This is a genomic window from Paraburkholderia sp. SIMBA_030 (genome assembly GCF_046535245.1).
GTDB lineage: Bacteria > Pseudomonadota > Gammaproteobacteria > Burkholderiales > Burkholderiaceae > Paraburkholderia.
On sequence record NZ_JAWRXB010000022.1, the window covers coordinates 1 to 115,343 of the forward strand.

General features: G+C 58.7%; 99 protein-coding genes and 1 pseudogene (1 of these 100 running past the window's edge). 59 read left to right on the forward strand and 41 right to left on the reverse strand.

Translation table 11 applies throughout. From position 1 onward, the window contains the following. Positions 1 to 67 precede the first annotated feature (67 nt). The 3 genes from SB772_RS31005 to zorA are packed head-to-tail and all read right to left on the reverse strand — an operon-like array spanning position 68 to position 3,901. Positions 68 to 964, reverse strand: a complete 897-nt coding sequence (locus tag SB772_RS31005; RefSeq protein ID WP_410836973.1) for an EH signature domain-containing protein — start codon at positions 962 to 964, stop codon at positions 68 to 70. Then, positions 955 to 1,665 (reverse strand): OmpA family protein, encoded by a 711-nt coding sequence (locus SB772_RS31010; RefSeq protein ID WP_410836974.1) that lies wholly within the window; start codon positions 1,663 to 1,665, stop codon positions 955 to 957. Before SB772_RS31010 ends, SB772_RS31005 begins: the two co-directional genes overlap by 10 nt. A 4-nt stretch (positions 1,666 to 1,669) precedes the next feature. Continuing rightward, on the reverse strand, positions 1,670 to 3,901 hold the full coding sequence (gene zorA / locus SB772_RS31015; protein ID WP_410836975.1) for an anti-phage ZorAB system protein ZorA: 2,232 nt from the start codon (positions 3,899 to 3,901) through the stop codon (positions 1,670 to 1,672). 665 nt (positions 3,902 to 4,566) lie between these two features. On the opposite strand from zorA, the gene SB772_RS31020 reads away from it, so the two are divergent. Further along, on the forward strand, positions 4,567 to 5,694 hold the full coding sequence (locus SB772_RS31020) for a VIT1/CCC1 transporter family protein (protein ID WP_410836976.1): 1,128 nt from the start codon (positions 4,567 to 4,569) through the stop codon (positions 5,692 to 5,694). A gap of 20 nt (positions 5,695 to 5,714) precedes the next feature. Here the strand turns inward: SB772_RS31020 and SB772_RS31025 are convergent, their stop codons facing one another. The 9 genes from SB772_RS31025 to SB772_RS31065 all read right to left on the reverse strand — a co-directional run bounded on the left by SB772_RS31025 (position 5,715) and on the right by SB772_RS31065 (position 12,289). Next, the gene (locus SB772_RS31025; RefSeq protein WP_410836977.1) at positions 5,715 to 5,933 is read right to left on the reverse strand and encodes a hypothetical protein; all 219 of its coding nucleotides are present in this window, start codon (positions 5,931 to 5,933) and stop codon (positions 5,715 to 5,717) included. 309 nt (positions 5,934 to 6,242) lie between these two features. After that, on the reverse strand, positions 6,243 to 7,151 hold the full coding sequence (locus SB772_RS31030; RefSeq protein ID WP_410837099.1) for a LysR family transcriptional regulator: 909 nt from the start codon (positions 7,149 to 7,151) through the stop codon (positions 6,243 to 6,245). A 90-nt stretch (positions 7,152 to 7,241) separates the two neighbouring features. Continuing rightward, positions 7,242 to 8,234, reverse strand: coding sequence for an inositol 2-dehydrogenase (iolG, locus tag SB772_RS31035; RefSeq protein ID WP_410836978.1), 993 nt, complete (start codon positions 8,232 to 8,234; stop codon positions 7,242 to 7,244). Between the two features lie 43 nt (positions 8,235 to 8,277). After that, a complete protein-coding gene (locus SB772_RS31040) occupies positions 8,278 to 8,595 on the reverse strand; it encodes a hypothetical protein (protein WP_410836979.1) in 318 nt (105 codons plus the stop codon). 106 nt (positions 8,596 to 8,701) lie between these two features. Next, the gene (locus SB772_RS31045; protein ID WP_115108063.1) at positions 8,702 to 9,505 is read right to left on the reverse strand and encodes an SDR family NAD(P)-dependent oxidoreductase; all 804 of its coding nucleotides are present in this window, start codon (positions 9,503 to 9,505) and stop codon (positions 8,702 to 8,704) included. Positions 9,506 to 9,655: 150 nt separating this feature from the next. Next, positions 9,656 to 9,940, reverse strand: a complete 285-nt coding sequence (locus SB772_RS31050) for a YciI family protein (protein ID WP_083084423.1) — start codon at positions 9,938 to 9,940, stop codon at positions 9,656 to 9,658. A gap of 57 nt (positions 9,941 to 9,997) precedes the next feature. Next, complete coding sequence (locus SB772_RS31055) at positions 9,998 to 11,074, reverse strand: maleylacetate reductase (RefSeq protein ID WP_410836980.1); 1,077 nt, start codon at positions 11,072 to 11,074, stop codon at positions 9,998 to 10,000. Then, the gene (locus SB772_RS31060) at positions 11,061 to 11,411 is read right to left on the reverse strand and encodes a Dabb family protein (protein WP_410836981.1); all 351 of its coding nucleotides are present in this window, start codon (positions 11,409 to 11,411) and stop codon (positions 11,061 to 11,063) included. The genes SB772_RS31055 and SB772_RS31060 overlap by 14 nt, the downstream gene beginning before the upstream one ends. Beyond that, on the reverse strand, positions 11,408 to 12,289 hold the full coding sequence (locus tag SB772_RS31065; protein ID WP_410836982.1) for an intradiol ring-cleavage dioxygenase: 882 nt from the start codon (positions 12,287 to 12,289) through the stop codon (positions 11,408 to 11,410). Before SB772_RS31065 ends, SB772_RS31060 begins: the two co-directional genes overlap by 4 nt. A gap of 303 nt (positions 12,290 to 12,592) precedes the next feature. On the opposite strand from SB772_RS31065, the gene SB772_RS31070 reads away from it, so the two are divergent. The 8 genes from SB772_RS31070 (at position 12,593) to SB772_RS31105 (ending at position 22,944) form a co-directional block, all read left to right on the forward strand. After that, positions 12,593 to 13,516, forward strand: coding sequence for a LysR family transcriptional regulator (locus tag SB772_RS31070; RefSeq protein WP_410836983.1), 924 nt, complete (start codon positions 12,593 to 12,595; stop codon positions 13,514 to 13,516). A gap of 342 nt (positions 13,517 to 13,858) precedes the next feature. After that, positions 13,859 to 14,701: an alcohol dehydrogenase catalytic domain-containing protein gene (locus tag SB772_RS31075; RefSeq protein ID WP_410836984.1), complete on the forward strand. Its 843-nt coding sequence runs from the start codon at positions 13,859 to 13,861 to the stop codon at positions 14,699 to 14,701. After that, positions 14,685 to 14,930 (forward strand): hypothetical protein, encoded by a 246-nt coding sequence (locus tag SB772_RS31080; protein ID WP_410836985.1) that lies wholly within the window; start codon positions 14,685 to 14,687, stop codon positions 14,928 to 14,930. Before SB772_RS31075 ends, SB772_RS31080 begins: the two co-directional genes overlap by 17 nt. Positions 14,931 to 14,984: 54 nt before the next feature. Continuing rightward, positions 14,985 to 15,953, forward strand: a complete 969-nt coding sequence (locus SB772_RS31085; RefSeq protein WP_410836986.1) for an ABC transporter substrate-binding protein — start codon at positions 14,985 to 14,987, stop codon at positions 15,951 to 15,953. A 30-nt stretch (positions 15,954 to 15,983) separates the two neighbouring features. Further along, positions 15,984 to 17,477: a sugar ABC transporter ATP-binding protein gene (locus tag SB772_RS31090; RefSeq protein ID WP_410836987.1), complete on the forward strand. Its 1,494-nt coding sequence runs from the start codon at positions 15,984 to 15,986 to the stop codon at positions 17,475 to 17,477. Between the two features lie 41 nt (positions 17,478 to 17,518). Beyond that, positions 17,519 to 18,487: an ABC transporter permease gene (locus tag SB772_RS31095; RefSeq protein WP_087648188.1), complete on the forward strand. Its 969-nt coding sequence runs from the start codon at positions 17,519 to 17,521 to the stop codon at positions 18,485 to 18,487. Positions 18,488 to 18,560: 73 nt separating this feature from the next. Further along, a complete protein-coding gene (locus SB772_RS31100; RefSeq protein WP_410836988.1) occupies positions 18,561 to 19,280 on the forward strand; it encodes an SDR family NAD(P)-dependent oxidoreductase in 720 nt (239 codons plus the stop codon). A gap of 145 nt (positions 19,281 to 19,425) precedes the next feature. Next, positions 19,426 to 22,944, forward strand: coding sequence for a serine protease (locus SB772_RS31105; RefSeq protein WP_410836989.1), 3,519 nt, complete (start codon positions 19,426 to 19,428; stop codon positions 22,942 to 22,944). A 160-nt stretch (positions 22,945 to 23,104) separates the two neighbouring features. Here SB772_RS31105 and SB772_RS31110 read toward each other — a convergent pair whose 3' ends face one another. From SB772_RS31110 to SB772_RS31130, 5 genes are all read right to left on the reverse strand, one after another. Beyond that, positions 23,105 to 24,085, reverse strand: a complete 981-nt coding sequence (locus SB772_RS31110; protein WP_410836990.1) for an ABC transporter permease — start codon at positions 24,083 to 24,085, stop codon at positions 23,105 to 23,107. A gap of 14 nt (positions 24,086 to 24,099) precedes the next feature. Beyond that, positions 24,100 to 25,110, reverse strand: coding sequence for an ABC transporter permease (locus tag SB772_RS31115; RefSeq protein ID WP_410836991.1), 1,011 nt, complete (start codon positions 25,108 to 25,110; stop codon positions 24,100 to 24,102). Further along, entirely contained in the window at positions 25,103 to 26,686 is a 1,584-nt protein-coding gene (locus SB772_RS31120) for a sugar ABC transporter ATP-binding protein (RefSeq protein WP_410836992.1), read from the reverse strand. The genes SB772_RS31115 and SB772_RS31120 overlap by 8 nt, the downstream gene beginning before the upstream one ends. A 467-nt stretch (positions 26,687 to 27,153) precedes the next feature. Then, entirely contained in the window at positions 27,154 to 28,275 is a 1,122-nt protein-coding gene (locus SB772_RS31125) for a Gfo/Idh/MocA family protein (protein WP_410836993.1), read from the reverse strand. 89 nt (positions 28,276 to 28,364) lie between these two features. Next, the gene (locus SB772_RS31130) at positions 28,365 to 29,330 is read right to left on the reverse strand and encodes a sugar ABC transporter substrate-binding protein (protein WP_410836994.1); all 966 of its coding nucleotides are present in this window, start codon (positions 29,328 to 29,330) and stop codon (positions 28,365 to 28,367) included. A 361-nt stretch (positions 29,331 to 29,691) separates the two neighbouring features. Here SB772_RS31130 and SB772_RS31135 point away from each other — a divergent pair, with 361 nt between their 5' ends. Both SB772_RS31135 and SB772_RS31140 read left to right on the forward strand, forming a co-directional pair. Beyond that, positions 29,692 to 30,549 (forward strand): sugar phosphate isomerase/epimerase family protein, encoded by an 858-nt coding sequence (locus SB772_RS31135; protein WP_410836995.1) that lies wholly within the window; start codon positions 29,692 to 29,694, stop codon positions 30,547 to 30,549. Between the two features lie 157 nt (positions 30,550 to 30,706). Continuing rightward, positions 30,707 to 31,006, forward strand: a complete 300-nt coding sequence (locus SB772_RS31140) for a putative quinol monooxygenase (RefSeq protein ID WP_410836996.1) — start codon at positions 30,707 to 30,709, stop codon at positions 31,004 to 31,006. Positions 31,007 to 31,155: 149 nt separating this feature from the next. Here the strand turns inward: SB772_RS31140 and maiA are convergent, their stop codons facing one another. From maiA to SB772_RS31165, 5 genes are all read right to left on the reverse strand, one after another. Next, positions 31,156 to 31,803 (reverse strand): maleylacetoacetate isomerase, encoded by a 648-nt coding sequence (gene maiA, locus SB772_RS31145; RefSeq protein WP_410836997.1) that lies wholly within the window; start codon positions 31,801 to 31,803, stop codon positions 31,156 to 31,158. Continuing rightward, positions 31,800 to 33,182, reverse strand: a complete 1,383-nt coding sequence (gene fahA, locus SB772_RS31150; protein WP_410836998.1) for a fumarylacetoacetase — start codon at positions 33,180 to 33,182, stop codon at positions 31,800 to 31,802. Before fahA ends, maiA begins: the two co-directional genes overlap by 4 nt. Further along, positions 33,182 to 34,516: a homogentisate 1,2-dioxygenase gene (hmgA, locus tag SB772_RS31155; RefSeq protein ID WP_410837100.1), complete on the reverse strand. Its 1,335-nt coding sequence runs from the start codon at positions 34,514 to 34,516 to the stop codon at positions 33,182 to 33,184. Before hmgA ends, fahA begins: the two co-directional genes overlap by 1 nt. Positions 34,517 to 34,663: 147 nt before the next feature. Then, complete coding sequence (locus SB772_RS31160) at positions 34,664 to 35,620, reverse strand: MBL fold metallo-hydrolase (protein WP_410836999.1); 957 nt, start codon at positions 35,618 to 35,620, stop codon at positions 34,664 to 34,666. A 531-nt stretch (positions 35,621 to 36,151) separates the two neighbouring features. Next, on the reverse strand, positions 36,152 to 36,958 hold the full coding sequence (locus tag SB772_RS31165; protein WP_410837000.1) for an IclR family transcriptional regulator: 807 nt from the start codon (positions 36,956 to 36,958) through the stop codon (positions 36,152 to 36,154). Positions 36,959 to 37,057: 99 nt separating this feature from the next. Here SB772_RS31165 and SB772_RS31170 point away from each other — a divergent pair, with 99 nt between their 5' ends. After that, entirely contained in the window at positions 37,058 to 37,891 is an 834-nt protein-coding gene (locus SB772_RS31170; RefSeq protein ID WP_410837001.1) for an IclR family transcriptional regulator, read from the forward strand. Positions 37,892 to 37,977: 86 nt separating this feature from the next. On the opposite strand, the gene SB772_RS31175 is transcribed toward SB772_RS31170, so the two are convergent. Continuing rightward, positions 37,978 to 39,147 (reverse strand): MFS transporter, encoded by a 1,170-nt coding sequence (locus SB772_RS31175; RefSeq protein WP_410837002.1) that lies wholly within the window; start codon positions 39,145 to 39,147, stop codon positions 37,978 to 37,980. 387 nt (positions 39,148 to 39,534) lie between these two features. Between SB772_RS31175 and SB772_RS31180 the strand changes: the two genes are divergently transcribed. The 9 genes from SB772_RS31180 to SB772_RS31220 all read left to right on the forward strand — a co-directional run bounded on the left by SB772_RS31180 (position 39,535) and on the right by SB772_RS31220 (position 57,772). After that, a complete protein-coding gene (locus tag SB772_RS31180) occupies positions 39,535 to 40,878 on the forward strand; it encodes an MFS transporter (protein ID WP_410837003.1) in 1,344 nt (447 codons plus the stop codon). Between the two features lie 531 nt (positions 40,879 to 41,409). Beyond that, a complete protein-coding gene (locus tag SB772_RS31185) occupies positions 41,410 to 43,173 on the forward strand; it encodes an FAD-dependent oxidoreductase (protein WP_410837004.1) in 1,764 nt (587 codons plus the stop codon). 268 nt (positions 43,174 to 43,441) lie between these two features. Continuing rightward, positions 43,442 to 45,310, forward strand: a complete 1,869-nt coding sequence (locus SB772_RS31190; RefSeq protein ID WP_410837005.1) for a CocE/NonD family hydrolase — start codon at positions 43,442 to 43,444, stop codon at positions 45,308 to 45,310. Positions 45,311 to 46,404: 1,094 nt separating this feature from the next. Next, positions 46,405 to 48,687, forward strand: coding sequence for a hypothetical protein (locus tag SB772_RS31195; RefSeq protein WP_410837006.1), 2,283 nt, complete (start codon positions 46,405 to 46,407; stop codon positions 48,685 to 48,687). A 289-nt stretch (positions 48,688 to 48,976) separates the two neighbouring features. Next, positions 48,977 to 50,140 carry an AVAST type 1 anti-phage system MBL fold metallo-hydrolase Avs1a gene (gene avs1a, locus SB772_RS31200; protein WP_410837007.1) on the forward strand — a complete coding sequence of 388 codons (1,164 nt, stop codon included), beginning with the start codon at positions 48,977 to 48,979 and terminating at the stop codon, positions 50,138 to 50,140. Beyond that, a complete protein-coding gene (gene avs1b, locus SB772_RS31205) occupies positions 50,133 to 55,964 on the forward strand; it encodes an AVAST type 1 anti-phage system protease Avs1b (protein ID WP_410837008.1) in 5,832 nt (1,943 codons plus the stop codon). The genes avs1a and avs1b overlap by 8 nt, the downstream gene beginning before the upstream one ends. Before the next feature lie 26 nt (positions 55,965 to 55,990). Further along, positions 55,991 to 56,242: an AVAST type 1 anti-phage system protein Avs1c gene (gene avs1c, locus SB772_RS31210; protein WP_207909690.1), complete on the forward strand. Its 252-nt coding sequence runs from the start codon at positions 55,991 to 55,993 to the stop codon at positions 56,240 to 56,242. Positions 56,243 to 56,644: 402 nt separating this feature from the next. After that, positions 56,645 to 57,490 (forward strand): restriction endonuclease, encoded by an 846-nt coding sequence (locus tag SB772_RS31215; protein WP_410837009.1) that lies wholly within the window; start codon positions 56,645 to 56,647, stop codon positions 57,488 to 57,490. 63 nt (positions 57,491 to 57,553) lie between these two features. After that, positions 57,554 to 57,772 (forward strand): hypothetical protein, encoded by a 219-nt coding sequence (locus tag SB772_RS31220; protein ID WP_410837010.1) that lies wholly within the window; start codon positions 57,554 to 57,556, stop codon positions 57,770 to 57,772. 378 nt (positions 57,773 to 58,150) lie between these two features. On the opposite strand, the gene SB772_RS31225 is transcribed toward SB772_RS31220, so the two are convergent. From SB772_RS31225 to SB772_RS31240, 4 genes are all read right to left on the reverse strand, one after another. Beyond that, positions 58,151 to 60,067 (reverse strand): AAA family ATPase, encoded by a 1,917-nt coding sequence (locus tag SB772_RS31225; RefSeq protein ID WP_410837011.1) that lies wholly within the window; start codon positions 60,065 to 60,067, stop codon positions 58,151 to 58,153. A 1-nt stretch (position 60,068) separates the two neighbouring features. Beyond that, positions 60,069 to 60,509 (reverse strand): hypothetical protein, encoded by a 441-nt coding sequence (locus SB772_RS31230; RefSeq protein ID WP_410837012.1) that lies wholly within the window; start codon positions 60,507 to 60,509, stop codon positions 60,069 to 60,071. Continuing rightward, positions 60,509 to 61,441, reverse strand: coding sequence for a hypothetical protein (locus SB772_RS31235; protein ID WP_410837013.1), 933 nt, complete (start codon positions 61,439 to 61,441; stop codon positions 60,509 to 60,511). Before SB772_RS31235 ends, SB772_RS31230 begins: the two co-directional genes overlap by 1 nt. Positions 61,442 to 61,990: 549 nt before the next feature. Next, a complete protein-coding gene (locus tag SB772_RS31240; protein ID WP_410837014.1) occupies positions 61,991 to 62,389 on the reverse strand; it encodes a hypothetical protein in 399 nt (132 codons plus the stop codon). Positions 62,390 to 62,832: 443 nt separating this feature from the next. Here SB772_RS31240 and SB772_RS31245 point away from each other — a divergent pair, with 443 nt between their 5' ends. The 6 genes from SB772_RS31245 (at position 62,833) to SB772_RS31270 (ending at position 70,718) form a co-directional block, all read left to right on the forward strand. Beyond that, positions 62,833 to 63,516, forward strand: coding sequence for a hypothetical protein (locus tag SB772_RS31245; protein WP_410837015.1), 684 nt, complete (start codon positions 62,833 to 62,835; stop codon positions 63,514 to 63,516). Between the two features lie 217 nt (positions 63,517 to 63,733). Then, positions 63,734 to 63,904: an HNH endonuclease gene (locus SB772_RS31250; RefSeq protein ID WP_410837016.1), complete on the forward strand. Its 171-nt coding sequence runs from the start codon at positions 63,734 to 63,736 to the stop codon at positions 63,902 to 63,904. A gap of 352 nt (positions 63,905 to 64,256) precedes the next feature. Further along, positions 64,257 to 66,638, forward strand: a complete 2,382-nt coding sequence (locus SB772_RS31255; protein WP_410837017.1) for a hypothetical protein — start codon at positions 64,257 to 64,259, stop codon at positions 66,636 to 66,638. After that, entirely contained in the window at positions 66,631 to 68,742 is a 2,112-nt protein-coding gene (locus tag SB772_RS31260) for a site-specific integrase (protein ID WP_410837018.1), read from the forward strand. The genes SB772_RS31255 and SB772_RS31260 overlap by 8 nt, the downstream gene beginning before the upstream one ends. Next, complete coding sequence (locus SB772_RS31265; protein ID WP_410837019.1) at positions 68,726 to 69,301, forward strand: hypothetical protein; 576 nt, start codon at positions 68,726 to 68,728, stop codon at positions 69,299 to 69,301. Before SB772_RS31260 ends, SB772_RS31265 begins: the two co-directional genes overlap by 17 nt. 64 nt (positions 69,302 to 69,365) lie before the next feature. Next, a complete protein-coding gene (locus tag SB772_RS31270) occupies positions 69,366 to 70,718 on the forward strand; it encodes a hypothetical protein (protein ID WP_410837020.1) in 1,353 nt (450 codons plus the stop codon). 183 nt (positions 70,719 to 70,901) lie between these two features. Here the strand turns inward: SB772_RS31270 and SB772_RS31275 are convergent. Beyond that, positions 70,902 to 71,897, reverse strand: a pseudogene (locus SB772_RS31275) (YifB family Mg chelatase-like AAA ATPase); the annotation flags it as partial. Positions 71,898 to 72,020: 123 nt separating this feature from the next. Next, the gene (locus SB772_RS31280; RefSeq protein WP_410837021.1) at positions 72,021 to 72,278 is read right to left on the reverse strand and encodes an accessory factor UbiK family protein; all 258 of its coding nucleotides are present in this window, start codon (positions 72,276 to 72,278) and stop codon (positions 72,021 to 72,023) included. Between the two features lie 396 nt (positions 72,279 to 72,674). On the opposite strand from SB772_RS31280, the gene SB772_RS31285 reads away from it, so the two are divergent. The 7 genes from SB772_RS31285 to ptsP (SB772_RS31315) all read left to right on the forward strand — a co-directional run bounded on the left by SB772_RS31285 (position 72,675) and on the right by ptsP (SB772_RS31315) (position 80,321). Then, the gene (locus SB772_RS31285; RefSeq protein WP_006048089.1) at positions 72,675 to 73,013 is read left to right on the forward strand and encodes a P-II family nitrogen regulator; all 339 of its coding nucleotides are present in this window, start codon (positions 72,675 to 72,677) and stop codon (positions 73,011 to 73,013) included. 45 nt (positions 73,014 to 73,058) lie between these two features. Next, a complete protein-coding gene (locus SB772_RS31290; RefSeq protein ID WP_410837022.1) occupies positions 73,059 to 74,576 on the forward strand; it encodes an ammonium transporter in 1,518 nt (505 codons plus the stop codon). 241 nt (positions 74,577 to 74,817) lie between these two features. Then, positions 74,818 to 76,107 carry a glutamate--cysteine ligase gene (gene gshA, locus SB772_RS31295; RefSeq protein ID WP_410837023.1) on the forward strand — a complete coding sequence of 430 codons (1,290 nt, stop codon included), beginning with the start codon at positions 74,818 to 74,820 and terminating at the stop codon, positions 76,105 to 76,107. A 90-nt stretch (positions 76,108 to 76,197) separates the two neighbouring features. Beyond that, the gene (gshB, locus tag SB772_RS31300) at positions 76,198 to 77,154 is read left to right on the forward strand and encodes a glutathione synthase (RefSeq protein ID WP_410837024.1); all 957 of its coding nucleotides are present in this window, start codon (positions 76,198 to 76,200) and stop codon (positions 77,152 to 77,154) included. Positions 77,155 to 77,489: 335 nt separating this feature from the next. Continuing rightward, positions 77,490 to 77,984, forward strand: coding sequence for a PTS sugar transporter subunit IIA (locus SB772_RS31305; RefSeq protein ID WP_410837025.1), 495 nt, complete (start codon positions 77,490 to 77,492; stop codon positions 77,982 to 77,984). Positions 77,985 to 78,068: 84 nt separating this feature from the next. Further along, positions 78,069 to 78,338, forward strand: coding sequence for an HPr family phosphocarrier protein (locus SB772_RS31310; RefSeq protein ID WP_115099518.1), 270 nt, complete (start codon positions 78,069 to 78,071; stop codon positions 78,336 to 78,338). A gap of 234 nt (positions 78,339 to 78,572) precedes the next feature. After that, a complete protein-coding gene (gene ptsP / locus SB772_RS31315; RefSeq protein WP_410837026.1) occupies positions 78,573 to 80,321 on the forward strand; it encodes a phosphoenolpyruvate--protein phosphotransferase in 1,749 nt (582 codons plus the stop codon). A gap of 52 nt (positions 80,322 to 80,373) precedes the next feature. Here the strand turns inward: ptsP (SB772_RS31315) and SB772_RS31320 are convergent, their stop codons facing one another. From SB772_RS31320 to gpmA, 3 genes are all read right to left on the reverse strand, one after another. Beyond that, positions 80,374 to 81,132, reverse strand: coding sequence for a HesA/MoeB/ThiF family protein (locus SB772_RS31320; RefSeq protein ID WP_410837027.1), 759 nt, complete (start codon positions 81,130 to 81,132; stop codon positions 80,374 to 80,376). Positions 81,133 to 81,272: 140 nt separating this feature from the next. Further along, positions 81,273 to 82,850: a S41 family peptidase gene (locus tag SB772_RS31325; RefSeq protein WP_410837028.1), complete on the reverse strand. Its 1,578-nt coding sequence runs from the start codon at positions 82,848 to 82,850 to the stop codon at positions 81,273 to 81,275. Positions 82,851 to 83,153: 303 nt separating this feature from the next. Beyond that, positions 83,154 to 83,900, reverse strand: coding sequence for a 2,3-diphosphoglycerate-dependent phosphoglycerate mutase (gene gpmA, locus SB772_RS31330; protein WP_410837029.1), 747 nt, complete (start codon positions 83,898 to 83,900; stop codon positions 83,154 to 83,156). 137 nt (positions 83,901 to 84,037) lie between these two features. Between gpmA and SB772_RS31335 the strand changes: the two genes are divergently transcribed. The 4 genes from SB772_RS31335 (at position 84,038) to SB772_RS31350 (ending at position 86,377) form a co-directional block, all read left to right on the forward strand. After that, on the forward strand, positions 84,038 to 84,463 hold the full coding sequence (locus SB772_RS31335; RefSeq protein ID WP_341313351.1) for a rhodanese-like domain-containing protein: 426 nt from the start codon (positions 84,038 to 84,040) through the stop codon (positions 84,461 to 84,463). Continuing rightward, positions 84,460 to 84,723 carry a glutaredoxin 3 gene (grxC, locus tag SB772_RS31340; RefSeq protein WP_410837030.1) on the forward strand — a complete coding sequence of 88 codons (264 nt, stop codon included), beginning with the start codon at positions 84,460 to 84,462 and terminating at the stop codon, positions 84,721 to 84,723. Before SB772_RS31335 ends, grxC begins: the two co-directional genes overlap by 4 nt. 162 nt (positions 84,724 to 84,885) lie before the next feature. Further along, positions 84,886 to 85,356 (forward strand): protein-export chaperone SecB, encoded by a 471-nt coding sequence (gene secB / locus SB772_RS31345; protein ID WP_410837031.1) that lies wholly within the window; start codon positions 84,886 to 84,888, stop codon positions 85,354 to 85,356. A 22-nt stretch (positions 85,357 to 85,378) separates the two neighbouring features. Next, the gene (locus SB772_RS31350) at positions 85,379 to 86,377 is read left to right on the forward strand and encodes an NAD(P)H-dependent glycerol-3-phosphate dehydrogenase (RefSeq protein WP_410837032.1); all 999 of its coding nucleotides are present in this window, start codon (positions 85,379 to 85,381) and stop codon (positions 86,375 to 86,377) included. A gap of 42 nt (positions 86,378 to 86,419) precedes the next feature. On the opposite strand, the gene trmL is transcribed toward SB772_RS31350, so the two are convergent. Beyond that, positions 86,420 to 86,890 (reverse strand): tRNA (uridine(34)/cytosine(34)/5-carboxymethylaminomethyluridine(34)-2'-O)-methyltransferase TrmL, encoded by a 471-nt coding sequence (gene trmL, locus SB772_RS31355; RefSeq protein WP_410837033.1) that lies wholly within the window; start codon positions 86,888 to 86,890, stop codon positions 86,420 to 86,422. 18 nt (positions 86,891 to 86,908) lie between these two features. Beyond that, entirely contained in the window at positions 86,909 to 87,703 is a 795-nt protein-coding gene (locus SB772_RS31360) for a phosphoribosyltransferase family protein (RefSeq protein WP_410837034.1), read from the reverse strand. An 83-nt stretch (positions 87,704 to 87,786) separates the two neighbouring features. On the opposite strand from SB772_RS31360, the gene SB772_RS31365 reads away from it, so the two are divergent. The 8 genes from SB772_RS31365 to SB772_RS31400 all read left to right on the forward strand — a co-directional run bounded on the left by SB772_RS31365 (position 87,787) and on the right by SB772_RS31400 (position 95,005). Then, on the forward strand, positions 87,787 to 88,752 hold the full coding sequence (locus tag SB772_RS31365) for a methyltransferase domain-containing protein (RefSeq protein WP_410837035.1): 966 nt from the start codon (positions 87,787 to 87,789) through the stop codon (positions 88,750 to 88,752). 293 nt (positions 88,753 to 89,045) lie between these two features. Then, the gene (locus tag SB772_RS31370) at positions 89,046 to 89,519 is read left to right on the forward strand and encodes a DUF2244 domain-containing protein (RefSeq protein ID WP_410837036.1); all 474 of its coding nucleotides are present in this window, start codon (positions 89,046 to 89,048) and stop codon (positions 89,517 to 89,519) included. A gap of 66 nt (positions 89,520 to 89,585) precedes the next feature. Next, entirely contained in the window at positions 89,586 to 91,220 is a 1,635-nt protein-coding gene (gene coxB / locus SB772_RS31375; protein WP_410837037.1) for a cytochrome c oxidase subunit II, read from the forward strand. Between the two features lie 44 nt (positions 91,221 to 91,264). Then, positions 91,265 to 92,878, forward strand: coding sequence for a cytochrome c oxidase subunit I (gene ctaD / locus SB772_RS31380; protein ID WP_410837038.1), 1,614 nt, complete (start codon positions 91,265 to 91,267; stop codon positions 92,876 to 92,878). 109 nt (positions 92,879 to 92,987) lie between these two features. Continuing rightward, positions 92,988 to 93,122, forward strand: coding sequence for a cytochrome oxidase small assembly protein (locus SB772_RS31385; protein WP_410837039.1), 135 nt, complete (start codon positions 92,988 to 92,990; stop codon positions 93,120 to 93,122). Positions 93,123 to 93,165: 43 nt separating this feature from the next. Then, the gene (locus tag SB772_RS31390) at positions 93,166 to 93,774 is read left to right on the forward strand and encodes a cytochrome c oxidase assembly protein (RefSeq protein ID WP_410837040.1); all 609 of its coding nucleotides are present in this window, start codon (positions 93,166 to 93,168) and stop codon (positions 93,772 to 93,774) included. 32 nt (positions 93,775 to 93,806) lie between these two features. Next, entirely contained in the window at positions 93,807 to 94,016 is a 210-nt protein-coding gene (locus SB772_RS31395; protein ID WP_341313338.1) for a DUF2970 domain-containing protein, read from the forward strand. A 131-nt stretch (positions 94,017 to 94,147) separates the two neighbouring features. Further along, entirely contained in the window at positions 94,148 to 95,005 is an 858-nt protein-coding gene (locus SB772_RS31400) for a cytochrome c oxidase subunit 3 (protein WP_410837041.1), read from the forward strand. 178 nt (positions 95,006 to 95,183) lie between these two features. Here the strand turns inward: SB772_RS31400 and SB772_RS31405 are convergent, their stop codons facing one another. Next, positions 95,184 to 95,393, reverse strand: coding sequence for a twin transmembrane helix small protein (locus SB772_RS31405; protein ID WP_007179452.1), 210 nt, complete (start codon positions 95,391 to 95,393; stop codon positions 95,184 to 95,186). Between the two features lie 111 nt (positions 95,394 to 95,504). On the opposite strand from SB772_RS31405, the gene SB772_RS31410 reads away from it, so the two are divergent. The 6 genes from SB772_RS31410 (at position 95,505) to SB772_RS31435 (ending at position 100,715) form a co-directional block, all read left to right on the forward strand. After that, entirely contained in the window at positions 95,505 to 96,221 is a 717-nt protein-coding gene (locus tag SB772_RS31410) for an SURF1 family protein (protein ID WP_410837042.1), read from the forward strand. 67 nt (positions 96,222 to 96,288) lie between these two features. After that, complete coding sequence (locus SB772_RS31415; RefSeq protein ID WP_410837043.1) at positions 96,289 to 96,951, forward strand: SCO family protein; 663 nt, start codon at positions 96,289 to 96,291, stop codon at positions 96,949 to 96,951. Between the two features lie 21 nt (positions 96,952 to 96,972). After that, positions 96,973 to 98,082 (forward strand): COX15/CtaA family protein, encoded by a 1,110-nt coding sequence (locus tag SB772_RS31420; protein WP_410837044.1) that lies wholly within the window; start codon positions 96,973 to 96,975, stop codon positions 98,080 to 98,082. Positions 98,083 to 98,087: 5 nt separating this feature from the next. Next, on the forward strand, positions 98,088 to 98,993 hold the full coding sequence (cyoE, locus tag SB772_RS31425) for a heme o synthase (protein WP_410837045.1): 906 nt from the start codon (positions 98,088 to 98,090) through the stop codon (positions 98,991 to 98,993). 4 nt (positions 98,994 to 98,997) lie between these two features. Further along, positions 98,998 to 99,615 (forward strand): SCO family protein, encoded by a 618-nt coding sequence (locus SB772_RS31430; protein ID WP_410837046.1) that lies wholly within the window; start codon positions 98,998 to 99,000, stop codon positions 99,613 to 99,615. A 287-nt stretch (positions 99,616 to 99,902) separates the two neighbouring features. Next, a complete protein-coding gene (locus SB772_RS31435; protein WP_410837047.1) occupies positions 99,903 to 100,715 on the forward strand; it encodes a MetQ/NlpA family ABC transporter substrate-binding protein in 813 nt (270 codons plus the stop codon). A gap of 109 nt (positions 100,716 to 100,824) precedes the next feature. On the opposite strand, the gene SB772_RS31440 is transcribed toward SB772_RS31435, so the two are convergent. Then, positions 100,825 to 101,751, reverse strand: coding sequence for a GNAT family N-acetyltransferase (locus tag SB772_RS31440; RefSeq protein WP_410837048.1), 927 nt, complete (start codon positions 101,749 to 101,751; stop codon positions 100,825 to 100,827). A gap of 375 nt (positions 101,752 to 102,126) precedes the next feature. On the opposite strand from SB772_RS31440, the gene SB772_RS31445 reads away from it, so the two are divergent. The 5 genes from SB772_RS31445 to nagE all read left to right on the forward strand — a co-directional run bounded on the left by SB772_RS31445 (position 102,127) and on the right by nagE (position 109,538). Next, positions 102,127 to 102,861: a GntR family transcriptional regulator gene (locus SB772_RS31445; protein ID WP_410837049.1), complete on the forward strand. Its 735-nt coding sequence runs from the start codon at positions 102,127 to 102,129 to the stop codon at positions 102,859 to 102,861. A gap of 94 nt (positions 102,862 to 102,955) precedes the next feature. After that, positions 102,956 to 104,059, forward strand: a complete 1,104-nt coding sequence (gene nagA, locus SB772_RS31450) for an N-acetylglucosamine-6-phosphate deacetylase (RefSeq protein WP_410837050.1) — start codon at positions 102,956 to 102,958, stop codon at positions 104,057 to 104,059. Then, the gene (locus SB772_RS31455) at positions 104,052 to 105,059 is read left to right on the forward strand and encodes an SIS domain-containing protein (protein WP_410837101.1); all 1,008 of its coding nucleotides are present in this window, start codon (positions 104,052 to 104,054) and stop codon (positions 105,057 to 105,059) included. The genes nagA and SB772_RS31455 overlap by 8 nt, the downstream gene beginning before the upstream one ends. A 39-nt stretch (positions 105,060 to 105,098) precedes the next feature. After that, positions 105,099 to 107,663, forward strand: coding sequence for a phosphoenolpyruvate--protein phosphotransferase (gene ptsP, locus SB772_RS31460; protein ID WP_410837051.1), 2,565 nt, complete (start codon positions 105,099 to 105,101; stop codon positions 107,661 to 107,663). Positions 107,664 to 107,756: 93 nt separating this feature from the next. Beyond that, positions 107,757 to 109,538 (forward strand): N-acetylglucosamine-specific PTS transporter subunit IIBC, encoded by a 1,782-nt coding sequence (nagE, locus tag SB772_RS31465; RefSeq protein WP_410837052.1) that lies wholly within the window; start codon positions 107,757 to 107,759, stop codon positions 109,536 to 109,538. Between the two features lie 117 nt (positions 109,539 to 109,655). Here nagE and cydX read toward each other — a convergent pair whose 3' ends face one another. The 5 genes from cydX to rpoH form a co-directional block, all read right to left on the reverse strand. After that, a complete protein-coding gene (gene cydX / locus SB772_RS31470; RefSeq protein ID WP_410837053.1) occupies positions 109,656 to 109,772 on the reverse strand; it encodes a cytochrome bd-I oxidase subunit CydX in 117 nt (38 codons plus the stop codon). 28 nt (positions 109,773 to 109,800) lie between these two features. Further along, positions 109,801 to 110,937 carry a cytochrome d ubiquinol oxidase subunit II gene (gene cydB, locus SB772_RS31475; RefSeq protein WP_410837054.1) on the reverse strand — a complete coding sequence of 379 codons (1,137 nt, stop codon included), beginning with the start codon at positions 110,935 to 110,937 and terminating at the stop codon, positions 109,801 to 109,803. Positions 110,938 to 110,974: 37 nt separating this feature from the next. Beyond that, positions 110,975 to 112,567, reverse strand: a complete 1,593-nt coding sequence (locus SB772_RS31480) for a cytochrome ubiquinol oxidase subunit I (RefSeq protein ID WP_410837055.1) — start codon at positions 112,565 to 112,567, stop codon at positions 110,975 to 110,977. Then, positions 112,557 to 112,817, reverse strand: coding sequence for a cytochrome oxidase putative small subunit CydP (cydP, locus tag SB772_RS31485; RefSeq protein WP_410837056.1), 261 nt, complete (start codon positions 112,815 to 112,817; stop codon positions 112,557 to 112,559). Before cydP ends, SB772_RS31480 begins: the two co-directional genes overlap by 11 nt. A gap of 359 nt (positions 112,818 to 113,176) precedes the next feature. Next, the gene (rpoH, locus tag SB772_RS31490; RefSeq protein WP_410837057.1) at positions 113,177 to 114,112 is read right to left on the reverse strand and encodes an RNA polymerase sigma factor RpoH; all 936 of its coding nucleotides are present in this window, start codon (positions 114,110 to 114,112) and stop codon (positions 113,177 to 113,179) included. A 363-nt stretch (positions 114,113 to 114,475) separates the two neighbouring features. Here rpoH and SB772_RS31495 point away from each other — a divergent pair, with 363 nt between their 5' ends. Both SB772_RS31495 and SB772_RS31500 read left to right on the forward strand, forming a co-directional pair. After that, on the forward strand, positions 114,476 to 115,039 hold the full coding sequence (locus tag SB772_RS31495) for an acyloxyacyl hydrolase (protein WP_410837058.1): 564 nt from the start codon (positions 114,476 to 114,478) through the stop codon (positions 115,037 to 115,039). A gap of 43 nt (positions 115,040 to 115,082) precedes the next feature. Beyond that, on the forward strand, positions 115,083 to 115,343 hold the 5' portion of the coding sequence (locus tag SB772_RS31500) for a nuclear transport factor 2 family protein (protein ID WP_410837059.1). It continues 123 nt past the right edge of the window; only the first 261 of its 384 coding nucleotides appear in the window; it begins with the start codon at positions 115,083 to 115,085; its stop codon lies beyond the right edge, outside the window.

A 115,343-nucleotide genomic window follows, 5' to 3' on the forward strand; every position in this document is an offset into this window, starting at 1 on the left:
ACGTCACATCAAAGGGAGGACCCTCACCCGGGCACAATTCAACTACGTAACCGTCCACTGAAGCGGGTCACCCCCAAGCCTTCAATTTCGGATTGCGCCACACATCCTTGCCGACAACGTAATCTCGCAATTCGTGGTGAACGGGATGCCCAGGAATGCGGTGGTATCGCGCGAGAAGGATTTCGAGGGCTTCATCACGAAACACAGGACGAGATTTGATAAGCGCAATCAGGCGCGGTATCTGGGCCACGAATCGTTCGTCCCCATAGCCGGCACTCGTCTTCACCGCACTGAGGACCAGCGAGTGCCAGAACCAGCTGCTCTCCGGAATGCCGACGCTCTCAACAATCAAATCAAGGGTAGTCCGGTCACCGGCAAGATAATGGTCCGCAAATTCGTCCGCGGCCCTTTCACTGATAAGTGCAGGGTGTCGCCGTAAAGCGGCAAGCCAGTCGGGTACCGTCGCGTTGCCACTGGCGCTGTCGACATGAGGCCAGGTCGTAGCAAGAAGCTTCCTCAGCAACAGCCAGCCATCATGTTCAATCTCCCGCGCGGAGAGCGGGTCGTACGAAAAATACGACACCAGCAGGCCGAACCAGGTCAGACGCCACAATGTACCGGCCACGGCTTCGTCCTCGTAATATTTGAAAAGTGCCGCCAGCTTGTCGCTGCCTATCGGCCTCGCTCCCTGGCGTTCTGAAACCGCCTGGTTTAGCCCGCTGGCAACTGTATCTTTCTGTGATTCGTCGAGTTCTTGTCCGCGTAGGAAGGCGAGCGCAGATGCGTAGGCATCGCGCGCCGAGGGGCGCGCACTCGCGTATTCCTGAAAAGCCCGTTTCGCCTGCTCACTCGCTTTTTCCACCAGTGCCGGCTGTCCCAGCTCCTTCCAGTCTGAACTGAAAGCGGCGAGCTTTCGGTCGAGCGCCGACTTCAGACGGGAGAGTGCGTCGGCACCTAGCTGCATTGCCCAAACTCCTTCGAGACCGGCGCGGGCGGTGCGGAGGGTTGCTCGTCAAGCGCCCAGAACTCGACCTTCAGTTCGACCCGGCGACTCGCTTCCTTGGACTCCCTCGTGGAGTTGAATGAGTATCCGCCGACAAGGAACAAGTCGCGAATTTGCGTTTTTTGTCCAACGCTCAAAGGTGTCTCGTCTCGGCTTGGGAGCGCGAAAAGTGCGCAAACCACGCGCCGGCTTCGGTCGAGACTCAGCCCCAAGTTGTATAGATAGCTGCCGTCCTGGTCGGTAAACCCTTCAACGACGATGCGGCGAATCCATTTCCGGCCAATATCTGTCTGTTGCGCCTTGAGAAGAACCGGTACGTAATTGCGAAGGAATGTCGCCCCGCTGGTCGAGATGTCTGACCGTCCGCTATCGAACCGGACAATGTCGCCAAGGTCGATGCGATAAGTGGTTTCGTTGACCTTTACCTCTGGAAACTGCCGCGACACTTCCCTGATTTGTGCCATCAGTTCCCGGATGTCCGTTTCGCGTTGTATCTTCCTTTGCTCAACGGTCGACACGCTCTTGGTGACAGTGATAAGCGTCGCGGCCATCACGACCAGGAACAGGGTCATCAATGCGGACATCAGGTCCGAAAAGGAAATCCAGAAGGGACTTTCACCGTCGGATTTGCCAGGACGTTTGATTACGATTCGCGAAAACATGACGTTACGCCGCGCGCTTCATGCGCTGAAGGGCGATACCGAGCTCTTGTACGACGCCGGTCAGTTGCTGGACGCCATGACCGAGATGGCGGTCCGTCTCTCCGATGGTCTGACGCAGTTGGTTGGTCATGGCGTTGCCAAACTGCTCGAAAGACTCGGCGAGCGTCTGATTGACACCGTTCAGATACTCGGCAGCCTGTCGTTCTGCCTCGCGTAGCGTTTGCACAATCCGTTCAAGGTCCGTGAGCATGGATTGGGTCAGTCCGGCTTCTTTTCCTGCGGACTCGACGAGACCCTTCAGGATGCCAACATATTCCTGGACCGTCTCACGGGTGCGGTCATACTGCTGGAATGCCTGTGTGACCGTCGTCGACGCCGACTGGAGCGCCGAAGTGGTGCGCTGCAAGTCGGCCACGACGGCCGCTGATTTCTCGAACACCGTAGTGACGGAAGCGCCGGCGCTTTCAAACCGGTTCGCCGCCGTATTCATGGTTGCCGCGCCATTGTTCATCCCGTCGATTGCCCGAATGCTGACGGTTTGAAGCGCATCGATATTGGCCTGCGTCCGCGTAATCTGGCCAGTGACCGCTTCGACTATGGCTTTCAGTTGTGCGGAAAGGTTGCTGACGACCTCTTCGGTGCGGCGTGTGAGCACCTCGTTCCGCGCCTGGTCCTGAGTTGCGGCCGCGTCCCGTGTTGCCTGCAATTGGGCTACAGACGCGGATACTTCTTGCAGAACCCGGCCGACCACATCGCTCATCGCCTGGCTATTTGCGTCCTGCTGTTTTGCTGCACCGGTGCCCAGTTCCACGGCAAACTGGCGCATCTGAGCAGCCATCATTTCCTGGTGGCCCGAGAGGCCGCTGATGATTTCTTCGGTTCGGCGCCCCAGCGATTCATTGCGCTGCTGTTCCTGCTGCGCCGACTGGGTCCGACTGTCCGCTAGACTCTGAAGCGTGTCGTTGACACGCGCCATCACCTGACCAACGGTGTCGTCCATCATCTGCCGAGATTTGCTATGCTCGTCGGCGACCAGTTGTCGAAACTCATTCACGAAGTCCCGCATCTGCGTGGTCATCAGCTCCTGGTTTGCAGACGCGTGCGCGAGGGCCTCCTCAAGCTTTCCGGTGACCTGGGTCGACGCGTGCTCATTAGTTCTGGAGATGTCACCCAGCAGCTGTTGCATGGAATCCTGAACCGCCTGCATGGCGCCCAGTGAGCTCTCAATCTGTTCGCTCGCTCCGCGCATTTGACCGCCAAAGGTGTCTTCGAGCTTGGCCATAAAGCCCGTCAGCATCGATTCAAGCATGCCACTGACAGCCTCACCGTTTCCGCGGCTGGTTTGCTCCATCGCATCGGTCATCCGTTGGAGCGGCGCAGCGAGCGTATTGTTGATGGTCTGTCCGATGTGTTCGCCGAGCATTACGGAGGCTTTTGCCTGCGCTTCAATCTGGCGTTCAACCAGATTCGTCATCATGCGGCTTAGGTCTTCGACCATCGCGTCCTTGAGCTGGGCCGCGTGCGCCTCGCTCTTCTCGGAAGCATGAACGAGTCGCGCGAGATATTCCTCGCCCGCTCCCGCGTTGTAGAGCGCGTCAATCGCGTGATTCAGTTTTTCGACCAGACCATATAGGTAAGCGAGCGTCAGGCGACTTAGAAAAGTGACGCTCATTGCGCAGCAAATCGCAACTGCCGAGGCAATGAACGCGTGGGAGACACCGGCGAGAAGCGGCGTGAGACCGGAGACCGCTTTTGTCGGGTTGGACGGGTCAAAGCCACTCAAGCCTTGCAGGAGACCTGCAAATGTTCCGATGATGCCGAGGCCCGTCAGGATGCCGGGAAGGTGTCGCGTGAAATCATCAAACAGTCGCGCATCAACCAGCACATCTCGGGTGAAATAGGTCTCAGCGGGAAGCGTCGCCCGGGTTTCAGGAGTTCCGTTGGCGGTGCGACGCAGCGGATGAAGGGTGTCCCGATATTCCAGCCAAAGGTGTTTCAGCGGCGCACGGTTGAAGTGTTTGCCGACTTCGTCCGGGTCTGGGCGCACGCCGGCCTGCCTGACGCCGCGGATTACCGCGCGGAGTTGCCACCATACTTGCGAGCCTTTCCATAAGTACCCGGCAACGAATAAAAAGGTAAGCAGCAGGACGAGGCAGAAGACGGCTAGCGGGAAGCCGGACAGCTCACGCAGAGCCGGATTGAAGGTGGCCAGGAAATTTACAAGCCGGTCGGTCATTTGATACCCGTAGGTTTGACCCGGACGCCTCGCGGCGGCATCGGCGGGTGCAGAGCGTTTGCTTACGCTTTATGCACGGGCGTCCGGTGTCTGGTCTCTCGTTTTCCCACGCGTCACGGGTGGGTTTCCTTATTCTTGCATCAGCGAACGGTATTCAAATCGGCGAAGTATGCGGTCTTTGAAAGGCAATTCGCGGAATGGATTATAGGGCCGAATGGCTTGTAAAGTGACCCGGTAGCGTATGCAATGCCGGCTCGGCAACTGCGTCGTCATAGCACGCAATTCAAGCTGCGTTTGGCCGGCGAGCCTCGAGGCGGCTCGTACTTTGACGGCTGCGGAGCGTCAGCGTCCGAAAATAACTCTTCGGATACCCACTGCTTTTGGCTATCCGCGTTGGTCATTGTGATTAGCCGGCGCAAAGCTCAGTTACTCAGGCGGTCGCCGACAATAATTTGAACAAGCAGTAAGGTACCAACATCGTGTCCTGACCAGTTCAACAGGGGCCTGCGCCGGTGTCTGCGAGACGGTGTGTCGGCGCGCGGACCCAAATCGGTATGAGAACCGTTAACGTTCTCGGTTAGGCCGCGTTTTAGGGGCTTTGTGATTCAGGTTTCCTGAATCAAATACGCTACGTGGTGGCAACAAAAATAGGCAAGTACTCCACGATGGCATCGAAACACGAAATCAAGCGTTTCAGGGCAAACCTCTCTGATGAACTTCATAGTGCTGCGCTATACGAAACGCTTGCCAAGGTCGAGGAGGATGAAACCCGCAAGCAGGTCTACGGCGACCTGGCCAAATCAGAGCGTGACCATGCGCAGGTGTGGGCGGAAAAGCTGAGAGCCAACGGGGTCCGCCCGAAGGGAACCGGGCAGGCCGTCAAGACACGCCTGATGAAGACACTGGTCCGCTTGTTCGGCGCGGGTTTCGTATTGCCCACGCTTGCTGCGGCGGAGTACGCAGACCGGAACAAATATCACGGGCAACCGGATGCGGGGCGCATGTCGGCCGACGAGCATCACCACGCCGCAGTGGTCCAGACGCTGGCTCATGGCGGCGACCCGGACATGTCGCAGGGCGCGCGTATTGCCGCAGCCGAGTCATGGCACAAGGGGGTGTCGTCGGGGAACGACCTGCGCGCAGCAGTACTCGGCGCGAACGATGGTCTCGTCTCCAATTTCTGTCTGATTATGGGCGTGGCGGGTGCGGGAACGGGCAACAAGGCAATCCTGCTGACAGGGCTTGCCGGGTTGATAGCCGGAGCGTGCTCAATGGCGCTGGGTGAATGGCTTTCGGTGACCAACGCCCGGGAGTTGGCTAGCACCCAGATTGCGAAAGAAGCCGACGAGTTGGAGACTTCGCCCGAGGCCGAAGAGCACGAGTTGGCGCTGATTTATCGCGCGAAAGGGCTCGAAGCCGATGAGGCGAAGCGCGTGGCATCGCAGATGATGCGCGACAAGGACAAGGCCCTTGATACGTTGACACGGGAGGAGCTTGGACTGGACCCGGCGGAGCTGGGCGGGAATCCGTGGTCGGCTGCTGGCGTCTCCTTCTGCCTGTTCTCGGTCGGTGCCATTTTCCCGGCGATGCCGTTCCTATGGACGCATGGACTCAGCGCCATCGCGCAATGTATCGTGCTGAGCGCTCTTGCTCTCGCGTCCATCGGAGTCTTCACATCACTCTTTAACGGACGAAGCGCGGCCTTCTCCGCATTGCGGCAGGTTGCCATCGGCCTTATCGCTGCAGCTTTCACGTTCGGCGTTGGGCGACTCCTGGGCGTGTCTGTTTCGTAGTGCGTGGCTACGCGCGTCTGCTATTCGTGGCTCTCTATCCAGGCGCGACACCACGCGATGCCAGCGTTCTCAGCATCCTGCTCCGTTCCGAAGTGTCCAAGGACTCCAGACACGTTGACGACTTTCGTATGGCGCGTGATTGTGCCGCTCCCAGCGAACCGTTCGGTCCGCGGGTTGTCTTCCTGTTGCAGGATGGCGTGACCCCATAGCGTGTATCCACGATATTTCTCAGTTTGCATCCGTCGACCTCTCAAGGTCCTCCATGCAGCGCACTGTGAATGATTCACTAACGCAAGCGGCTCGACAAGTATCTCTTGCCTGAGGCGCCGGGTGTCGACTCCGGCCGTCTTCAACGCAGCGTCAATCGCCATTAGCTCTTGAGCGAAATCGAGCGGCCACTCTTCCCCGTCACACCTTACGGTCATGCCGTTGTGCATCGAAATCAGATGACGCGCCTTGTACAGGGCATCGACAAGTTTCGACTCTGCAGCCCTTGCTTCGGATACACGACTTCAAGGCTCCGCCTCGGTCGATAGGGCTGCGGCGTTTCAATCCAGTTTGCCTTGCGCGGCCAACTCCACTAACGTGTCGACGACATGCCGCACCTTCGGTCGAAGATGAGCCACCTTCGGCCAGACCGCGTGCACGTCAATGAAGTCACTCGAAATTTCATCAAGAACTGAAACTAGCGCGCCTGACTCCAGATGGGGTCGCAGGAGTGACATTGGCATTTGGCAGAGGCCCATGCCGGCGATAGCAGCCTCTACAATCGAGTCACCGTCGCTGATTTGATGGGTCGCAGGCGGCGAAATCCGACTGTGTTCGCCATTGGCGTTGACTCGCCACGAAAGCGGCTGGCCACGGCGATAGCCGAGGATGCATGAGTGCCCTTGCAGGTCCTCAAGCGTGCGGGGCGTTCCGCGCTGCGCAAGATAGCTGGGTGATGCGGCAATCACCATGCGCTGGCTCGTGAGGCGACGGGCGACGAGACCACTCGAGCTTTCGAGTTCGCCGAAGCGCACGACAAGGTCAACGCCTTCTTCAATCGGGTCAATCAGATGGTCCGAGAAAGTCATCGTGAACTGCAGGTCAGGATGTTTTTTGGCGATGTCCAGCAGGATTGGAACAAGTATCCGTCGTCCGAAGGCCGCGGGCATGTCAATCCGCAAGCGACCTACAGGCCGCTGAAGGCTTGGGCCAAGAGCGGTTTCCGCCACGGAGATTTCGTCAAGCGCAGAAGCGCACGCAGCGAAATATGCTTCGCCGTCGGCCGTGAGGGAGATGCTTCTGGTGGTGCGGTGGAACAATTGCGCGCCAAGGCGCTCTTCCAGTTTTGCGATTGCCTTCCCAACTGCCGACTTGGTCAGCCCAAGCTGTTCGGCGGCATCGGTGAAACTGCGCGACTTCGCGGCGGTGACAAAAATAAGTATTCCGCTGAACGACTCGACCTGCGCCACTTTCTGCCCCATTGAAGAATTTTACTCTTCATATAGGACAGAAATTTCCTTACTGTCAACTCAGAGTTGCACTAGGCGATAGCCGATAGATTAGATTTTGACGGCGCCACCTTGATTGGCGGCTTCGAGTGCGCAATTCGCGATTCGCAAAGCGCGAATTCCATCTCGGGGCGTCGCAGGCATCGGAGCATTGGTTTCGAGTGCGTTCAGGAAGCGGTCCAGTTCGACCTTGTACGAGTCCGCATGGCGCTCAAGAAAGAAATTGAGCAACGGTTCACGTGCCTCGGTCCTTTCGCTCGTCCAGCGACGCAGGCTGGAGGGGCGATGGTTTTCGTTCAGCACCATCCCCTTCGAGCCGAACACTTCGACACGCTGGTCGAATCCATACACCGCCTGTCGGGAACCGTTGATATGACATTGTTTCCCGGACGCAGTGCGCAGCAATACCATCACGCTGTCAAAGTCCGGAAGCTCCTCCAGGCCCGGGTCGACGAGCCGACTTCCCATAGCCATCACTTCTACGGGTTCTTCGCCGAGTAGCCAGCGAGCAGTGTCGAAATCATGGATGGTCATGTCACGGAAGATTCCGCCCGAGTGCCGAAGATACTCACGTGGCGCAAGGCCAGGGTCGCGACTCGTGATGACGACCTGGCGAACGTCGCCGACCTCACCCTCTTCGATGGCCTGCCTGAGCCTCATGGCGTCCGGGTCGAAGCGTCGATTGAAGGCAAGCATCACGCGCCCGTTGAGACGCTCGATTTCTTCGACCGCGGCGAGCGCACGGTCCATGTCCAGGTCGATGGGCTTCTCGCAGAGTACCGGCTTGCCCAGCCGGACCGCCTGCAGCGTCAGGTCGATATGTGTGTCTGTCGGCGTGCCGACGATGATGGCGTCAACATCTTCTCGGTCAACTACAGACTTGCAATCAAGAGATGAGTCGCAACCGAGCTCTGCTGCGAGCGCCTCGACCGCTTCCTTGTTCGGGTCTGCGACCGCGACGAGCTTCACTCTCCGGTCGGCGGCAACATTGGCCGCGTGAATTTTTCCGATGCGTCCAGCACCGAGAACAGCGATACGCAACATCTTAGTCTCCTATATCCCGTCGGCACATCAAAACGCCAACGATTCACTCTTGATTCAGAAAGCGTCGATACGGCCTTCGCCCGTCGACACTCGTTATTTGCATCTCCGGTGGAGAAGCGGTCCATTTGCTCTTACCTGGTTCGGCAGAAGGAGCCTCGCAAATCAGTCGGCTGAGCCGCAAGATGTCGTCCAGACCAAACTCCTGGACTTCCGGCACACGGTCACCGCGCGCTTTCGCTACGGCCGTTGCGATGCGAAGCGCGTTTGAGCGCTCGCGCATCAACAGCTCGAGCGCTTCGACTAGAAAAGCGCGCTCTCTCTGCGATACCTTCGCTCCAATCACCCGGTCGTAAGCAGACATACGCTGGTCCTCAGAACAATGCGGCAATCAAAGACATCCCTACGCGGTCTGTCAGCCCGATTTGTCGCCCTCGTGGAAATGAAGTGCCAGCCAGGGCTGGCAGCCTTCAAATCAGGCTGCGGATACTGCCACCATCGACGCCCCAGACCGCAGAGGTCACGAACGACGCGAGGTCGGAAGCCATGAAAACAATCACGTTGGCCACTTCGTCCGGTTGGCCGAGGCGCTTCAGCGGCAACTGGCGCAGAGAAAGTTCGTGCTCGACCGCGTCTTTCGGAGCCATGCCGTGAAACTTGCCCATCGTGTCAGCAAATCCCCCATCTTTCGTCCAGAACGGTGTCCAGACTGGCCCCGGCGCAACAGCATTCACACGAATCCTGGGAGCTTCGGCTCGGGCGAGACCCTTTGTCAGCGCGAGCACCGCCGCCTTGGATGCGGAGTAGTCAATCGGAACAGGCTCCGGCTGGCGGGCCAGGTCCGATGCGTTGTTGATAATCACCGACTTCTCACGAGCTCGCAGCACCGGCAGGAGGTATCGACACGTCCGGACGTAGCTCATGAAATTGAGATTCATCGTGAAATCCCATTCCTCGTCCGAGAGTTCTTCGAACGTGCGAACCTTGCCTGCGCCAACGTTGTTGACGAGGATGTCCACCTGGCCGTTGTGTGACTGCAGGGCCGAATCGATGCCACTTTTGACGCCATCGGCCGTGGACAAATCCGCCTGAGCAATCGTGACGTTAGTGCCGAGCGAGCGCAATTCCGATTCGGTTTCTTTGAGAGCGTTCGCGTCGATGTCGATGAGGCAAAGACGCGCGCCTTCACGTGCGAAACCCAATGCTGTCGCACGTCCGATGCCTTGCGCCCCGCCCGTGATGAGCACAATCTTTCCTTCGAGGCCTGTCTCCATGATGTCTCCGTTTGATGTTGTGTACTTTGCGAGCGCTCAAAAAATCGACAACGTTTTCCTTTATTGATGTCGTCTGCTTTTTGAGGCCGAGCGCGAGCCGCGCCACGCGGTTGCAAGGCAGCAATTAAAAGATGCCGTGATACGACGGATTTAGCGGTTGTCGACCCGTTTGATGAACGGCCGGATGTCGACCGTGTCCCAAATTCCTGCCTTGTTAAACGGGTCCGCCTCTACGAAAGTCTTGATTTCTTCGATGCCGTCAGCTTCGTAGAGAAAGAAGCTGCCAATCATCGTCTGGCCGTCAGCTTTCGTCAGCGGGCCAGAGATGAGAGTTTTTACAGGTGCTGTTTGTAGATAGGCCTTGTGTGCGTCATAGTTCTCAAGGCGGCGTTCGACCATATTCGGGTGGTCAAGACAGTAGACAGTGAAGTTCATTTTCGTCTCCTTGTTTCAATTCAGGGGTTCGAACCACTTCTCCCTTCTTTCGGGGCATCAGGTCGTCACCGCGCGCGGCGCGACGCCATCAAAGGCATCCTGCAGAAGCTCAAGTAAGGCTTTACGCTCAATTTGACGGGGATTCCAGTACGGATTCGAGCTGGCAATATCAGCAGCCTTCGAAACGTCTTCAGCGGACATGCCGATGTCTTTCAGCGCGAGGGGAGCCCCGCAGCGCTTAGCGAGCTCGTACACACCCAGTGCAGCATCTTCAGAACCAAGAGCGCGTGCAATCCGCTGCATCGCCTTCGGAGTGGCCTGCCGGTTGTATGCGAGCGCATGGGGCAGAACGATGGTATGTGTCTGGGCATGCGGCAGGTTGAAACTTCCGCCGAGCGTATGACACAACTTATGGTGAAGCGCCATGCCCACGCTACCCAGCACCGTTCCGCAGAGCCAGGCACCGTACTGCGCTTCAGCGCGAGCTTCCACGTTTTGGGCGTCGGCAACGATAGCTGGTAAAGCACGCGCCAGAGCAGCGATACCTTCTTCCGCCATCAAGCTTGTTACGGGATTCTCATCCCGCGAGTAGAGCGCCTCAGCGGCATGGGCAATTGCGTTGATGCCGCTCGTGACCGATAGCGCGACCGGAAGTGACATCGTGAGGTCCGCATCGTAAATCACTGTCTTTGGCAACACGCGCAGGTCAGTCCCTGTCTTCTTCAGGCCCGCATCAGTGATGCCATAGATAGGCGTCATTTCGCTGCCGGCATAAGTTGTCGGTACGGCGAGAATCGGCAGGTCTGATTCGAGCGCGATTGCCTTGCCCAAACCAATTGTCGAGCCGCCTCCAACTGCTATGGCGCAATCGGCCTTCAGTTCCCTCGCCAGTGCGCGAGCTTCTTTGGCCAATTCGAGAGGCACGTGCATGACCGCGCGGTCGAAAACAGCAGCGGCTCGCGACCCCAAGCGCGCAGCGAGGGCTTCGCCCGTCTCTTTTTGCTCTGGGCTACACAGAATGAGTGCTCGTTCCGAATTCAACTGAAGCACTTCGCGCTCAAGGTGCTGCAAACTGCCCGGGCCAAAGACAACTCGACCGGCACGTGCCTGATAAACAAACTCACGCTTTTGCATTGAGTAACTCCGCTGTACGCTCGAAACTCAGCCCGGATTCCAACTGGTAGTCGACCTGGAACCGCGCGGTGCGAAGGTCACCGAGTTCGTTTCGCACGCGCAGATGTTCGGGATGAGATGCATATGCTTCCAACGCTTCCTGCGAGTCGAACTCCGTGATGAGAACGGCGTCGCACGCGTAATCGACCTGGCTGTAGTCAAGTCCGACTTCAAGGTGGCGCATCCCGGGGATACAGCCACGCAAGCCCTCGAAACTGGTCTTAACAAGGTTGGAAGCAGCTAGCCGCTCCGCAGGCGAGTCACCTCTGACTCGCCACATGACGATATGCCGAATCATGCGTGGACCTCCGACGGGTTAAGCACGAAGTCGTATTCAAGCGAGTACCAGGGGACCGTCATTTCCCGGCCGTCCGGCGCCACGCCCGGCTCGTGACGCTTCCACTCGGAAATCAGCGATGAGCGGACTCCGAACACGACATCCGAGTCGAGATACTGGTCTCCATCACGAAACACGTGCGTGATGAGCGTTTCGTAACCGGGCGCTTCAATCATGAAGTGCAGGTGTGCTGGTCGCCACGGATGACGACCGACAGCGGCCAGCATGCGACCAACCGGCCCGTCGTGCGGGATGGGATATGCCTCGGCAAGAATCGAGCGGAAGTTGAAAAACCCTTCTGCATCCGCCTTCAATCGGCCTCTACCGCGATGGATGGCGTTGCCTGCCTCGTCGAGGTTCTGGACATCGTAGAACCCATCTTCGTCCGATTGCCAAACGTCAATTTGTGCGTTCGCGATGCTTTCGCCGCCGGCGCCGCGAACCTGTCCATTCACATAGCAGGGCGCGCCTTTCGCACCATTCGAAATGTCGTCGCCGTTGTTATAGAGGGGCGCTCCCTCGACATAGAACGGCCCGAACACGGTTGCTTCCGTGCAATTTGAGGGCTTCCGATTGTTCTGCGACATGACCAACATCGAAAGGCCAAGCGTGTCAGACAGCAGAATGAACTCCTGCCGTTTGTCATCGGTGATATGTCCTACTTCCGTCAGAAACTTGATTGCTTTGAACCACTCGTCCTCTGTGAGATGAACGTCGCGGGCAAAAGCGTGGAGATGTTGAACCAGGCTCGTCATCACGGTCCTCAGTCTCGGGTTCTTGCAGTCCGCGAGCGAGGCGATAACGGCTTGAGTGATTGTGTCTTCGTTGATATTGCGCATCGTGCGTGTCTCCGTTGTGCGCTCAAGGCGTCTGAAACGAAAGGTAACGGGTCGCCCGGGTAAATAAAATGCTCCGAAGTGAAATGACATTTCCTCCCCCCGGAAGAATCGAGCTGTAAGCGCGCAATTCAGTCCTCCAAGGGACACAGAATCGCCCACTGACACCTTTTTATTGTAGAAATTTATTCTACAAATCGGCGATTTCGAGTCGGTTTATCAATCACCTCTTCTACGGCATATTGGGCTCCGAAGGGGTGGAAGAATCCCTTTCGATTTTTCCGACTGGATGCGAAGAGGTAGACGATGGACCGCTGGACGCAATTGCAGTTGTTCGTGCTCACTGCCGATTTGGGCAGCCTGTCGAAGGCGGCCGAGCAACTCGACATGTCGAACGCTGCGGCCAGTCGCACGCTGAGCTCATTGGAAGAGCGCCTCGGCGCACGGTTGATAGAGCGGACGACCCGGCGCATGTGGCTCACTGATGCCGGTCGTGAATATCATCGCCGCTGCACTGCAGTTATTTCTGAGCTGTCCGAGGCCGATTCGATTGCTTCCGAAGAGGCGGTCAGTCCGCGGGGTGTACTTCGCGTGACCAGTTCGGTGTCGTTCGCGATGATGCACATCGCCCCGGCGCTTTCCGAGTTCCTCAAACGCTATCCCAACCTCTCGGTTCAAATCGTTGCGACAAATCAGTACCAGAACTTCATCGAAGCCGGAATAGACATTGCCATCCGTACCAAGGAGCATGAGGGAGACTCAGGCATAACCATTCGACGTCTTGCTGAGACCCGGCGAATCCTGGCTGCATCGCCGGCCTACCTCGCGGCTCACGGCCGTCCTCAGAACCCGGAGGACCTGGAGCAGCACAAGATGCTTGTCTACAACCTCGCCGTTGACCCGTACTTGCTACATCTACGTCGAGGAAAGGAAGAACGCAATGTCGCCATCACGAGTGCCCTGGACTCAAATGAAGGCCAAGTCATCGTGGCTGCGGGACGCGCGGGACTCGGGATTGTTGTTCAGCCTCTTTACATCATCCACGAGGACATCGTGTCGGGGCGCCTTGTTCCGGTGCTTGAGGACTGGCAATTGCCGCGTCTGACCATCAACCTGGCTTATCAAAGCAGGCGTTACCAGCCAGCGAAAATTAGAGTTTTCACGGAGTTCCTCATTGAACGCGTGAAAGGTCTCAATCTCGAAGAACGCTGGATGACCTTCGCGACTTGAAGAAATCACACAACAGAGGCCTCGCCGTCATAGACACCGTCGACGTTCACCGATATTTCCGCCTAGCGGAAATATGATTTCGGCTCAGAGCATGTTTTTCTATAGAGGACGGCCATACCCTATAAAAACAAAATCCCCGCTGAGGGGAACCGGAGCCCATGATGCCCAGGAGACACCTATGAACTATCCATCTTTACCGCCTCGCCACCGAGCGCTTCTTCTTCGACCCTTCCGCCAGTAATCGGTCGGGTAACACATCAACAACCGAACGCTGTGCGTTTGCGGAAGACCACTTTGGTCTTGTCCGCATGGTGATTTGTTGTCTTCATTTTAAGGATAGAGATGAAAGCCGTCCGATTCCATGGCAAGCACGACCTTCGCATTGACGACGTCGAAGAGCCAGGCGAACTCAGTCCCGACCAAGTCCTCGTGCGTCCAACGTTCTGCGGAATCTGCGGCACGGACCTCCACGAGTATGACCACGGACCTACCTGGACTTCCGCGGAATCGAATCCCTACAGCGGCGCTGCGCTTCCGCAAATCCTTGGCCACGAGTTCTCTGGCGAGGTCCTCGCGGTGGGCAACGCCGTGACAAGCGTCTCGCCGGGTGACCGAGTTTCCATACAACCGCAGATGGGGCCACGCGAAGACTATTTTGGACGCCGCAATCTGCCGTTCCTTGGCCCAAATGCCTCCGTCGTCGGTCTGAGTTGGCCATGGGGTGGCATGGCAGAAAAAGCAATCATCCAAGAGTCGAATGCAGTTGTGCTGCCATCGGACATCACGGACCAGCAAGGGGCACTTGTCGAACCCGCTGCCGTGGGTGTGCATGCCGTCGACCGTTCAGGTGTTAAACCTGGCGACTCCATACTCATCACTGGCGCGGGAACCATCGGTGCGATGGCAGTTCTCGCGGCACGTGCGTCCGGTGTCACGAATATCTTTGTGAGCGAGCCCAACGCGCATCGGCGCGAGCGATTGCAGCGCATGGACATCGGCGTAACTGTTCTTGACCCTTTATCAACTGACGTCGCTGCGCATATTCGAAGTACGACTCTCGAGGGCATTGGAGCGGATGCGGCTATCGAATGCTCCGGCAACGGTCGAGCCTTCAGCACGTGCGTTGATGCCGTACGCGTCCCAAGGCGTGGTCGTTCAAGTCGGGCTGATGCCCGGAAAGATTGAAGCCGACCCGTTCCGCTGGACAGTCAAGGACCTCACCATCAGGGGTTCGCTGAACTACCCCCTCACCATCTGGCCACGCATCTTCTCAATGATGCGTAGCGGACTTTTTCCGGTCGAGAAAGTGGTCGACGCAGAAGTCGATATGAACGACGTCAAGGAGCAAGGGTTTGACGCATTGCTCGCGCCAGGAAGCGCAAAGCTGAAGATTCTCGTCAGCATAAACAGCTGAGAAAAGCGTTGCTCAAAGCAGTCACAAAAGACTTATCACTGAAGGAGACAAAACATGAAAGCATTCATCGCAGGCGTTGCAGTTATGGCCACGGTGTTGGCGTCACCGAACCTGTTAGCCGCGCCGACCATGACAATCCCCGTCATCGTGAAGAACACCAGCGTCCCGTTTTGGCAGGCCGTATTCGCTGGAGCATGTACCGCCGGAAAGAAATATGGCGTCACGGTGCCCAGACTCGGTGCCAGCAGCGAGGCTGATATGTCCGGCCAAATCGGCATTTTCGAGAATGCCGTTTCGGGGAAGCCCGCGGCAATCGTCATCACGCCGGTCTCAGCCGAAGCACTCGGACCTGCTATCGACGAAGCGGCCACCAAGATTCCGGTGGTTGTCGCGGACACTCCGTCCAACTCGAAGCGGGTCGCCGCAACGGTGATGACGGACAACGTCGCTGCCGGCCGACTCGGGGCCGATACCCTCGCCCAAGAGATTCAAAAGAAATACGGCAAGGCTGAGGGCCAAGTTGCGATTCTGCAGTTTCTCCCAGGCGTGAAGTCGGTTCAGGACCGCGTCGACGGATTCAAAGACCAGGTCGCCAAAAAGTATCCTGGTCTGAAGGTGGTCACGACCCGCATCGGTGACGGCTCAGTAACCGGCTCCCTCAATACGACCCTTGACGTACTGTCGACCTTTCCCCAACTTCGCGGAATCTTCGGGGACACCTTCTACAGCGGCCTAGGCGTCGGCCAAGGCATTGCAGAAACGAAGGCAAAGGACCGCGTGATGGGGGTCACCGTCGACTCGACCGATGAACTCGTCAAGCTCGTTCGAAGCGGTGACATGAAGGCACTGATTGTTCAAGACCCGTTTCAAATGGGCTACTTATCCATCGAGACGGCGGTCAAGAAGGTCAAGGGCGAGAAGGTCAACACCTTCGTCGACACGGGAGTACACGTCATCCGTAGTGCGGACCTCGACACGCCCGAAGGCAAGCGCCTGCTCAATCCAGACCTCAGCTGCCGTTGATACGTGGCAGCGAACACAAGGAGAGGCGACATGAACGAACCTTTGTTCACGCTACGCGGATTGAGTAAGGTATATCCAGGCACTACCGCGTTGAAATCAATAGACCTGGAGCTCCGCAAAGGCGAAGTCCATGCAATCGTAGGTGAGAACGGGGCTGGGAAATCGACACTCATCAAGATACTTACTGGCGCCGTGCAGAAGACGACCGGCTCGCTCGTCTGGGACGGCACGCCGGTCGAGTTCGCAGGCCCCCCAGACGCGCTGAAGCTTGGCATCGCGGCAATCCATCAAGAAGTCGTTCTTTGCCCGCATCTCAGCGTGGCTGCGAATCTCTACCTTGGCCACGAGGAAACAAACTTCGGCATGATGCGCCGCCGAAAGATGCTCTCAGATGGTCGCGCTTTGCTAGAGCGCGTCGGCTTCGACATCGACGCTTCGAGGCGCCTCGGAGATTTGACAATCGGACAGCAGCAACTTGTGGCTACTGCACGAGCCGCTGCCGGTGCCACACGACTCATCATCTTCGACGAACCAACGGCTTACCTGACACGAAGCGAGACCGACCAACTTTTCAAGCTCATCCGAGAACTCAATACGCGCGGCGTGACCATCGTGTATATCAGCCACCGGATGGAAGAGATTCTCGAACTCGCTGACCGAGCCAGCGTCATGCGTGACGGAAGCCTCATTTCGACGCACCAAGTTAAAGGCGTTGATGCCGAGCCACTTACGGCGCGGCTTGTAAAGGACATGGTCGCCCGCGAGGTTGCGGATGTTCATTTCAAGGCCGAAGTGCCCATCGGCGAAGAACTCATTCGAGTTGAAGGATTGTCTGGCGAGGACTTCGAAGACATATCGCTGACGGTTCGACGCGGAGAAATCGTCGGCCTCTACGGACTGATTGGCTCCGGGCGCAGCGAGTTCGTCGAAACGCTCTTCGGTCGCCGGAAGCAATCCGCAGGCTCGGTCACATGGTGTGGAAAGCCTCTTCGCATCCGGTCGGAGCGAGATGCAGTCAAGGCGGGTATCGCCCTCCTGCTCGAAAGCCGCCGCGACCAGGGGCTATGTCTCAATCTGCCAGTTCGATTGAATCTCAACCTAGCCAGCTATCCGTCGATTTCATTTGGCGGTCTGATTCGTCGAGGTGACGAACGCAGGAACGCCAGCAGCCAGGTGAAGGCGCTGTCCATTCGCACGTCCGGCGTCGAAGTCAACGCTTCATCACTTTCCGGAGGAAACCAACAGAAAGTCGTTCTCGGCAAGTGGCTGATTCCCGGCGCAGACCTCTTCATCGTGGACGAGCCGACCGTGGGCGTCGACGTCGGAGCGAAGAGCGAAATCTACAAACTCTTCGCCAAGCTGCTGGAAGAAGGTGCCGGAATCATCCTGATTTCTTCGTATCTGCCTGAGGTCTACGACCTTGCCGACATGTTGCACGTCTTCCGCAAGGGAAAGGTGGCGGCCAGTGCGGCTCCCAACTCAACTTCCCACGAGGCGATTCTCGCGGCTGCAATCGGCGCGTAACGGCTTAACAGCCGCTTTTCTGGATTCAATCGAGGATGAAAATGTCGACCCTTCAATCTCCCTCAACAGTGTCAAAGCTCGGTCGGATGACCTGGCTGCTGGACCTCACGCTATTTCTTGTCCTCGTTCTCCTGTGGGTAGCGTTGTCCTTGGCGACACCGAACTTCCTGACGGAAGAGAACATCACGAACCTCATGCGGCAAGTGTCGTTCTGGGCCATCATCGCGATTGGCCAGACATTCGTCATGATTACCGCTGGCATCGACCTCTCGGTGGGTGCCGTCGTGGGGCTTTCGTCAGTCGTGGTGGCGATGCTAATTAAGAGTGGGCTGCCAATCAGCGCTGCGATTTTTCTGACCCTCCTGATTGGAGTCGTGATTGGTGCGTTTCACGGATTCTGCACCACCAGACTCGGGCTCCCGCCTTTCATCACGACGCTCGCAACTCTCACTTCGCTGCGCGGTTTCACCCTCCTGATTACGCGTGGAGAACCGGTGGCAGGTCTTCCGATGGCGTTCACATCATTTGCACGTGGCTCGTTCCTAGGCGTGCCGACGCTTTTCTGGACGGTCTTGGTCGTAGCAGTCCCAGGATACTTCCTGCTGCATCGGTCCAAGTGGGGCCGCTACCTTTTTGCAGTCGGCTCGAATAAAGAGGCGGTTCGACTGTCTGGTGTGAACGTCTCCCTCGTTATCTACGTCGCCTACATCGTATCCGCCGTATGCGCTGCGCTCGTGGGCATCCTCGTGGCGAGCCGACTCAGTATCGGCATGGCGACCACCGGCGAGGGCTGGGAACTACAGTCGATTGCTTCGGCCGTCATCGGGGGAGCAAGTCTCTTTGGAGCGGTCGGAAACATTCAGGGGCCGATTATCGGAGCGGCCCTCCTCACCACCCTGGCGCAGGGCGCAAACCTCCTGAACATCGACCCGTTCTGGCAACGAATTGTGACGGGCATTCTCATTATCGTCATCGTGTTCCTCGACCAGATGCGTCGCAAGGGTCGCTAACGACAGTAACCGGAGGCGCATGACGCCGCCATCATCAACACAAGAAAGCGTAGGCGCTTAATCGGAGACGAAGATGGACAGACTTAAAGACAAAGTGGCGCTCATCACGGGTGCAGCCCAGGGTATTGGCCTGGCAGTGGCACAGGCATTTGCGCGGGAAGGGGCAACAGTAATTGCGGGAGACGTCAAACCCGGCGCGGAAACGGATGGGGTTGAGCACGTGAAGCTTGACGTCTCACTGAACGATGACTGGATTCGCGTCGTTGATGGAATTCTTGCGAAACACGGACGCATTGATGTCCTCGTCAACAACGCTGGCATCGTGGCGTGCTATGAGCCCGTTCACGGTACTGACAGGGAAAGCTGGGACCGCGTCCTCGGCGTGAACCTCACTGGAAGCTTCCTGGGCATGCAAGCAGTCCTGCCGTCGATGCGAGCCGCAAAGCGTGGCTCGATTCTCAACTTCTGTTCTATCTGGGGGAACGTAGGTGTGCCCGGCGCGGCAGCTTACAACGCAGCGAAGGGCGGTGTGCGGAATATGACGAAGAATGCCGCGGTGACATATGCGGCTGAGAACATCCGTGTGAACTCAGTTCATCCCGGGCTCATTCGGACGCCGCTCGTTGAGGCTCAGTCGGACGACATGAATGCTGGAATCATCAAGAGCACGCCAATGGGTCGGATGGGTACGCCCGAGGAAGTTGCTGCCGGATGCGTTTTCCTCGCCAGCGACGAGTCTTCGTTCGTGACGGGCAGCGAACTCATCATCGACGGTGGGTATCTGGCTCAATAATAGTTTGCCAATGCTGCGGCTGCCTCACCCAATCGTGGATTGTCCGCAAGGCACTGCGCGATGCGGCCGTAGCCGCTTTTCAATCTTTCCCTCCTGAAACGGAGGCGAGTCACTCTTCACTTTGATATTATAAAATGAGACTCCTATGGGGTTTTATTTTCGACAAGTGAAAAGAATGACTCGATTCGAAAGCTTAAACAATGCTCCCGGAGAAACACGACTTGTGTTGCGGGAGCGATATGAACGAAACCTCGGCCTAAGCAGGCAGCATCGCGCACCGGCTCAGTCTGACCAAGTATTCGATGACGAGCTCGTACTAAAATTCTTTCAAAATCTGGTCATTCTCAGCAATGATGTACCGGCGCGTGCTAGGCAAATTTATGCGGATGCCGCCAAAGACACTGAGGACGCACCCACGCTAGACGACCTTATCGAGGAAGGATGGGTTGGAGACGGCTGGCAATGCCTGAGCGTACCGTTCGATGTTGCGCGTGCCGCAAGTAACCAAAATGTAGACAAGCTCACTCCTTTCGTCGCATGGCTGAATGTCCGGCATAACAGTCAATATCAGTTCAGAACTCCACCCGACGCAGATGACAAGTTGATTGCGCTTGCCGAATCGGTCGTCAACCAGACACGCCCTCCATCTCATATCGTCTGTATCACGCCCACATGGGTCGCGGCCCGAATGTGGGACCGAGACGACCGTCATCACGCTGGAAACGCCGACTTTCTATTTGATTGGCTTCGAGTCTGGGAGAGTCTTAACTATCCTAAAATCGTTCCGTCAGAAGTATGGGGCGAGGATGCGCGCAATCATTTCATCAATTCAGCACTTGCGGTCCTTGAAAACGATGTGAAACCACTTTCATGGGCCGATTATCGACGGAGAGGAATTCTTCAAACCGCTCGCGCGCGTCAAGTCGACAGCGTGCAGGCCGCCTCCTGGTTTCCGGATATTCCTACAGCTTTAGCCTCTAAATCGGAGTGGCTAGTCAATAAGCAGATTGAGCGCATGCGCTACGAAAACGGCGGATGGAGCCACGCTGCCAATCTAGTCGGCCTGCTCTTGGCCGAGGTTGAACACGCCGTTAACGCACCAACGCCACATCCGATTGCCATCAGACTGCTGGACCTCGCGCTAATGCATCCGGAGGTCTTATCGACGGTCCTATTTTGGGTCGAGCAGCGACCGGTGCTTTTGGCGGACATGACGCTGAAACCGGAGACCGCTGCTCTAGTCTGCCTTCTAATATCAAGGTGGAAAGTGGCCGCTGGAGTATGGGATAGGAGGTTGATGGTACGCGACAACGAGGCCTCTCGTACGGAGGCATTCATCGACGCGCTATCCATCACATGCCAACATGCCAAATCGGGTCGATTAGCGTCGCACGAAGTGGCAGCGTTGCTCCACGGATTGCACGCGAGCGCTTCCCAGCAAGATGATTTTGGGGTACCGGGTAGCCCAATGCTCGCAGCTTTCCGTTCCGAACTGGTTGAGTTCTCGAGCGAATTTCTTGTGTCGATGTACGACGCGCTGCTAGGCGGGGACTACGACACTGAGGTTGGCTTACCAGCGTTCTCGGCGGCGCTTGATGTCGTCGACGCCGGGCAACTTGTATCAGAAGTGCGTTGCTTGCCGCTGGTGACGGCGTATATCCAATCGATACGTGAAGACAACTATCGCCTGTCGACGACGCGCATCGGTACGGAGGCTGCAGCCGTTCTCTTCGATATGAGCCAGCGCCTAGACGAGGCCACTCAGTGCGCGTTTCTTTATCCCCTCGACATCGAAAATCGACTCTCTTCGATTTCATCGGACGAAAATCCGTACATTGTCAAAGACAACTTGGTCCGCGCACTTCGGGCACACTTGCGAGTACTTGCCCGTGCAATCATAGGACAGAGAGATGAGATACCGTCTACATTGGTAGACGCACTGGTTGAGGCGGTGTATTCGGGTGCATTTGCGAATTTCGAACGGGGACGTGTTGAAGCTTTTGCTATCAGGTTCGAACGGCCCCCGAATGGGAGGGCAAACGACAGTGGATTAGCCGTGGACTTCGGACGCGTCCTGAGTCGCCTGGTTGAAGCCGACGGAACACGATTGCTGAAAGAAATCCTGTCAATAGATGAACCAGCGTTCTTGGCGCAGCTTTGTAGGTTGGCTCCGCTTTCAATGCGGCCGCAAATACAAGAACGAATCAAAGACTTACTACCTCGAAGGGCCGGTACGGCGCGATACCTGACGGATTTTCAATTTCGAATTGACGAACTGTTGGCCGCCGGGGAGTACGTCGCAGCTAAGGCGTACATGGACTCTATGCCCGAACCACGACAACAGTTAGCGGGGCAGTTTGCTGTTGTTCAATTGCGGCATCGCTTGCAGTTCGCTCTATCAACCCAAGACTGGAAGACGTTGGAGAGCACCGACGTCCCACCTGAGATACCACAGGTGAACAAAGACGCTGCGCGCGACACAATTCTTTTCTATCGGGCAGTTGCACAGTTCAGCAAGGGGCGCGGCAACATCCAGCTGGCCGAACAGGCGTTCGCGCAGCTTCATGGACGCCATCGCAGCGTACCCGAATACGGATTCAATCTGTTCGCCGCGAAATTGGCTCGTCTTATCGAAAATGAACCCTTCCCTCGACTACAGGGACGACAGTTGGTGAGCGCCAAGACGCTTCTGGCGGAAGCCGAACAAATGGAGGCTACATATGACCTCGCGAAACCGAACGCCGACTCATACCTGACGAACAAGGCCATACTTCTTCTGGTAATCGGCTATACCAGCCAAGCGGAGATAGTCTTACGCGACCTTTTCAGGACACAGGTCACGGACCGGGTAGCTGCCTATCTATCGGTGGCTCTTGCACGCCTTGGGAGAACGCGAGACGCGCTGTCCACATTAGACGAGGCAGAAGAATCGCTCGGAGCTTCCGACGTGATGAGGGTCGCAAGAGCCCATGTAACGGAGGGGCATGCAGCACCGGGGCTATCTATTAAACTCGCAGAGTCGGATAGCTTAGACGTCGTTGACCTTGAACGGGCAGTGTATCGAATTGCGTGTAAGGACGATGACGCATTGAAATACAGCGAAGGTTCAGGTTTTTTGATGAATGGCTTTGGAATCGTTACATGTGACCACGTTGTCCAGCGGCCGATAGAGGAGCACGAAAATGGGCCGCAAGGATACTTCGGGGTCAATGGCGGGCGAATTTTTCTGCAGGACAGGTTGATGCAAGACGTTTGCGAACTAGAGATAGTGTGGTCGTCGGAAATTCCAGACATTGCTTTGTTGCGACCCAAAGGGAAACTTCCTGAAAAGTCCTGGAATTTGGATGTGTCCGAGATAACAGTCGAAACTGGAGTGCCGGTTCAGCTATACGGATTCCCGAATCACTCGGCAGGCAAGACGTTGTCAAGGTTTACCACCAAGATAGTGAATCAGTACAACGACAAGGCTTACCTGCACTACGAGATAGCGCAAAACATACGAAAAGGGAACAGCGGCGGCCCGGTGTTGGACGAGGCGAACCGATTGATTGGTATCGCGAAGGAGGGTTCTACTCAAGGCGGCGGGAACGATGCCGTGGTGTCGATTACTGAAGTATCTAAGCTGCATAGCAGCTTTGCTGTAACGCCTTGGAAGCCACAGTAACGATTTCACAACGAACGTTAACGGTCCGTGGTCGGTGACTCGCGGCCGATTCCACCGGGAGGCGAACATCAACCGAGGAAGTGCTTTGTCGTCCCTGCTTGATTTGCCGACGTTATCGGTGCGGCCAACGCGTGGGCTAATCCAAGCAAGGACGACAATACTATGCGGTGCCCGTAGTCTTTCTGCGAGCGAATCGTCCGAGCGGAGCAGCCAAGACCGCACCGAGACGGCCGTCAAGCAGGACCACAATCAGAAGCAACAGACCGTTGACGAGAAGAATCTGGGTAGACGTAGCACTCAACAGGCCGAGCCCATTGTTCAGCACCGTAAGAATCAGGACGCCCATTGCTACACCGAGCGGCGAACCGATGCCTCCACCCAACGCAACACCCCCGACAATCGCGGCCGAAGCCGCCTGAAGCAGGATACTACTTCCCATCGTTGCGGACGCAGTCGCCAGGCTCAGCGAGAGCAGGCCTCCGCCAAGTGCAGACAGTCCGCCGGAGATGACGAAACCGACTGTCAGCGCCTTACCCACGCGCGCGCCACTCTGAATTGCTGCCTTCCGATGCCCACCCGATGCGTAGATGTCACGCCCGAGGGTGGTGTAACGCAGGAAAAGCGATACAACGACGAAGCAGACGATTGTGATGAGGCTACGCGGGGAAAAGATTGACGCAACGTTCTGGTCAAGGAAGTCGCTGACATCAAGGTTGGCGTAACTCAAGACTCGACCGCCTGCAATCCAGTAACCGATGCCGGTAAGGAACATCATGGAGCCGACTGTCGTCACGAGCGAAGAGACGCCGAGCCAAGGCAGCAGCGCCGCGTTAGCGATGCCTACCACCACGCCAAAGATGATTGCGTACAGCATGCCGAGCATCGCACTATCGCCACCGAACTTCACAGTGATGAGGCCGGCAACTGTCGAGATTGCAGCGACGCTCAGGTCGAACTCACCCGCAATCATCGTGACTGAAAGACCGAGTGCGATGATGCCGAGAAACGCAAACGCCTGGAAGATTGCGTAGAGGTTCGCCTGCGAGAAATAGTGGTCGACGCTGAGGCCGAAGATAACAGGCATTCCCACGAGCAGTACGAGGCGAATGACCAGTTTGAGAAGTCGTTGAGACTGTTCCATTTTCAAATCTCCAGTTATTTCCGCCCCGGGCCGAGTCGGGCGAGCAACGCTCCGAACACGACTGCCGCGAGAACCACGATGCCCTTCGCTACCAACTGGTACTCATAACTCACGCCGCTGACCAGGAGGATGTTGCTGATAACGGCGAGGAAAATTGCGCCCGTCACCGCGTCCGAGATTTGCCCGCGTCCGCCTCGAATCGAGATTCCACCGACGAGCACGGCAGCGATTGCGTTAAAGTCCAGGTCAATGCCGTAGGTCAGGTTGCCTTGGGCCGACGACGAAGCAATCAACGAACCGGCCAGCGCAGCTGCGGCGCCCGCGAATCCGTAGCAAACGAGCGTTGCTGCCATCAACCGGAGTCCTGCGATGCGTGCCACTTCAGCTCGCATACCAATCAGTCGGATTTCCCGCCCGATACGGGATTTCTGCAGGATGAAGCTTGCAATGGCCGCAAAGATTGCCAGCACCAGGATTTGATTCGGCAGCCAGCCAAACAACCGTCCCTGACCGAGCCACGTCGCGTCCCCCTTTCCGATGACTGTCAGCCCTCCGGTGTAGATGACGCCAGCACCAATGATGATTGACGAGGTAGCAATCGTTGTGATGATGGGATTCGCTTTACCCAATGCGATGATTCCACCCTGGACAGCCCCCATCAGAAGGCCGCTCAGCACGACCAACAGCAGCGTTGCGCCGAGACCGAGATGAATGAGCGCAGCGAACATCACCGTGGAGACTGCCGCTGTCGCGCCCATCGACAGCATGAACAGATTTCCACTGAGGGTCACTAGCGCCATCCCGATTGCGCCAATGCCGACCGCGGCGACCGAGTACATCAGGGACTGCAAGTTTCCGAACTCGGTGAAGTGCGGAACAATAGCCGCAGCGACTACGATAAGAGCAAGGGTTGCGATGCGAATCGACGCAGCGTGAATACTCGTCGTGCCAAACAATGCCGCGGCCCAACGTCGTAGCGCAGTCGTTGATACCTGCGCGGTAGGCTCGAGAGCTGTCTTATGCATTACCCACCTCCACAGTCTGGTTTCGGAAAGAGACATGGCCATGAGATGCATCGCCGTCGCCTGCCACGATGTCGTGCAGGAGCGTGTCGCCGTTTATCTCGAACCGCGGCTTATGACGGACCATCCGGCCTCTGAAGACCGTCAGAACCGTATCCGCGAGCTCCAGGATTTCTTCGAGGTCCGTCGAGTAGAAGACAATCGCTAGCCCTTCATCCGCCATCTTGCGCAGCGTCGCGTAGATTTCGCTGCGGGCGCCAATATCAACGCCCCGGGTGGGTTCGTTCAGCAGCAACAGACGAGGAGCCAGTGCCACTGCTTTCGCGAGAGAGACCTTCTGCTGATTGCCGCCGCTAAGCGTGGAAACTTCGTGCGGAAGACGCTTCGGGTCGATAGTGAACATCGAGGCCAGGCGTCGCGCCTCTTCCTGTTCACCGGCGCGTCGCATGATTCCCGCTCGGGTGAACTTCGCCATGACAGACGCGGTGATATTGATGGCAATCGGCGCATCCAGGAAAACGCCTTTGTCAGCGCGGTCTTCTGCCACGTACGCGATTCCCGCTCGCAGCGAGTTCCGAATGCTGTCGAGCTTGATGGTTTGACCGTCCACTTTCACAGCACTGGAAATATCACCGCGAAGGCCAGCAAGGGCCTCGACAACGACTTCCGCGCCAGAACCCAACTGGCCGACCACGGCGAGGATTTCGCCCGGCGCGACGTCGACTGAGAGTTCCTTGACCTTGTCCGCGACCGTCAGGTTGGAAATCGAAAGACGCGGCGCCACGTTGGCGCGGTTCTCCGGCGGCATGACCTTGTTATGCACCAGTTCGCGACCAATCATTGCCTTAACTACCTCCGCGGTAGTCATATCCGCAGTGCGCTGCGTGAGCACATGCTGTCCATTGCGGAAGACCGTTACCCGGTCCGTGAGCGCAAACACTTCGTCGAGTCGATGGCTGACGAAAATCATCGCGGTTCCTTGGTCACGCAGTTTGCGCGCAACGTCAAATACTCGGACAATCTCCGCATCCGACAAGGTCGCGGTAGGTTCGTCCAGGAGCAGGACCTTCGCTTGACGCGACATGCCCCGAGCGATTTCGACGAGCTGGCATTCAGCGAGACTGAGCCGCGAGGCAGGCGCATCGAGCTTGATATGCGACAGTCCGACCGAATCCAGATGCTCACGGACAGAGTCCCGGTATTGGCTGCGACGGTAGATTTCGCTCTGGTCCACGCCACCGAGAAGGATGTTGTCGAGCACCGACAGCGTCGGGACGATAGCAAGCTCCTGGTGAACGATGGAGATAAGTCTCGGGTCGGTACGATGCCCGAGTTTCAGTTGATGTCCGTCGACGGTAATTTCACCGTCGTCCGGCTGCACCAGACCACCGAGAATTTTGATAAACGTGCTTTTGCCTGCACCGTTCTCGCCACACAGCGCGTGAATCTCACCAGGTGCCAACTCGAGGCTGACACCGGTGAGCGCCTTCACGCCACCATAGTGTTTGGTTAGATTGCGAGCGCAGAGCAGACTCTGAGTGGCGAGCGTCTCGCCGCCTGTTTTAGCGTCTTGCAGCATTGTCTTCCTCCATACGCGGACACTCTTCGGTCGTCCGCTGCCACGGGTCGATGCCCGTCACCGTCACCTGGCTCATCCGCGTGATTGCTCACACTGGGTGACGCATACATTTCGAATAACGAAGCCTTGCATCGAAGCTGAAGCGGATGCTTGCTGTGGTTCGCGACGAACCGTGGGGCGTTGCCGCATCAGTGATGCCGCTGCTGTTGGTCTACCAGGAGAGGAATTCGAAAAGAATCGCTGCGTGCGCAGGAATGCATGTCGTCTCCAGCAGAAACTCGCTTTAGCGGCTTCGTTATCGTTGAGATAAGGTTATTCGTTCGCCAGGAAAAGAAAAATGCGTGGCCGCGAAATGATATTTCCAGTCACCGGAAATATCAGCGTCCGGCTGCAGTCGAAAAAAACGCGCGGAAGTCAGGACGTAATGCCTGCCAAACCGCGCGCTAACCTTGGAGCTTGCTGGTCTGTTACAGAGAGACTCTCTGCGCCTCGGCCGAAGACCGGATGGCAGCGTCGACAATCCGTTGGATTTCCCACGCCTCCCGGAAATCCGGGAACGTAGGCGTCCCATGTTCAATTGCCGCGATGAATTCCGCCATCTCAATGGTTTTCAAATCGTTGAAACCCAGTTGGTGCCCGCCAGCCACCGTGAAGTTTTCGTAGGGAGGATGAGCGGGTCCGGCTTCGATTCGAGCGAATCCCGATGTCCGAGGGTCGCCGCCGGCGTTGAAATATCGGAGTTCATTGAAGCGCTCCTGGGAAAAGCACAGCGCACCCTTTGTTCCGTAAATCTCGAACTCAAGCTGCATCTTGCGGCCAGTTGCGGTCCAGTTTGCTTCGATTGAGCCTGAACACCCTCGGTCGAAGGTCACCATCAATCTAGCAATGTCATCGACCTTGACCTCCCGGCGCTCGGGCGAACCAGGCGACACCGGGCGCGACTTATTGACGGTCTCGAGTTGCGCGTTCACATGGGTAACCGGACCAAGAAGGAATCGCGACATTCCAACGATGTGGTTGCCGATTTCAGCCAGCGCGCCTGCCCCGTTTTGAGGGTCGACTCGCCAGCTGTAGGGAATCTCAGGGTCGGCCATGTAGTCTTCCGCATGGATGCCGCGAAAGCTTGTGATTTCGCCCAGTTCGCCAGACGCAATCATCTCTCGCGCCAGTTTGAGAATGGGATTCTTGATGTAGTTGTAGCCGACTTGCGTGACGACGTTCGCGGACTCGGCCGCCTTCATCATTTCGTGAGCGTCAGATGCGGATGGCGCAATGGGCTTTTCGCAATGCACATGCTTCCCGGCGGCGATTGCCGCCAATGCCATCTCTCGATGCAAACTGCATGGCGTAGTGATTGAGACGACCTGAACATCGCGGTCGTCAAGGAGCGACCGCCAGTCGCTTGTCGCACGGTCGAAGCCAAATTGCTCTGCCGCTTGCCTCGCGCCCGTCTCGCTGACATCGGCAACGGCCACCAATCGTGGCGTCAACGAGTTAGGGAAAGCATTCGGCACCGCGCGATACGCGAGGGCATGCGCTTTTCCCATAAAACCAGTTCCAATCACGGCAACGCCAATCTCTCGTCTCATTCTTGTCTCCGTTTCAAAGCGAAAGCGACCCCGCAGGGTCGCCGTTGCGTCCTGCCGGCTACGCAGTAACTCGGTAGCCGACGCGCGACCTACTTCTTCTGGGAATAGCAGACGTTGATGGTGGCTTTGGTAGCCGCCGGATTCGGCAGGTACTGCACAGCTTTCGGAGCCTTGCCGGAGGCGAGTTCCTTCGCGGCCTTCGCGGCATAAGCACCATCGTCAAAGGGAGATTGCTCGACTGTCGCGTAGGCTTTACCTGCCGAGATAGCCTCGACGCCTCCGGAGTCGCATCCGTGTCCGACAATCACCAGCTTCGAAGGGTCGAGTCCAAGTCTTTGAGCGGCAGTCACCGTGCCACGAAGTTGAGAATCATTCTCTGTATAGACGCCTTTCACATCCTTGAACTGAGTGAAAAGCGCAGACGCCGCTGCTTCCGCCTTCACTGCGTCCCAGTCAGCAGGTTGGGAGCCAACTACCTCGATACCAGGTGCATCCTTTTTCAGCTCATCAACGAAGCCTTGGTAGCGTTGTATCTGTGGGGGCGTACCCATCTGTCCGTTGATGACGATTACCTTCCCTTTGTCTCCGTAGCCCTTGTCCTTGAATCCCTGAATCATCGCTTTCGCGGCAACCTGACCGTTACTGATGTCGTTCGGCCCAGTGAAGACTTTCCAGTACCGGGAGTATTTCTGGTCGGGCATCGAGTTAGAAATGACGAGCGGGATTTTCGCCTGGTCAATCTTGCGAATCGAGGGGACCATCGCGCTTGAGTCCACAGGCACGAGGACGATGACATCTGGCTTCTGCGCGAGCGTCTGGTCGACCTGGGTTGCCTGCTCGTTCGGGTCGTAGTTGGTGACCTTCACATCAAGCTTGATGCCTTGTGCCGCAGCTTCTTTTTCGAAGCCTTTGACGTAGAGCGCCCAATATTCAACGCTCTGCGTCGGCATAAGCAACGCGACGCGCGGCTGGTCTGCGGCTTGGGCAGCACTGCAGAAAGCGCTGGCGATAGCGCTGAGAGCAAGGCAAGAAATAACGGATTTGCGGATGTTCATGCTGTGTCTCCTGAAGGCCCCTGAGATGAGTGAGCCGGGTTTTAGTGTTCTCGAGGAGGCACAGTAAGGCTTGGTATGCGAAAGAAAAATGCGACAGAACGAAAAGTTATTTCCGCTCACCGGAAAAATTGCGGCTTTCGGACTGCGATAGCCCCTGCGACTTTCGAACAATCAAGCTGCGCGCCGCTTTAGCGGACTTCACCACGCCCGGCAACCCGCAAAACGCCGAATTGTAGATTTAAACTCTACGGTGAGGCGATTGCAGGGCTGTTTATCCGCTGCCGTTTCTACGTGATAGTTCGGGACATGGTCTCTTGCGACGCCCGTCGGGCTGGTCGCTGCTTCGTTAACGAGGGTTCTCATGTCCAAATCTAAAGTCGAACTTGTTGCTGCTTACTTCACTCTGTCGGGCGACGTCTTTCCGTTTGGGCCGACCGAAATCAGCCCATTCAGCTTCAAGGACCGCGTTGAAGCGGCAGCAAGAGCAGGCTGGGACGGCATCGGCCTGATTCATTCGGACATCTACGCTACGGCCGACAAGATTGGCTTCCCGGAAATGCGCCGAATCCTCGAAGCCAACGGCATGAAGCACGTTGAGTTCGAGTTCCTGGTCGACTGGTATCAAACCGGCGAGCGCCGCCGCACGTCGGACAGCATGCGGTATTACTACCTGAAGGCTGCGGAAGAACTTCGTGCGCGCATCGTGAAGGTCGGTCCGGGCATTGGCGAAGAAACCGCCAACGTCCCCCTCATGGTCGAAGAATTCGGCAAGCTGGCAGATGACGCTGAGAAGCGCGGTACGCAAGTCATGTTGGAAATCATGCCCTTCAGCAACGTGCGAACAATCGAAACCGGCAAAGCTATTGTCGAAGGCGCGAACAAGGCCAATGCGGGCCTGCTGCTCGACATATGGCACCTGTGCCGCGGCAATGTCGACTTCAAGGAAATTGCCACGATTAAGCCGGAATTCATCAAGGGCATCGAACTCGACGACGCAGACCGGTACGCAATCGAGCCGCTGTGGATGGACACCTGCCACAAACGCCGTCTGCCTGGCGAAGGCGTACTCGACGTGCAGGGCTTCATCAAGGCAATCCAGGCGACTGGCTTTGAAGGTCCGTGGGGCGTGGAAATCCTGTCTGACGTTGAGCGCAAGCTGCCGCTCGAAGAGATGGCGACGCGTGCGTATAACGCAACGATTCGCCAGTTCGAGAATTAAATCGAAGTATCGGGAATGATTAGCCGAACGGCCGCGACCAAGTGTTTGCAGCCGTTTTCTTCGGACAATTGGTCACACCGCGCGCTCGCGAGATGTATCTCCGTAGACACCCGCGCCACGTGACAGGCTTGCAATGCAACGACACCAGGGCAGACCGATGTTATCTCTCTACGTCCGTTTCAAGCTTTTTCCGTCGACGAAGGCGCTATTCGTGCCGCACCTCGCCGAGCTCATGAAGACGATGTCGGAAGAGCCAACTTTCGTGAGCGCCGTGCTCAGCGAAGACCCGGACGCACCAGACGATTTGATTCTATTCGAAGTATGGAACGGCGCCCTAGATGAATGGCTCAGCGCGCAGCCGCAGAAACCATACCGAGCCGTCTATGATGATGCGACGAAGGACTTCGTTGCCGATAAGGAAGTGCGATTTCTGACGCCCATTGCGCTTCAGAATTAGTTGTCTCGCCGCATAGCGCTACGCGTCGCTGCGGGTAGGTTCGCCTCACGTATTCACCTCGTCGAACCACGCAATTTGACCACGCGAAAGTCAGCGCGCCTCAGGTGTGCCGCTATTAGCTCAAGGCATACAAGGAATGAACGTCCGACTTAGCCCTTTGCGTCCGGTTGGTTTGCCGGTTCAGCCTGTTTCAATGCTTCCAAAGCCATTGCATTGTCGGCAATGCGCTTGATTGTCGGGTAGCTGTCCAACGGTATGTCAAATCTTTGAGCGTTCCACACTTGTGGTACCAGGCACACGTCGGCGAGAGTTGGCGTGTCGCCGAATACGAAATCTCCGACACGTCTTTCCTCCTTTAGCCGCATCTCCAGTGAACCGAAGCCGACGTCAATCCAGTGTCGATACCACTGTGACTTCTGCTCATCCGATATGCCGAAGTTTTTCTTCAGGTACTGGAGGACACGAAGATTGTCGACCGGGTGAATTTCGCATGCGACTTGCAGCGCAACGGAGCGGACATAGGCCCGGTCCGCGGGACTTCGCGGAAGGAGCGGCGGCTCGGGATACATCTCGTTGAGGTACTCAATTATTGCCAGAGATTGCGTCAAGACCTCGGGTCCGTCTTCAAGCGCCGGGACGATACCGTCTGGATTCACCCGGCGGTACTCCGGTGAGAGCTGCTGGCCGCCATCTTTGAGAAGATGGACAGCCTCATACTGAAACGGCAGCTCCTTCAAAGCAAGTGCGATACGAACTCGATAAGACGCGGAACTGCGAAAGTAGCTATACAGCTTCATTCGCCGTCCTCCGAGGCCGCAACTCCAATCGCGGGCAGAATGGCGCCGACACACGAACCGAACCCAATCCGGTAGCCGTCGCCCTGGCACCAGCCAGTAAGAGTGAGTTCGTCGCCATCTTCGATAAAGCCCCGTGTCTCGCCATCGTCGAGCTGGAGCGGTGATTGCCCGTTCCATGTCAGCTCGAGCAAGCTGCCGAACGTCCCAACCTTGCCGTCGGTCGATTCAGATTTCGGCCCGCTAATGGTCCCAGAACCCAGAAGGTCTCCGACCCGGGTGTTGCAGCCGGCCGAGGTGTGGTGTACCAACTGCTGCGCCATCGACCAGTACATATATTTGAAGTTGGTCCTGGCGATAGTCGTCGGCGAAGCAGCGGCCTTTGGCTTCAGCTGTACCTCAAGATGCAGGTCGACGCCAGCTCGCGTAGCACCGAGCAGATACGACAGGGGCTTTGGCGTTTGCGGTGGTTGTTTGACGCGAAACGGCTCTAGCGCTTCCATGGTCACAACCCAAGGAGAAATGGTCGTCGCGAATCCTTTGGAGTTGAACGGGCCAAGTGGCTGGTATTCCCACTGCTGAATGTCGCGCGCGCTCCAGTCGTTGAGGAGGACCATTCCAAAGATGTGGCCGTCTGCATCCGCAGCACAAATAGGTGAGCCAAGTGCGTTACCCACGCCGACAAAAAAGCCTGTTTCCAGCTCAATGTCGAGCTTGCGGCAAGGCCCATAGGTTGGGCGTTCAGCGTCAGGGTTTTTGCGCTGCCCATTCGGGCGACGAATCGGCGTGCCGCTCACTACTACCGAAGACGCTCGCCCGTTATATCCTATAGGAATCTCGAGCCAATTTGGCATCAACGCATTCTTCGGGTCACGGAACATTGCCCCGACGTTCGTCGCATGTTCTCTGGACGAGTAGAAATCTGTGTAGCCTGTTATATCGAAGGGAAGATGCATGACCGCGTCGCTTTGGCGCACGAACGCTTGCTCTCGCAATTCTGGGTCGTCCCGAAGCGTCGCGTTGTCCGCGGACAGTAGCGTCGACAGCTGAATCCGGATGCTGCTCCAGGCGGCTTTTCCCAAGGCTACGAAATCATTGAGCCGTGCCTGACGGAAGACGCTTTTAGGCAGACCTGTGTCGTCCGTGACAACATACGGCACGGCAATCAGTCCTGCTGACTCGAGCTCCGAAAGGTCGACAATCAGGTCTCCGATTGCGACACCAACCCTTCCCGTGTCGGACTTGTCGTCGGAGAACACCCCGAAAGGAAGGTTCTGGATGGGGAAGTCGGTGTCGGCAGAATTCGCCGACTCAATCCAGCTTCGGAGGCTTGGACTTGTTGTCCGACTTAGCATCGAGGTATCGACTGCATTGGCTGCCATCACTTGACGTCCGCGTTGAAGTTGTTTGTGAGTCCCTGCCAGCACTCGAAATACTCCGCCTGCAACTGCGACGTTTCCAAGGCAAACTGCGTCGGCTTGATGAGGTTGCGGGTCTCGAACATGAAGGCCATGGTTGAATCGACCTTCGCTGGTCGTGTCGTATCGGACACGGATGCCTTTTCAAACGTGCCGGCATCAGGACCGTGACCTGACATGCAGTTGTGCAGGCTGGCCCCGCCAGGCACGAAGCCTTCGGCTTTGGCGTCATACTCGCCGTGAATTAAACCCATGAACTCGCTGGCAAAGTTTCGATGGAACCAGGGCGGACGGAAGGTGTCTTCGGCGGCAAGCCACCGCGGCGGAAAGATGACAAAGTCAATGGTGTCAACGCCGGGCGTGTCACTTGGCGAGTGCAGCACCAGGAAAATCGATGGGTCTGGATGGTCGAAGCTGATGGACCCAATCGTGTTGAAAAGCCGCAGGTCGTACTTGTACGGCGCATAGTTTCCGTGCCATGCCACCACGTCGAGCGGCGAATGACCAATATCTGCGCGCCACAGATGCCCGTTAAGTTTTGCCACGAGTTCAAAATTGCCCTCACGGACTTCATACGCTGCATGGGGCGTCAGGAAGTCACGTGGATTGGCAAGACCGTTCGAACCGATAGGACCGAGGTCTGGAAGACGTAACAGGGCGCCAAAGTTCTCGCAGATATATCCGCGCGCTTCGCCGTCGGGCAACTCGACGCGAAAGCGTACGCCTCGCGGAATGACGGCGATTTCTTGTGGCTCCACGTCCAGGAGGCCAAGCTCTGTCGCAATGCTCAGGCGACCGGCCTGAGGAACAATTAGCAGTTCCCCGTCCGCACTGTAGAAGAAGCGGTCTGTCATAGACCGATTCGTTGCATACATATGGATGGCACAACCCGACATCGACTCGGCCGACCCATTGCCTGCCATGGTCACCAGACCGTCAATGAAATCTGTCGGCGTTTCCGGCATCGGGAGTGGGTCCCAGCGCAACTGATTTGGAGGCGTTGGCGGAACACGCGAGAAGTCGCTGACCAGTCTGTTGCTCTCCAGCGGCGTGAATGGCATATGAACCGCAGCCGGTCGCACGCGATACAGCCAGGAACGGCGGTTGTGGGAGCGTGGAGCAGTGAAGGCAGTACCGGAGAGCTGTTCAGCGTACAGGCCGTAGGGCGCACGCTGAGGCGAATTTCGACCAACCGGGAGAGCGCCGGGGAGCGCCTCAGTGGCGAACTCGCTGGCAAATCCCGATTGATAGCCAACTGGATGGGCAGAGAACGCGGACGCGGACGATGCGCGTTCCAGTACCGGATTGCAGAGCGGGCCGGCCTGAACAGGCTCAAGGCGACTTGATGTGTCTCGCGTCGTTTCTTGCACTTGGAACTCCAGATTGAGCGTGTCGTTGAAGCGGCCCGTGCGTCCAGATGTTCACGGGCCGGCGCTTGATGTCGGTCAGTTCTCGAGGGTTTCCCACATCTCCTTGTCGCGCTGAGCGGTCCAGATACGCGGGTCGGGATACTGCGTCGCTTCATCATGAGCGCGCGTTACGTCGAAGGGCATGCAATGGTCGAAGATGACCCAGTCGCCGAATTTTGGCTTCAGTGTGGCGTAGGTTTCTTTGTAGATGGCGTTCAGGTCCTTGCCTTCGCTCGCGCCTGACCTGACCTTGCTGTAAAGCTCGCTGACGAAAGCACGAGTGCCCGCCAGACCGTCGGCGACCTCTTGCGCGGTCTTAAGCGCGGCACCACGGCCTGGGACCAGCTTTTCCGGCTTCAAGGCGGCAATGGCATCCAGCGTAGCGGGCCAATCCTCGAAATAAGCATCGCCGGCATACGGTGTAGCACCGTATTCAACCAGGTCGCCAGACAGGAGCGTCTTCTCCCCAGGAAGCCAGACGACGGTATCGCCCTTTGTATGGCCGCGACCGAGCTGCAGAATTTGCACCTCAAGCTTGCCCATCCAGAGTGTCATCTTTTTCTGGAAAGTCAGGGTGGGCCACGTCAGGCCGGGCACAGATTCAACCGCGTTAAAGAGGCGCGGGAAGCGCTCAATCTCGCTCTTCATGTCCTGCTCGCCGCGCTCAACAATCAGGTCGTAGGTGTCCTGGCTGGCGATGATTTGCTGGGCGTTGTATGCCGACGCGCCAAGCACGCGGACCGCGTGGTAGTGAGTAAGCAGGACATACTTGATTGGTTTGTCCGTGACTTCGCGAATGCGGCGAATGACGTCTTGAGCCATCACTGGCGTTGCCTGCGTGTCAGCTACGAGTACGGCGTCGTCCCCGATGATGATGCCGGTGTTCGGGTCCCCCTCGGCGGTATACGCATAGGCATGTTCCGAAAGCTGTTCGAACGTGACCTTCTTTTCCTCAACGTCCGCGTGGGAAGCAAACTTTTTTTCTGTCGCCATGGCTGATACCTCTACCAGAGTATGAAAGGGACAGGGCTCATCTTGAGTGGCGCCCTGACATTGATTAAATTATACATGCGTGAATATATTCGCATATAGATAAGTTACCGTAGAGGAGCGGAAGTTTGATGGCACCCCTTTCTTTGCGTTCGGCATAAGCGGCTAGCCTTGCGCCGAACCGACAGTCGCGAGCGCAGTAGCGGTCCGCGCTCTCACCGCTGCGAGGCCGTTTCCACTCGGAACTATGTGGGGATGCGATTTAGCAGCCAGGGAAGCCGGTTCGACGGATAGGGGCGCGAATAGTCTGGTTGAACCGCGTGGACGTCTCGCCGTCGATGCTTCCGGGGGAATGCAAAGATGTGCGCAATAGGCGTCCAGGACCTTCGAAGCCCTGAGGCGATTCATGTGGGACAGCCTTGCTGCCGTGGGTGCGGACAAGGTCGCCCGACCGCGAAATTGCTTCGCTACCGGGCGGCCCGTGCTTGTGAGCAGCCTAGGCTCGATAGCCGTGGCTGCTGAAAGGGGTCTGACTTAGGCTTCGCTGCTGACTGCGGAATAGCCCAGCCGATAGGAAAGGTTGCTAGCGGTTTGCCGCAACGTCGCAGCGAGTTCGCCGTCCCAACGAGTGTCGAATGTACCGGCCGGACCGACGAGCGTGATAGTCAGCGCTATCGTCCCATTGAACAGAAACACCGGGGCCGCGATAGCGTTCACGCCCGGCAACGGTTGACCCGAGGTCCGGGTCATGCCCTCGTCGCGAATTTTCCGATAATCCTCAAAGAGCTGGTGCCGGTCAGCTGCCTTCAGCGCCGTAGCACCGCTGAGCCTGAAACCTTCGTCCGCCAGAGCCTTCTGAACGAGAGGCTCGGGCATATAAGCACCAAACAGCCGCCCCGTTGCCGTGTTGACGAGTGACATGATGGTTCCGACTCGCAACGTTAGATGCAACGGATACGAAGGGTCCTCCTGGCGAACGACAACTGGCCCATTCGGGCCCCATGTCGTCACGAAGACGCTCTGTCCGGTGCCCGATGCGAGCGCCAGAACGTCCGACTCAGCTTCACGCAGCGGATTCAGCCGTTGCAGGCCGTACAGGCCGAGGCGTAGCGCAAGAGGACCCAGTGCATAATCGCCTGATGGTTCGACGCGCTGGACAAGCTGCAGCTTGATGAGGCTCACAAGATAAGGAAACAGCTTTGCGGGCGACATGCCGGTAACACGAGACACCTCCTTGAGCTGCATCGGTGACTCAAATTGCGACAATGCGAGCAAAATCTCGCTGCCCACTTCGACTGACTGAATTCCCCGTTGGGCCTTCTCGGTGCTTTCTGTGTCCATTTGCGTATCTCGTGGGATTCTCAATCCAGAAGTGCCTTTCAGTATTCAGGAAGCCGGTAAAATCAGCGAATCATAATGTGTTCGTGCACAGAGGATTGCATGGTAACGAAGCAGCAGGCAAATGAAAATCCAAAGAGTCACGAGTCCGGCGCGAAGAAGGAGCCGCGGGGCATCCAGAGCATGGAGGTGGGTGGCCGCTTTTTGCAGCTCATCGCCGACGCGGGCGCACCTGTGACACTTGCGGAACTCGGTGCCCTGAGCGGCATTCCCACCAATCAGGTCTTCACATACATGGTCAGCCTGCTTCGAACTGGCCTTGTCAAGCGGGACCCGGTTACCTTGCGCTTCGAACCCGGCCCGTTGTCGCTGCGGATGGGGCTGCACGCTCTTCGCATGGTGCCAGCAGTCCGTAATGCAATGCAGCCGTCCAACGAACTCGCAACGCGGGTCGAGCAGAGTGTGCTTCTTGTTGCGTGGGGAGACCGCGGTCCGACGGTCCTCCAAAGCATTGAGCCTGCTGTGTCGTTACATGCCGGCGTCCACGTGGGCACGGTCATGTCGCTTGTGCATTCAACGACAGGCAGAGTCTTCGCTGCCCACAAGAAGGGTCCGAGGCTCGACGAACTTATCGCGAGCGATATTGGCTCGCAAACGCCAGACGGCGAACGCCTCACGGCGACGCAATTTGAGGCCATCCTCGCTGATATACGAAAGCGCGGACTCGCACGCGGAGAGGGTCTGCCAATTCCTGGTATCAACAGCATCAGTGCGCCGGTGTTTGACAGCAATGGCGAAATCGTCCTGGTTCTGACTCTCTTCGGTGTCGCCGGGAATTTCGACGTTTCCTGGAAGGGAGCACTGGCCAACAGCCTTCTCGAGACGACACGATTATTGACAGAGCAAAACTCGCGTCCAACTGTGTCTGCGGTCTAAGCATTGGCGGTCTAAGCATTGGCGGTCTAAGCATTGGCGCTCTCATCGTCAATGCGCTGACTTTGCGCGAGTCTGGTAGACGCAGTTCAGGTCGTCGCGAGTTGAGCGGTCTTCCGCGAAATCAGTAGCGAAAACGTGATTCCGACGGCGAGAAGGCCCAAAGCACAACAAAGAAAGACGGGTGGGGCCGAAAACCGGTCTATGAACCACGCTGCACACGCAACGCCCAGTGACTGCCCAAAAAACACGAAGCAGGAAAACAGGGATACCGCCGTGCCGCGCATGGTCGGCGCCATTTGCGTGGCATGAGTCTGCAAAGTATTGTGCAAGGCGTAGAAGCCGAAACCGGCCATGAAGCAGCAAGGCAAGGTCAGCCACCAGCCATCGAAAGACCCGAGCCCACCATAAGACGCCGCGAGGCAAGCGCCCCCGAGCCGCGCGAGGTTGGCCTCTCCCAGGCGTCGAACAAGGGCACGTGCGCACCGGCTGTACGTCAGACCGCCCACTCCGTAGAGCGCCACAATCCCTCCAGCCTTGGACATCGGAATATCGAACGTTCCGTGCAGATAACTTGGGATGAACGATAGGGCACTGAAGGCGAGCGAGCCTTCAATGAATGTCACTAACAACACTGTCCGTGCCCACGGAATCGTGAGCACTTCAAGTGCCCGGTGCGCGAAGCGGCATGCGGGCATCTCGTCACCGAAATCTGAAGCGCCAACCTCCCGCATAACGAGCACGCTGGCAACCAGGCAAGTCGCGGCGAGACAGGCGAACGAGGCTCTCCAGCCCGCTGCATCAGCGAGCAACGCTCCCAGCCATTGGCCCGCAATCATTCCGAAGACCGTGGCGCCGAGCAGACGTGCCAGAATTTCCTGACGCCGCTCGTACGGCACGGTGTCACCAATCCACGCCATGGTTAAAGGGACAATCCCTGCCGCCGCTGCCCCGGACAGCACACGGGCTGCCACTAAGTGGCCCATATGAGCAGACAGCGACGCGCCGAGATTTCCCAATGTGCAGGTCAGCGTGGCCCAGGCAATCACCCGAATTTTCCCGAACCTGTCACCTAAGGGGCCGAAAACGAGTTGCATGAGGCCATACGCGAGAGCGAATGCAGATATGGCTAGGGCAGCATGTCCCATGGTTGCACCAAACTGCAACTGCAGTGCCGGTAGCAAGGAATCGCAGACCCTCATTGAGGCCATGCTGACAAAACAGCAGGTGCTCAAAAGCCACAAGATTCTCGCAGACAAGTTGCTCTCCAATGACACCCGACGGTTTGTTTGTCGCCCTCCAAAAAATTATATATACGCAAATATATCAGCGCAAAGCCAAACCACCCTTCTTCGAGCTTTCCCTAGGCAGCTGTCACGTGTCGATGCCGGACTCCAAAACCTCAACACAGACTGTGCTGAAGGGTTAACCCTATCTTAGGCTAGCGAGGCGAAAGAGCCGGTCCCGCCAGCACCTAGGTACAAACGATGATTATATATATGCGAATAGAAACGTTAATATGTAATCTAGGGAGCGTGGACCTGCCAAGGTGCGGTTACCTTCTGAGTGGGTTGGTAGTCCGTCTGAATCAGCGGTGCTTCAGATGGCGGCGACCACAACTGAAAATAACTGCACTGGAGTATCTAATGACAACGCGAAGTTCTGCCCATACAGGCCTGGCCTCGACGAATCCCGTGGCCCTGGAAACGTCGGATGACCGTCTCTTTCGAAAGGTGACCCTGCGCATCATCCCGTTCCTGTTCTTTTGTTATGTCATCGCAATCCTGGACCGGAGCAACGTCGGCTTCGCCCAACTGCAGATGAAACACGACCTTTCGCTTACTGACGCCGCATACAGCCTAGGGGCGGTGTTTTTCTTTATCGGGTACGTTCTGTTCGAGGTGCCCAGCAACATGCTCCTGCATCGGTTCGGCGCCAGAAAGACCTTCGCCCGCATCATGGGGCTCTGGGGGGCAGCCTCAGTCCTTATGGTGTTTGTATCAAGCAGCACTCAGTTTTATGTTTTGCGCTTCCTGCTCGGTGTGTTTGAGGCCGGCTTCTTCCCAGGCATCGTCTTTTACCTAACCTTTTGGTTCCCTGCTCGCCGTCGTGCGGGAGCGCTTTCGGTCTTTTATGCGGGCGTTGCCGTGGCTGGTGTGCTCGGTGGTCTCGTCTCGGGCGGGATTATGCGAGGGATGGACGGAGTCAACGGTATCCACGGCTGGCAGTGGATGTTGGCTATCGAAGGTGCTCCCGCAATCCTGCTTGGCGTAATCGCGTACTTCTTCCTGAAAGACAATCCGGGCGTTGCGTCGTGGCTCAATCCCGGCGAAAAGCGGCGTCTGGCTGAAGTCTTGGGGAACGAAGGAAAGCATGAAGGGCATACGCACTCATTGCTTGCAGCCGTACGCAACCCGTACGTGTATGTGTTCGCATTCGTGTATTTCTGCTTGACCTCTGGCATTCTGCTGCTCCTGTTCTGGATGCCGACGATGATTAGAGAGTTTGGCATTACCGACATCGTTCAGATTAGCTTGTACTCAGCAATTCCCAATGCGATTGGCGCTGTCGGCGTTATCCTGATTGCCCGTCGGTCCGACCGGCGCAACGAACGTAAATGGCACTTCATTGTGTGCGGAGCAGGTGCCGCTGCGGCTCTGGCATTACTGACCTCGCATAGCCTCGGCTTTGCATTGTCGATGGCGCTTTTGACTGCGGCAGCGGTATTCGTGTACGCGGCTCATCCGATTTTCTGGTCCGTCCCTGCCACCTTCTTTCGTGGCCCCAGCGCGGCAGCAAGCATTGCCCTGGTCAGCAGTATCGGTGTGACGAGCGGGACTATCACCCCGTACCTAATCGGCCTTATCAAGACGTACACAGGCAGCATGAACAACGCTTTCTATTTCATCGCCTTACTGCTGGTTCTGGCATGCGTGGCGATGTATTTCGCGCTGGGCTTCGAGCGCACAAGCAATGCGCAGAAGCCGTAGCGTCTGGCAGTAGCTGACGCTACTTCGGGGGCTCAGTCTTCGAGTGCCCGTTTTTTTAGCGTTCGGAATGCAAGAACGGCAAAGAGGTGCCCTGCATGAGACAGGAAGGGCGCCTCAACATCAGAGCCTCCGCAAACCATCAATAAAAGTCGCCTGCAAGATGGCAGACGACTTTCTGGTTGGACTATTTCACTACCAACTGGTTGAAGAGGTACGCAGCAGCGCGGATTGATACGCCACTGAGGCTTACGGGAAAGTCGCTGACGAAAGTCCCTTCCTTTCGCGGCAACAAAGTCATCCGTTCAATCACTTCTCCTCCACCGGTAAGTGGTACGGAATCGGCAACCACGGTTGCTTGCCTTTTGAAAATTTCGCGTACTACCAGAACCCCTCTTCACATCGGAAATTTAACTTAACCAAGTGACATTGCGCATATATAATTTAAGCGTATCATTCATTCATGGCCCGTTGAACTAGGGATGACTATCAGGACGGACCCACGCGTCGCGTCTTTGCACTGGGAGACACTTGATGAAGCAGGAAAGCGAATACAGCTGTGATGTTCTCGTCATCGGTTCGGGGTGCTCAGGAATGTCAGCGGCAATCACCGCAGCTTCAGAAGGGCTGAAGGTGCTCGTCGTCGAAAAGGAACCGAAGTTTGGTGGCTCGACAGCCCGCTCGGGCGGGTGGTTGTGGATTCCGAACACCGCGCTTGCCACGATACAAGGTATTCACGAGGCGCAGGATGCAGCCCGTACATATCTTCAACACGAGGCTGGCGACAGCTTTGATGGTGAGCGCGTTGACGCATTCATCAAGAGTGGCCCGGAGGCCGTCGATTTTTTCACGTCAAAAACGGCTGTGCGTTTCGACATGCCCCTCGTGTTTCCTGATTACCACGCTGAGGCGCCGGGGGGCACGCAAGGCGGCCGTTCAATGGTGACGCGGCCGTTCGACGGTCGCGAGTTAGGCGCAACAATCAAGGACCTTGCTCCGGCCCTACCTGAGCTGACCGTCTTCGGAATGATGCTCGGGTCGGGCAAAGAGATTGTGCACTTCATGCGCGTGACGAAGTCCATCAAGTCGGCCTGGTATGTGACGAAGCGTCTGTCGCGTCATTTTGCTGACGTACTCAAACAAGGTCGTGGCATGACACTGACAAACGGCAATGCACTGGCGGGCCGGCTTGCAAAGTCGTTGTTCGACCTGAACGTGCCGCTTTGGCTCAATACAAAAGCGATGAACCTCATTACTGAAAACGGTCGCGTCACAGGCGCTGTGCTTGACCGCGCGGGCTCGAAAATTAAGGTGACGGCCCAGAAAGCAGTCGTCCTCGCGAGCGGTGGTTTTCCGTACGATATTGAGCGTCGGAAGCGGCTGTTCCCGCATGCCCCAGCCGGTACGGAACATTTCTCACCGTCCCCGACCGGCAATACGGGAGACGGCTTGCGTATGGCTGAAGCAGTTGGCGGAAGCGTTGCGACAACATTGCCAAACGCTGCCGCCTGGGTGCCCGTCTCAACGCTCACGAGAAAGGACGGAACCACGGGCATCATGCCTCACTTCATCGACCGGGCGAAGCCGGGTGTCATCTCGGTGCTGCGAGACGGTCGCCGCTTCACGAATGAAGGCAACTCGTACCATGATTTCGTGCAGGCGTTGGTGCAGGCAACGCCGCCGGGTGAAGAGATTTCGGCCCATCTCATCTGTGACCATAAAACGCTGAGAAAGTATGGTCTCGGAAGCGCCGCGCCGTTCCCGATGCCCATCGGCCGATACCTTCGCATCGGCTATCTGACGAGAGCGTCGACGGTCGATGAACTGGCCGGAAAGATTGGTGTCAACGCGTTGAACCTCAAGGAGACGGTACGGGGTTACAACGCCGAGGCAGTTCTTGGTCGAGACCCGCTGTTCGGCAAGGGCAGCAAGGCTTACAACCGTTACCAGGGCGATGCGCTTCACTCGCCAAACCCGTGTGTCGCACCGATTGAGAAGGGCCCCTTCTACGCGCTGAAAATTCGCATCGGAGACATTGGGACGTTCGCGGGTCTGAAGGCAGACTCCTCGTGCCGCGTGCTCGATTCCAGCGGTTCGCCGATTCAGGGCCTCTTCGCAGTTGGTAACGACGCATGCAGCATCATGGGAGGCAACTATCCCGGGGCCGGCATTACGCTGGGGCCGGCGTTGACTTTTGGCTACATCGCCGGGAAGGCAATCGCGTCAGCCTCTGCGTTCCAAAACGAGAGCGCGGCGATTGAAGCTCCGGCAACCAAATTCGCAGTGGTGTCCCACTAACGATACGGAGGAACTCCGACGTGCGTATCAGAGGTCGGATTGAAGACGATGGAACATGCGAAAACATTCCTCTCCGGCATCACCGCTTTCTTGGTCGAGGAGCATCGAATCATCTGACGTTGTCGCAATTGAGGCGGCGCCCGCCTAGCGACGGCGCGGAATGAGGTTAAACGTGGCGCTGGCATAAGTGGATTACGTTTTGTAAATACAGTTAGGAATGCAGAGTTAAGTTTATCTAACAATTGGCGAAACACCGATGGAGGTCGTTATGAAGCGTTCAAATCGTGCAGGGCTGCTTGCAGCCGTGGCAATTCTGTTATCCGGTGTGGCAGCTCCTGCGCTTGCGTCCACGCCTTTTCCGGGCGGAGTCTGGAGCCCGGGCAATCCGACTTACGGGACTGCACTAGACAAAAGCGTGCCGGTCACCATGAGCGACGGAACAGTGCTTATGGTGGATGTGTCCTACCCCACCGACTTGCGTACCGGTGCTCGGGCGAAGGGTCCGTTCCCTGTCATCCTCACTCAAACGCCATACCTCACGAACCCGTCCACGGCTGGTGATTACTTCGTTCAGCGGGGCTATATCTATGTGACAGCGTCGGTCAGGGGGACTCGAAACTCAGGCGGCGAATTTTCCTTCTTCGGCAGCGACGGGAAGGATGGTGCCGAGATAGTCCAATGGGCCGCCACCAAGCTGCAGGACTCTAACGGCAAGATTGCTCTGCAAGGCGGTTCTTGGTCAGGACTGAACCAATACACGACGGCGCTGGCAGCCGGAAGAAATTCACCAATCAAGGCTCTAGCGCCTTTTTGTGCGGGGGCAGAGTTTTACCGTGAGACGTATTTCGCGGGCGGCATCCCTACACAAACGGGCCAGTTCCCACTAGGTTTCGGTCCGGCGGTTGGTAACAATCATGGCGCGACCGCATACGGCCAGGCCATGGTCAACGAAATCAACGCGGGTGGTCCCAGGGCTTATGACAGGGATTTTTGGAAGGTGCGCTCTCCCGGCACGTTCGCTCGTCAACTCGCAGACCTCGACATTCCGACGCTGATTTGGAGCACGCACCAGGACATTTACGCTGAGAGCTCTATGTCCATGTACGCATATTTGCAGAACGCGAGAAGCGGCCAGTACGTGTACGGGCCTATGCGTCCGAATCAGGATGTCACCGGCCGCTATCAGGTGATTATCAGCCAGGGCGGTCACTGCCAATTTGAGGAGCAGACGACTGGGCAGAACATTGCAAACAACATCACGTTGGAATGGTTCGACACCTGGCTTAAAGGGAAGAAGACGGGGATGGCCGAAACTAAGCAGCCGGTCCACGTCCACGAGTTGATTTCCAACAACTGGATTAGCACCTCGGCTTATCCCGTTGCACCTGTTTACAAGCAATACTTCTTGACGCCACGGGGAGCGCTGTCAAAGAAGCCTTCGAGTCAATCGGCGGAAGTTAATCTACTTTGGGCGCAGCCAGGCGCCGGGAGCACTGCCCAATTTGATGGGCCGGTCCTGAAGAAGGGAGCGACGCTTGCCGGCCCGATGAGCGCGTCATTCTACGCCTCGTCGACCACGCCGAATCTGGAACTTATTGCGACGGTGCAGCTTGTGGGTGCCGATGGGACCGTCACGCCACTTTCCAGCGGCACCGTCCTCGGGAGCCTCTCGAAGAATGACCCAAATCGGTCTTGGCTTGATAAAAACGGAGTGCCGGTAAAGCCCTATGGCGAGTACTTCGCTGACCACTATGTGCCGGCAGGCAGCGTTCGACGGTACGACTTTGTCATCTCGCCAAAGTTTGCTTCCATCCCCGCAGGAAGCAAGGTCCGCCTCATAGTCAGCACCCAGACTCCCTCGCAGCAATCGAATGGAATCTCATCTTCGCCGCCGCCCAACTCGCAATGCTCGCCGGTACTGGGCACCGATGCATGCTTCCCGACGCACCCTCAGGTGGTGTCATTGACAGGAAGTACCGTGTCGCTCTATGTCGGCTCAAGCCTTCCGTCGTCTCTGAATCTCCCCTTGCTGAAAGCTGGCTGCTTTAAATCTGAAGGCAATACCAGCCTGCCTTATTGGAACTCCGATTCGGCGAAGAAGGAAGGCCCCGTGTGCCAGGAGGCAGACGACGACTGAGTGTGATTCGATGCGGTAAGTAGTTCGCCCCGTCCTCAGGGACGGGGCGTTTCGCGAGGGTCGGAAATTTCCGATTACAGGTTGCCCCAATGCCGTAACTCCCATAGTGCTTTCAGTCGAGATGGCACGCGAGCAAATCGATTACGCGGCGCATATTCGGACAGCGCGCTTCCTTCGATACAGGTAAGCGGCATCAAGGCGAAAGCGGCGGAGACTCGACCGACACACTGACGAAGGTCTATTTTTGATTTCATTGTCACTCGCTGTCCGCAACGGGTTGTCCAACGACCTTAGCTCCGGGTTCAAGCCTTGAATATCGGGCGTCGGATGGTCTCGTTACGCTCGGTACCAGACCAGTGCCGTCGCCAGATACGGCGAAGGCTGGTTGCATCTCGACTCCAAGGACCTAGCGTCACTCTTCGCCATCCCGCATGACCGGCAGCGCGGCCGAGCTGCGAGCGTCGTCTCGCGGCGCAACCTCGTAACGCTCTTGTTTCACCTGCCTACGTTTGAGCATACTCTCTAGCGTACATCTCTTGTTTTTTGTGAATGCCCCTTGGTGGAGTTGAGCCTCGCCTTATCCTGAGCGAAGCCTTCAGACACGTTCCAAGCATCGTGAGATGCCCCTCGGAGCCAGCGTCGCCCGTCAGCCGTTCGCCTCAGGGCGCTAACTTCGCCACCCTGTCCGGTATCTCAAGGCTATCCCACAGTACCGGCTGTCCCGCGACCGCTGCCGTTGATGTCCGACCAGTCGCGCGGCTGCACCGCAGAACGGGCAGCAGTATGTATACCGCGCAACAGGGGTGATGATTTCGCATAGGACGCGCTGCGCGCAGAAATCTGCCAGCGCGCAAGGGAAATTTGCCTGCGAAAAAATTCAGCGGACCGGCGGTGAGCACCGGGAGGGGATTTGACGGAATTTAAATAGGGACTTAACTGGCCGCCTACGGAAACTCGGGCCCTGACTGAAAGGGGGCGCCGTCAATCGGTTTTCGCGCGCCAACCTGCGACGCTATTTGCGTCGTAACATATGAAGTTTGAAAGCAGAAATAGACAGATTCGAATCGAATCAGATTGAGAGAATACGGGGACAGATGACAGCCATTCAGAAACCAAAACGTGCACTGCTGGCCTACTGTGCACTCGCTCACCGGCTCCAGAACAAGCGAGATGCCGGTTTGATGGAAGCGTTGATGCCGTTCTTCGCTCCCGTTTGCAGAGACTTGGCGGGAAGGATGTTCGACGCAGCGCAATTCTCGAATGAGGTTGAGCAGCGGTACGGTCTTCGCATCCCGCGACTTGCGATTCTTGGCCTTGCCGAGCAACTCGAGCGGGACGGCCTGCTTGAAAGCGTCTTGGGCAGCGCTCAAAGGCCTGTTTACAAATACGCAGCAGCGCAACGATTCGAAGACGAAGACGTCCCGTCAGTAACCGAAGACGAGATTGACTGGGTGCTGAATGACTTCGTGAGAACCTGCCGTGAAGACGAAATCTTCGCGGGCCTTGACGACTTGGCATTGCACGAAGGTTTTCTCGACCGCTTGCTTCACACGGACTCCATGCGCCTTCTGTCGCGCAAGGAGTCCGGCACGACGACCAAGCGGACTAACACGACGCTCACGCTCAAAGCTACTCGTCCCGATAGCGCCGAGCATCGGGAGTTGCGCCTCGACTTTCATGTCGCGCAATTTCTGCTCGACCTGAGAAATGAACACCCGGACCGTTTCCTTCGCGTATCCGACATTGCGTTTGCGAACATGGCGGCGGAAGCGCTTGCCTGCTTCAGTGAGCCATCAGCTGGTGCACCCGACTCGTTGGAAGGTTTCTCGGTGTACCTCGACTCGCCCCTGCTTCTTGACATACTCGGCGTCAACTCCGAATACGAAGAATACGGAAAAGAGCTGTTGGAACTGATTAAGGCCTCGAAGGCTTCGCCAGTTGTCTTTGATGATGCAGTAGCCGAGGCAGAGTCGGTTGTCTCTGCGAGACTCGCAGTTGCCCGGTCCGGCCAGAGTCAAGCAACCGGTCCTTGGGCAGTCGTTGCACCCCATATCTTGGGCGCCTTGAGCAATCAGGTAAGCGCTGCGGCCGAGAAGCGAGGCATTGCGACGATGGCCGACCCCAAGTTCGATTTGACACGCCGCTCGCGCGACGCTGTAGGCAGCATCCAAAGCGAGATGAATCGCCAGATGACCGGGTGGCGCAACGACGAAGCTCGAGTCCACGACGAGCGCTCCGTCATGGCGATGCTGCGAATTCGAAATACAAAGACATTGCAGACGAAGATTCGCGATGGTCAAGCAATCTTCGTGGCGCGTAACACGCTCCTTGTACGAATTGCCAATGACGCATGGCGCACTTGGTTGAGCGAAGGGGTCCAGCACAGCCACAGCACCGCCGAGCGATGGGCGCCGATTGCAATGTCTGACAAGCAGCTTGCCGGCTATCTGTGGTTGCGCAACAGTGGTGCCGGCAATGGCACGATGTCGCGCGCTCGACTGCTCGCCCACTGCTCTGCGGCAATTCGACCGCGCGATGACGTGAAGAGACGCGCCTATAACCTTGTTCTGGAGTTAGAAGGCAAGGATGCCGCCGATGCGGTCGCAGCTTTGATGGAAGACCGAGATGGGGAGCGAGCGCTCATCCGTGCGACTCGCGCGGACCCCGAAGATGTCACGCCGGAAAGACTCCCCTTCATCGTCGAGCAAGTTAAGCTTGGCGCCGGGGAATTCGCGGCAGAGCGTGCGCGACAGGAAAGTCGCGTACAGGCCGAAGCAAAGCAGGCCGAACACGAGGCCGAAGTCGCGCGCGTTCGCCAAGCTGCAACGGAGGAAAAACTTAAGGCCGACGCGCAATCCGAGCAGCTTGCACAATCGCTCGCCGAGCAGACTCTTCAGCGAGTCCACACGGAGCAGCTGCTGCAGATAGAGCGACGCGAACGGGCAGAGGAAAAGCGTCGAAAGCAGCTGGCAGATGAGGCAAAGTTCTCTCAAGCTTTCGACATCGCCACCGGGCTCTTTCGGAGGTTGCGTGTCGAGATTTCTATACTGTACGGCGCAGCCCTGTTCATCATTTTGGGGTGGAATCCGACCTCCGTTCAAATCTCGTTTGTTGTCGCGCTAACCATGCTCGGCTTTTGGTTTATTCCTAATCTGGTGTTGGATAAGCTTTTGTATTCTCATGTCATATCGCACTTCAAAAGCGAACTAACGCGGCGTGAAGTGGGACACATGTTGCCCGAGAGCGAAAGGCCCGAATTCCACAATCGCTCGTGGGCCGCTACCTGGTTTGCCGCTGCGGCCGCAGCCGCCGAAGCCGCAGTGACATCAGCGAGCGAATCGACTGTCCCGGATGCCATGAACGTAACCACGCAATAGTCGGGGCATCTAGCTCGAAATGTGGGCGAATATGCTATTCGGCTCAAATCTGGGCGGACTATCGAGTGTAGCGAGAGCCGAACGCTGAAATTTGAGAAGCACCTATTGAGAGTTTTTTGAGTAATACGTCTCGATAATTTGCATCAATTTCTTTATGCTGGCGTGCTATTCCGGTTCCGGCAATAGCGAGAATCTTTGGGAGTGAGCACAGCTGGGCATGCACACTCGGATAAGTACATTTGACGTAAAAGCAACCACCTGTTCGCCCACTTACATGTTTGGACTGAAGATGTACCCCGCCAAGAACGGCGACGCCTTTCTTGTTGATGCCGGAGGGACGTACCTTCTCATTGATGCCGGCTTCGCGACTACCTACCAAGACTTCATTGCGGCAGACTTAGCGCAGCTTGCAAAGAGGGGAGCTCGACTCAACCTGGTTGTCTGCACGCATATCGACGCTGACCACATCGGCGGCCTTCTGGAGTTCTTCTCCCAAAACGGCACTCCTGCCAAACGAGGCATTGAGGTGGACGCAGTCTGGCACAACAGCCTACGGTCGTTGCCTGCTCCGACCGCAGGGCCCGACAGCATCTATGACGGCGTAGTCCTTGAAGCGATTCGGCGGCGTGGATTTCCGAGACCTCCGACATCCTCGCCGAATCCCATAAGCGCTCGACAAGGAAGTTCGCTTGCCAGCCTCCTTCGACAGCATAGCTATACCTGGAACTCGGGGAACGGCTCGAAGTGCATCAGTGAGGGGTACATGCATACTTTGCCGGGTGATGTGAGCCTCCACGTCATTGGGCCTACGACAGCCCGTCTCGAAGACCTGCGAAGCCTGTGGCTGAGTGAGGTCAAAAAACTTGGCTACAAGGGTTCATCTCAGCCCAGCGACCTCATTGACGACGCATATGAGATGTGGTGCGCCAGCATGCCAGACCGTTCCAATCCTCAGGCCACACCCATAGCAGCCAGCGGAAATCTTCGTCTCGCAGAAGTCTATACGCCAGACACCTCCATCCCGAACGGCAGCTCCATCACGTTCATCGTCTCTGCGGGAAACAAGCGAGTTCTCTTCCTCGGAGATGCCTGGGCTGAAGATGTCGTAGCGAAGCTGCGGTCATTTCACACGCCAACTACGCCTCTCATCTTTGATGCTATTAAGGTTTCGCATCACGGGAGCCTCCACAACACGAGCGTAGACCTGCTCTCGGTTGCGGACTCGCCCCGCTTTCTCATCTCATCCGACGGAACTCGCCATGGCCATCCGGACTTTGAGGTGCTAGCCGAAATCGTGGACAGACCGGCTCCATTCACAAGGCACCTGTTTTTTAACTACGAGACCGCTGCGACAAAGCGGCTTGAGTTACATACATCGAGGTCCGGCACTGCCTTCAGTGTCCATGTGGCTAAGAACGATTGGATTCAACTGGGGAAGGTCAACAATGACTGAAGACGAAATCAAGCAGGCCACATGCCTAGTCGCGGGTAAGAACGAATCCGGAACCGGATGGCTTATCAAGGCGGACCTCGTCCTCACGGCGTATCACTGCGTCGAAACCGCAATACGTGATGGCGCACCGGTGACTGTTCGGTTTGGAATTGGGTCATCCGCCATTGAACTCACGGTGGCTATAGGCCAACACGACGAAGACCTCGATATTTGCCTGCTGCATTTGGCTACGCCGCTCAGCGTCGAACCCATACCCATTAATGTTGATGGCCTGCGTCCTGGCGAAAAGTGGTTCGCATTCGGCTACCCGGCAGCAAAACTACTGCTGGGCCATGTCGTCAGGGGAGAGATACAACAAGTGCTGCCCGAGCGAGTACATGGCGTCGACTTGGACCTGTCGATAGAGCCAGGAACGCATTTATCGCATTACCACGGGTTCTCCGGCGCCCCATTCATGGTCGGCGCCGCCTGCAAAGGACTGCTGCGACTCAACGTAGACAGTGCCATCGGGGGCCTAAGCTTCTCCATTCTAAAGCCCTTCTTGCGAGCAAATGGCCTGCTGCCTGACGAGCCAACTAACAACGACGAACCTGTACCAATCGGAACGCGGCCGGCCTTTAACACACTTTTCGAATCCGCCATTTCCACCAAGCGCGGTGGCTACGTCTTCATCGAGGGCTCGCACGGTGTCGGTAAGTCTACGTATTGCCAACAATTCAGCCCGGAGTTACCAGAGCTGGATAAGCTCGGCGTTTACCAATTTACTGAGCGTGTCCGTGGCTCAACGCCGGCACACCAAGCCCAACCAGAGGTTTTCTTCGACTGGGCAAATTCTCTACTTTCTGAAAGGGCCACGGGCAAGCCAGCCAGGCTAATGGAACTGTCGTACAGCCAGCTCATTCAGAGTACCAATGAGGTACTTCAGTCTTTGGCGAACCGTTGTGCAAAGGTGGGGAAAGTGGGCGTGCTCTTCATCGATGGCATCAATGAGGCTGCCGCTGCAGGCGAAGAAACGCTAAAGCGCTTTATCAATCTGCTACCACAAGAAGTGCCTGACGGCTTGGTGGTCGCCATCACTGGCGTCGGACTAGATTCAATTGCCAGCAGCCTTGGAACACTCCTTCAGAGTGCGGAGCGCTTGACCCTGCCCACCCTCGACCGCGACATCCAATACGGGGTATGCCTAGGATTCCTTGACAAGGAAAAATCCACGACCGAAATCGTTGGCACTCTTTGCGACAGGGCGATGGGACACCCGCTATACCTTCGGTACTTAGCCGACCTGGTGAACAGCGGGGCCACGCAGAGTGACATTGCTGAGCTGCCAGTTTTCAGCGGCTCCATTCAAGATTACTATGAGACCATCTGGGCGAAACTGGTGCAAAACGCGGATGTCGTCAACTTGCTTGGAATCCTTGCTCGCCTACGTTGGGGTATCCCGACCAGCAACCTGACAAGCATGTTGACCGCTGCCGAATCGGGTGTCTTCCCGTCCACACTCCTCCGTGTTCGGCATCTGCTCGCCAATCCCGAGAACACTGAGATTTACCACCCCTCATTTTCAGAATTTGTCGTTCACAAGACAGCATCTATCGACGAATGGGTGCACGAGCGTCTTGCAGGCTTTTGCAGCTCGAGAGGAAGCGGCGACTATGGAATTCTTAACAAGCTTTACCACGGGCTGAGAGGCGGTCCAGAATCCCTGCAGCTGGCCATTCCCAACTGTCAGCAGGCGTGGGTTGACGACTCCGTGTTACTTGGCGCGGAACCAGACGTCTTGCTCGCGGACATTGATGAGGCCCTCAGTGCCGCTACCAGTGTCGGGAGTGCAATCGACATCATTCGGCTGCTGCTACTTTCCCAGCGCCTTACCTTTCGGTACAACACACTCTTTGTGCAGTCGGCCGAACTCGTCGCGTTGGCGCTCATCTCAATAGGAAAAACTGACGACGCGCTTAGGCATGTCGTTCGCAACGGCCGCCTTGTTGTCTCGGCAGATGAGGCTTTCGCAGTAGCAAACGCTTTAACCCAGAAAGGAAGCTCCGAACAAGCCTTAGAAGTCTTGGAGCTTGTTCAGCGCGAGATAAATAAAGTGTTTGAAAAAATGGGTTCCGAGAACGGTGTCGGTACCCAAGAATTCCTCAGTGCGGTGAATCATCGACTGCATGCTTATTCACTCGCACACGCCGCTGGCGACGCCCCATCATTCACGAGATTCATTCGTGCCGTTACTGAAGGCTTTTTGTTTCGCCCCAATGGAAACTTCTCGCGAGAGGAAGGGAGCGAAATACTTAGGCAGCTAACCGGCGAGATAACAGGGGCTCGGCTTTGCTTGCAGGGCGGGTATCGACCTTTCTTAAGCCTAGGCGTCCCTGTCGACGTTGAATTGCGTCATCAACTGCTCCTTTTTCTGCAGTCGCTGGCGCATGCCGAAATGTACTCAGAGCATTATGGAATAGTGCTTGAGCGCGAGATGGTCGACCTCTTGCTCGCCGACATCGAAAGAGCTATTGACGCGCCTCTACTCCCTGAGGACCGACAATTCTTTTTTATAGATGCTTTGATTGAGGCTGGAGCCCGCCCCGGTATCGTCGAGACATACTCCGTGGGCGTAGATATGGGCGACGGAACGCTGCCCTTCTATGAGAAGAATCGAGCAGAGCCTGACGAAGCCATCTTCGAGAGTGCGATGCTACGCCTCCGCGCTTCCTCGTTCCGTCAGGACGGATATGCCACGCCTTCGGTGCATATGCCGACCAAGAATGATTGGGAGAAGGCTCTCGAGGCCATCGCACGAGCAGTTGCATGGTGTGACGGCAAGGGCCGGAGGGCCATGGCGATAAAAGACCAATCCGGGCTAGATGCCGTATGGTCGTTTCTAGCCGATGCCCTTCTTCCTTGCTTTGCGTTCAACCTTGAATCCCGTATTCACTGGGAGTCAAGCTACTTCATTCCCGAGACCGTGGTTCCGCAACTGTACCGGCGCGTTGCAAAGCTGGTGCTTGACTGTTTTCCGACGAAAGCAGCGGTCTTGCTCGACGCAATTGAGGGCAGTTTCGAAGTACAGCTTGGCATCTACAACGAAGGATTCCGGCAGGGGCTCCACGAGGTGCTGCGCCTCTTCATCGAGCGCCGTCCCGAAGGGGTAGTCGCGGACAAGGTCTTCTCACTCGTCTTGCGCTACAGGGATTACGTCTCAGCGAACGTTGAGAATAGGTTCGAACTGGTGCCAGAGCTTCTGCAAATTGTCCCGCTGTTCGCCATGCTGGACGCCCATGAGGAGGCTCTCCGAACCTATAAGTCGATGTTGTCGTTCTCGATGGGACCGAGCTGGTACAAGGAAGACCAGTTATCCATGATGACCAGCACCTTGGAGGCGCTACCGGCTACGACGCCCGTCGATGCTTCGTCGCTAGCCCAAATCGCTGGCCTCTTGGAGAGAGCGACGGGCGAGATGACATTTCAAAGATTTATTCGCGCCGACAAGGGAAATTTCATCGGCCAGCTCTGCCATAGGTCGTTTTTCTCGGATGCAGTCCGATACTTCCAACATCAGACCTGTGGCACTCTCAGCGAGTTGTTCGCACAAGCAACGAGTGGCAACCTCGACCGCGTCTCAACCCTTGTTGGTATGCGGTTTCCAGGAGCAGCGTTGGAGGAGCAGGCTGCCCTGCTTCCGCTGTTGCGCCACAGTCGTGAACAGGCGAGCTGGCAGCTACGTTGGGCACTCCTCGAGGTGTATCAACATGGCGACGAACGGCACCTGACCGACTGGGGGCAAGAGTACGCTGCCATCATCTCGCAACTGGTTGATTGTCCTGACGACTTGGAGCGAGCAAAGGACCGGGTCCGCTCGATTGCAAATTCGTTGAATAATGAGCGCGCATGGCTACTATTGAGGAGTTTCGTTCTAAGTCTGCCGTCCAACCTTCAGCCGGACTTTGTGCGTCTCCGGGATGATGTGATGTCTAACCTGGACGCAAGCCAGATTGAACGGCTGACATCGAGTTTCGGTCTTAGCTATGAGCAAGATGAAGCGGATAAGACACCGACGCCTGAATCTGACACCAATGCGCCGACCGATGACGTGGCCGAAGCGGATGCCGAGGATGACCGCTTTTTCATGCCCGGTACCTTTGGAAAACGTTCGACAGTAAGAGACGCCCGTGCTCAAATTGATAGCGCACGTACACTGATAAACCGACGCAACTTCTCGGCGGCGACGCAAGAGTGCATACGGGCACTACAAACGTTGCAGGCAGGAGCATGGTCGGTCTGGTCAAACAACCATTCCGGCAGCGACGCCGACCGGCTCATCGACGCTCAAGTCCAGAACGCAGATGAGCTCGCCAGACTGTATGGCCCCCTGGCTCTCGAAGAGCGCCATACGCAACGGTGGGCGGTTTCATCCCACCTCATATCGCTGGTCGGCAAGAAGATTGACGCAGCCCAGCAGACGGCACTCTTGGCGGTAGCCGTTGACCACGTCAGGCAAATCGTGGGTGACGCCTCCCCGGCGCCGTTCGCATACATCGGTAGCTCTGCGGCGGGCGGCGCATCTGAGGCACTGCTCGAACTCTTGCTTTGGACTTTAGACCATCCTGCTTGGGAACGCCGTGATAGCGGCGCGGCAATGGTGCTGTGGGTTGCCCGTACGGACGGAGAGTGGCTCTCAAAACTCGCCCGTCTTGCTGTCTCGATGGACAGGCGAAATAGGGCAGATATTGCCTCTGCTACCTTGGACATCCTCTCCCGTGAAGACCCGGCGGGGTTGTGGCTGCGCATCGAGCCCTACATCGAGCTTGCACATGTTATCGAGGAGTGTCGGCATGTTAGCCGGTTCACAACGTTCATGCGAATCGTTGAGCGCGCGAGCAAACGTGGTGTCGATTCGGCCGTGACGGCTTTTAAGACGCTGCAGGAGCGATTCCCCGAGGACTGCCCCGTCTCCACTCCTGCCGCCGATAAGAGACCGCCTAATTTTGTCCCGCTGACGCTGCACAACCTCTGGCGCGACTTGTCCCAACTCGGTCTTCTTACCGAAGGCAGCCTACGAACTTTCGCAGCTCAGATGGTTGATTCATGTCAGCCGTTGACGGTCGAATTGGCCTTTGAGTTGGAGTCGCTCGTCGCGAAGGGTGGGCGAGAAGACTCGAGTCTTCCAACCGGCCGTTGGGCTTCAATCGTTCGCTATGCGCTGAATACCGCACTCTTTCAGCCCATGCCCGCCAGCAAGCTCGGAAATGCTGAGGTCGTGCTCAGAGTTTATAACCCAGAAACGCTTCGGGAGCCCGAGAACGGACGAGACCTGCTGGCAAGCCTCGTCGCGTGCGTGGAAAGTGGCAGCGAACGAAATTACGTGCCATCGCATGGGAACTTGGTCTTCCTCGATTTTCAATGCCTCATGGAGATTGAGCACCGTACCACTGACGTAGAGCTTACATCGCATCTTGTGCCTCCCGGCCAGTCCCAGCCAGCACCGCCTACGCCGCCTAGCTTCAAGGCAACGGAGCTGCCACGACCCGGCCCCGATGAACCCATCGCTATTTGTGGCAGAGCCTTGCCGACCATTGCGTACTTCGGTTCCGTTAGTCCAGCCATTCCAACACCTCGATTTCTGCAGCTTGTTCGCGCTCAGGCGTCGAAAACCGTCCGATACCATTGGAGAGATGGAGGTACTGTGACGAGCCTAGCGTCAAGTCGTCGACATGAGAACACGCTACTTGCGATTGAGCGGGATGCACTTGCATTGCCTGAAGGCTGGCAAATGCGGTGGATTCTACGAGTCAATGGTAAAGTCCGAGCAGTCCTTCACAAACTATAGAGAGTAATGACAGTATGTATACGTCTATGCAAACGCCCTCTACTAGAGCCGAGTTTGAAGAGCGGATGAACTATGCGCGGGAACAAGTGATAAACGGGAAAATGCATTTCGCTAAGGGACTCCGAGGCCCCGATAGTTTGCTCAGTGTGCGCTACCTTCCAAATGGTCGAATCGACCTTCTCAGTATCGACGAGCTGGCGCGCCTGACCGCAAACCAAACCTATCAGATGCGCAACATGGACTTTGGCGGTTCATTCTTGGATGACAAGGGACGGTAATCTCATCAGCCGTCGTTCGACCTCGATTTATAGCTGGTTCCAAACTGTCCTGCGCCCTGGTTGCGGCTTAGCAGCTCTATATCAGGGCTGCGGGCAGCAGTGACATCCATTGGTCAGGAAACGAAATCTAACCACCAGCAAATAGCACGTCGACGTGTGTGCAAGCAGTAGTCCATTAAACACGTCTACGCGCAGGCAGCTACACAAATTTGGCCCTGTCGCCGGCAAAGGCGGATACACCGCGATGCCCAGCTCGCGTTCGGGCATGCTTTCTTCGATTGCCACGATTGGACTCGATAAGAACGGCGGCCTGCGCTGCACGCGCGAACACGCCGGTATGATTACCGAACGCGCAGAGACCATATGCAACGTATGAAGACGCCGAATATCCGAACCTTCGACATGAAACTCGTCGATGACCTGTTCGAAATGAATGGCGGGTATGTGCTCAATTTCTCCGACCGAACCATGGGCATCTTCTTTCTGGAAGAGCTCAACGTCGACATTGACGACCCCGTTTACCATGAGAACGGCACATCCAAAGCAAAGCGGCTCCGGTGCTTTCTAAACAAGGTCGACTTGGCAACGGCCATTACAACGCTCAAGGCGCTGTGGAAATATCGCGAAGCCGTTCGGCAATCGGAGGGCCGGGATGAGTGGGTCACCAACGCGGAAGGACAGTTCCTCTCCCTGATTAACCGTCTCGAGGGTAAGCCCGAGGGCACCGCTAGTTCGAATCCGCCGCCCAAGCCGGCGCTCGATACTCGCCGGATTCTGGCGCTCAAGACCAAGCTTATCGAGCTGTCGTCATTACCTCCGCATCCTCGCGGTTACGCGTTTGAAACATGGCTCAAGGAAGCATTCGACTGCTTCGGTCTCGAAGCAAGGGAGCCGTTTCGCCATCGCGGCGAGCAGATAGACGGCAGCTTCGTGCTGCAAGGCGAAACCTATCTCGTCGAGGCGAAGTGGCAGTCCGCCCAGACTCCTGCGGCCGATTTGCACGCTTTTCACGGGAAGCTGGAGCAGAAAGCGGTATGGGCCCGCGGTCTGTTCGTGAGCAATAGCGGATTCACTCCGGACGGGTTAGCCGCCTTCGGCCGGGCAAAGCGCGTCATCTGTATGGATGGACTCGACCTTTTCGATGCGCTGGAGCGACAGATTCCCTTGAACCATGTGCTCGAACGGAAGGTCCGACGTGCCGCAGAGTCGGGACTTCCCTTCGAGCGCGTACGTGACCTTTTTGCCTGAGCGCTACCTCGAACGAGCAGCGCGCCGAACAGGTCGACGCAACATGAAAGGAACAAGAACACGATGCAGCAGGCTACCTATAAAGGTTACGTGATATGGGGTCACGCCATTGAGCAGCAGGAAGAAGTTCTCGCGCCCGAGCGGTACGCCGCGAGCGGGACGATTACGCGGGACCGCAAATTCGTAGAGGCCTCTGGAGTTCTCGGCGTCTTTGATACCGAGGAAGAAGCGCAGGACGTCGGATTATCGTGGGCGCGCGCGTGGGTCGACTCCCATGGATAGCGCTGGGCAGCTTGCATGCCGCAAGTGCCAGTAGAGGCTTCCCGTAATGACAGGAACTGCGGATGCACTTCACTATCACGCTTGCTAAGGTCGACGATAAAGTCGATAGACATCGTGAGCGGCTCTCACTATCGCGCGTCGGCCTGAAGCCGGCATGCAAGGTTGCGTCATCGCCCGTCAGCGCCTCTCTGAGGAATTCTGTCGCGCCGGCCGTCTCCGGCGCCGCCACTCTATATGGCTACATTGCACCGTTGTGTCGCATCGGTCCAATGAACTTATCGGGCAACTCGATAAGGTGAAAGTGGCTCCCTTCAGTCACGCGGTCGAAAACAGCGACGCTTTCATCGAATGATGCTGCAAGGATGCTCTGCAGCTGTTTCAGCTCATAAGGTTCACGAGCGCCTTTTGGCTCGTCTCGCTCATCGAATGCTGGCCCGGCTCATCGAACATCAACATACTTGGGTGATTGCCCGCGTAGTCCCGTGTCGCCGATGTTTGATATACCGCGAGCAGGAATGCCCAGATAAGCCTGACAAAGTCACTTGCAGATGATTCGGATTTCACGTTGCGCTTCAAAACTTCGCGCAGCGTGATGTCACCCAATGCCGGAAGCAAGGTCCCCGCATTGATTTGGACCTCCGGAATGTCGGCGCTCGTGTAGTTGAACGCCGACGCGTTTGCGCGAAAGTTCTTTTCGAGAACTGAAATCTTGACGCGGTCTCGCTTGCTGTACAGGTCGCTCGGAAACTTCTTCTGTTCCTCCTCGGCGCCGACGAGTTTGTCTACAAGACCTTCCGCACGCTCAAGGAAGGTCGATAGACGGGACTCCGCACTCTGCAGCGAGCGAATGTCTTGCTCCAGATTTATCTGCTTCCTGACGTCAGCCTCAAGTGTTGCATCCGACTGCGAGATGTTTTTCCTAAGATTTATGACGTAGGCTCGCTGCTGCGCCATCTCGCTCTCCAACGCTGCGATGTGGCCAGCAGATTGCTCGCCCATATTCTCCAAACCGGCAATCTGCCCTTTGAGCATGCGCAGCTGGGCTTCGAGGTAATCGATGTTGTGCTGCAGGTCCATCGGTGTCACGCCGTCAGTGTGAGGCAACAGTGTGTTCTCGATGTTGGCGCCACAAGTTGGGCACTTTCCTTCGGCCGATTTAAGCTGAAGACTAGCGCCCAAGTCGTGCAGCTTTTGGGTCGTCTTGTTCTTGCGAAGGTCGGACTCCGCCTGTTGGAGGAGCTGTCGAAACTCGACCAGGTCGCTCTGTCGCAGTCGAGCTTCACTCGACAAGGTCTCATAGCGCGCCATGAGCATGTCCAGCTTGACGGTCTGCTCATTCAACAGGTCGATAACATCCGGGGTCGCCGAGGCCGGGCCGATTTTGCGGCGGCGCTCGATTGCATGCCACTGCTCCGTCTTATTCGAAACAGCCTGCGATACAGCGACGTTCTCCGATTCGATTCTCACCCAAAGAGTCGCGTGGCCGGGCTCGAACGACCTGTGGAGGGTTTTGGGAATACCCTGAGCTGATACACCCACCACGCGCAGCGCGGCCTGAAGCTCAGCAAGATTGTCCGTCCATCGAGCCTGCAGTTGATTGAGGAGCTGCTCGTTGAGCGCCCGTTCCTCTTCGAGCTTGAAGTTGTCGAGGCCCAAGAGGTACTGAACAACTCGAGTGGGAGCACCCAAGATTTGATAGAACGGGATATTCGCTATGTAGTCGGTCCAGCCGCGTTTCTGTTCGATGAACAGCGCGGCGGCAACGACTTGCGGATAAAGCCGGGTGAGGCCGCCAACAGAAGATTGCACGCGCGGTAGCTGCATGCCAAGAAAGGTCTCGAGGTAGCGCAGAAACCCGCGCTCGTACTGCGCGGCCCCCGGGTCGTGCAGGAAGAGCGGCGTGGGCTCACCGACAGCATCGTCGGGCTTGGTGACCAATCCCCGGTCAAATGCTTCGACGAGTTTGGTTTGCTTACTTTCGTTCCGGATAGGCCTCCGGAAAGTGACGACCTTCCCTGAGTCGTTTTCGACTTCCACCAAGACGGCAGATTGGCTTATGACTCTCGTCTTGCCGTCGAACTGGAAGCTGTCGCGCACGGCTGATGTCAGGGCGCGCTCACCCTTAACGCCGACCAGCTCTTCAAAACCGAGGCCGTACATCAAAGTGTTCACCAGGGTACTTTTCCCTGATGAGTTACGACCTTTGATGATGTTGAGCCCTGGCTTGAAGGGTGTACGAAAGCCGAAGGTCTCACCATCACTGATGATTCGAATTTCAATTCCACGGATGAGCATACTAGACCCATTTCTCCACGATACTGTCGACCATTTTCTCGGTAATAGACGTCTTGAGACCACGCAGGAAGGCAGCGTCATCGTCGTACAGATGCTCCTCCAAAGCTCGCTGGCAGAATGAGCTGCCCTTGTCCGTCAGCACCACTGTTTTGGCGGTCGCCTCGATGAGCCCATCTGCCGCGGCCAGGGTCATCGCCGTCTGCACGGTCGGGTCGAGGCCCCAAGCCGGAAAATCAATTTCCTGACTTTTGGCGGCACGAATGAGTTTTTCCCTTCGGGCATTTTCTTTCAAGACCCAATTGAATAACTGCAGCCTGACAAGGCTGGACTTGCGTCCGCGCGACGCGAGCAACAGGACGAGCAGAAGCTGCGTAATCTTGAAGAGCGGTCGATGGTCAGGAAGTACGGATGAGGGGCGAACGTTGAACTCGAGGGTTGCCATTATTGGACCGGCTCCGAGAAGTCGAGCTGGCATACGGCAAGCCAGCGCGCGACGACGAGGTCTGCAAGAGTGCGCGTTTCGCTGAAACCGACAACACCCCCGAGCTCTTTCTCCAGCCGGGCGCCAAGTTCAGCTCTGACCGATTCCACCAGCTGGTTGGGCTCGCCGGTCCAGAAATACTTAAGTTCCTGCATCTCGTCAGCGTAGAGGCCAATGACGCGAATGACTTGTGCAAAGGTCTGAGGCGACGTCCGCTCAATCGTGGCGAGGTGGTGGTCGCAGCGTAAGAATTTGCCTTGGACGAGCTTGTTGAATTCCGACAGCTCGGCTTCAAACGTCGGGCTGGCCTGACGCGATTTGAGGCGCATGCGGTTCTTTCGAGCGATGAGCTTGTCGTACTCCTCGGGAGCTTCGGGCAAGGCAATCGACTTGTCTACCGTCGGGCCAAGCTGCAAAGCAGTCCCCGCGTTCCGCCTACATTGCTCGAACTCGCTGGAGTAGTAGTCGGCGTCCAGAAGCGAGATGTTGAAGTCTTCGGTGAGGATGGTGAGCTCCCATTTGCGGGCATCCTTTTCCTTCTTCCGGGCGTGCTTGTGGAGCTCGTTGTCGTTTATCGTTGGCGTCACAAACAGCCAGTTGCGAATCCTGGTGGAGCCGATGCGCTCGGCTATCTGTTGCGCATAAGATTTAAGCTTGCCAACGTCGCGCGTAATCTTGTCGCGGATGTTGTCGTAGAGCTCTTCCTGCGTGTAGTGCCGTTCCGGACAGTAGCATTGGAACGCGAGACCGTCCGTCGTCCAACCTTCGATTCCAAAGTCGCCAGGCGAAGCTGGCATGTGCTGATATGACGGTCCGTATTTCAATTTGAACGCCGACTGGCACAAGCGCTCCCAGCTCGTGCCATCGAAAGTCCCGAAATCGGTTTGTATCACGAAGCCCCCAATCTACATGTATCGTCCAGATACGACTTTCCTCGTGCGGTCTACGTGACCGTGGAACCCGGCATATTGATGACGTTCTACGAGAACCCCGATTCTGTTCACTCATCGCACTCTGGCGCAGGCAGGTCTGACCTTTCGGGCGATTATGTGTGCGCTTAGTCGAAAAATCTACCTGTTAGTGCAATTTGCTTCGGTGGCATTCGCGCAGCCGCAACAATAGCAAGGGTGCCGCGTGCTCACTGCCGGTGCTCCGCGCCAACATGAAATGCATTTTGGTCAGTTTGTCGGACTGCCTGTTTCCCCCTGCTGTGTGCTTGTTCCCGAAAGCACGGGCCAGAGCGGCGGCGCTGACTGAAGATTTCTGACTCGCTGCTCATGTTTAGAACGCGCTCCCTCAACGTTTGAAGTGCAGTTTCTCCATGCTGATGCACCTGCGCGGGTGGGAGTCCCCTGCGCTCTCGAACTGCGGCCGCAAGCCTCCACGCCTGCTCGCCGAGCCGCGCGCAGCCGAGAGTTATGTCGTCGCACGTGCCGATGGGGTCACCGAAATCGGCGCTGTTCCGGGATGTAGTGCACAGTTTCACGGTGCGCATTTGGGAATTCACGAAGCTGCGCCACTACGTCTTTTGGCAACCACTTCCACTGGATTTCTGCTGAATACGAGAAAGGGGGAAGGCGCACCGGCTCCAGCGGGTCGTAACTGCTGCGGCGGACCGCTTCTTGTTGAGCCTCGCTGTCGGTGTAAATCATTTGTACGCAGCTTCGCACGTAGCCTTCGAGTTCGTCGACTGCTAACAGAGCAGCCAGGAACGATTCGCGGTCGCGCTCACGCCTGTCTTTGCCTCGCGCGAAAAGGCCGTTGATTATCGCGCCCATCGCTGAGCCAATAACAGCCGATGATGCCGCGATTTTCAACCAGTCGTAGGTATCGAGTGCCATAGCGTCCTATGCGGCTACTGTTTTGTGGCCTGATACACCCTCAAAATTATGAGGTGCAAGGCCGCGCAAGTGGCCGAAATTACCATCGGCAGCGGCTTGGCGCCCATCTATGCTTGTTGCCGACAGTATTGTATCTATGTGATATTCGTCCGCTAGCCGAAGCACAATCGACACTGAGACCACAGCCTATTGGACTGTGGTCGCGAATTCGTTTCGAAATCTGCAGTTCGGCCCCTTTAGGTACCAATATCTCGCTTACTCAACGCATTTCCGCGCGTCCATCCATCGGATGCGGGCGCCAAAATGCACTGCGTATAGCTGCACAGCATAGAACAACATATGCGGAACAGTCACAAAGTGAAATTCGAGCTTTTCGAGAAGTACGAAGCGCAATCCGGGACTACCAAGGTCCCCAAGGCGACCCGCAATCTGCATCCCTTCGCATGCACGGCAACGGCGACCTGGTCGTGTATTACGCGCCGTTCGGGTGGGTGAACCCCACGGCGAAGCTCGTTCTCGTGGATGCCACGCCTTGGAAGGCGCAGGCCGACATTGCATTGACCGAGGCGAACCGTGCACTGTTTGAGGGTGCTCCCGTGGGCGAGGTGCTACGTCGCGCCAATCTCGCGGCCGCCTTTGCCGGGGTGACGCGCCAGCGCGTCGTTGCGCTCCTCGACCATATTGGCGTGCATCAGTGGTTGGGTCTGAGCTCGAGTGCAGACCTGTTCGGCGACGCGGGCGACTTGTTGCAGGTGTCCTCCGTGCTTCAGTTTCCCGTGTTCAAAAATGGCGAGAACTTCAGGGCCGGCTGGCATCCCGAGAGAGACCCGTTGCTCCGTTTGCAAATGCGAGACCACTTCGGAAAGATGGCCAAAGCATTGCCAGAAGCGGTCTTCATCCCGGTGGGAGCGGCCGCGTCGAGAGGCGTTGAATGGCTGACCAAAGAAGGATTCTTGACTAAGGAAAGCGTGCTTCACGGCATCCCGCATCCACGCAAGGAGGAACCCAACCGCACGGCATATTTCTTGGGCGAGAAGGACCGCATTGACCTGGATACTGACACCCACCCCGATAAGATTGACGCGGCGCGTGACTACCTGCGGAGCGCAGTGGCGGCACTGAAGTGAGATTGCTCGCAGATTGAGGCGCGTTTCGCTGCGCGCGCGCCTGCAGTCCGGAAGTGACGTGGCGGGCATAGTGGAATGAACTAAATCCTTGAACGTAGAGAGCGTCTCGGCAGCGCAGACAGGCGACCAGAGCAAGTCGTCGTGCTTACCTGCGTGCTCAGGCGGAAACCGGACGTTTTGTGTATGTCCTGCTGCTAGCTGATAGGACGTGCGAAGGATGCGGGCATCGGAACCGTTCCTGCCCGCAGAAGGGACCCGATGCTGCGGAGTGCACCACCGCAGACGTTTGACAGACGGAGGCGAAGATGCTGTCGAGACCGCGATTGCTCTGTGTCCGAACTGTCATCGCCAGCGACATCCCTTCCCCAATCGCACCAGTCTCAATTGACCTATCGACGGGAACGCTCGCCAAGGTCGCCCACCTCGACCGAAGCAAATTTCTTCAAGCAATTTCATAGCCTGCGCAAGCTATTTATATAGCGTTAAATGCGTATATTGCCAACTTTTTAGCTTGAAAATTCGGAACAAAGAAAAATTTGTTGAATAAAAGAATATGTTGGACTAGATTTGACCTGTGTTCAGTGTCGAGAGGCGAGGTGGGGCGAGGATGGATTGTTGACACTGACACGCCGGCACTGAGTCCGGCCTTCGATTCGTACCAACTTCAAGAAATTTCTTGCGATGCTCGAGTCCGCAAAGCATCGCCGCGCATCTGCGTCTAAAATCGTTGGGAATCCGAAATGACGAGGAAAGCAATTGGTGAAGTCAGACTGCTGGGGCCTTACACCTCTCCGGGAGAGCGCGCGATTATTGAAGATTCAAATGCGTACGATTCTTACCCCAGACCAATGACCGAGGGCTGGATAAGGGACATGGTCAGTGACGCGGCGTCGCGAACAAAAGCACATACAGTTGCCCTTGTTCGACAAATCCTGCTGATGCTCGAGTGTTTCTTGCAAATAACAGGATTAAAGCTCGTGCAAGCGGACTTCCATCAAAACCAGGTGGCTCTGGAACTTTTCCTTGGTGCCATTGCTTCAGCTAAATTTTTCCACGCTACTTTCCATTGCAGGCAGAGACTAACTAAGGCTGTAACGGACATTTTGGCCGCCTCTGAAATGAAGGTCGACCGCAGTTGGATTGAAAACATAAAGCCAAGCGTCCGGTACTTGTCTGACGAACAGGCTAGGCTGAGGCAAGGATTTAACAGTTTTGCTTTAATCCAAGAACGAGTCAGTTACTGGATGAACTGGCCAAGCACTAACTCCGAGGGAAACGTTACGTGGTTTGATTTGGCCATTATGTATGAGACTTTCGGTGCTGCATACACGCATGAGTTTTATATGTGCTGCGCCACTTACCACACATCAATTGGGCGAGCGGCTATACCGTTGCGAACGCAACTTCCGAGGTACATGGTTGCTCATCCGGAGCTCACACTACGAGCCAGACGTGACCCGCATGCGAGCAAGGATTTCTGGAAAGGACTGATAGTCCATTGCCTGGAAAATGATGTGCCGCGCAGGCAAATTACAACCATAGTCACTGACTGGCGCACGCAGGTCTCGCGACTTTTCTTAGCTCTTGTGACCGCCGAATTGTTCGTCACGCCAATTAAAGGATTTCCAGCTCCGCCACGAAATTTCGTTCCACCGTCGGACACGCACATCAAAGTCCGCAATGGCCAAAGCGAACGGTTAAAAAGCGTCACTCCGTTTTCAACAGAGCAGTTTTCAGACGCAGAGGCGTTGGAGAAAAAATCTGAGGAGGTTTCGGACGACCTCAGCGTTGTTACGAAATGGGCCCATGCTAAGGCTGAGCAGGTATGGAGAAACTATCTGGGCCGGATACTGTTGGCAGATGCCGGCGTTCCGCACTTGTTGGCAGACCAGCGGGACGAAAAAACAACCTCACTGCGTGTAAGACAGCGAGAAACACTTGCGAACAGGGCCGCCACGCTACGGCACTACGGCTTCATCACTAGCCACGACTACCTGAATGAGGGAGGAATAAATCCCAAGGTAATCCTTGGAAGAAACATGTCAGGGCTGGCATACAAACTAGGTTTCCCAACTTTAGAGGCGGTGATGCCTTATATGGCACTTTTTGTAATCCGTCACCCCGAAATAACGGACGGATTTCTTGCAACCCTTGAGCTATATAACAAAAGCAACTCCAGAGTTGGATTCGGAACAAATCAGGCGGGATACTTTTTACGTGGATTCAAGCGTAGGCGCGGGAAAAACAGGGCAGAGCAGAGAATACAAATAGATATTGATTTAGCGAGAATAGTATACAGACTCCTTTGTGTAACCGCCATGTGCCGGCGGTATTTGAAGAAAAAGGGTGACGACGCACACAGATATATGTTTATAGCTTCTGGTCAGGGATTTGCTTACCCGACAAGATTCCGCGCAATTTCCAGTAAGCTGTCCACCGCGTCAGAGCGAGGACAATCCAAGCAGTTCATTGCCGATTTGGAAGAATTCTCGGGATGTACCCACGAAAAAGCTCTGGCGATTGCGTCAAATTTCAGCATGACGAAACTTAGGGCCCAAATAGTCATTGCAAACTATTTGAAACGGCATGATACAGCTGAGGTGGCTCGAGCATTGGGGCATGTACGTTTCAGCTACAAGCAAATCATCAGATATATTCCGTTGCCTCTAATGATGTTCTTTATGGAAAGATGGATACGGATTCATCAAACTCGCTTCATAGTAGAAGCATTGGTAAATAGTCCATATAAATTCGAGGCAAGCGGATTCGAAACGGAAGGTGAGCTTGAGCGGTTCATGAAAAATCATTGCGTGAGCATTGACTCATCCGACAACACATTTCCGGGCCAGTCTCCAGAAAAAGTTAAGGAGATGAGTGGCGCGACCACGCTCATTGGCATTGATGAATCAGTCATGACTATTTTTTGTAGCATAGTGCTCTCGCTGCAATGCAATTCGTTGAGAAGGGTCCGTTCAAGTGCGGTCATTTGGGTGACCGTCTCAGGATTAATAATTAAGCATATCGAATCAATCAAAGAAATTCGACCTGAGTTGTTTGCTCATCTCGAAACTGGCCGAAAGGCCGCTAATGTCTCCCTGATAGACGGTGTGGTATATGAGTAATCTGCCAGATAATCTCAGAAGATGGATTGAAGATAGTGTTGCCGACGAGGCGAAGCGACTCAGGCGCACAGAGTTCTTGAAGTCCGAATACGCATCGCCGGTCTGGAATTGTTTTTTCCTGGACGGACTGGAGTTCAAAATTGATTGGCGAGTGAGATTGGCCGATGGAACGTTTCTGACCGACGTTAAGAACTTTGAGTTATGGGATGAATTTCGGATGTTCCTGTGCGCGCAGGAATATGCCGAGGAAAACAAGGGACGAGACAGATTTGGCATCACCGTCTACAACAACGTCCGTTGTGGAATGCGAGTGATAGATTATTTGTTGCTGAACGATGCAACGCTCAAACTTCATCAGAACGCGCTGAGTGCGCTGACCGCACCAGACGTGACGCGCATGCTTGCGAAGCTTGCCGACTCGGGAGCAGTCGCTGACATATATGATTGGAATGAGCGCCTCAGGGCTTATCTGCGGGAGCAATCCGCAACCATAACTTGGGACGACATTTGTCGGATAGTTAAGCGAAACAAGAGGATTGTCGACATCGAGTTTGATTCGGATGAGCAGGAGTTAAACCTGAGTGGGCCGGAATTGCTTTACTCCAGGTTTTGGTTGTTCCGGGAAGGCTTATACGTTCATGGGTCTTCCGGGTTGGAGTACAGCATGAAGCCGGACATGGTGAGGCTAAGCGCCCTTCTCTATAGTGGGAGCATCGCCGCAACCGTTAGGCGGAGAGTGCCACCGGAGCTATGTTGGGGGCGAAAAGAAACATACGCATGCGAGTATCCCCGAGCACCTGTTCAAGCAGTACCTTACGAGGATAATCAGCCGGCGAGCCTCGCGGTGCTCCGAATGTATATCAGAGTCGCCAGACGGCTCCGAGATGTTGCCGCGGTCGGGAAGGTGATTCCTAAGGCCGCACTGCAGGAGCTTACCGCTGCAAGGCCCGAACTGTTAATCGCTCAGATTAAGACTGGGCACTATCTGATTCCCAGTGTGGCGGATGTCAACTTCGCCTTCGAAAAAGCGGTGGATTTCTTCAAAAGCGAAGTTAAACCTATCTTCTCAAGCTTTTTGAGCGTCGCCCGTGCGGCGTGCAGTGCCGGCATTGGTTGGAGAAAATTTCTGACCCCCTCGCAAATCAAGAAAGCCGTAGGAAAAAAGACACGAAGAACGGGCGTAAGCACTTGGAGTGTCGCGAGAGCCTTCGGGAAGGCGTGGCCTGGCTTCATCAGTCAAAATGAACGGCGGCCGGCCTCAATGTTTTTTAAGAGTTTTAGAAACAATGAAGGACTGCTAGAGCTCGTGCATGTTGCCATGGGCGCATGCCTATTTATCGTTGGCGCAGTCAGTGGCCGTCGTCAGGGCGAGCTCAAAGATTTGGACCCGGCAACTTGCATAAACGCAGAACAACGAACCCTAAAATTCGAGCTGCGGAAGACAGGATACAAAGGGCGCCGGCAGGTCGTCGAGCGACCAATACCAAAGTTAGCGATTGAGGTGATTGCCAGAATAAAAGAATTTCATGAAGAACTGTCGGCAATCGATGGGATGCCGAAAATCAAAGGCATCTTTGCAACGTTCAGCGACGATGGCGAGTGCACATTGTCGCATTCCAGCATGAACCGGCTGCTGGATAGATTTTGCGATTACATTGAGATGCCACTCAACGAGTGGGGGCAACGCAAATATCTGCGGCAGCATCAGTTGAGAAGGTTTTTTGTCACGACCTACTTTATGCGACGCTCGGGGACGCTCGACGCACTAAGTTGGTATCTGGGGCACGTTACTTATAAACAGGTTGACGCCTACATCGACTTCGACTTTTCCGTTGAAGAGCGGGAGCGAGCGCAGGTCCATGTCGCGGTGGAAGCTTTGAAGACCACGGAGAAAAGCCCATTCGAGAGACTCCGTGAGGTCATTGAATCAAAATTCGGGTCTTCATCAGTAGTGGTTGACGACTCCGACGCCGTCGAGATGTTTTTGTATTCAACCCGACATGAAAGTGAAGGCCGAGTCATCGACGAGGTTTTGAAGTTTCCGGGAGGAAAGCAACTTGCCCTACACGTTGTACCCGGAGGTCAGGTTGAGCAAGCCGAGTAACTACGTAACGTTGATTGCGCGCGAGCAAACCTCAACGGGCAGGTTGCACAAATTACTGGACTTGGCTGAGCGGAAGTTCCCAGAGTTCAAAAATTGGCCCGGACTGCAGGCGGCAGTGAACTCTCAAGGGGAGCTTGCTCAATTCGCGGACGACGGATTGCAGATAGCCTCCTGTAGCTTGAATACACTGAAAAAGCGAGCCAATGATGAGATTGGGGTTGGCTGGGAGCGTTTAGATTCGCTTCGAAGGAGGGTCGCCTGGAAGTTTCAAAAACAAAGCTTGACTTGTATTGGAGAGAATCGGCCCGGCCGTGGTTCAAAAGCGGAGTTGGAGTTGAAGCTGAAGGAAGTTAAGGACGATTATCGCCAACTCGAAAGCGACAACTGGCAGTTGGTGAAGGGCATCCGCGGGCTATTGAAATTATTGGACAGTCTCGTAGAACAGTATCCTCACGATGCCCTTAGCAAACAGGTTCAGACCGAACGTGCGGAGGTGTTAGCGATGTTTAACCTGCTAAATCAACCAAAGGTGTTTCGCAATGAGACGTCGGAAGGGTAGTAAGCATAGGGAGGACCGAGAGCTCGTCGCGAAGCTACCGCGACACTTTCGATATTTTTCTAATTTGGATATTACCGGCAAACCTTCCTTTGATGAGTTAGAGAACGGCTCGTATCTAAACTGGCCTGACGGTAGACTGTGTTTCGAGGCGACTTCATACCTGCAGGAGCAGATTGCGTCTGGCAATGCGACGATTGTCCGAGGCGGCACCGTCAGGTTAAAGGCTTATAACGTGTCTCATCTAGTACGATTCTGCTATCAGACGAAGACAGACTTCATCGACATGAGTGACGCGAAGTTCACGATGTTCGCAAACAGCGTGCGGAACGAGTCGAAGGTTCCTGGAAATCTCAACAGTGGCTTGCTTCGAGATGGGTCGGTGCCACGAAATATCTGCCGCGACGCATTGGAGTTCCTGTTCCATGTTGGCAAGCTGCATAACCGTCCGAAATTCGTATCCGTGAATGGAATAATTAAAGCGGAAAAAGTCGTTCGAACAGCAATGGGTCCAGACGGGCGTGCAAGGTCGTTTGTCTGCTGGGAGCATGAAGCGCTGCCTGCACCCGGAATTGTTCGAAGCAGAGGCGCAATTAGCGACAAAAACATTAAGAGACTGACTGCCGCGGTCAGCGATGTGGTCGGTAACGCGAGCTTTCCTATTTACAGGAAGCGTCGCCTCCATGTAATTCTTCGCCTCTCTCGCATCCTCGGTTGCCGGCGAACAGAGTTGCTAATGCTGCGAGTAAAAGACTTTAAGGACGCCTGGCAGATGGCGCAGCCACTGTTGAGCCTCGTTACACTGAAACAAGGCAGGCCAGCTAGCCGGACCGTGGAAATCAATCATGTTGAAATCAATGAGATTTTAAGTTTCGTCAAAATATTTCGTTCTGTAGTCGTCAAAGAAACCTGCGGCTCACATATGGATGATGGATTTTTGCTCGTTAGCGCGACCTCTGGACGACAGTTGGAACCTAATACGGTTACGCAACTGATGCGCGACCTTCGGAACGCAGCCGGTATCTCAGAACAGGCATGCGTTCATATGCTTCGAGGGAATTTCATAGTCGAGCGACTTACCGCTTTGATGGAGAAGCATAATGCGATGAATAAAGATGACTTTCGTCGAATGATGATAAATAAAGCGGTAATGTTGAAGGAGGTCATGAAGGAGACCGGCCAAACCAGCATGGATACTATCTTGCATTATCTGGATGCGGCAGAGGCCAAACTGGCCGACCTTCAAAAAACCAAGCAGAGTGTGCGGGTCGACATGCTCGGTGAGTCGCTCAAGGTGTGCGCTGAGCAGCACAAACTGAGGATGGGTGAAGGTACGCCCGAGGTGGTCTCGCTCCGAATCTACCAAGCCTCCGTCGAAGCCGCTCGGCAGGACGCGACTGTGTTTGCCGACGACCAGTAATTCGCAGCGTTTCGCCGGCGTGATTGCCGGTTCAGCGACTATCTGGATTCAGTGCTCGAGCCGTTTGCATTCTTGGCAGCGTTTTGACAATTGTCAGAGCACAAGCTCGCTCAACAACCCCGGCTATTTCCCCTGAAATCAATGCTGTAGAGGACTTTGACAACATGCTGTAAAAAGCAAACCCGGAAGTTCGTCGAGGAACAGCACGCCCAGATGTGCCAGCGTGATTTCGCCGGGTTGCGGTGGATTGCGTCCGCCGACCAGCGCCGCCGCGCTCGATGAGTGATGCGGCGCGCGAAACGGCCGTTGCCGCCACTGGGAAGGCGTAAAGCCGGACCGGCTGGCGGAGAGCAAGGCGGCGGAACTGAGCGCCTCATCGTCGGTCATCGGCGGGAGCAGGCTTGGCAGGCGTGCGGCGAGCATCGATTTGCCCGCGCCGGGCGGTCCCACCATCAGGACGTGATGACCCCCGGCAGCGGCGACCTCGAGTGCGCGACGCGCGCCGCGCTGGCCGATCACATCGGCCATGTCTGGCGCCTCGGCGGGCGGGCTCCCGGTAAGATCGGGCGCGGCGACTGGATAGAGCCGGGCGTCGGGTGCTTCGGCAAGATGGGCGCACAGCGACGGCAGATCGGCGGCGCCGTAGACGTCGACGCCGGGTACGAGGGCGGCTTCCGCGGCGCTGGCGGCTGGAAGATAAAGCTGCGCGGCGCGCCGGGCCGGCATTCCAGCCGTCGATTGCTCGCCTGCAGTAATAGACGCGGAGGCGCCGTTAGAAGCGGCACTGCGCGCCGTCCCGCAGGCCATTGCGAAAGCGCCGCGCATGGGTCGCAGCGCGCCGGTCAGCGACAGTTCGCCGGCAAATTCACGGTGCAACAACGATTCCGCCGGAATCTGCCCGCTTGCCGCGAGAATGCCTAGCGCGATCGGCAGGTCGAAGCGGCCGGACTCCTTCGGCAAATCGGCGGGCGCGAGATTGACTGTGATGCGTCGGACAGGGAAATCGAAGCCGCAGTTCTGCAGCGCCGCGCGCACGCGCTCGCGGCTTTCGCGCACTTCCAGATCGGGAAGGCCGACGATCGAAAAAGAGGGTAATCCGTTCGCGAGGTGAACCTCGACGGTTACTTCAGGCGCGCGGCCAGAGGCCGGCGCGCGACTGCGCACCACGGCAAGCGACATGTTTTCTCCCGTCGGACAGCGCGCTCAAAGCGCACCCGTCCCCTAATACGCTGATGACGTCACGGCTCGCCTGCCGGTGATGTGCAGCAAAGATGCAGCCGATATACCGGCTCGTTCCTCGCCTTACGGCGTTTGCGTCGTCACCGGCAGCTTCTGCTCGAGTTCGGCGACGCGGCGCTCCAGCTCCTCGAGGCGCGCGCGGGTGCGCACCAGCACCTGGGTCTGCGTATCGAATTCCTCACGCGTGACCAGGTCGAGCTTCGAAAAACCCTGCGACAGCATGGCTTTGACATTGCGTTCGATATCTTTGGCCGGCGAGTTCTTGAACAGCTCGCTCATGCGGGCCTGGAAATCGTTAAAGACATCGTTCGGTTGTTTCATGGTGTTCCCCTTGATGCACAAAAAATGTGCATGTTTCGTTACGTCTGTGCTTTGTTACAGCGAATGATCGTTTCTGGTGCATGACCGGCCGCCCGCCGCCGCCGCATGAGCCCCTTTTGGTGCGCGGCCGTCCGTTCGAAGCCTGCGAACACTCTAGCAACGATCGATGTGCCGCGCCAGCGTGCCGCGCCCACGTTGGCCATCCGGCCAGGGCCGTTTGCGCCCCGCTTGCGACCCTTTTGCAGCGCGCCGCGAGCGAAGTCTGACACAACTGGCATGCGAGTTGCTGTTACTGCCCCGCGCGCACTGCCGGAAGCCGTTTTCCGGCAGCGGAACGAGACCACGCGAACGGGCTACGGGTACGCAAACAGGTTACGCAACTTAGCGAGGGATTTCATGAAACTCATTACCGCAATCATCAAGCCGTTCAAGCTCGATGAGGCGCGCGAAGCCTTGTCGGCCATCGGCGTCTCGGGCATCACGGTGACGGAAGTCAAAGGCTTCGGCCGTCAGAAGGGCCACACGGAGCTGTATCGGGGCGCCGAATACGTGGTCGATTTCCTGCCGAAGGTGAAGATCGAGGCAGCTGTCTCGGACGACATCGTCGACCAGGCGATCGAAGCGCTCGAACGCGCGGCACGCACCGGCAAGATCGGCGACGGCAAGATTTTTGTCACGCCGATCGAACAAGTGATTCGGATTCGCACCGGGGAGACCGGCGCGGACGCTCTGTAACACCAAAAGATAGCGACACAGATAGCGATAAGAGGAAAACGAACGATGCGCAAATTATTGATGTCCTTGCTGATGGCCGGTTCGCTGCTCGCGGGCGGTATCGGCGCCGCCCTTGCGGACGACGCTTCCGCCCCCGCAGCCGCCTCGGCCGCTGCTTCCGATACGGCGGCGAGCGCGCCGGCGCCGGACGCTTCGGCGGCACCCGCTGCCGCCGCGGCTTCGGCACCGGCCGCCGAAGCGTCCGCTGCACCGGCTGCCAGCGCCGCAGCCGCACCTGATGCATCGGCCGCATCCGCTGCCGCCGCACCGGCAGCCCCGACCGCGCCGTTCTCGGTCGATTCGTCGAAGATCAATTCGGGCGACACCGCCTGGATGCTGACCTCCACCGCGCTCGTGCTGTTCATGACGATCCCGGGTCTGGCGCTGTTCTACGGCGGCATGGTCCGCAAGAAGAGCGTGCTCGCGACGCTGATGCAAAGCTTCGCGATCACCTGCGTCGTGACGATCGTCTGGACGGTGGTGGGCTACAGCCTCGCCTTCACGCCGGGCGGCTCGTTCATCGGTGGTTTCTCGCGCGTCTTCATGGCGGGCATGAACTACATCAAGGGCGACAAGGCAACGACGCTGACCGTCAGCCACCTGGCCCCGACGATCCCGGAAACGGTCTACTTCGTCTATCAGATGACGTTCGCGATCATCACCCCGGCGCTGATCACCGGTGCGTTTGCCGACCGGATGAAGTTCTCGGCGATGCTGGTGTTCATGACGCTGTGGTCGATCATCGTCTACTCGCCGATCGCGCACATGGTCTGGGAACCGACCGGCTGGCTGGCTAGCGCTGGCATCCTCGACTTCGCGGGCGGCACGGTGGTGCACATCAACGCCGGTATCGCAGGTCTGGTCTGCTGTCTGGTGCTCGGCAAGCGTGTCGGTTATGGCAAGGAAGCGATGGCGCCGCACAACCTGACGCTCACGCTGATCGGTGGCGCCATGCTGTGGGTGGGCTGGTTCGGTTTCAACGCGGGTTCGGCAGTGGCGGCTGACGGCCGTGCCGGTTTCGCGATGTTCGCAACGCAAGTGGCAACCGCAGCAGCAGCACTCGCATGGATGTTCGCCGAATGGGCCGCCAAGGGTAAGCCGTCGGTGCTCGGCATCGTGTCGGGTGCGGTTGCAGGTCTCGTGGCGATCACGCCGGCATCGGGCTTCGTCGGTACGGCGGGTGCGCTGGTGATCGGTATCGTCGCAGGCGTGGTCTGCTTCTGGTCGGCAACGTGGCTCAAGCACAAGTTCGGCTACGACGACTCGCTCGACGCGTTCGGCGTGCACTGCATCGGCGGTATCGTGGGTGCGCTCCTGACCGGCGTGTTCGCGGTCAAGGACATCGGCGGCGCGGACGGCAGCGTCATTCTGCAAGCCAAGGGCGTGCTGACGACGCTGATCTACAGCGGCGTGGTGAGCTTCATCCTGCTGAAGATCATCGACATGGTGATGGGCCTGCGCGTCACGGAAGAACAGGAACGCGAAGGTCTGGACGTGAGCCTGCATGGCGAACACGTCGAATAAGGATTCCCTCCACGGAAAATCAAGCTCCAAGGCTTGACGAATCACAGAATCAAGCGCAGCGATTTTGGCCCGCCTTTATGGCGGGCTTTTTTCTTGCCGCGCATCTTGTTAACCGCAGATTTTCCCGCCTATTATGGCGATAGCGAGAATGCATTCGCATCCGCTTGCGAATGGAGAAACCGTCCCCAAATGGACAAAGCATTTGCTCTACAATCTTTTTTCTCCAGTCTGCGAGTGATCAATGGTTCCGCACCTAGTTACGGCGTTAAACGGCCCGCTGCTCGACCTCGAGCGGAAGATCCTCGACGCCACACCTGCCATCGAACGCTGGTTCCGGCTCGAATGGCAGGAGCACACGCCGCCGTTCTACTGTTCTGTCGATCTGCGTAACGCGGGTTTCAAGCTCGCGCCGGTCGATACCAATCTGTTTCCCGGCGCGTTCAACAACCTGCCGCAGGAAGTGTTGCCGCTTGCCGTGCAGGCCGCGATGGCATCGATCGAGAAGATCTGCCCGGACGCGAAGAATCTGCTGGTGATTCCCGAGCGCCATACGCGCAACGCCTTTTACCTTGAGAATGTCGCCCGCTTGGCCGCGATCATGCGGCAGGCGGGTTTGAACGTGCGTTTCGGCACGCTCGACGAAAGCATCGTCGGGCCGGTCACGATCGCGTTGTCGGACGGGCAGAAGCTCGTCCTCGAACCGCTCGAGCGCACGCCGCGCCGCCTCGGTCTGAAGAATTTCGACCCTTGCTCGATTCTGCTGAACAATGATCTGTCGGGCGGGATTCCGCCCGTGCTGGAAAATCTGCACGAACAGTATCTGTTGCCGCCGCTGCACGCGGGTTGGGCCGTGCGCCGCAAATCGACGCATTTCTCCTGTTATGACGACGTCGCGAAGAAATTCGCGAAGATGGTCGAGATCGACCCGTGGATGATCAATCCGTACTTCGCGCACGTCGAAGGTGTCGACTTCCAGGCGCGCACCGGTGAAGAAGCGTTGGCAGACGCGATCGACGGCGTACTGAAGAAGATCGCCAGGAAGTATCGCGAGTACGGCATCTCCGAAAAACCGTATGTCGTCATCAAGTCGGATGCGGGCACCTATGGCACGGGTGTGATGACCGTGCACGATGCGTCGGAACTGGCCGCGCTCACCAAGCGCGAACGCGCCAGGATGGCGGCCACCAAAGACGGCCTCGAAGTGCACGACGTCATCGTGCAGGAAGGCGTGTACACGTTCGAGCGCATCGGCGAAGAAGTCGCCGAGCCGGTCGTGTATATGATCGACCGCTATGTGGTGGGCGGCTTCTACCGCGTGCACGGCAGCCGTGAGCGCGATCAGAATCTGAATGCGCCCGGCATGCACTTCGTGCCGCTCGGCTTCGAGCATACGGCGCTGCCGGATGCGCACGCCAAGCCTGGCGCGGCGCCGCCGAACCGCTTCTATATGTACGGCGTGGTGGCGCGGCTGGGGTTGCTGGCCGCATCGGTCGAACTGGAAAAGACCGATCCGGAAGCAATTCAGGTCTGAGCGGCGGCGGCCGTTCGGACCCCGGCGCGGATGCCGCCGCGTCTTTATAAACGATCAATGCCAAGCCCGTAAGGGAGCACCGGAATTCCCATGGACATTCTTTTCATCGCCGATCCGCTCACGCAGTTCAAGATCTACAAAGACTCGACCTACGCGATGATGGCTGAAGCCGCGCGCCGCGGTCACACGTTGTACACCTGCGAGCCGAAGCACCTGGCGTGGACGGGCGGCGACGTCGAGGCGAACGTGCAGCGCTTTGCGATTGTCGGCGACGGGGCGGACCTGCATCGCGACACCTGGTACGCAGCCGAAACGGCGGCGCCGCGAACGCTTAAGCGCTTCAACGCGGTGGTGATGCGCAAGGACCCGCCGTTCGACATGGAATACGTGACGTCGACGTGGCTTCTGGAACTGGCCGAACGTGGCGGCGCGCGCATCTTCAACAAGCCGCAGGCGATTCGCGATCATTCGGAAAAGCTCGCGATCGGCGAATTCGCACGGTTCGTCGCGCCCACGCTGGTCACGCGCGACGCCACCCGTTTGCGCGCGTTTCATGAAGAACACGGCGACGTGATCCTCAAGCCGCTCGACGGCATGGGCGGCATGGGCGTGTTTCGCGTGAAGGCCGACGGGATGAATCTCGGCTCGATCATCGAGATGCTGAGCCATGATGGCGCTCGCTCGGTGATGGCGCAAAAATTCATCCCGGACATCAAGGACGGTGACAAGCGCATTCTGCTGATCGGTGGCGAGCCGGTGCCGTTTTCGCTCGCGCGGATTCCTCAGGGCAATGAAGTGCGCGGCAATCTGGCCGCGGGCGGTCTGGGTGTGGCGCGGCCGCTTACCGAGCACGACCGCGAGATCGCCGCCACCCTCGCACCGGTGCTCGCCGCACGCGGCTTGCTGCTGGTCGGCCTGGATGCGATTGGCGACTGGCTCACCGAAGTCAACGTCACCAGCCCGACCTGCTTCCGTGAAATCATGGATCAGACTGGATTCGACGTTGCGGCGATGTTCATCGATGCATTGGAGCGTGCGGCAGAGTGACAGCGCGGCTCTTGAATGGCTGCCGGCGTCCCCAAATTGTGTAGTAAATCCGCATCAAGCGCGACGACGGCTTTAGCGCGAAAATGGGCCTGCTACAATCCCGCTCTTCCGATCCAAGTCTGTCCAGGCCGATTGCGCGGTGTCGCCAGGGCGCCATGGGCATGGATCGTGGACAGTGGGCGAGCAGTTGCCCACAGTGCTTCAGGCGCTGCGGGCCGCTCGTTGAATGGTGCGTTCAGGCCCTCACGACCCACGGCCGGTCGAGGGCGCTTGCGAACCGGGCGGTGTGTTCCGGTTCACGGTTCGGGGCCGTTTTTTTTTGCTGCAAGGCTGATATGGCAGGCATTCTGATCATTGCGCACGCTCCGCTTGCCACCGCGTTGCGCGATTGCATTTCGCACATCTACGGTGGCTTGCCGGCTCGCATCGGTGTGATCGACGTATCGCCGGATTGCGATCCCGCACAGATGGTCGCGTTCGCGCACTCCGAAATCGAGCGGCTCAGGGAAGAAAACGGCGCGCTCGTGCTCACCGACATGTTCGGTGCGACGCCGGCGAATATCGCCGCACGTCTCGCTTCGGAGCCGAATGTACGCGTGCTGTGCGGCGTCAATCTGCCGATGCTGGTGCGCGCGGTTTGTTACCGCGCCACGCCGCTCGACACGCTGGTCGACAAAGCGCTCGCCGGCGCCACCAAGGGCGTGCAAGCAATCGGGCCCGCCACGCCTTTGGTGGCGCCGGTCGCGTCGGCGGACGGTCCTTGCGACTGTTTGCCCGCCGTGCCGTCCGAAGCTTGCCCGGCACAGAAGGCCGACTCGACTGGCCTGTAAGCGGAGTAAGCGGCTTCAAACGATTTAGCTGGTTTGCAGTTTCACCTTTCACAACAACATTTACCCGCGCTTTCGGACCACCACATGCTGCAACAGGAAACGACTATCGTGAACAAGCTGGGGCTGCACGCGCGCGCGTCGGCCAAGTTGACGCAACTCGCAGGCAACTACCAGGCGGAAATCTGGATGAGCCGCAATGGCCGCCGCATCAATGCCAAGAGCATCATGGGCGTGATGATGCTGGCCGCGGGTATCGGCAGCACCGTGGTGATCGAAACGGAAGGCGCCGACGAAAAAGAAGCGATGGACGCATTGTTGAAACTGATTGCTGATAAATTCGGCGAGGGTCAGTGAGTTCGCGCGTTCACGTTACTTAGGAGCAAAACGCCGCGGCTGTCCGCGGCGTTTTTTTTAGCGCGTGACAATCGACGATCGGTGGATGATCTGGCGTCGTCGCTTACGGTAATTCGTGCTGCGCTGCACACAGTGCTGTCGTACCTACAAAGAGCGCGGAATTTATAATGGTCGACGGAGTCTGAGAGCACTGCAGCGGTTTGCCGCGGCATTACACAACTAGAGGAGGTGCGCGTGTCATTCACGCTGCATGGAATTCCCGTGTCACGCGGTATCGCCATCGGGCGGGCTTATCTGATCGCCCCGGCTGCACTTGACGTAGACCACTATCTGATCGAACCCGCCCAGATCGAAGGGGAGGTCGAGCGCTTCCGCTCGGCCCAGCAACTCGTGCATCACGAGCTCGACGCGCTGCGCGCCGATCTCGCGGCGGACGCGCCCAGCGAAATGGGTGCGTTCATCAACGTTCATTCAATGATCCTGAACGATGCGATGCTCGTGCAGGAGACCATCGACCTGATCCGTACGCGCCGCTACAACGTCGAGTGGGCGCTGACTGAACAACTCGAGCGGCTGTCGCGGCATTTCGACGATATCGAAGACGAATACCTGCGGGAGCGCAAAGCCGACATCCAGCAGGTGGTGGAGCGCGTGTTGAAGGCGCTCGCCGGCGCCTCGGTTGCTCTGGTGGACGGCGTGCACGGCGCTTGCGACGAGATGATCGTGGTCGCACACGACATCGCGCCGGCCGACATGATGCAATTCAAAACGCAAACGTTTCAGGGTTTCGTCACGGATCTTGGTGGCCGCACTTCGCATACGGCGATCGTCGCGCGCAGTCTGGGCATTCCGGCTGCGGTCGGCGTGCAGCACGCAAGTGCGCTGATCCGACAGGACGACCTGATCATTGTCGACGGCGATCATGGCATCGTGATCGTCGATCCGGCGCCGATCGTGCTTGAAGAGTATTCATACCGTCAAAGCGAAAAAGAACTCGAGCAGCGCAAGCTGCAGCGCCTGAAATTTTCGCCGACGCAAACGCTGTGCGGCACACCCATCGAGCTGTGCGCGAACATCGAGTTGCCGGACGATGCGCGCGCGGCGATCGATGCCGGTGCGACCGGCGTCGGCCTGTTTCGTACCGAGTTCCTGTTCATGAATCACAAGGACCGGATGCCGGAAGAAGAGGAGCAATTCGGTGCCTACCGGCGCGCGGTCGAGCTAATGAACGGCTTGCCGGTGACGATCCGCACGATCGACGTCGGCGCCGACAAGCCGCTCGATTCGATGGGTGGCGGTGATGGCTATGAAACCGCTGCGAACCCTGCCTTGGGCCTGCGGGCGATCCGCTGGAGCCTTTCGGAGCCGCAGATGTTTCTGACGCAGTTGCGGGCGATTCTGCGCGCGTCGGCTTTCGGCAAGGTGAAGCTTCTGATTCCGATGCTTGCGCACGCGCAGGAGATCGATCAGACGCTCGATCTGATTCGCGAAGCCAAGCGCCAGCTGGATGACGCCGGAATCGCCTACGATCCGAACGTGCAGGTCGGCGCGATGATCGAGATCCCGGCTGCCGCGATCGCGCTGCCGCTCTTTTTGAAGCGGCTCGATTTCCTGTCGATCGGTACCAACGATCTGATCCAGTACACGCTGGCGATCGATCGGGCGGATAACGCCGTCGCGCATCTGTACGACCCGCTGCATCCGGCGGTGCTGTATCTGATCGCGTTCACGCTGCGCGAGGCGAAGCGGGCGGGCGTGCCGGTCTCGGTGTGCGGCGAAATGGCGGGCGATCCGGCCTTGACGCGTCTCCTGCTCGGCATGGGCCTTACCGAGTTTTCGATGCATCCGAGTCAGTTGCTGGAGGTCAAGCAGGAAGTCCTGCGCTCGCATCTGAAGACGCTGGAGAAGCCGGTGGCCGACGTGCTGGCGTCGTTCGAACCGGAGGAAGTGCAGGCGGCGCTCAAGCGCGTGGCGCTGGCCTAAGCGGTGTTGCAAAGAAAGCGCCGCGCGGTCGCGGCGCTTTCTTCAATTTCATTCAGTTCAGGTGCTTTTCCCCGCACACCGGGCAATCCGGCTGGCGCGCAATGCGCATCGTGTTCCATTCCATCCGCAGCGAATCGAGCATCATCAGCCGGCCCACCAGCGGCGTGCCGATTCCGCCGATCACCCGTAGCGCCTCGGCGGCCTGCATCGATCCGATGATGCCGACCGTCGGTGCGAACACGCCCATCGTCGAGCACGCGACTTCCTCGAACGGCTGGTCTTCCGGGAACACGCACGCGTAGCAGGGCGACGTTTCGTCGCGGAAATCGAAGGTGCTGATCTGGCCGTCGAAGCGCAATGCCGCGCCCGACACCAGCGGCACGCCGTGCTTCACGCAGGCGCGGTTGATTGCGTGGCGCGTCGCGAAGTTATCGGTGCAATCGAGCACGACGGCGGCGTGCGGCACTTCGCGGTCGAGCCACGCATCGTCGACACGTTCGGCCACCGCGTTCACCACCACGTCAGGGTTGATCTGCGCGATCGCATCGCGCCCGGACTCGACCTTCTTGCGCCCGACCGAGGCCGTCACGTGCAGAATCTGCCGCTGCAGATTGGTCAGATCGACCGTATCGGCGTCGACCAGCGTCAAGCGGCCGACACCTGCGGCCGCCAGGTACATCGCAGCCGGCGAACCTAGCCCGCCCGCACCGACAACGATCGCGTGCGCGTCGAGAAAGCGCTGCTGCGCCTCGATGCCGATTTCGTCGACGAGGATATGGCGGGAATAGCGGAGCAGTTGATCGTCGTTCATGGCGGGGCGCGTGAGGTGGATCGCGCGACGGGAGGCAGGACCGATGGCCTGCAACGCGCGTTTTCGTTGTGGTTATTTTAATCGCGCGGGGACCGTGTCTTCGCAACATTCAGCGCTGCGAAGACACGCGGTTTTGATGCCTACTTGGCCGGGGCAGGCGCCGCGGCCCCAGCCGGCACCGATGCGCCCGGCACCGGTTGCGTCGGTTTCACCGCGACCGGCGCGGAGGCCGACGTAGCCGGCTTGTTCTGCGCCAGACGCCGCTCGGTCAGCGACTTCGATTCCTGCACGGGCTTGCCTTCCAGCTTGCTCAACGCCTGTTGCAGCATGAAGTCGTCGGTCGAGCCGAATTCGACCGGCTTGCGCTCACGATCCTTCTGGCGCTGTTCCGGCGTCTTTTTGTCGTTCTGCTCTTCAAGCTGGCGCAGCTGGTCCATGCGCTCCTGTTCGCGCTGTTCCGCTTCTTTCTTCTCGTTCGGGTCCTGCGTGTTCGCAAGGTGATTCGAGTAGTCGACTTCGCGGGTCACGAGTGCGTCGTCCGGATCGCCTTCCGCGTATTGATCCACTGCGATGTCAGGACGGATGCCCTTGTTCTGGATCGAACGGCCGCTCGGCGTGTAGTAGTACGCCGTGGTCAGGCGCAGCGCGGTCTCGGCCGTCATTGGCCGGACGGTTTGCACCGAACCCTTGCCGAACGTGGTCTTGCCGACAATCAGCGCACGACGCTGATCCTGCAGCGCGCCCGCGACGATTTCCGAGGCCGACGCCGAGTAGGCGTTGGTCAGCACGATCATCGGCACCGTCTTGAAGATCGGCGCTTCGTCCTTCAGCGGATCGCCGTCGAAAGACTGCAGACGGTAGTTGTCGTACGTATCGCGATAGATCTGTTTGGAATCCGGGATCTGGCCGTTGGTCGACACCACCACCGAATTCGGCGGCAGGAACGCGCCCGCGACGCCGACCGCGCTTTGCAACAGGCCGCCGCCGTTATTGCGCAGGTCGAGCACGAGGCCCTTCAGGCTCGGCTGTTGGCGCGCGATGTCTTGCAGTTTCGCGGCCAGATCAGGCGTGGTGCGCTCCTGGAAGCTGGTAATGCGCACGTATGCGTAGCCCGGCGCGAGAATCTTCATCTTGACCGACTGGACCTTGATGATCGCGCGCGTCACCGTCAGCGGGAACGTGCGGTCATCGGTCTTGCGGAAGATGGTCAGCGTGACCTTGGTGCCCGGTTCGCCGCGCATCTGCTTGACCGCCTGGTCGAGCGTCATGCCGCGCACGGGTTTGTCGTTGATGCGGGTGATCAGGTCGCCCGGCCGGATGCCGGCGCGGAACGCCGGGGTGTCCTCGATCGGCGAGATCACCTTGATCAGGCCGTCTTCAGACGAAATTTCGATCCCCAGACCCGCGAAGCGACCCTTGGTCTGCTCCTGCAGTTCTTCGTAATCGGTCTTGTCGAGGTACGACGAATGCGGGTCGAGGCTCGACACCATGCCCTTGATCGCGGCGGTGAGCAGCTTCTTGTCGTCGACCGGCTCGACGTACTCATGCTTGATTTGTCCGAAGACCTCGGCGAAGAGCCGGAGCTGGTCCAGCGGCAGCGGGGTGGCCGTGCTGGTGCTGGCGGGTTGCTGGGCCGAGGCGGAAAGTTGCAGCGTGGCAAATGCGCCGGTAGCAAGGCCCGCGGCGATCAGGCCGATATTTTTCAGGTTCTTTCGCATAGAGTCTGTTGCGGTCGGAAGCGCGTGGCAGCGTCGATAGAGATAGGGACGGACAAGTATAACTGCACACCAGCCCAGTCAGGGCGCGACGCAGGCAATCGTGATTCGACAGCGCCGGCCGGGCCTGGTTCGGGCGTTTGGGGCTGCGATGCTGAAGTAATGTGCCGTAACAGGCGGATCGCGGCTGCAAGCGCGCTTGAGATGATGCGGGCCGCGCTTACCGGCATGTGTTGCCGGCAGGCGCCGCCCGTTTGCCGCGCTTTGCCGCATTATTCAGCGCGGGGCTGCGGCAGCGCGACGGAATCAGCCCGCCTTGCCTTGGTTTGCGACAGCGGCTTGCGCCTTCGCGATTGCTTCCTGGTCGCCCAGATAGTAGTGCTTGATCGGCTTCAGGTTTTCATCGAGTTCATAAACGAGCGGCACGCCGTTCGGAATGTTCAGGCCGACGATGTCGTCGTCCGAAATGTTGTCGAGGTACTTCACCAGCGCGCGGATGGAGTTGCCGTGCGCGGCGATCACCACCTTGCGGCCCGACTTGATGGCGGGCGCGATCGACTCGTTCCACAAAGGCAGAACGCGCGCCACGGTGTCTTTCAGGCACTCCGTGAGCGGCAATTGCTCGCGTGGCACTTTCGCGTAGCGCGGATCGTCATAGGGCGCGCGTTCGTCCGACGGATCCAGCGCGGGCGGCGGCGTGTCGTAGCTGCGGCGCCAGACCAGCACCTGCTCGTCGCCAAATTTGGCGGCGGTTTCCGCCTTGTTCAGTCCCGACAGCGCGCCGTAGTGGCGTTCGTTCAGGCGCCATGAATGCACCACCGGCAGATACATCAGATCCATCTGGTCCTGCACGTGCCACAAGGTGCGGATCGCGCGCTTGAGCACCGACGTATAGGCGATATCGAACGTGTAGCCGGATTCTTTCAGCAGCACGCCGGATTGCTGCGCTTCGCGGTTGCCCTGCTCGGTCAGGTCGACGTCGACCCAGCCCGTGAAGCGGTTTTCCTTGTTCCACGTCGATTCGCCGTGGCGGATGAGAACGAGTTTGTACATGAGGTTGCCGGTCGGTAGTAAGGAAGCGGTAAAGCGCTGCGAGGCCCGTCTTGAGGAGCGCCGCCATCGCGTCAGACGGTTATTTTATAATGGGCGAATTGCCCTTTTCGATTTCTCTCTTTTTCGGCGGATTTTCCGTGAAGTTTTTCACTGATTACACAAACCTTGTACTGATCGCGATCGTCCTCATCTCCGGTGGGTTGCTGCTGTGGCCGACGATCAGCCGGCGTGGCCGCGGCGGCCTGTCGGCCGCTGAAGCGACCCAACTGATCAACCGTCGCAATGCGGCGGTCATCGATCTGCGTCCGTCGGCCGATTTTGCCAAGGGCCATCTGCCCGCGGCACGGCATCTTGAATTTGCGGAGTTGCAGGCGAAAGTCGCGCAACTGGTGAAGAATAAGAGCAACCCGGTGCTGCTGGTTTGCCAGACCGGCCAGCAGTCGAACAAGGCGGCGCGTATCGTTCAGGACGCAGGGTTCGCCGAAGTCCACGTTCTCGAAGGCGGTGTCGACGCCTGGCAGAAGGCCGGCATGCCGGTGGTGAAACAAGGAGCAGCGAAGTGAGCAAAGTGATCATGTACAGCACCCAGGTGTGCCCGTATTGCCAGATGGCCGAACGTCTTTTAAAGTCGCGCGGCGTCGAGCACGTCGAAAAGGTGCTGATCGACAAGGATCCGGCCCGTCGCGACGAAATGATGAGCCGCACCGGCCGTCGCACGGTCCCGCAGGTGTTCATTGGCGAGACCCATGTCGGCGGGTACGATGATCTGTCCGCGCTCGATCGCGCGGGCGGTTTGATGCCGCTGCTCGAAGCCGCTGCCTGAAGCCGCCTGAACTCGCGCGCCACCCGGCGCGCAAGAGTCGGGTGGCGCGAAACAAGCCGGCGCGTCGGCGTCCCTGCAAGGGCGGCGATGCGCTGCAACGATCTGGCGGTCCGTGAACGAATGGGCCGCCGCCATGTATATAAATCAGGGAATCATCCAATCATGTCCGACGAGAATAACCAGCCGTTCTTCAATATCCAGCGCATCTATCTGAAGGACATGTCGCTCGAGCAGCCGAATTCGCCGGGCATTTTCCTCGAGCAGGAAATGCCGTCGGTCGAAGTCGAAGTCGACGTGAAGGCTGAGCGCCTAGCCGACACCGTGTTCGAAATCATCGTCACGGGCACCGTGACGGCCAAGGTGTCGGACAAGGTTGCGTTCCTGATCGAAGCCAAGCAAGCCGGCATTTTCGACATCCGCAACATCCCGGCTGAACAGATCGATCCGCTGGTCGGCATTGCTTGCCCGACGATCCTGTTCCCGTACCTGCGCTCGAACATCGCCGACGCGATCACCCGCGCCGGTTTCCCGCCAATCCACCTCGCCGAAATCAACTTCCAGGCCCTGTACGAGCAGCGTCTCGCGCAGATGGGCGGCCAGGATGGCGCGGCGCAACACGGCGTCACGCATTAACGCGTCGCGCGCGGTGCCGGCTATGAAGGTCGCCGTTCTCGGCGCCGGCGCATGGGGCACAGCCCTCGCCGGCCATCTGGCCGTGCGGCACGACACGGTGTTGTGGGCGCGCGACTCCGCGCTCGTTGCCGATCTCTCCACTTCGCATGAAAACGCCCGCTATCTGGCGGGCGTTGCCTTGCCGTCGGCGCTGCGCTATGAAGCGGACTTAAGCGCTGCGCTCGATCACGCGCTGGTCGACGACGCCTTGTGTGTCGTCGCGACGCCCGTGGCCGGTCTGCGCGGTCTGTTCCGGGCGATGCGCGACGCGGGCAAAGTGCCGGCGCATGTGGTGTGGTTGTGCAAAGGTTTCGAGGCCGACTCGCAGTTGTTGCCGCATCAGGTGGTCGCCGTCGAATTGCCGGGGCACGGCAGCAACGGCGTGCTGTCCGGTCCGAGCTTCGCGCGCGAAGTCGGGCAGGGCCTGCCGGTCGCGTTGACGATCGCGAGTGCATCGGCGGCTTGCCGCGAGCGCACGGTCGCCGCGTTCCATCACGGCGCCATGCGCATCTATACCGGCGACGACGTCGTCGGCGTGGAAGTGGGCGGTGCGGTGAAGAACGTGCTGGCGATCGCGACGGGTATTGCCGACGGCCTCGGCCTCGGTCTGAATGCACGCGCGGCGCTGATCACGCGCGGCCTGGCTGAAATGTCGCGTCTCGGCGTGACGCTCGGCGGACGGGCGGAAACGTTCACCGGTTTGACCGGGCTGGGCGATCTGATTCTGACCGCGACGGGCGATCTGTCGCGCAATCGCACGGTCGGCGTGCAACTTGCCGCGGGCCGCACGCTCGACGATATTCTCGGCGGCCTCGGTCACGTGGCCGAAGGTGTGCGTTGTGCGCAAGCTGTATTGGCGATCGCTCGCGCGCATGCGATCGAGATGCCGATCACTCAGGCGGTCTGTGCCGTGCTGTTCGACGGCGTGGCCCCGCGTGACGCCGTCAGCGCCCTGCTGCGGCGCGATTCGAAAGCCGAATAAGACGGCGCTGCTCGCGCACTGCGAAGCCGAATTGAAGCGCCGTCAGACGCCGCCTTCGAAGCCGGTCTGACGCCACGCTTCGAACACCACGACCGCGACCGTGTTCGACAGATTCAAACTGCGGTTGTCCGGCCGCATCGGCAGACGCACCCGCTGCTCGTTGGCGAATTGATCGAGCACGGTGTCGGGCAGGCCGCGCGTTTCCGCGCCGAAGACGAACCAGTCGCCGGATTGAAATGTGTGCTCGTGAAAGCGGCCGGAGCCGCGCGTGGTGAACGCGAACATGCGCGCCGGATCGGGCGATTCCCTGGCGATGAGCGCGGCCCAATCGGCGTGCACGTTCATTTGCGCGTACTCGTGATAGTCGAGACCGGCGCGGCGCAGTTTGGCGTCGTCGAGCGGAAAGCCGAGCGGCTCGACCAGATGCAGCCGCGCGCCGGTGTTGGCGCACAGGCGGATGACGTTGCCGGTGTTCGGCGGAATTTCCGGTTCGACGAGAACGACATTGAACATGATGGTTTCAGGTGGAGACTAGTTTTTCGGCGTGCGCAGAGCGACGAAGTTGCTGACGCGCCGCACACCGGCTGCCTTCAGTGTGCGCGCCAGCGCTTCGAGTGTGGCGCCGGTCGTCATCACATCGTCGACGATGCCGACGTGCAGACCCCGCACCGGTTTCGCGACGTGGAATGCGCGGCCGACGTTGAGCCGGCGCGCGTCGAGGTCGAGCCGCGATTGCGGCGCGGTATGGACGAGCCGATGCAGCAGGGTTGCATCGCTGCGAACCTTCAGCGCGCGGGCCAGCGGTTTGGCGATTTGCCACGCCTGGTTGTAGCCGCGTTTGGCCAGGCGTTTGTTCGCGAGCGGCACGGGCGCGATCACGTCAGGCCATGCCGACGGATCGGTTAGCAAGTCCTCCGCAAGGTGCGCGAGGCGCTGCGCAAATTCTTGCGCCAGCATGAGCCGAGCGCGAAATTTCAGACCGAGCGCGAGGGTGTCGAGCGGCGCGCGGTAGTCGGCGAGCGCAAAGGTGGCATCGAACGGCGGCGGCTCACCGATGCAATCCGCACACCGATAGTGCGCGCGACCCGCGTGCCGCGTTCCGGGCAACGGAACGGCGCACACCGTGCAACGCAATCTGCTTTCATTCCAATACGCTTCGTCACAACCGGCGCAAAACGTCCTATGTGACAAATTGCCGCACAGTGCGCACAGGTTCGGCAGCGCGGCATGCACCACGTGCGGCCATGCCGAATGCAAGCCGCGCGCAAAACGCGCGAAACGTGCGGTCGGGCCGCCGGGAGACGAAGAAAAAATGCGAAATGGCACGATTGGACTGCCCGCGAAGGCTTTCACGCTGAAGGGAAGGAAGCGAGCGAGTATACTTCGGGCTCTTCGCCAGTATGACACCCATGTCCCCAACTCCCGCTCAATCTGGCCGTCCGGCCTATGATTCCCGGCGCCTCAGGCGGATTTTCGACCGCCGTGCAGCGACCTTCGACGACGTCGCCTTCCTGCCGCGCGAAATCGCACAACGCATGCGCGAGCGTCTCGACTACATCAAGGTCACGCCGGCGAGCGTGCTCGACGCGGGCTGTGGCGCGGGCGAAGACATTCCCGCGTTGCGCGAACGCTTTCCCGAGGCGCCCGTGTTCGGCGCCGATCTGTCGCACGTCATGCTCAGCCGCGCGCTGCGACACGATTCCGGCGACACGAGCTGGCGCCGCTTTCTGCCGGCAACGCTTGGCAAGGCGCTCGGCGCGCGCGGTCCGCGATTTGCGCAGGCCGACTTCTCCGTGCTGCCGTTCGCTGCCGGCGCCTTCGAATTCATCTGGTCCAATCTCGCGCTGCACTGGCATTCGCGGCCGGATCTCGTGTTTCCCGAGTGGCAGCGCGTGCTGAAAGTGAACGGCCTGCTGATGTTCAGCACGCTCGGCCCCGACACGCTGAAAGAATTGCGCGGTGCGTACGCCGAGGTCGAGGCCGCGCACGGCGTGAGCTCGCGCGCGCATGTGATCGACTTCGTCGACATGCACGATCTCGGCGACATGCTGGTCGAGAGCGGTTTCGAAATCCCCGTGATGGACCAGGAAACGCTGACTATTACTTATAAGACGCCCGAGTCGCTGCTCGCGGACGTGCGCCGTTGGGGCGCGTATCCGTTCGAGCGCGAAGCGCCGTCGAATTCGTCTGCGCGCCGGCTGCACAGGGCTTTGCTGGCGGCGCTCGAAGCCCGGCGGCGTGCCGACGGCACGATCGCGCTGACCTTCGAAGTGATCTACGGGCACGCATGGAAAGCCGTGCCGCGTACCACAGCAGAGGGGCATGGGATCGTGCGGATCGAGGATATCGGAAGAGGCTTGCCGAAGAATCGTTGAAGCGGTAAAGAGGACATCTGTTATGTCTGAAATTACCGCTTCGAAAGACGCCCGGATGGTACGTCAAAACGGCGCGGAGGCTTGTCGCGCCTGGCTTGTGAGCCAATAGAGGCTTGCTTGTGGATGCTATGGATCGCGCCTATAATGCGTCAGTTTGTCGCCCGGAGTTCCCACATTTGGGGCGACAGGCCCGAGGCGCAGGGCTGCAGGATGAGGGTGACGCGGCGGTAATTGAGCGGCCGGCAGCAGTGGTCGCAAGCGTGGCCGCGGGCGGCGATTCGCGGGAGGCAGCGATGGATGCATCAGATCTGTTGGCGAATTCAGAACCGGTACTCAAAGACTGGACGATGAAACGGAACTGTTCGATATCGCCGCGACAGTTCGTATGTTTCTACGTGTCGCTTGCATTGTTCTCGCTGGCAATTGCTTTCATGCTGGTTCTGGTCGGCGCCTGGCTGGTGTTGCCGTTCACCGGTATTGAATTGCTGGCGGTGGGCATCGCGTTTGCCATATATGCGCGCCATGCTGTCGATTACGAGCGCATCCGGTTGTTTCAGAACCGGCTCGTTATCGAGCAGGTCAGCGCGGAGCAGCTCACGCAGTTCGAATTCAATCCGCGCTGGGTGCGGATCGAGGCGGGCGCAACGCCGCGTGACCAGATCAAACTGGTCTCGCGCGGCCAGACGATCATGATCGGGCAACATCTCGCGCAGTATCGGCGCGCGCAGTTCGCAGGCGAATTGCGTATGTGGCTCGCGCGTTGTTAGACGCGTCGAGGCGCGCGGCGTTCACGGGGAGCGCGGGGCAGCCTGCCAGCGGGGTCGAGGGTTTGAATGGAAATTTTGGGTAAGGAAGCTATGAAAACAATCAAGCGAGCCCTCATGGGTGTGCTGGCGATGAGCGGACTGCTTTTCGCCGGTGCCGCCCTGGCAGTGGGCGATGTTCCGGGCGGCCCTGCCGTCAACGAGATCAATCTCCAGCCGCCTGCGACAAAAATCGCTGAGGAGCTCTTCAGCCTCCACATGTTCATGCTGGTTCTCTGCACGGTGATCTTCATCGGCGTGTTCGCTGTGATGTTCTATTCGATCTTTGCCCACCGCAAATCGAAAGGTCACAAGGCTGCTAACTTCCACGAAAGCACCACCGTCGAAATCATCTGGACGATCGTGCCGTTCGTCATCGTCGTGCTGATGGCGCTCCCCGCCACCAAGACCGTCGTCGCGATGAAGGACACCACCAACGCCGACGTCACCATCAAGGTCACCGGCTACCAGTGGAAATGGGGCTACGACTACGTGAAGGGCCCGGGCGAAGGCATCAACTTCCTGTCCACGCTGGCCACGCCGCGTGCGGAAACCGACGGCCGCCAGCCGATTTCCACCACCTACCTGCAGGAAGTCGACAATCCGCTCGTCGTCCCGGTCGACAAGAAAATCCGCATCATCACCACCGCGAACGACGTGGTCCACTCCTGGTACGTGCCGGCTTTCGGCGTGAAGCAGGATGCGATTCCGGGCTTCGTGCGCGACACGTGGTTCAAGGCCGACAAGGTCGGCACGTTCCGCGGCTTCTGTACCGAACTGTGCGGCAAGGAACACGCATTCATGCCGGTGGTGGTCGAGGTGCTGTCGGCTGACGACTACGCGAAGTGGGTCGATACGCAGAAGAAGAAAATGGCCGCCGGCCAGGACGATCCGAACAAGACCTATACGCTCGCAGAATTGATGGAGCGCGGCGGCAAGGTGTATGCAACCAACTGCGCGGTCTGCCACCAGCCGACCGGCAAGGGCGCAGGCGCATTCCCGGCGATCGACGGCAGCAAGATCGCCAACGGCCCGCTCGCCGAGCACGTGAGCCTGGTGCTGAAGGGCAAGAACGCGATGCCGTCGTGGGCGCCGACGTTGAACGACGTCGAAATCGCCTCGGTCATCACGTACGAACGTAATTCTTGGGGCAACCACACCGGCGATCTTCTCCAGCCGAAGCAGGTTGTGGACGCCCGTAACGGCAAACTGCCGGAAGGCGGCAACCATCTGGCCGACGCGGGCGCAGCGGCTAGCGGCGCGACCGCGGCTTCGGGTGCAGCGGCAGCTTCGGGTGCAGCGCCAGCCTCGGGCGCCGACACGGCTTCGGCCGGAGCGGACAACGCCGCGGCATTGCCGGCAAACGTCTACTTCGAGACCGGCAAGAGCACGCTGCCGGCCGACGCGAAAGCAGCCGTCGACGCAGCCTCGGCCTATGCGAAGGCGCATCCGGACGCGAAATTCACGCTGTCGGGTTTCACCGACGCCACCGGTTCGGCCGACATCAACGCGAAGCTCGCGAAGAGCCGCGCCGAAGCCGTGCGCGACGCGTTGAAAGCAGCCGGCATCGCCGAAGACCACATTATTTTGAAGAAGCCGGAAACGATCACGGGCGGCACCGACGCGAAAGAAGCCCGGCGTGTTCAGATCAGTCCGGCTGCCTGACGTGTTCATGGTCAGCACCGCAGTATTCGCATTAGGAGATTGTAATGTCTAGCATTGGACACGATGTAGTCGCGGGCCACGAGCACGTGCACGGCGACCATGCCCACGAAACGCCGCACGGCTGGCGTCGTTGGCTGTTCGCAACCAATCACAAGGACATCGGTACGCTGTACCTGATCTTCTCGTTCACCATGTTCCTTTCCGGGGGCGTGATGGCGCTGATGATCCGTGCCGAGTTGTTCGAGCCGGGTCTGCAGATCATGCGTCCCGAGTTCTTCAACCAGTTGACTACCATGCACGGCCTGATCATGGTGTTCGGCGCGATCATGCCGGCGTTCGTCGGATTCGCGAACTGGATGGTGCCGCTGCAAATCGGCGCATCGGACATGGCTTTCGCGCGGATGAACAACTTCAGCTTCTGGCTGTTGCCGGTGGCTGCTGTTCTGCTGGTCGGTTCGTTCTTCGCGCCGGGCGGCGCGACCGCCGCAGGCTGGACGCTGTACGCACCGCTGTCCACGCAGATGGGCCCGGGCATGGACTTCGCGATTTTCGCGGTTCACTTGATGGGTGCTTCGTCGATCATGGGCGGGATCAACATCGTCGTGACGATCCTGAACATGCGCGCGCCCGGCCTCACGCTGATGAAGATGCCGATGTTCGTGTGGACGTGGCTCATCACCGCTTACCTGCTGATCGCCGTGATGCCGGTTCTGGCAGGCGCGATTACGATGGTGCTGTTCGATCGCCACTTCGGCACGTCGTTCTTCAACGCGGCAGGCGGCGGCGACCCGGTGATGTACCAGCATATCTTCTGGTTCTTCGGGCACCCCGAGGTGTACATCATGATCTTGCCGGCGTTCGGGATCGTTTCGCAGGTGATCCCGGCGTTCTCGCGCAAGCCGCTGTTCGGCTATAGCTCGATGGTGTACGCAACGTCGTCGATCGCGATTCTGTCGTTCATGGTCTGGGCGCACCACATGTTCGCAACCGGCATGCCGGTAACGGGCCAGCTGTTCTTCATGTACGCGACGATGCTGATTGCAGTGCCGACGGGCGTGAAGGTGTTCAACTGGGTCGCAACCATGTGGCGCGGTTCGCTGTCCTTCGAAACGCCTATGCTGTTCGCGGTCGGCTTCCTGCTGGTGTTCACGTTCGGTGGCCTCTCGGGCCTGATGCTCGCGATGGCGCCGCTCGATATCCAGTATCACGGTACTTATTTCGTGGTGGCGCACTTCCACTACGTGCTTGTTGCGGGTTCACTGTTCGCGCTGTTCTCCGGTTGGTATTACTGGGCGCCGAAGTGGACCGGCTGGATGTACAACGAAACGCGCGGCAAGATCCACTTCTGGGCGTCGATGTTCTTCTTCAACCTCGCGTTCCTGCCGATGCACTTTGTCGGTCTCGCAGGTATGCCGCGTCGTTACGCCGACTATCCGGCGCAGTTCACCGACTGGAACCAGGTCATCACGATCGGTGCATTCGGCTTCGGTCTCGCACAGGTCTACTTCCTGTTCGCGGTCGCGCTGCCGGCCTATCGTGGCGGTGGCGAGCTTGAAGAAGCGGGCGACAAGCCGTGGGATGGCGCAATGGGCCTCGAATGGACTGTGCCGAGCCCGGCTCCGTTCCACACGTTCGAAAATCCGCCGACCGTCGAGTAATCAGCATTCGGTGAAGTTAACGGTTCCTGCAGCAGTGCTGCCGGAACCGGGCAGCCACCCCAGCGGTGGCTGCAACCTGGTAGTCACGAAAGTATTCGGAAAGTCGAGCATGACGCGCAATCCACAGGAAAGACGTACGCCGGAACAGATTCGCGCGAGCAACAAGCGGACAGGTTTTGTGATGCTCGCCATTGCTGCTGTCTTTTTCGCGAGCGTCATCATCAAGCAGTGGTGGTTCTCCTGACACGGCCGTTCGAGTCCTGTGTGCAGGTTTGTTGAGGATTGAGATGTCGAGGCAACCGCCGGCTCAGGCCGACCGCTCTTTTAACCGTTCGATGCTGATCAAGCTCTTCGTCGTCGCGCTGATGATGTTCGGGTTTGGTTTTGCACTGGTTCCGATGTACCGCGCGATCTGCCAGATCACCGGCATCAATAACCTTGTGCAGCGTGATGCAACGGTGCGCGAGGCGAAGAACACGCAGGTCGATATGAGCCGCACGATTTCGATCGAATTCGATGCGAACGCGCGCGGTCCGCTGGGTTTCAAGCCGGAGCAGCGTAGTCTGGACGTGCATCCGGGCGAAGTGACGACGGTGATGTACGAGCTCAGCAACGAACAGGCACGCACGATTCAGGCGCAGGCCATTCCGAGCTACGCGCCGAAGCAGGCGACCGAGTACTTCAAGAAGATCGAATGTTTTTGTTTTACGCAGCAAACTTTGACGGCGAATCAGACAAAGCGGATGCCAGTGGTGTTCGTGGTCGATCCGAAATTGCCGAAGGATGTGAAAACGATCACGTTGTCGTACACGTTCTTTGAATTGAACACGCCGGCGGCGGCCGGTACCGCGGCACCCGCGGGCAGGACGGCGGCAACCACCGCCAATCCCGCCTGACGGCGTTGCCACGGGCGAAGGAATCAAAACGTATGAGCGATAACAGCGGCGGCCCGCGCAAGAGCAGTTTCGGCCAGTCAATGAAAGCCGTGTTCTGGTCGTTTTTCGGGGTGCGCAAGCGGCGCGATCTGGAAGCGGATGCGACGCAGCTGAACCCGCTGCATGTGGTTGCAGCAGCGCTGATCAGCGTAGCCATCCTGATCGGCGTGCTGATCCTGATCGTGCACGCCGTAGTGGGTTGAGGCTGCCGGCAGGCGAGTAGTGCAGGGTGGAGCAAAGCCCACGAATTAGAGTGAAGCGGTGCGGTATCGACGCGCCGTAGAAGATACAGCCGGAGATTCCGGAACAACTGGACTGAAGTGGAGAATCAAGAATGAGCGGTCAAAACGAGAGCCCGTACTATTTCGTACCGCATCCGTCGCGGCATCCGATCAGCGCCGCGGTCGGATTGCTGGTCATGCTCGGATCGCTTGCGGCCTGGATCAATGACCATAGTCTGGCGCCGATCGGCGTCGTCGTCGGTCTGCTGTGGCTGCTCTATACGTTGTGGCACTGGTTCGGCGACGCGATCGCGGAATCGGAAGGCGGCATGTACGGCAAAAATGTCGACAAGTCGTATCGCTGGAGCATGAGCTGGTTCATCTTCTCCGAAGTGATGTTCTTCGGCGCATTCTTCGGTGCACTGTTCTATGCCCGTGAGATCGCGCTTCATCAGCTCGGCAGCCTCGACTACAAGCTGATCTGGCCGGATTTCTCGGCGGTGTGGCCGAACAACGGTCCGGCCGCGCTGGTGTCGACCTTCAAGTCGATGCAGCCGTGGCCGGTGCCGACCATCAACACGGCGCTGCTGCTTTCGTCGGGCGCCACGCTGACGGTTTCGCACCACGCGCTGCGCGAAGATCATCGCAAGAAGGCAATCGCCTGGCTGGCCGCAACGCTCGTGCTCGGCGTCTCCTTCCTGTTCCTGCAAGGTTTCGAATACTTCCACGCGTACAACGAACTGAACCTGACGCTGTCCTCGGGTGTGTATGGTTCGACGTTCTTCCTGCTGACGGGCTTCCACGGTTTCCACGTGTTCCTCGGCGGCACGATGCTGGCGGTGGTGCTGGTGCGGATGATCCGCGGGCATTTCACAGCAGAGCATCATTTCGCGTTCGAAGGCGCTGCCTGGTACTGGCACTTTGTGGACGTCGTGTGGCTCGGGTTGTACGTCGTCGTGTACTGGCTATAACGCAGTCTGGCCTGCGTCGTACCGGTTACCCGGAATCGGTTACCTGGAATGTGCAGGTCGTTCGCGCAAGGCTCTTCAGGGGCGCTGCGCACGAGCAGTATGCAAGATCTATGCAGCGCCGCCCTCGACCCTGTCAGGGCGGCGTTTTGCTTGATGAAGCAGATTATTTGCGCAGCGCTCAACGCCCGTAAGGAATACCGGTCGACTGAATCCAGCCCATCCAGTGTGCGAACAGGATGAACAGGAATAGCGAGATCGACAGGCCCACCCGCGTGGCGAGCGACCAAACCATTCGTTTGGTTTTGCCCTTGTCATGCATCATGAAGTACAGCGCCGACACCATGCTGGCGATGATCAGGACAAAGGCGATGGGAACGAGAATGTGCATGGATCCAACTGAAACCGGAAAGCGCCGAAGCGAAACAGTTATTATCGCACCGCGCGTCCACGTCTGCCGTGTGTTCCAGGCGGTGCCGCAAGCTGCGGCGGGGTGCTTTCGATGAAGATCCGCTGGATTCCCGCGCTATTGATTCTGCTGGTCATTGCGGTGACGCTGCGGCTCGGTTTCTGGCAGCGCGATCGCGCGCATCAGAAGGAAGCACTCGAAGCACGCATCACGCAGTTCGAAAACGCGCCCGCGCAGATGGTCGGCGCCGCGCCGGTCGAACTGAAGGACATCGAATTCCATCGCGTGCAGGCGCGCGGCAGCTTCGTCGCGGACAAAGTCGTCTACCTCGATAATCGTCCGTATAACGATCAGCCGGGCTTTTATGTCGTGATGCCTTTTAAACTGGCCGGCGGCGGATACGTGCTGGTCAATCGCGGCTGGCTGCCGCGTAACGTGAACAATCGCGAGACCATCGCGCCGTACACCACGCCGCAAGGCGAAATCGAAATCGAAGGCATTGCGCGGGCCGATGCCTCGCGCGCATTCGAGTTGGGGCAGGGCGGTTCGGCCGCGCATCAGCCGATCCGCCAGAATCTGGATACCACCGCCTACGCCGCGGAAACCGGTTTGCCGCTGCAATCGTTCGTGATCCAGCAATTGAGCGACGACGGCGACAAGTTGGTGCGTGACTGGCCGGCGCCGACGAGCGGCGTCGAGCGCAATTACGGCTATATGTTCCAGTGGTGGGGCATGGCGGTCGCGGCGCTGGTTTTTGGTCTGTACGCCGCGCGCCGCGCAGCAAAGAAAGAGCACGCGCCGAGCGTGTAATGCATCGCGCGCGGTTGCCCGGCCTATGCGCCGCCGAAACCGCGCAATCATTGATAGAGGTCCTGTAGTGTCGACGCAATCTCCCCGTTCGCCGCAAGCCGGCAAACCCGCTGCACCGAAAGTGATTCCCGGCCAACCGAATGGCGAGGGATCGTGGAAGCGCGGCCGCTGGATGCTGCTGCTGCTGGCGCTCATCTGCGCCGCGCCGATCGTCGTGTCGTATTTCACGTACTACGTGATCAAGCCGAGCGGCGGCAGCACGAGCTACGGCACGCTGGTCGAGCCGCAGCGGCCGATCCCCGAGTCGCTCGTCGTGACCGGCGAGGACGGCAAGCCGCTCAAGCTCGCTTCGCTTCGCGGTCGCTGGCTGCTGATCTCGGTCGACGGCAGCGCGTGCGACAAAGCTTGCGTCACCAAGCTGTACTTCATGCGACAAATCCGCGCAGCCCAGGGTCCCGAGCGCGAGCGCGTCGTCGAGGTGTGGTTGCGCACCGATGCAGGCAACGTTGCCGACGTGATACAAAAGGCCTATCCCGACACCGACATGCTGATCGCCGACCCGGCGCAGGTGTCCGCGTGGCTGCCCACCGCCAACGGCAACAAAATCGGCGACCATATCTACATGGTCGATCCGAACGGTAACCTGATGATGCGTTTCCCGAAAGATCCGAACCCGAGCAAAATCAAGGGCGACGTGACGAAGCTGCTCAAATGGTCGAGCATCGGCTGATGCCGCAACAAGGGTAGAGAGATGTTCGTACTGCAACTGGCTCTGATCGGCCTGTGTATCGCGTTGTTGCCGCTGTCCTATGTATGGGTCAAGGCCGACGACAACAAATTCCGCAAGCTGGTCTGGCTTACGACCTTCCTGACGCTGGATCTGGTGATGTTCGGCGGCTTCACGCGCCTCACCGATTCCGGCCTCGGCTGCCCGGACTGGCCGGGCTGCTATGGCACCTCATCACCGTTCATCGCGCATGCGGCGATTACCGCCGCGCATCAGGCGATGCCTACCGGGCCGGTCAGCATGACGAAGGCCTGGATCGAGATGATCCACCGTTACTTCGCCATGGCGATCGGCGTGCTGATCATTGCGCAGACGCTGATCGCATGGACCGCACGTATCAAGCGCCGCCCGCTTCATGTTTCGCCCTGGTGGCCGACTTCGCTATTGCTGCTGATCCTCGTGCAGGGCGCGTTCGGCGCGTGGACCGTGACCATGAAGTTGCAACCGGTCATCGTGACCACCCACTTGCTGCTCGGTCTCGCGCTGCTCGGCACGCTCGGCTGGCTGGCCGCCCGGCAGACGCCGCTGCCGGCTTACGAGCCCGAAGCGGCGCGCTGGCGCGCGGCGGCGATCACGAGCCTCGTGCTGCTTGTCGTGCAAATCGCTTTGGGCGGCTGGGTCAGCACGAACTACGCAGTACTCGCCTGTACGGATTTCCCGACCTGCAACGGCCAATGGGTCCCGCCGATGGACTTCGCGCACGGCTTCCATCTGTGGCGCGCGCTCGGTATGACCGGCGACGGCGACATGATCACGCAAGACGCGCTGGTTGCGATCCACTGGACCCACCGCACGTTCGCGATCGTGGTGGTCGCCTATCTGGTGTGGTTCGCGCTGAAACTGCGCCGTTTCGAGTCGCTGCGGCGGCCGGCGAACGGCGTGCTGCTGGTCGTGCTGATTCAATTTATTACCGGCTTGTCGAACATCGTCCTGCAATGGCCGTTGCCGATCGCGGTCGCGCATAACGGTGGCGCCGCGATCCTGCTGCTTCTGCTCATTATGTTAAACTTTCGGATCGCTTATAGCCGTCCCGGCCGCGCCGTGTTGCCTGCGCGCGATGCCGCGCCAGCGTGACCCTCATGGACAGCACAACACTCTCCCAAACGCCCGCTAGCCGGGCCTCCCAGTACATCGCCCTGACGAAGCCGCGCGTCACGCAGCTCGCTGTGTTCTGCGCGGTGATCGGCATGTTCCTCGCGACACCGGGCATGGTGCCGTGGACCGTGCTGATCGGCGGCACCGTCGGCATCTGGCTGCTGGCCGGCGCGGCGTTCGCCATCAATTGCCTGGTCGAACAGAAAATCGACGCGAAGATGCGCCGCACCTCGTGGCGGCCTTCCGCGCGCGGCGAAATCACCACCACGCAGATCCTGCTGTTTTCGGCCGTGCTCGGCGGGCTTGGCATGTGGACGCTCTACACGTTCGCCAATCCGCTGACCATGTGGCTCACGCTTGCGACTTTCATCGGCTATGCGGTCATCTACACATTGTTGCTGAAGCCGGCCACGCCGCAGAACATCGTGATCGGCGGGGCTTCGGGCGCGATGCCGCCGGCGCTCGGCTGGGCCGCGGTCACCGGTCACGTGCCGGGCGATGCATGGATTCTCGTACTGATCATCTTCGTGTGGACGCCGCCGCATTTCTGGGCGCTCGCGCTGTATCGCCGCAAAGACTACGAAAATGCCGGTTTGCCGATGCTGCCGAACACGCACGGCGAGAAGTACACGCGGCTGCATATTCTGCTGTACACCGTGATCCTGCTCGCGGTCACGATGATGCCGTTTATCTCCGGCATGAGCGGCGTGGTGTACCTCGCGGCAGCGGTGCTGTTAGGCGCCGTGTTCCTCGCCTATGCGTGGAAGATTTATCGGGAATATTCCGACGACCTGGCGCGTAAAACCTTCCGTTACTCGATCGTTTATCTGTCGCTGCTGTTCGCCGCGCTATTAATCGACCACTATGCGCGCGTCCTGATCGGCGCGTAACATCATGCTCAAAGACCGCTTCGCGCGCACGGCGCGTGCTGCCGTGATTGCTTGCGCGCTTGGTGGCGCGCTGCTGGTAGCCGGCTGCGGCAAGCAGCCGCCGGCGTTCCAGAACGTCGATATCACCGGCAATAGCCAATTCGCCAACAACTTCTCGCTGCCCGACACGGACGGCAAAATCCGCACGATGGCGGATTACAAGGGCAAAGTCGTGGTGCTGTTCTTCGGCTACACGCACTGTCCGGACGTCTGCCCGACGACGATGGCCGAACTCTCGCAAGCGCTCAAGGAACTCGGCCCCGAAGACGCGAAACGCGTGCAGGTGCTGTTCGTCACCGTCGATCCGGAGCGTGACACACCGGCCTTGCTGGCGCAGTACGTGCCGGCGTTCAACCCGACGTTCGTCGGTTTGCGTCCGGCCGATCAGGCGCAACTCACCAAGATCACCAAAGACTTCCGCGTCTATTACGCGAAGGTGCCGGGCAAGACACCGGACAGCTACACCATGGATCACACCGCGGCGAGCTATGTGTTCGACCCGGACGGCAAGCTGCGGCTTTTCGCACGCGACGGCCAGGGCGCGACGCCGTGGGTTCACGATATCAAGCTGCTGCTGGGTTGATACTTTGATGTGCTTGGGCGCACGCATCGGCCGCGCGCCCGTTTCGAAACGCTTCCGCGATAACCCTCAAGCCGGGATCGGCAACTTCACCCCCGTCTGCGCGACACAGTGAGCGCGTTTCGCGTGAACGGCGCCGATGCAGTGCATAACCATATGCAATCCTGATATTTCCCCTCGCGTGGGACGTATGAGACCATTTGCGGTCCAGTTGGCGGCGCAGCGAAATCAGAACACCTGCCGCCGGCTTCCACCCGAATCTGACATCGATCAGAGAAAGCGAGAATCATATGCAGCGCAGGAACATCCTTAAAGCCCTCTCGGCAGTGGTCGCCAGCGCGGCGATCGTCACCAGCTTCGGCGCGCACGCCGACGAAAAGGTCATCAAGGTCGGCACCATCGGCGGCCCGGATGCGCAAATCTGGGAAGTCGTCACCAAAGTCGCGAAGCGTGAAGGCCTGAACGTGAAGGTCGTCGAATTCAACGATTACGTGCAGCCGAACGCCGCACTCGACGCGGGCGACCTCAACGCCAACAGCTTCCAGCATCAGCCGTACCTCGACAGCCAGGTCAAGCAACGCGGCTACAAGATCGTCAATGCCGGTCTCACGTACATCTCGCCGCTCGGTATCTACTCGAAGAAGCTGAAGTCGCTGAAGGATCTGCCGCAAGGCGCGAAGGTCGCGGTGCCGAACGATCCGTCGAACGAGAATCGCGCGCTGCTGCTGTTGCAAGCGCAAGGCGTGATCAAGCTGAAGGCCGGCGCAGGCACGAACGGCAATAACGCTACCGCGCTGGATGTCGCTGAAAATCCGAAGAAGATCAAGCTGGTCGAACTCGACGCCGCGCAACTGCCGCGCTCGCTGTCGGACGTCGACGCTGCCGCGATCAACACGAACTTCGCTTTGGCCGCCGGCCTGCAACCGACCAAAGACGCGATCACGCTCGAAGACATCCGCAGCCCGTACGCGAACCTGATCGCCGTGCGCGCGCAGGACAAGGACAAGCCGTGGGTCAAGAAGCTGGTCGCGGCCTACCAGTCGGAAGACGTGCGTCAGTTCATCAAGACGCAGTTCAAGGGTTCGGTGGTGCCGTCGTTCTAGGCGACTGCGCGTAACCTGCGCTGCCAGGTAAAAACGCCACGGAAAACCGTGGCGTTTTTTAACCGAACCTCCGCGCGTTCGTGCGTCGCATACGCCGGCGAGCCCGGGGCTACAACGCCAGTTCCCATCGCTCGATCGTCAGATCCTTGCCGAAACGCCGCTCCGCGCTCGTGCCGGCGAGCTGAAAACCAGCGCGCTCGCAGAGCCGCTGCGGCTCCTTGAGTGTGCTGGCGGTGGTGAGCGTGAGCTTGGAGTAACCCGCGCGCCTGGCGAACCGCACGCCTTCGCTCATCAGCTGCGTGCCGATGCCCAGACGCCGCACGTCCGGTTCGACCCACAGAAGCCGCATGCCCGCTACCGTCGTCGAGACCCCGACGATGCACACAGAACCCACCACCATGCCGTCCTGCTCGGCAATCCAGCACATCTCGCGCACCGGATCGTGACGTTGCGAGTAATCGGCGACGACGCGTGCGAGCAAGCCTTCGAACGATTGGTCCCAGCCATATTCCGCAGCGAACCACTGTGCCTGCCGGTGCACGAGCCAACCGCACTCGCCCGCGCGCGGCGGGCGCAGGATCACGAGTTCGTGCCGCAGCCTGCGGTCGAGCAGCCGCTCGATCAGCTTCATCGCGGCGATCAACTGCTCCTGGGAGAGCCACGTGAGGCCGTTCAGCACCGCCGACACCTCTTCGATTGCCGCCGTATCGAGTGGCGCGTATGCGGCGTGCCCGCCGTCGGTGAGGGCGATCAACGACTGACGCGCGTCCGTGTCGGACGGCCGCCGCGTAATCAGGTTGCGCCGTTCGAAGCTGGTCAGAAGGCGGCTCAGATAACCGCTGTCGAGTCCGAGATTGCGCCCGAGCACCGAGGCCGTCTGTGCACGTCCGCGAGATAGCTCGTGCAGTACACGCACTTCCGTCAGCGAGAAGGCGCTCTTTGGCAAGCGCTCATGCAGCGCGCCAATGTGCTGGGTGTAGAAGCGATTGAAATGGCGGACGGCCTGAGCACGCCGCAGCGCCTCGGAATCAGTCAAATGCGGCTCCCCGGGGATTTTTACTGGCTTGGTACACAGAACTATATGGGAACGTCTCCCATTAAAAAAGCCGCCCCGGCAAGGAGAGCGCGTCAAACTGGTATCGGAAAGGTATCGATTTACGATGATTCCGTCATTCGGGATGAGAACCCGTGCGGACCGCTTCAGCACCTTCCGGTATCTCGAATACGGGTAAATCCTGATCCCCGAAACCCACCTTCAAAGGACCCGGAACAGCCGTCCAACGCGCCTCCAGTAAGGCTTTCCGGCACTGCGGACCAGCATGAGACCAGTTGGTTGACTGGTATTATGTTGGTTATATAATGGGCTCTCGTTTTCGTAGGCCACACTTCTCAAGACGACCGCCGGAGCCCCATGGAAACTCGCTGGTCCGCACTGATGCCTGACGCCCGCAACGTCACGCCGCTCTATTTGCAGCTCGCGCGCAATCTTGCGACGGCGATCCACTGCGGCGTGTGGTCGGCGGGCGAGGCGCTGCCGTCGGAGCGCACGCTGTCGGACGCGATCGGCGTGTCGCGCATCACCGCGCGCAAGGCGATCGAACTGCTGGTCGAGCAAGGGCTGATCCGGCGTGCACGCGGCGCAGGCAGTTTCATTACGCCGCGTGTCGAAGATCCCCTGTCGCGGCTCACCGGCTTCACGAAGAAAATGCAGCAACGCGGATTCCGGCCGGATTCGGTGTGGCTCGAGCGCGATATCCGCGCTGCCAACCGCGACGAGCTGGTGCACCTCGGCCTGTCTCCCGGCGCGGCGGTCGCGAGTCTGCGTCGCCTGCGGCGCGCGGACGGCATCGTCATGGCGGTCGAACATTCCGCGTTGCCGGTGGCTATCGTGCCCGACCCGCTGGCGATCGGCGTGTCGCTTTACAGCTATCTCGAACAACGCGGCGCCGCCGTCGTGCGCGCGTTGCAGCACTTTCGCGCGGTCAACGCGTCGAGCGAGATCGCCTCGCTGATGGACATCGAACCGCGCTCGGCGCTGCTGGTCATTACCCGTATCGGCTATAGCGCCGACCAGCGCGCGATCGAACTGACCGACACCTATTGCCGCGACGATTACTACGATTTTGTCGCTGAATTGCGCACCTGAGCGGGCGGCTCGACCGGCCACGACCCAATATCAGGCGCGGCGCCGGACAGCGCGATTCAGTCACACCCCGTATCACGCCTCACCAGAGAGACTCATGCTGACCGGAAACATACTCACCACCAATGGGTGGATTCACGGCACGCTCGAATACGAAAACGGCCGCATCACGGCGCTGACCGGCGAACGCGTCGATCCGTCGACGAACGACGCGCCATACATCCTGCCAGGCTTCATCGATCTGCACGTGCACGGCGGTGGCGGCGCAGACGTGATGGAAGACGGCGATGCGATCGAAACCATTACCCGCACGCATGCGCGTTACGGCACCACCAGCCTGCTCGCCACCACGATGACCGCGCCGCGCGACGAGCTGATGCGCGTGGTCGCGGGCCTCGGCGACGTGGCGCGTATCCGCACGCCGGGCGGTTCGCGCGTGCTCGGCGTGCATCTCGAGGGGCCGTACATCAATCCCGGCAAGCTCGGCGCGCAACCGGACGCCGCGGTGTCGGCGGTGATGGACGAAGTGCTGAAGTATCTGTCGATCGCGCCGATTCGCGTGGTCACGTTGGCGCCTGAAATCGCCGGCCACATGGAGATCATCTCCGAGATGGCGGCGCGCGGCGTGCGCGTGCAGCTCGGCCATTCGCTGGGCACCTACGACGACGCCGTCGCCGCGCTCAAGCACGGTGCCTGTGGCTTCACACATCTGTTCAACGCGATGTCGCCGCTGCATCACCGTAACCCCGGCCTTGTCGGCGCGGCGCTCGCGCACGCCGAGTTCGCCGAAATCATTCCCGATTTGCTGCACGTCCATCCGGGTGCGATCCGCGCTGCGTTGCGCGCGATTCCGCGTCTGTATGTGGTCACGGACAGCACCTCGGCCACCGGCATGCCGGACGGCGAATACCGCCTCGGCAGCCAGCATGTGACGAAGTGTCTCGGCGGCGTGCGTCTCGCCGATGGCACGCTCGCCGGCAGCACCCTGACGATGGATCAGGCGCTGCGCAATCTCGTGTCGATCGGCTTGCCGATCGCCGATGTGTCAAATCGTTTGTCGCGCTATGCCGCCGACTACCTCGGCATCGAAGACCGCGGCCGCATCGCGCGTGGCGGGTGGGCCGATGTGGTCGTATTCGACCGCGAACTGGCGTTGACCGCGACTTACGTCGAAGGAGAATCGATTGTCGAATATGCTTAACGAAGCGCTGGCGTCCGCTGAAACGGTCGCCGCGCAACTCACGGATACCTCGCGCGTCGAGGCGCTGGCGGCCAGCCTCGCGGCGCAGCCGCGCCATGTTGCGCTGACGGTCGCGCGCGGCAGCTCGGACCATGCGGCGAGCTATTTCGCAAGTCTGACGATGAGCCGCATCGGCGTGCCGGTGGCGTCGCTGCCCATGTCGGTGGCGACCTTGCAGCAGGCGCCGCTGCAGGTGCGCGATCAGCTTGCGCTGGCGTTCTCGCAGTCAGGCAAGAGCCCCGATCTGGTCGGCACGATGCAAGCGCTGCGCAATGCCGGCGCGTTGACCGTCGCCGCGGTGAACGCGCCCAGCTCGCCGTTGGCCGATGCGTGCGAATGGCATCTGCCGCTCGTCGCCGGTCCTGAACTGAGCGTCGCGGCCACCAAGAGCTATATCGCGATGCTGTCGATTTCGGCGCAACTGGTTGCGCACTGGCAGCAGGACGACGCACTGCTCGGCGCGTTGAAGACGCTGCCCGACGCGTTGCGATCCGCAGGCAAGCTCGACTGGTCGAAAGCGATCGACGAATTGCGCGGCATCGAACGGATGATCGTGATCGGCCGTGGTCTGGGTCTAGCAATTGCACAGGAAGCCGCGCTGAAATTGAAGGAAACCTCCGGTATCCAGGCGGAAGCGTTTTCGAGCGCCGAAGTGCGTCATGGTCCGATGGAACTGATCGACCGCGACTATCCGCTGCTGGTATTCGCACCGCGCGGACCGGAACAAGCCGGCTTGCTGCAACTCGCGCGCGACATGCAGGCGCGCGGCGCCCGCGTGCTGCTCGCCGCGCCGGACGACGTGCCCGACGCAAGCTTGCCGCTTGCCGCCACCGCTCATGCGGCGCTCGATCCGATCGCCGCGATCCTGTCCTTTTACGTGATGGCCGCGGGTCTAGCCGCCGCGCGCGGGCGCAATCCCGATGCGCCGCGCCATCTCAACAAAGTCACCGAAACTCACTGATCGAGAAATCAGATGCGACGTGTCGAGGAGTCCCGCTTGATGAGCCATTCTGAAGGCCATATTGTTTTGCTCGCGCCGATGACCGGTCCTGTCGTGCCGCTGGCGAACGTACCCGACCCGGTGTTTTCGGGCGGCATGTTCGGCGACGGCATCGGCGTCGATCCGCTCGAGGGCCGGCTCGTCGCACCGTGCGACGGCACCGTCACCCATCTCGCGCGCACCGGTCACGCGGTGACGCTGGCCACCGCCGAGGGCGCGGAAATTTTGCTGCACGTCGGTATCGATACGGTCGAACTGAACGGCAAGGGTTTTGCGCCGATGGTCGCGCAAGGCGCGCAGGTTCGTACCGGCGACGTGTTGATCGAGTTCGATCAGGACCAGGTTGCGTTGAATGCGCCGAGTCTCGTGTCGGTGATCGCGATTGCCAATTCGGATGCGTTCGAGATCGTCGAGCGCGTCGAAAGCGGCATGCTGAAGGCGGGCGAGACGCCGCTGCTGGTGCTGCGCGCCCGCAGCGGCGTGGCGGCTGAGGCAGCGCGGCAGGCGAGTGCCGCCAACGTGACCGAAGAAGCACGTCAGCAAGTGACGCTGGTCCACGCGGGCGGTCTGCATGCACGGCCGGCTGCGCGTGCTCGTGAAGCCGCGCGCGGTTTCGATGCGCGTGTCGAAGTGCGTTACGAAGGGCGCAAAGCGCCGATCGAAAGCGTGGTCGGTTTGCTCGGTCTGGGTGCGGGGGAGGGCGCGACCGTCGAGTTGCTCGGCGTAGGTCCGCAAGCGGCAGCCGCAATCGAAGCGATTGCCCACGAATTGACGCGCGAAGCGCACGGCGAAGTCGAAGAAAAACCGGCGCGTCAAAGCTCGCCGGCGCCGCAACCGCTCGCGCGCCCAGTGGGCGAACCGCTGGCGCCGAATACGCTCGCGGGCGTGTGCGCGGCGCCGGGCGTTGCGGTGGGCAAGCTGGTGCGTTGGGACGACGCGGATATCGATCCGCCGGAACAAGCGAATGGCACGTCCGCGGCTGAGAGCCGTCTGCTCGACAAGGCCATTGCCACTGTCGATACGGATCTCGGCACGACCGTGCGCGACGCGTCGCAACGCGGCGCGGTCGGCGAGGCGGGCATTTTCGCGGTGCATCGCGTGCTGCTCGAAGACCCCACCTTGCTCGACGCCGCGCGCGATCTGATCAGCCTCGGCAAGAGCGCCGGCTTTGCATGGCGCGAAGCGATCCGCGCACAGATCGGCATCCTGACGAAAATCGAAGACGCGCTGCTGGCCGAACGTGCCGCCGATCTGCGCGACATCGAAAAGCGTGTGCTGCGCGCGTTGGGTTATTCAAACGCGGCAGCGCGCACGTTGCCCGAGGAAGCCGTGCTGGCAGCCGAGGAATTTACGCCGTCGGATCTGTCGTCGCTTGATCGCTCGCGCGTGACCGCGCTGGTGATGGCGCGTGGCGGTGCGACCTCGCACGCGGCGATTCTCGCGCGTCAGGCGGGCATTCCTGCGCTGGTGGCAGTCGGCGATGCATTGGATGCGATTCCCGACGGTACGCAAGTGGTGGTGAACGCCACCAACGGCCGCCTTGAATTCGCACCCACCGAACTCGACCTCGAACGTGCGCGTCTGGAGCGTAGCCGCCTTGCCGACGTGCGCGAAGCGAACCGCCGCACTTCGCAACAAGCCGCAGTCACAGCCGATGGCCGCGCGATCGAAGTCGCCGCCAACATCGCCACGCTCGACGACGCGAAAACCGCCGTCGACAACGGCGCCGATTCCGTCGGCCTGCTGCGTACCGAACTGCTGTTCATTCACCGCGCGCAGGCACCGACTATCGACGAACATCGTCAGAGTTACCAGGCAATCGTCGACGCGTTGAGCGGCCGCACCGCGATCATTCGCACGCTCGACGTCGGCGCCGACAAGGAAGTCGATTACCTGACGCTGCCGCCTGAACCGAATCCGGCGCTTGGGCTGCGCGGCATCCGCCTTGCGCAAGTGCGCCCGGACCTGCTCGACGACCAACTGCGCGGCCTGCTCGCCGTGCAACCGCTCGGCGCCGTGCGCATCCTGCTGCCGATGGTGACCGATGTCGGCGAACTGATCCGCATCCGCAAACGTATCGACGAATTCGCCCGCGAGTTGGGCCGTACCGAACCGATCGAAGTCGGCGTGATGATCGAAGTGCCGTCGGCGGCCTTGCTCGCCGATCAACTGTCGCAACACGCGGACTTCCTGTCGATCGGCACCAACGATCTGACGCAATACACGCTCGCCATGGACCGCTGCCAGGCCGATCTCGCGGCGCAAGCCGACGGCTTGCATCCGGCGGTGCTGCGGCTGATCGCGGCGACCGTGCAGGGCGCCAGCAAGCATGGCAAATGGGTCGGCGTCTGCGGCGCACTGGCGGGCGATCCGCTTGCGATGCCGCTGCTGGTCGGCCTCGGCGTGACCGAACTCTCGGTGGATCCGGTGTCGGTGCCGGGCATCAAGGCGCGGGTGCGCAATCTCGACTATCAGCTGTGCCGTCAACGCGCGCAGGATGCGCTGGCGCTCGAGTCGGCACAGGCGGTAAGAGCAGTGAGCCGCGAAACCTGGCCGCTGGACTGAACCTCACACGGTCCGCAACCAGCTTCGCTCAATAACCACGTAAAGCTAGAACTCGACGACGATCGACGACGAGACAAAGGATTGGAGGTATCAATGGATGGGAATCCGTTTCTGAAGATTCAGCGCCTGGGACGCGCGCTGATGCTGCCGATCGCGGTGCTGCCGGTTGCCGGCCTGCTACTGCGGCTGGGCCAACCCGATGTGTTCAACATCAAGATGATCGCCGACGCCGGCGGCGCGATTTTCGACAACCTGCCGCTCCTGTTCGCGATCGGCGTGGCGGTCGGTTTCGCGAAAGACAACAACGGCGTGGCGGCGCTCGCGGGCGCGATCGGTTACCTGATCGAAATCGCGGTGATGAAGGACATCAACGACAAGCTCAACATGGGCGTGTTGTCCGGGATCGTGGCAGGTATCGTCGCGGGCTTGCTGTACAACAGGTACAAGGACATCAAGCTGCCCGACTACCTCGCGTTCTTCGGAGGGAAACGCTTCGTGCCGATTGTCACGGGCGTCGCGTGTCTCGCGATAGGCATCGTGCTCGGCTATGTCTGGCAGCCTGTGCAGGCCGCCATCGACCTCGCCGGACACTGGCTGACGACCGCAGGCGCGATCGGCGCATTCGTGTTCGGCGTGCTGAACCGCTTGCTGCTCGTGACGGGGCTGCATCACATCCTGAACTCGCTGACGTGGTTCGTGTTCGGCACCTTCACGCCGCCGGGCGGCGCCGCCGTGACGGGCGACCTGCATCGTTTCTTCGCCGGCGACCCGAGCGCGGGCACGTTCATGACGGGCTTCTTCCCGGTCATGATGTTCGGCCTGCCGGCCGCGTGTCTGGCGATGTTTCATGAAGCGCCGAAGGAACGCCGCGCGATCGTCGGCGGCCTGCTGTTCTCGATGGCGCTCACGTCGTTCCTGACGGGCGTGACCGAGCCGATCGAATTCAGCTTCATGTTCCTCGCACCGGTGCTGTACGTGATTCATGCGTTGCTGACCGGCCTGTCGCTCGCGATCTGCTCGGCGCTCGGGATTCACCTCGGCTTCACGTTCTCCGCAGGCGCGATCGATTACGTGCTGAACTACGGCCTGTCGACCAAGGGCTGGTGGGCGATTCCGATCGGCCTCGCGTATGCGGTGGCGTACTACGGTCTGTTCCGCTTCTTCATTCGCAAGTTCAACATGGCGACGCCGGGCCGCGAACCTGCCGGCGCCGATGAACAGGTCGAATCGTTCGCGACCGGCGGTTACGTCTCGCCGGCTGCCGGCGCGGCCGTGCCGCGTGCACAGCGTTATATCGCTGCGCTGGGCGGCGCAGCGAATCTGTCGCTGGTGGATGCCTGCACGACGCGTCTGCGGCTGTCCGTGGTCGATTCCAGCAAGGTCTCGGAAAGCGACCTGAAGACGATCGGCGCGCGTGGTGTGCTCAAGCGCGGCGCGACCAACGTGCAGGTGATCATCGGGCCGGAAGCGGACATCATCGCCGATGAGATTCGTACGGTGATCGCGCAAGGTGGCGGTGATGCCGTGAAGCCGGCTGCTGCTGCCGCATCTGCTGCACCGGCTGCCTCCGCCGCGCCGGTGGTGGCGGCGACGGGTGCTCAAGGCGGTCCGCTCGACCCCGATCCGTTGCGTTGGCTCGCTGTGTTCGGCGGTGCGGGCAACGTGGTGTCGCTGGACGCCGTGGCGGCGACGCGTCTGCGTGTGGAGGTGCGCGATCCGTCGGCGGTCGATCGTCAGCGTCTGGCTGCGCTCGATACCGCATGGGTCTCGGCCGATACGTTCCACATCGTGGTCGGCGACGCCGCATCGCGTTACGCCGAACTGTTGGCGACGCGTCTACCGGCGGTGGGCGGTGCGGCGCCTTTGCCGGCGTGATGCCGTGCTAAGGGAGCGTCCTGCGGCACTTTCCTTCCGGTAACGCTGCAATAAAAAAGCGGCACCTTGAATCAAGGTGCCGCTTTTGCGTTTACCGATGCCCGTATTGCCGGGATATCAGTGCGTCTTGTGCTTTGCCGTTTTCAAAGGCCGGCGCGATTCGAGCCACATCACGTTGATGACACCGAACGCGAGCGCCACCCCAATACCGAGAATCCAGCTGAAATACCACATCGCAAACTCCTGTTAATCGTAACCTTGATCAATACAACGAATGTTTATTCTCTTCGAGTGCCGCAGCGGTCACCTTGCCGCGCATCACGCGATATACCCAGCCCGTATAGAGCAGCACGAGCGGCAGGAAAACGACCACAGCAATCAGCATGATCTGCAGCGTCATGCGGCTCGAGGTCGAATCCCATACCGTCAGACTGCTGCGGCCGTCGAGCGACGAGGGCATGATGAATGGGAACATCGAGAAGCCGGCCGTCAGAATCACGCCGATAATCATCAGCGAGGTCGACAGGAAGGCGCTCTTTTCGAAGCGTGAGCGCGCCAGCAGCAACGCCAGCATACCGCCGACCACACCTGCCACCGGCGCGATCACCATCCACGGATAAGTCGCGTAGTTGGTGAGCCACAATCCCGGTGCGCCGAGCACGTTTTTCAGTAGCGGATTGGCGACCGTATCGAACGGCGCCGCGTCGACGATCTGATAGCCGCCGACCATCGTCGCGATGAGTGCGCCGGCGATCAGGAACAACACCACGCCGACGAGTGAGGCAATGCGTAGCGCGATCGACGCGCGTTGCGCGACGATGCCGTCCGCCTTCATCTTCACGAACGCTGCGCCGTGCGCGGCCAGCATCGACACGCTGACGAGCCCGCACAACACCGCAAACGGGTTGAGCAGCGCGAAGAAACTGCCGTGATACGTGACACGCAGATCGGTGTCGAACGAGAACGGCACGCCTTGCAGCAGGTTGCCGAACGCGACGCCGAACACCAGCGCCGGCACGAAACCGCCGACGAACAACGCCCAGTCCCACGCGCTGCGCCAGCGCGGGTCTTCGCGTTTGCTGCGGTAGTCGAAACCGACCGGCCGGAAGAACAGCGAGAACAGCACCAGCAGCATCGCGAAGTAAAAGCCGGAGAACGACGCCGCATACACTAGCGGCCACGCGGCGAACATCGCGCCGCCCGCCGTGATGAACCACACCTGATTGCCTTCCCATGTCGCGCCGACCGTATTCACGACGATGCGCCGCTCGGCGTCGGTCTTGCCGATGAACGGCAGCAGAATCGCCGCGCCCATGTCGAAGCCATCGGTGAGCGCGAAGCCGATCAGCAGTACGCCGATCAGCACCCACCAGATCAGTTTGAGGGTTGCGTAATCCATGATGATGATTTTTCCCTTAAAACGGCGTGACGGCGAATCATGCGGCCGTGTTGGTCGGCAGCGGCTGATTCAGCGGCTGTTGTTCGTGGTGATAGCGCCCGGTATGCAGCGACGAAGGTCCGAGCCGCGCGTACTTGAACATCAGCATGATTTCGATGATGAACAGCACCGTGTAGAACACCACGAAGCCGGCGATACTCAGGTACAGGTCGGTCGGCGTCAGGCTCGACGCGGATAGTGCAGTTGGCAGAATGCCGGCGATGGTCCACGGTTGACGGCCCAGTTCCGCGACGATCCAGCCGAATTCAGCGGCGAGCCACGGCAGCGGAATCGCCCATACGGCCCAGCGCAGGAACCAGCGGCGCTTGTCCAGCAGCAGCGAGCGTTGCGCGCAGAACCAGAACGCCAGCACGAAGGTCGCGAGGAACAGAATGCCGAGGCCGACCATCAGGCGGAACGAGAAGAACACGGGCGCCACCGGCGGGATCGTCTTCTTGGCGGCCTGGACAATCTGATCCGGCGTTGCATCGGTGACGTTCGCGGTGAACTGCTTGAGCATCAGGCCGTAGCCGAGGTCTTTCTTGTGCGCGTCGAAGGCGGCTTTGGCATCGTCGGTTGCGTCGCCTTGCTTCAGTTTTTGCAGCGCGGCGTAGGCCAGCATGCCGTTCTTGATGCGCACTTCGTTCTGCGCCATCAGGTCTTTCAGGCCGACCACCGGTTCGTCGATCGAGCGTGTTGCGATGAGGCCGAGCGCATACGGAATCCGGATTGCGTAGTCGGTGCGTTCTTCCTTCTGATTCGGAATGCCGAAGATCGTGAATGGTGCGGGGGCGGGCGCCGTCTCCCATTCGGATTCGATCGCGGCCAGCTTCACCTGCTGAACTTCGCCGGTTCGGTAGCCGGATTCGTCGCCGAGCACGATCACGCACAGCGTCGACGCGAGGCCGAAACCCGCGGCGATCGCAAACGAGCGCAACGCGAATTCGGTATCGCGGCGCTTGAGCAGATACCACGACGATACGCCGAGCACGAACATCGACGCCGTCACATAACCGGCCGATACGGTGTGCACGAACTTGACCTGCGCGACCGGGTTGAACAGCACCGAGAAGATGCTGTCGAGTTCCATGCGCATCGTCTGATAGTTGAATTCGGCGCCGACCGGATTGTTCATCCAGCCGTTGGCCACCAGAATCCACAGCGCGGACAGGTTCGAGCCGAGTGCGACGAGGAATGTGACGATCACGTGCTGCACTTTCGAGAGCCGCTTCCAGCCGAAAAAGAACAGTCCGACGAACGTCGACTCGAGGAAGAACGCCATCAGGCCTTCGACAGCCAGCGGCACGCCGAAAATATCGCCGACGTAGTGCGAGTAGTACGACCAGTTGGTGCCGAACTGGAATTCGAGCGTCAGGCCCGTGGTGACGCCCATCGCAAAGTTGATGCCGAACAGTTTCCCCCAGAATTGGGTCATGTCCTTGTAGATTTGCTTGCCGGTCATCACGTAGACCGATTCCATGATCACCAGCAACCAGGACAGGCCGAGCGTGAGCGGCACGAACAGAAAGTGATAAAGCGCCGTGATGGCGAACTGGAGGCGCGACAGTTCTACGACTTCGCTAACGGGCATGTTGTTCACCTTGGGACGGATGCGAGGCAGGCACCGCAAGCAGCGCCTGCGCGACTTGCTCAGGCGGCAGCGACATATGCTCCGCCTGCGGATGATTGAAGAACGTATATTTGAGCGCCATCAGCAATGCGAATTTGATGGCGAGGACGATAGCGATATCCCGCGCCAGCGTCGGACCGCGCACCCAGCCGGCGAGCCGCTTGCGCAGGCTCGGACGGGGGGTGTTATTGCGATTGAGGGCTATGGTCATGATCGGTCGAAAGCGACTTCACGCCGGTGATTCCGGCTGGAACCAGGCCGCTTCCGCGGTCTGGCGAGTGCAACCCGATTCTAGGAGCAGTGACCGTGCACGCGTGAGTCAGCACTGCGGCATTGGGTCGCGAGCATCACCCCATTGAGGCAGTATTGCTATGAGCTTTGTGATACGTCAAGAAAAGCACGCTTGGTGGGCGTGTTCGTTGTGAGTTTGCGCGTGAGTTCGCACGTGAGTTCGCGCGTGGACGAACGCGCCGGCGCGCGGGCAGAAAAAAGCCCTGCCGTCTTGCGAGGGCAGGGCTTTGCGACCAAACATCGCGCCGGGCAAACCGGCGCTCTGAATGTTCTTATGTGTTACGAATATTCGGCCAGTGCACCGCGCATCTTCTTCATTGCGCTCGCCTCGATCTGGCGAATACGTTCCGCCGACACGCCAAATTCGTCTGCCAGTTCGTGCAGCGTCGAGCCACCCGAGCCGTCGTCTTCCACATGCAGCCAGCGTGCCTCGATGATGCGGCGGCTACGGGCGTCCAGCGATTCCAGCGCGCTGGCGATGCCGTCGCTTTGCAGCTTGTCGCGCTGACGCGAAGCCAGCACGGCGGTCGGCTCGCTATGCGAGTCGGCCAGATAGGCGATCGGCGCGTACGACTCTTCACCGTCTTCGACCTGTCCTTCCAGCGCGATATCGCCGCCGGACAGCCGCGTTTCCATCTCGGCGACTTCTTCGCGCTTCACGTTCAGTTCTTTGGCGAGACCTTCGATCTCGTCCGGCGTGAACGCGCCCAAGCCCTGCTTGTGGCTGCGCAGGTTGAAGAACAGCTTGCGCTGCGCTTTGGTGGTGGCGACCTTCACCATGCGCCAGTTGCGCAGAATGTATTCGTGGATCTCGGCCTTGATCCAGTGCATCGCGTACGACACGAGGCGCACGTTCTGCTCCGGGTCGAAGCGCTTCACGGCCTTCATCAGGCCGATATTGCCTTCCTGGATCAGGTCGGCATGCGGCAGGCCATACCCGAGATAGTTGCGCGCGATCGACACGACCAGCCGCAGATGCGACAGGACGAGACGGCGCGCGGACTCGAGATTGTCCTGCTCGCGAAATTCGGTGGCGAACTGGCGTTCTTCCGCCGGCGTCAGCATCGGAATCCGATTTACGGCCTGGATGTAGGCGTCGATATTGCCCAGTTGACCGGGCAGCAGCGAGGAATGCGAGAGCGCCAGTGCACCTGCCGAAGCGGCCTTAGCCGACAACGGGCTCAGAGTATTCGGAAGGGTCATTGCATGGCTCACGTAGAAACTCCTTTGGAATCAGACAAAAGCGTGGTCAGGGATCGACTCCAGCGTTGGATGTTAGCACTCTGAATTCCCGAGTGCTAATACTTAGAGGGCGTAGGGTCATCCAGGTTCCGTATTTTGCTATTGAAGTTTGGAATTCAATAGTCGCGATACGCTTCCGTCTCCGATTGTGTGCAAGCCGTAGAATTTACCTAGCAAGTCGTCTTCATGCTTATAAATGACCGATTTTTTCTCGAATCGAAGTGACTAATTGCAAAAATTTAGGTTTATTCATACGAATTGCTAGATCCGATTTATATTTAGAATAGGCAAAACTGCAAAACATCATCAACGTTCGACCATAGCTTTGGGTGTTCGATGAAAAACAAGAAAAATGCTTTGCGTGGTCTGGTTCTAAAAGTCGCTTCTGCGGCTGCGTTGTTTGGGATGTCGGGATTGGCCGCCGCCGACCAGTTCGGTGTGCAAGTTACCGCGGGCGTGGCAGATAAGCACGTCAAAAAGTTGGATCTCGGCTTCGTCTGGGACCCGAATCTGACGTGGTGGCAGATCGGCGACTGGCACTTCTCGCTGATCGGCGAGGCGCACCTGGCCTGGTGGCATACGAACGAAGGGGACGTCCACAGCGACATCGGCGAAATCGGCGTGAGTCCGATCATACGTTTCATCAAGGGTTCAGGCTCGATCCGCCCTTATATCGAAGTAGGTACCGGCATCCGGTTGCTGTCGAGCCCCAGAACTTCTACATCGTTCAGCCTTGGGACGGCCTTCCAGTTCGCCAACATGGCGGGCGTCGGCGTGCAATTCGGCAGTCACCAGCAGTATCAGGCGGGCTACCGGTTCCAGCATATTTCCAATGGCGGTATCAAAGAGCCGAATCCTGGTATAAATTTCAGCCAGCTATATTTGCAATATAACTTCTGACGACCGTGGCCACGTCCGGCGCGTCGGTGCGAGGGGCTGAGCAATGGCGGCAAAAATGATCGAAGCGATTCGCGGGCTCGAGCGCGAGCGCTTTCGCGCGATGGTCGACGGCGACGGGCCGTTGCTCGATACGCTGCTCGCGGAGAACGTGAGCTATGTCCACACGAACGGCAAGCGCGAAACGAAGCGGCAGTTCATCGACGGCATTACAGCAGGGCGCCGCCGCTATCGGCAGATCGAGGTGCAGTCGCAAGAGGTGCTGCCGGTCGGGCGAGAGACCTGCGTCGTCACCGGGCGGGCGCTG

Excerpts from the sequence above, each read along its gene's own strand:
- SB772_RS31135 (WP_410836995.1), top strand. The coding sequence starts at position 29,692 with ATGTCCAAATCTAAAGTCGAACTTGTTGCTGCTTACTTCACTCTGTCG.
- SB772_RS31025 (WP_410836977.1), bottom strand. The coding sequence starts at position 5,933 with ATGCAAACTGAGAAATATCGTGGATACACGCTATGGGGTCACGCCATC.
- SB772_RS31410 (WP_410837042.1), top strand. The coding sequence starts at position 95,505 with ATGAAGATCCGCTGGATTCCCGCGCTATTGATTCTGCTGGTCATTGCG.
- SB772_RS31060 (WP_410836981.1), bottom strand. The coding sequence starts at position 11,411 with ATGATTCGGCATATCGTCATGTGGCGAGTCAGAGGTGACTCGCCTGCG.
- nagE (WP_410837052.1), top strand. The coding sequence starts at position 107,757 with ATGGATGGGAATCCGTTTCTGAAGATTCAGCGCCTGGGACGCGCGCTG.
- SB772_RS31455 (WP_410837101.1), top strand. The coding sequence starts at position 104,052 with ATGCTTAACGAAGCGCTGGCGTCCGCTGAAACGGTCGCCGCGCAACTC.
- SB772_RS31230 (WP_410837012.1), bottom strand. The coding sequence starts at position 60,509 with ATGGCAACCCTCGAGTTCAACGTTCGCCCCTCATCCGTACTTCCTGAC.
- SB772_RS31160 (WP_410836999.1), bottom strand. The coding sequence starts at position 35,620 with ATGGCGACAGAAAAAAAGTTTGCTTCCCACGCGGACGTTGAGGAAAAG.
- SB772_RS31290 (WP_410837022.1), top strand. The coding sequence starts at position 73,059 with ATGCGCAAATTATTGATGTCCTTGCTGATGGCCGGTTCGCTGCTCGCG.
- SB772_RS31075 (WP_410836984.1), top strand. The coding sequence starts at position 13,859 with ATGAAAGCCGTCCGATTCCATGGCAAGCACGACCTTCGCATTGACGAC.
- gpmA (WP_410837029.1), bottom strand. The coding sequence starts at position 83,900 with ATGTACAAACTCGTTCTCATCCGCCACGGCGAATCGACGTGGAACAAG.
- cydP (WP_410837056.1), bottom strand. The coding sequence starts at position 112,817 with ATGACCATAGCCCTCAATCGCAATAACACCCCCCGTCCGAGCCTGCGC.
- SB772_RS31170 (WP_410837001.1), top strand. The coding sequence starts at position 37,058 with ATGGTAACGAAGCAGCAGGCAAATGAAAATCCAAAGAGTCACGAGTCC.
- avs1a (WP_410837007.1), top strand. The coding sequence starts at position 48,977 with ATGTACCCCGCCAAGAACGGCGACGCCTTTCTTGTTGATGCCGGAGGG.
- zorA (WP_410836975.1), bottom strand. The coding sequence starts at position 3,901 with ATGACCGACCGGCTTGTAAATTTCCTGGCCACCTTCAATCCGGCTCTG.
- SB772_RS31285 (WP_006048089.1), top strand. The coding sequence starts at position 72,675 with ATGAAACTCATTACCGCAATCATCAAGCCGTTCAAGCTCGATGAGGCG.
- SB772_RS31070 (WP_410836983.1), top strand. The coding sequence starts at position 12,593 with ATGGACCGCTGGACGCAATTGCAGTTGTTCGTGCTCACTGCCGATTTG.
- SB772_RS31125 (WP_410836993.1), bottom strand. The coding sequence starts at position 28,275 with ATGAGACGAGAGATTGGCGTTGCCGTGATTGGAACTGGTTTTATGGGA.
- SB772_RS31480 (WP_410837055.1), bottom strand. The coding sequence starts at position 112,567 with ATGCCCGTTAGCGAAGTCGTAGAACTGTCGCGCCTCCAGTTCGCCATC.
- avs1c (WP_207909690.1), top strand. The coding sequence starts at position 55,991 with ATGCAAACGCCCTCTACTAGAGCCGAGTTTGAAGAGCGGATGAACTAT.
- SB772_RS31140 (WP_410836996.1), top strand. The coding sequence starts at position 30,707 with ATGTTATCTCTCTACGTCCGTTTCAAGCTTTTTCCGTCGACGAAGGCG.
- SB772_RS31250 (WP_410837016.1), top strand. The coding sequence starts at position 63,734 with ATGCGGGCATCGGAACCGTTCCTGCCCGCAGAAGGGACCCGATGCTGC.
- SB772_RS31240 (WP_410837014.1), bottom strand. The coding sequence starts at position 62,389 with ATGGCACTCGATACCTACGACTGGTTGAAAATCGCGGCATCATCGGCT.
- avs1b (WP_410837008.1), top strand. The coding sequence starts at position 50,133 with ATGACTGAAGACGAAATCAAGCAGGCCACATGCCTAGTCGCGGGTAAG.
- nagA (WP_410837050.1), top strand. The coding sequence starts at position 102,956 with ATGCTGACCGGAAACATACTCACCACCAATGGGTGGATTCACGGCACG.
- SB772_RS31185 (WP_410837004.1), top strand. The coding sequence starts at position 41,410 with ATGAAGCAGGAAAGCGAATACAGCTGTGATGTTCTCGTCATCGGTTCG.
- SB772_RS31090 (WP_410836987.1), top strand. The coding sequence starts at position 15,984 with ATGAACGAACCTTTGTTCACGCTACGCGGATTGAGTAAGGTATATCCA.
- SB772_RS31215 (WP_410837009.1), top strand. The coding sequence starts at position 56,645 with ATGAAACTCGTCGATGACCTGTTCGAAATGAATGGCGGGTATGTGCTC.
- SB772_RS31385 (WP_410837039.1), top strand. The coding sequence starts at position 92,988 with ATGACGCGCAATCCACAGGAAAGACGTACGCCGGAACAGATTCGCGCG.
- SB772_RS31040 (WP_410836979.1), bottom strand. The coding sequence starts at position 8,595 with ATGTCTGCTTACGACCGGGTGATTGGAGCGAAGGTATCGCAGAGAGAG.
- SB772_RS31400 (WP_410837041.1), top strand. The coding sequence starts at position 94,148 with ATGAGCGGTCAAAACGAGAGCCCGTACTATTTCGTACCGCATCCGTCG.
- gshA (WP_410837023.1), top strand. The coding sequence starts at position 74,818 with ATGGTTCCGCACCTAGTTACGGCGTTAAACGGCCCGCTGCTCGACCTC.
- SB772_RS31120 (WP_410836992.1), bottom strand. The coding sequence starts at position 26,686 with ATGCTGCAAGACGCTAAAACAGGCGGCGAGACGCTCGCCACTCAGAGT.
- SB772_RS31420 (WP_410837044.1), top strand. The coding sequence starts at position 96,973 with ATGTTCGTACTGCAACTGGCTCTGATCGGCCTGTGTATCGCGTTGTTG.
- fahA (WP_410836998.1), bottom strand. The coding sequence starts at position 33,182 with ATGGCAGCCAATGCAGTCGATACCTCGATGCTAAGTCGGACAACAAGT.
- ctaD (WP_410837038.1), top strand. The coding sequence starts at position 91,265 with ATGTCTAGCATTGGACACGATGTAGTCGCGGGCCACGAGCACGTGCAC.
- SB772_RS31225 (WP_410837011.1), bottom strand. The coding sequence starts at position 60,067 with ATGCTCATCCGTGGAATTGAAATTCGAATCATCAGTGATGGTGAGACC.
- SB772_RS31165 (WP_410837000.1), bottom strand. The coding sequence starts at position 36,958 with ATGGACACAGAAAGCACCGAGAAGGCCCAACGGGGAATTCAGTCAGTC.
- SB772_RS31110 (WP_410836990.1), bottom strand. The coding sequence starts at position 24,085 with ATGGAACAGTCTCAACGACTTCTCAAACTGGTCATTCGCCTCGTACTG.
- SB772_RS31310 (WP_115099518.1), top strand. The coding sequence starts at position 78,069 with ATGCTGCAACAGGAAACGACTATCGTGAACAAGCTGGGGCTGCACGCG.
- SB772_RS31320 (WP_410837027.1), bottom strand. The coding sequence starts at position 81,132 with ATGAACGACGATCAACTGCTCCGCTATTCCCGCCATATCCTCGTCGAC.
- SB772_RS31085 (WP_410836986.1), top strand. The coding sequence starts at position 14,985 with ATGAAAGCATTCATCGCAGGCGTTGCAGTTATGGCCACGGTGTTGGCG.
- SB772_RS31180 (WP_410837003.1), top strand. The coding sequence starts at position 39,535 with ATGACAACGCGAAGTTCTGCCCATACAGGCCTGGCCTCGACGAATCCC.
- cydX (WP_410837053.1), bottom strand. The coding sequence starts at position 109,772 with ATGTGGTATTTCAGCTGGATTCTCGGTATTGGGGTGGCGCTCGCGTTC.
- SB772_RS31095 (WP_087648188.1), top strand. The coding sequence starts at position 17,519 with ATGTCGACCCTTCAATCTCCCTCAACAGTGTCAAAGCTCGGTCGGATG.
- SB772_RS31350 (WP_410837032.1), top strand. The coding sequence starts at position 85,379 with ATGAAGGTCGCCGTTCTCGGCGCCGGCGCATGGGGCACAGCCCTCGCC.
- SB772_RS31020 (WP_410836976.1), top strand. The coding sequence starts at position 4,567 with ATGGCATCGAAACACGAAATCAAGCGTTTCAGGGCAAACCTCTCTGAT.
- SB772_RS31245 (WP_410837015.1), top strand. The coding sequence starts at position 62,833 with ATGCACGGCAACGGCGACCTGGTCGTGTATTACGCGCCGTTCGGGTGG.
- SB772_RS31065 (WP_410836982.1), bottom strand. The coding sequence starts at position 12,289 with ATGCGCAATATCAACGAAGACACAATCACTCAAGCCGTTATCGCCTCG.
- SB772_RS31080 (WP_410836985.1), top strand. The coding sequence starts at position 14,685 with ATGCCCGGAAAGATTGAAGCCGACCCGTTCCGCTGGACAGTCAAGGAC.
- SB772_RS31430 (WP_410837046.1), top strand. The coding sequence starts at position 98,998 with ATGCTCAAAGACCGCTTCGCGCGCACGGCGCGTGCTGCCGTGATTGCT.
- ptsP (WP_410837051.1), top strand. The coding sequence starts at position 105,099 with ATGAGCCATTCTGAAGGCCATATTGTTTTGCTCGCGCCGATGACCGGT.
- SB772_RS31365 (WP_410837035.1), top strand. The coding sequence starts at position 87,787 with ATGTCCCCAACTCCCGCTCAATCTGGCCGTCCGGCCTATGATTCCCGG.
- trmL (WP_410837033.1), bottom strand. The coding sequence starts at position 86,890 with ATGTTCAATGTCGTTCTCGTCGAACCGGAAATTCCGCCGAACACCGGC.
- SB772_RS31305 (WP_410837025.1), top strand. The coding sequence starts at position 77,490 with ATGGCAGGCATTCTGATCATTGCGCACGCTCCGCTTGCCACCGCGTTG.
- SB772_RS31445 (WP_410837049.1), top strand. The coding sequence starts at position 102,127 with ATGGAAACTCGCTGGTCCGCACTGATGCCTGACGCCCGCAACGTCACG.
- secB (WP_410837031.1), top strand. The coding sequence starts at position 84,886 with ATGTCCGACGAGAATAACCAGCCGTTCTTCAATATCCAGCGCATCTAT.
- gshB (WP_410837024.1), top strand. The coding sequence starts at position 76,198 with ATGGACATTCTTTTCATCGCCGATCCGCTCACGCAGTTCAAGATCTAC.
- maiA (WP_410836997.1), bottom strand. The coding sequence starts at position 31,803 with ATGAAGCTGTATAGCTACTTTCGCAGTTCCGCGTCTTATCGAGTTCGT.
- SB772_RS31005 (WP_410836973.1), bottom strand. The coding sequence starts at position 964 with ATGCAGCTAGGTGCCGACGCACTCTCCCGTCTGAAGTCGGCGCTCGAC.
- SB772_RS31100 (WP_410836988.1), top strand. The coding sequence starts at position 18,561 with ATGGACAGACTTAAAGACAAAGTGGCGCTCATCACGGGTGCAGCCCAG.
- cydB (WP_410837054.1), bottom strand. The coding sequence starts at position 110,937 with ATGGATTACGCAACCCTCAAACTGATCTGGTGGGTGCTGATCGGCGTA.
- iolG (WP_410836978.1), bottom strand. The coding sequence starts at position 8,234 with ATGTTGCGTATCGCTGTTCTCGGTGCTGGACGCATCGGAAAAATTCAC.
- SB772_RS31370 (WP_410837036.1), top strand. The coding sequence starts at position 89,046 with ATGGATGCATCAGATCTGTTGGCGAATTCAGAACCGGTACTCAAAGAC.
- SB772_RS31495 (WP_410837058.1), top strand. The coding sequence starts at position 114,476 with ATGAAAAACAAGAAAAATGCTTTGCGTGGTCTGGTTCTAAAAGTCGCT.
- SB772_RS31255 (WP_410837017.1), top strand. The coding sequence starts at position 64,257 with ATGACGAGGAAAGCAATTGGTGAAGTCAGACTGCTGGGGCCTTACACC.
- SB772_RS31115 (WP_410836991.1), bottom strand. The coding sequence starts at position 25,110 with ATGCATAAGACAGCTCTCGAGCCTACCGCGCAGGTATCAACGACTGCG.
- SB772_RS31395 (WP_341313338.1), top strand. The coding sequence starts at position 93,807 with ATGAGCGATAACAGCGGCGGCCCGCGCAAGAGCAGTTTCGGCCAGTCA.
- SB772_RS31105 (WP_410836989.1), top strand. The coding sequence starts at position 19,426 with ATGGGGTTTTATTTTCGACAAGTGAAAAGAATGACTCGATTCGAAAGC.
- SB772_RS31190 (WP_410837005.1), top strand. The coding sequence starts at position 43,442 with ATGAAGCGTTCAAATCGTGCAGGGCTGCTTGCAGCCGTGGCAATTCTG.
- SB772_RS31390 (WP_410837040.1), top strand. The coding sequence starts at position 93,166 with ATGTCGAGGCAACCGCCGGCTCAGGCCGACCGCTCTTTTAACCGTTCG.
- SB772_RS31280 (WP_410837021.1), bottom strand. The coding sequence starts at position 72,278 with ATGAAACAACCGAACGATGTCTTTAACGATTTCCAGGCCCGCATGAGC.
- SB772_RS31045 (WP_115108063.1), bottom strand. The coding sequence starts at position 9,505 with ATGGAGACAGGCCTCGAAGGAAAGATTGTGCTCATCACGGGCGGGGCG.
- SB772_RS31050 (WP_083084423.1), bottom strand. The coding sequence starts at position 9,940 with ATGAACTTCACTGTCTACTGTCTTGACCACCCGAATATGGTCGAACGC.
- SB772_RS31055 (WP_410836980.1), bottom strand. The coding sequence starts at position 11,074 with ATGCAAAAGCGTGAGTTTGTTTATCAGGCACGTGCCGGTCGAGTTGTC.
- cyoE (WP_410837045.1), top strand. The coding sequence starts at position 98,088 with ATGGACAGCACAACACTCTCCCAAACGCCCGCTAGCCGGGCCTCCCAG.
- SB772_RS31130 (WP_410836994.1), bottom strand. The coding sequence starts at position 29,330 with ATGAACATCCGCAAATCCGTTATTTCTTGCCTTGCTCTCAGCGCTATC.
- SB772_RS31195 (WP_410837006.1), top strand. The coding sequence starts at position 46,405 with ATGACAGCCATTCAGAAACCAAAACGTGCACTGCTGGCCTACTGTGCA.
- SB772_RS31325 (WP_410837028.1), bottom strand. The coding sequence starts at position 82,850 with ATGCGAAAGAACCTGAAAAATATCGGCCTGATCGCCGCGGGCCTTGCT.
- coxB (WP_410837037.1), top strand. The coding sequence starts at position 89,586 with ATGGAAATTTTGGGTAAGGAAGCTATGAAAACAATCAAGCGAGCCCTC.
- SB772_RS31010 (WP_410836974.1), bottom strand. The coding sequence starts at position 1,665 with ATGTTTTCGCGAATCGTAATCAAACGTCCTGGCAAATCCGACGGTGAA.
- SB772_RS31260 (WP_410837018.1), top strand. The coding sequence starts at position 66,631 with ATGAGTAATCTGCCAGATAATCTCAGAAGATGGATTGAAGATAGTGTT.
- SB772_RS31435 (WP_410837047.1), top strand. The coding sequence starts at position 99,903 with ATGCAGCGCAGGAACATCCTTAAAGCCCTCTCGGCAGTGGTCGCCAGC.
- SB772_RS31405 (WP_007179452.1), bottom strand. The coding sequence starts at position 95,393 with ATGCACATTCTCGTTCCCATCGCCTTTGTCCTGATCATCGCCAGCATG.
- SB772_RS31220 (WP_410837010.1), top strand. The coding sequence starts at position 57,554 with ATGCAGCAGGCTACCTATAAAGGTTACGTGATATGGGGTCACGCCATT.